Raw genomic sequence first — 115,343 nt, forward strand, 5'->3', positions numbered from 1 at the left:
CTATTGAACCTAAGCCACGTACATTCTAATTGGGAGAATAAAGATGAGTAGAGGCACTCGTACATTCGAAATCTACCGCTATGATCCTGATAAGGATAAAGCACCGTACATGCAAACTTTTAAACTTGAATTGACTGATAAGCATCGTATGTTGCTTGATGCACTTCTTGCATTAAAAGTACAAGATGAGTCATTAACATTCCGTCGTTCATGCCGTGAAGGTATTTGTGGCTCGGATGGTGTGAACATCAATGGTAAAAATGGTCTTGCTTGTTTATGGAACTTAAACGATTTACCTGAAAAAATCGTGATTCGTCCATTACCGGGCTTACCAGTGGTTAAAGATTTAGTTGTGGATATGAATCAGTTCTACGATCAGTATGACAAAATTCAACCATTCCTAATCAATAATCAGCCTGCGCCACCAAAGGAGCGTTTACAGTCTCCAGAAGAGCGTGATCATTTAAATGGTCTTTATGAATGTATTTTATGTGCATGTTGTTCAACTTCATGCCCATCATTCTGGTGGAATCCTGATAAATTCTTAGGTCCATCAGCATTGTTAAATGCATATCGTTTCATTATTGACTCACGTGATACAGCGACTCAAGATCGTTTATCACGTCTTGATGATCCGTTCTCATTGTTCCGTTGTAAGGGAATTATGAACTGCGTGTCTGTATGTCCTAAAGGTTTGAACCCAACAAAAGCGATCGGTCATATCCGTAGCATGTTGCTCGACCAAGCGGGTTAATATAGTGAAAAAAAGAGCGTATATCATTTGATGTGCGCTCTTTTTTTTATGATTTTAAAAAAGATCGGTAATAGCGATTTGATAGATCGATTTTTTATATAAAATATTTGAATGATATTTGATTATTTCTTGTATGTATTTCGCCAAGTTATAAGTGGTATGTGTCAAAAAAATCAATTCAAGCTGTAGTTCATGTTAGCATTTAACAAATGAATATATGTAAAAAACGTCCAATATTTTGGTACATTTTATCTACATAACTTTGATTCAGATCAGTTTATAAATAATATGATAAATTTATCTGATGAGTCGCTTTAGACAAAACAAACCCAATTTTTGTTTTTTCTAAGTCGATTTGCAAAAAATTGCTCAACTGCGGTTGGGTATATGTGAGTAATGATGCCATTGAGGGTGTTATGATTCATTGTATGCATTAGTAAAAGCTAATGTTTATAACGCCCTATGGTCACTAGTACCTAATGGGGTGAATGTCAATTTACCGATTTGGCATGATTAATCATGGGAGTGCTTAAAAGGCATCCTGTAATGTTTTTTGCAATAGGAAATGGGTCCACAAATGCAAGAAGTTGCTGACGCACTGCGTCTTGACACTGAACTTTCCGCTGATAGTGCAGCGTATATTGAAGAGCTTTACGAACAGTACCTTTCTTCTCCAACCTCAGTAGGTGAGGATTGGCGTCAATATTTCGATAAATTCCCTAAAGGTGATCAACCACACGGAAATATTCGTGAGCAATTCTTATTATTAGGTCGTAATTCAAGTCGTATTCAGCCTGTTGTACAAAGTGAAGTGAGCACTGAGCACGAACGTCGTCAAATTGGTGTGTTACAACTGATTGCTGCATACCGTAACCGTGGTCATCAAAAAGCAAAGCTTGATCCACTGGGTTTGGCTAAGCGCGAAGATGTACCTGATTTAGATCTTGCAGCACATGGATTAACCAAGTCGGATTTAGACACTGTATTTAATGCAGGGAATCTTGCGATTGGTAAATCTGAAGCAACTTTAGGCGAAATGGTCAATGCAATGGAAGCAACATATTGTGCTTCTATTGGTACTGAGTATATGCATATTGTTGATACCAAAGAAAAACGCTGGATTCAACAACGCCTTGAAAGTGCGCGTGGTCAATTCGGTTTCACTGCAGATCAAAAGAAACATGTGCTTGAGCGTCTAACTGCTGCTGAAGGTTTGGAAAAATTCCTCGGCAATAAATATGTTGGTGCAAAACGTTTTGGTGTGGAAGGTGGTGAATCTTTCATTCCAATGGTTAACGAACTGATTCAACGTGCAGGTGCTGTAGGTTGTAAAGAAGTCGTGATTGGTATGCCACACCGTGGTCGTTTAAACTTACTTGTCAACATTATGGGTAAAAACCCTGCTGACTTATTTGGTGAGTTTGAAGGTAAAACATTAGCCAAAAAAGGTTCAGGTGACGTTAAGTACCATCAAGGTTTCTCTTCAAATGTGATGACTGCAGGTGGCGAAGTTCACTTAGCATTGGCATTTAACCCATCGCATTTAGAAATCGTAGGGCCTGTAGTTGAAGGTTCTGTACGTGCTCGTCAAGTACGTCGTAAAGATATTGGTGGTGATGATGTATTGCCAATCATTGTGCATGGTGATGCAGCATTTGCAGGTCAAGGTGTAAACCAAGAAACCTTCCAAATGTCGCAAACGCGTGGTTATACCGTCGGTGGTACAGTGCATATTGTTGTAAACAACCAAGTTGGTTTTACAACATCTGATCCACGTGATGCGCGTTCTACAGAATACTGTACTGACATTGCGAAAATGATTCAGGCACCTATTTTTCATGTGAATGGTGATGATCCAGAAGCTGTTTTATTTGTTTCTCAATTGGCACATGATTTCCGTCATACATTCCGTAAAGATGTTGTGATTGATATGTTCTGTTATCGTCGTCGTGGTCATAACGAAGCAGACGAACCAGCAGCAACTCAACCAATGATGTATCAAGTGATCAATAAAAAAGCGACTACTCGTACGCTTTATGCAGATCAGTTAGTACAACAGAAAATATTAGATCGTGCTGACGCAGATGCTTTAGTTGAAAAGTATCGTGAAGACCTTGAAGCAGGTAATCATGTTGCGAATGCTTTGGTTCTTGAACCAAATGAAAAAATGTTTGTAGATTGGGCACCTTATTTAGGTCATGACTATACAGATGTTTGGGATACAACGTTCCCAATTGAGCGCTTGAAAGAGCTTGGCGTAAAAATGCGTGAGCTTCCTGAAGGCTTCGTTATGCAACGTCAAGTTTCAAAAGTGATCGATGATCGTTTGAAAATGCAAACGGGTGAAATGCCATTAAACTGGGGTGCTGCAGAAGTTTTAGCGTATGCAACGATCCTTGATGATGGTTATTTGGTTCGTTTGACTGGTGAAGACGTTGGTCGTGGTACGTTCTCACATCGTCATGCCAAATTACATAACCAAGTTGATGGTTCTGTTTATATCCCATTGTGTCATATCAAAGAAAATCAGCCACGTACTGCAGTTTATGACTCATTATTGTCAGAAATGGCGGTACTTGCTTTTGAGTATGGTTATGCAACGACATTGCCAAAAAGTTTAATCATTTGGGAAGCTCAATTTGGTGACTTCGCAAACTGTGCGCAAGTTGTTATTGACCAGTTCATTTCATCTGGTGAGACTAAATGGGAACGTGTTTGTGGTCTAACATTACTTCTTCCACATGGTTATGAAGGTCAAGGTCCTGAGCATTCTTCAGCACGTTTAGAGCGTTTCTTACAGCTTTGTGCAGAAGACAATATGCAAGTGGTTACACCGACTACGCCTGCGCAGATTTTCCATATCATGCGTCGTCAAGCGATTCGTCCAATTCGTAAGCCATTGATCATCACTTCACCGAAGTCATTACTCCGTCACAAATTAGCAACCTCTACTTTGGAAGAGCTTGCAACGGGTACATTCCAAACTGTGATTGATGAAGTGGATCAAATCAACAAAGCTGACGTAACGCGTTTAGTGCTTTGTGGTGGTAAGGTTTATTACGACTTACTTGAAAAACGTCGTGAGCAAAACTTGAATATTGCAATTGTACGTGTTGAACAATTGTATCCATTCCCAGAACAACGTATTGCTGAAGTTCTCGCGACTTATCCAAACATTCAAGAGCTTGTTTGGTGTCAAGAAGAACCGAAAAACCAAGGCGCGTGGTTATTCATCGCACCTCGTTTATATGAAGGTATAATGAGTTCTGGCAAACAAATTCGCATTAGTTACGCAGGTCGTGATGCTTCTGCTGCACCGGCTTGTGGTTCACCATATTTACATGCAAAACAACAAGCTCAGCTCGTGAATGACGCACTTGCGATCGTAGCTGATCAATCAGGAGAAACTAAATAATGGCAACCGAAATTAAAGCACCGGTATTTCCAGAGTCAGTTGCTGACGGAACAATTGCAACTTGGCACAAACAACCAGGTGAAGCAGTTTCACGTGATGAAGTGATCTGTGATATTGAAACAGATAAAGTCGTTTTAGAGGTTGTCGCTCCTGCTGACGGTACGATTTCTGCAATCATCAAAAATGAAGGAGATACGGTTCTTTCTTCTGAAGTGATTGCAACTTTTGAGGAAGGTGCTGTTTCTGGCGCGGCTCAAACTCAATCTGTTCAAAGCGAACAAAAAGTTGAACAAGCTGCTGCTCAAACTGAAGCGGGTGCTGCACCTGTTGTAGAACGTGCTCAAGTACAAGATCAAGCGCCTGCAGTACGTAAAGCTTTAACTGAAACCGGTATTGCTGCATCTGATGTAGATGGTACTGGTCGTGGTGGTCGCATTACGAAAGAAGATGTTGCAAATCATCAAGCTAAACCAGCTGCAAATGTAACGCCATTAAGCGTAGCTGTTGGTGAACGTATTGAAAAACGCGTTCCAATGACACGTTTACGTAAGCGTGTTGCTGAGCGTCTGCTTGCTGCAACTCAGCAAACTGCAATGTTGACTACGTTTAACGAAGTGAACATGAAGCCAGTAATGGAAATGCGTAAGCAATATAAAGATGCTTTCGAAAAACGTCATGGTGCTCGTTTAGGCTTCATGTCATTCTTTGTTAAAGCAGTAACTGAAGCGCTTAAACGTTATCCAGCTGTAAATGCTTCAATTGATGGTGATGATATTGTTTATCACGGTTATTATGACATCGGTGTTGCAGTTTCTTCTGAGCGTGGTTTAGTGGTTCCTGTATTACGTGATACAGACCGTATGAACTATGCTGAAGTTGAGTCTGGTATTGCTGCTTATGCAGGTAAAGCACGTGAAGGTAAATTGTCTATCGAAGATATGACAGGTGGTACATTCACGATTACCAATGGTGGTACTTTCGGTTCATTGCTTTCGACTCCAATTTTGAACCAACCACAAACTGCAATTTTAGGTATGCACAAAATCCAAGAGCGTCCTATGGCTGTAAATGGTCAAGTTGAAATTCTTCCAATGATGTATTTAGCGCTTTCTTATGACCATCGTATGATTGATGGTAAAGAAGCTGTAGGTTTCTTGGTAACAGTTAAAGAGTTACTTGAAGAGCCAGCTAAACTTATCCTTGACCTATAATTTAATACTTAAGAATCCCCCTAAGTCCCCCTTTGTCAGAGGGGGATCTTTACGAGTCATATCGGTTCTAAGATTTGTGAATATTTCCTTTTTAAAGAAGGGTTAGGGGAGATAAAAATGGAGATAAAAATGTCTCAACAGTTTGATCTTGTTGTAATCGGCGGTGGTCCAGGTGGTTATGAAGCAGCGATTCGTGCTGCTCAGCTTGGTTTTAAAGTTGCATGTATTGAAAAGCGTGTGCACAAAGGTAAACCATCTCTAGGTGGTACTTGCTTAAACGTAGGTTGTATCCCTTCTAAAGCACTGCTTGATTCTTCACATCATTATGAAGATACACTTCATGGCTTAGATGTTCACGGTATCACAGTTGAAAATGTGCAACTTGACCTTCAAAAACTTCTTGCTCGTAAAGACAAAGTTGTAGACAACTTGACGAGTGGTGTTGCTCAATTACTTAAGGGTAATGGTATTGAATGGTTACAAGGTACTGGTAAATTACTTGCAGGTAAAAAAGTTGAATTTACACCATTAGATGGTGGTGATGTTCAAGTTTTAGAACCTAAATTTGTCATTCTTGCAACGGGTTCAGTTCCTGTAAATATTCCAGTGGCTAAAGTTGATGAAGACTTAATTGTTGATTCAACAGGCGCATTAGAATTCCAAGAAATACCTAAACGTCTTGGTGTGATTGGTGCAGGTGTGATTGGCCTTGAGCTTGGTTCTGTATGGCGTCGTCTAGGTTCTGAAGTTGTTGTATTTGAAGCATTAGATACATTCTTACCAATGGCTGATAAAGCGTTGGCGAAAGATTATCAAAAGCTTTTGACTAAACAAGGCTTAGATATCCGTATTGGTGCTAAAGTTTCTGGTACTGAGATTAATGGTCGTGAAGTGACTGTTCAGTATAACCAAGCTGGTGAAGACAAAACTGAGACTTTCGATAAGTTGATCGTTTGTGTAGGTCGTAAGGCTTATGCAGAAGGCCTATTGGCTGAAGATTCAGGCATTAAATTGACTGAACGTGGTCTTATTGATGTAAACGATTGGTGTGCGACATCTGTAGATGGCGTATATGCAATTGGTGACTTAGTACGTGGCCCGATGCTTGCACATAAAGCAATGGAAGAAGGTGTAATGGTTGTTGAACGTATGCATGGTCATGCTGCGCAAATCAACTATGACACGATTATTTCAGTGATTTATACTCACCCTGAAGCTGCATGGGTTGGTTTGACTGAAGAGCAAGCTAAAGAAAAAGGTCACGAAGTTAAAACGGGTCAATTCCCGTTTGCTGTAAATGGTCGTGCTTTAGCTGCAAATGAATCTGCTGGTTTCGTGAAGTTTGTTGCAGATGCAAAAACTGACCGTTTATTGGGTATGCATATTATTGGCCCAGGCGCTTCTGATATCGTTCACCAAGGTATGATTGCACTTGAGTTTGTATCTTCTGTTGAAGATCTACAATTGATGACTTTTGGTCACCCAACGTATTCTGAAGTGGTTCATGAAGCAGCACTTGCTGTGGATGGACGTGCAATTCATGCAATTCAGCGTAAACGCAAATAAAATATAAATTGAGCGGTTTCGACCGCTCTTTTTTGAATGATTATTCAAGTTGAATAGTCATCTGCTGGTAAAAGAACAAATTTTAATAAATGCCAAGAATTAGAGAGATGGATGTCTAATTGTTGGTGTGTCATAACAATGTGAAAAGTAGTAAAAGGTAAAAAATGAATTTACATGAGTATCAAGCGAAAGCGCTGTTAAAAAAATATGGTATGCCAGTTCAAGAAGGCATTTTGATTACAACACCAGAAGAAGCAGCAGCTGCCTTTGATCAAATTGAAGGTAAATTCGCTGTCATGAAGGCACAAGTCCATGCTGGTGGACGTGGTAAAGCTGGCGGTGTAAAAGTTGTTAAATCGAAAGAAGAAGCAGCTGAATATGCAAAAAATCTCTTAGGTACTCGTTTAGTTACTTATCAAACAGATGCAAATGGTCAACCTGTAAATAGCATTCTTGTTTGTGAAGACGTTTATCCTGTAGAACGTGAATTATATCTTGGCGCGGTTGTAGACCGTTCTAGCCGTCGTGTAACTTTTATGGCATCGACTGAAGGCGGTGTTGAAATTGAAAAAGTTGCAGAAGAAACTCCTGAAAAAATTATCAAAGTAGAAGTAGATCCATTGGTTGGATTGCTTCCATTCCAAGCACGTGATGTTGCATTCCAATTGGGCTTAAAAGATAAACAAATCAGCCAATTTGTAACTATTATGGCTGCTGCATATAAAGCATTTGTAGACAATGATTTTGCTCTGTTTGAAATCAACCCACTTTCAGTTCGTGAAAATGGCGACATTTTGTGTGTAGATGCCAAAGTAGGTATCGACTCAAATGCGTTGTATCGTTTACCTGAGATCGCAGCAATGCGTGATAAATCTCAAGAAAATGAGCGTGAATTAAAAGCATCTGAATTTGACCTGAACTATGTTGCACTAGAAGGTAACATTGGTTGTATGGTAAATGGTGCTGGTCTTGCAATGGCGACGATGGACATCATCAAATTGTATGGTGGTCAGCCTGCAAACTTCCTTGACGTTGGTGGTGGTGCAACCAAAGACCGCGTAATTGAAGCGTTCAAAATTATTCTTTCTGATACTTCTGTACAAGGCGTTCTGATCAATATCTTTGGTGGTATTGTACGTTGTGACATGATTGCAGAAGCAATTATTGCAGCGGTTCAAGAAGTAAATGTGACTGTACCTGTGGTTGTTCGTTTAGAAGGGAACAATGCTGAGTTAGGTGCAAAATTACTTGATGAATCAGGTTTAAAATTAATTTCTGCGAACGGTTTAGCTGATGCCGCAGAAAAAATTGTTGCTGCAGTGAAAGCGTAAGGAGTATCAATCATGAGCGTATTAGTAAATAAAGACACAAAAGTATTGGTACAAGGTTTCACGGGTAAGAATGGTACTTTCCATTCTGAGCAAGCAATTGCATACGGTACAAAAGTTGTGGGTGGTGTAACACCGGGTAAAGGTGGTCAAACACATATCGGTTTACCCGTTTTCAATACCATGCGTGAAGCTGTAAAAGAAACAGGTGCGAATGCAACGTCAATTTACGTACCTGCACCGTTTGTATTAGATTCTGTAATTGAAGCAATTGACGCAGGCGTTGAGCTGATTGTAGTGATCACAGAAGGCGTACCTACTTTAGACATGCTGAAAGCTAAACGTTACCTTGAAACGTATGGTAATAATGCACGTTTAATCGGCCCTAACTGCCCAGGAATTATCACACCGGGTGAATGTAAGATCGGCATTATGCCAGGTCATATTCATCAACCGGGTAAAATCGGGATTATCTCTCGTTCTGGTACGTTGACGTATGAAGCTGTTGCTCAAACGACTAAGCTTGGTTTAGGTCAGTCTACGTGTATCGGTATTGGTGGTGATCCAATTCCGGGTATGAACCAAATTGATTGCTTAAAACTATTCCAAGAAGATCCACAAACTGAAGCGATCATCATGATCGGTGAGATTGGTGGTACAGCAGAAGAAGAAGCTGCTGAATTTATCAAATCTAACGTGACTAAGCCTGTAGTGGGTTACATCGCGGGTGTAACTGCGCCTAAAGGTAAACGTATGGGTCACGCTGGTGCGATCATTTCTGGCGGTCAAGGTACTGCTGAAGAGAAATTCGCTGCATTTGAAAGAGCAGGAATGGCTTACACGCGTAGCCCAGCTGAGCTTGGTTCAACTATGCATGAATTGTTGAAAAGTAAAGGTTTAGTTTAAAGCTTAGCGTTTTAAATTAAATACAGAAATGGGAGTCAATTGACTCCCATTTTTTTATTTTGGAATGAGCATTTAAAAGATTTAAGCAAATCAACCTTTCACTAAACCACCATCGACAATTAAGTTTTGACCCGTCACCGCACGTGACCATGGGGATAGAAACATTAATACAGCATCAGCAAATTGTTCAGGTGTGGTCACTTGCTGAAGTGGTGTCGATGTTGCAATGAAGTCAAAGACTTGATCTGGTGTTGCATCACTCGCATCCGTTTTTCGTAACAAACCGCCAGACACCATATTTACATTAATACCGTATTGCCCTAAATCATGCGAAGTTGTACGAGTAAATGCCAAAAGCGCAGCTTTAGCAGCAGTGTAGTCATGATAAGGCACTACAGGGTTTTGAACTAAATTCGTTCCAATGTTAATAATTCGCCCAAAGTGATCTTTTTTCATGTCATCTAAAGCGGCTTGAGTCGTGTTTAATGCAGCTTTAACAGCGCTGTCTAATTGTTGCTGCATGCTAGTCCAGCTTAAAGTTTCAACTTTTGGACGTTGATCACCGTTAAATTTAAAAGACAGCAAAGCATTGTTGACCACTGAGGTAATGGCGTGTCCATAATGCATTTTTGCTTTTGCAAACATGGTTTTAATTTGCTCAGCATCAGTAATATCAGCTTTGTAAATAAAAACCTGATCTGGATGATCCTTTGCTAGTTGTTGTGCAGATTCTTCACTATTGAAATAGTTCACAACAACTCTAGCACCTTCACGAATCAGTGCATGGGTAATGGCCAGTCCTAAGCCACGTGCACCGCCAGTGACAAGAATAATTTGATCACGTATTTCCATAATTGAAACTCAATTTTGAAAGGGGAATATTGATCTTAACATTAATTATGAATATATTTTTTCTTGTTTATCTGGTGCTGAAATATTACATAAAATCAGTATGTTATTTTTTACAAAGCTGCGGATTCTGAGTTTGTACAATCTTTAAAAAAACAATAGTGATGACAATTTAAAGACTGATCACTGAAATTGACTGATTTATACGACTCCATCTTATTTAAAATCATAATTGTGCTATATTTTATAAACTTGTCTTTAACAAGATGAAATTGAAATGAAAAGTATCACCTGTAGCTTAGTCCTGTCTTTTATTCTGATTGGGCATGGTTATGCAGCTGATATGTTATTTGTTGATCGAGAACCTGCTTTAGAACCTAATCAACAATTCATATATAAAAATAATGACACTGGTGATGCAATCCCAGAATATAAACAAGATCCATTATTTGATATTCAAACTCAAAAAAATAGCCTAAGCAATTTGAATGATCAACAGAGTAACACTTTTTTTGAACAAGCGACTGAGCAAAAAAAGCTTGCCGAGGAACATGATCAAGAGGTCATGGACTATTCAATTTTAACTAATGGATTTTATGAAAATGATCGCATACGAATTTATAATTACACGGCTTATAATACTCAGCAGCTCAAAAACACCTTATTAAACCCAACCAATTCAAATACAAGTGGTACTGAATTAACCATTTCTTTTGGCTATGGTATGGAGTTTAAAATTAACACTTTAAATAAAATTGGTTATGAGTACATTTCTAGTTTTCCGTATGATCGCGGACAGTTATTACGACTTTATTGGTTGAGAACTTTGACGTATTGATTGAATATTTTCCAATTTGAAGTTTATTACCCAAATCATGAATAAAAAATGATGAAAGCTCTACAACTTAAAACAGAAGCTTGCATCCATCTTCATCCTATGTCGTTAGATTAATATTTATTAGTCGAATAGGATGTTCAGCCATGATCAATAAAATAGCTTTACTGAGTTGTATTGGTTTAATTGGAATTTCACTTACAGGATGTATTGTTGCACCTTATGATGATTATCCAGATCGTTATGATCAACGCCATGAGCATAGACATGATTTTGATGGTCGTTGGGATCGTAATGATCGGCGCCGCTGGGAGCATAAGCGAGATGATGATCGACATGATCATGACCGTCGTGATTGGGACAAAGAGCATCGAGATCGAAGAGATTAAAAAGATTTAATTATCCAAGAAGATGATCATTAAAAGCATGATTCATCAATTTTCATAAACAAGGGCTAATTTTTATTTAGCCCTTGTTTATTGTGTATAGTCTTATTTTCAAATAACTTTTTTAAATTATTTTTTTAAACAGTCCAGCATGTACAACACCAGCTCTAGTCTGTTTTTGTAATTGCCATGATTCAGGTAGTGTTAATTGGTGTAATGCACGATCTGCTTCTACATAAATCAATGCATCATTTTTAAGATATTGATCAACTTTTTCAGCCAATTCTGCCCATAAATTTAAGCTATAAGGCGGGTCTAGAAATACTACGTCAAATTGTTCATTAATGCTGAGCAAAGTTTGTTGAGCAGTTTGCTGTTTTAATTGGCAATTCTCAGCTTTAAGCAGTTGAATATTATCTTTTAATATTTTGGCTTGTTTAGGATTTGGTTCTACCATAACCACCTGATGAGCGCCACGTGACAATGCTTCAAAACCTAATGCACCTGAACCTGCGCAAAGGTCTAGTACGTTGGCATTTTGAATATCCCACATTAACCAATTAAATAATGTCTCACGAACGCGGTCAGGCGTTGGACGTAATCCATCAACATCGGCGAAGGGGAGAACACGACGTTTCCATTCTCCACCAATAATACGTAATTGATTTTTTATTCTATTATTCACTAATATCTGCCTGTGTTGCGGCTGGAGTTGATTGCTGTGCTGGCGTCGAACTCGCAGGATTGTTTACATTACTACGATTAGTCTGAGTTGTATTTGGTGTTGCTGCTGGCTGAGTTGATGTATTGGGTTTCGGCTTCGGTACAGCATTTGGATTGGCAGAAAGGGTTACATCGCCGCTTGGTAGCTCACCTGGTTTAATCCCAGCCGTCATCAAACCACCACTCACTTGATGACTTAAAGGTATAATTGGCTTTTTGTTACGTGTTAATAACCAGTAATCAAATATTGGACGTGCAAGTTGTGCCGCTGAACCACCATGTTTACCATTTTCCCAAACCACAGCAATCGCAATTTCAGGATTTTCAGCAGGCGCAAAACCGACAAATAAACCATGATCGAGTTGGCGTTCAGTTAATAGTGCTTCGTTATAGCGTTTACCTTGCGCAATACTTTTAACTTGTGCTGTTCCAGTTTTACCTGCAATTTGATACATCGGTGTGCGAATACCACGTCCTGTGCCTGTTTGGATCACATCGACCATTGCATCACGCATTTTGACCCAGTCGGCATCTGTCCCGCTGAAATTAATTTTACCTGTCGGTGCATTGAGTACTGGATGCTTTTTAGCACCTTTAGATTCACGTAATACATGCGGAATCACATGCGCGCCGTGGTTGGCTGTAATTGCAGTTGCCATTGCCAATTGTAATGGTGTTGCTGTAAATGCGCCCTGACCAATACTCACAGAAATGGTTTCACCTTTTAACCATTTGCTTTTTCGAGTGCGCATTTTCCATTCTGGACTTGGATATAAACCTGTACTTTCACTCGGTAAATCTACCCCAGTTTTTTCACCAAAGCCAAATTGACGCATCCATTCATTCATCTTATCGATACCCATTTGATAAGAAAGAATATAAAAATAAGTATCACAAGAAACGACAATGGATTTGTGCATATTGACGCTACCATGACCAGTTTTTTTCCAGTCACGGAATTTGTGTGAATCACCCGGTAAATGGAAATAACCAGGGTCAGAAATAGCAGTATTCCAGTCTACAGTTTTATAATGAATTCCACCCATCGCTTCCATAGGCTTAATAGTTGAACCGGGTGGGTAAGAACCTTGAACGGCACGATTGTATAAAGGCTGATCTAGGTTATCACGTAGGGCACTATAATCAGCAGTGCCAATTCCTGTAACGAATAAATTGGGGTTAAAACTAGGGCTTGAGACTAAAGCAAGGATTTCCCCAGTCCGTGGATCAATCGCTACAATTGCGCCACGACGATCTTTAAGTTGTTCTGCGGCAACAGTTTGTAAACCATAATCTAGTGATAGATATAAATCATTACCACGAGTCGATTCTTTACGGCCTAAATGACGGAGTACATTTCCATGCGCATCCGCTTCGATCGACTCATAACCCGGTACACCGTGCAATAAATCCTCATAGGATTTTTCGACACCGATTTTCCCAATCAGGTTTGTCCCTGCATAACTGTCTTTATCAATTGATTTTAATTCTTTATCGTTAATTCGCCCGACATAACCAATCACATGGGCAAATAATTCGCCATGTGGATAATAGCGTGTCATTTGAGTTTCAATATTGACACCGGGAAACTGAAATTTCACTTCGCTAAATCGAGCGATATCCGTTTCGGTCAAGTTAAGCTTTAAAGTCACCCGTTCCGTTTTCTTTGAGGTTTTAATTCGGCTATTAAAACGATCAATATCTTCTTGATTGAGATTTAAAATTGGAGTTAGGCGCTGAACTGCTTCATCAATATCTTCTACATCCGCACGACTGAGTGTCGCTGTAAAAACAGGGTAATTGTCTGCAAGTAAAATACCATTGCGGTCATAAATATAGCCACGTGCAGGGGCGATTGGTTGTAAACGAATACGGTTCTTGTCGGAAGCTTCACTAAATTCTTGATGATGAAAAATTTGTAAATAAGCATAACGTGAAATCAGTAGACACATAAAAAATGACACGATTCCAATCGCAAAAAACACACGGCTACGAAAAATGCGTTTTTCTTGTTGAACATTTTTGAGAGGAAACTGCTGCTTCATACGTTGTCGGCTTAAAGTACTCAAAAGAGGGATTGTTTCGGGGCGAAACATTTTACCCCAAAAATGAAGGTAATTATAAAAAACCTAACATTCTTATAAAAAATATATGTGACTTTGACTTTGCAGACAGTAAATTTATAGTGATTTGTATATGAGTCGTAAAATAATTCTGTTAAAGTCAAAAAATTACGGATAAATAAATTTGACCTAAGTAAAAGATTAGGGGTAATGGAGAAAATAATGAAAAAAATATTTCCCTTATTATTGCTCGTAGCAGTAGGGAATTTTGCGCATGCAAATACGAGAGATAGTTTACCAAGAGATGTAGAAAAATTTTTACCTGAAGCAAAAATTAAACCAGAAGATGCATCTAAATGGAACTTTGGAGCTGGTGTTACGCAAAAATTGATTCATGTCAATGGTGAATGGGTGAATCCTTATGGTATTGCTTACGCTAAATTAGGTTCATTTTATAACGATGATCATAAATTTGGTGGGCAGATTGGTTTTCGTATACCTGTAGCTTTAAATGGGACTGATAAAAATGGTTTCTATTTAGGTATTTATGGTGGATCGTTACAAAGTAAACCTGTGGATGGAAAAGATGAAGTTCAATATGGTGCAGGTGGCGATTTGGCTTATGTTTTGTTAAATAAAGAGCGTATTAGTACGTTCAGTATTGGTATGGGTGCAGGTAGTGAATTGCATGATAAAAATGGCAAGATGATTGTGGAAACGAGACCGCAAATACAATTTGCGTACACACTTAGTGTAGGCTTCTAAAATTGTTGATGATGTTATGAATACCTTTTGCCCGCAAATATAGAAATAAATACGAGAGTCATGCATGTTGGAATACGTTAGTGATTTGTGGCACGCCTTTACAGCCCGACCAGATCATCTTGCCATATTAAGTATCATACCAGTGACCGCCTTTGTAACATGGGCGCATGTATGGATGGCCTTGAAAATGGTCTTTTATCCAATTAAATTCTGGGGTTTTCATATCGGCCCATTGCCTGTGGGTTGGCAAGGTATTGTGCCGCGTAAAGCTGGACGTATCTCTGGTATCATTACAGACAATACGCTGTCTAAACTAGGATCAATTCAGGAATTCCTTGAGGCTATGGATCCTGAGGACATGGCTCGAATCATTGGTGAACAAGTCGGTTTTGAATTGGAACATTTGATTGATGAGGTGATGATCGATCGTAATGCGACTTTGTGGGAAAACCTACCTTATTCGATTAAGCGAAGAATTTATAATCAAGCACATAAGCAGATGCCAGAGATTCTCAAAAACTTAGTGACTGAGCTCACGATGAATGTAGAATCTTTGGTCAATATGAAAGAAATGATTGTTCGCCAAATGGAAGGCGATCGTCGTTTAATGGTGTATATGTTCCTCAAAGTGGGACAAAAAGAAATTAACTTCATTTGGCATATTAGTGCTGCAATTGGTGCATTCTTTGGTATTTTCCAAATGTTTGTCTATGTTTTTGTGCCACAGCATTGGACCGTTCCTTTTTTCGCTGCAATTTGGGGTTTTTTGACCAACTGGATCGCAATCTGGATGGTGTTTAACCCTGTAGAACCACATTATGTACGTTATCCTCAATTTTTTGAGTTAACTAAAAATCGTAAATTCCCATGGATTAAGCCTGTCATTCCTCGTATTGGAACGTATAATGTGCAGGGTGCTTTTATGAAGCGCCAAGAAGAAGTTTCTGATGTTTTTGCAAGTGTAGTCACAGAAGACCTAATTACGTTAAAATCAATCATGAGTGAAATGATGTATGGGCCCAAAAAGGACAAAACACGACGTATTATCAAACGTCATGTCAATGTCATTATGGAATCGCCTTTAATTCGGACTGCTTTGCAATTGTCAATAGGCCCGAGTGAATACGCAAAGCTCAAGACAGACTTGATTGATCGGTCAATTGAAATTACGATGGTACCTGTTTGCGACCCTGCGTTTAATGCGAGCCGTGCGAAGAAAATCTTTCAGATGTTTAAAGAGCGTATTCGTGAATTAACACCGACAGAGTTTCAAAACTTATTACGTCCCGCTTTTAGGGAAGACGAGTGGATTTTGATTGTATTGGGCGGTGTCACTGGATTTTTTGCAGGTTTAATACATTTGTTTGTGGCTTTCATATAATTTATTAGATGCCAGTCTGATGACAAGTTTTTATTTGTCATGGCAAACGGTATCATACATATTGTTTTAAATGAGGATGTTTTTTTATGCGCATTATATTACTTGGACCACCTGGAGCAGGCAAAGGTACACAAGCTCAGTTGATCTGTAAGCGCTACAATATCCCACAAATTTCAACCGGTGATATGCTCCGTGCTGCGATTCGTGAAGGTACTGAACTAGGTCTTAAAGCTAAAAGTGTAATGGAGTCAGGCGGTTTAGTCTCTGATGAACTTATTATCGGTTTAGTGAAAGAACGTATTGCACAACCTGATTGTGTAAATGGTTGTATCTTTGACGGTTTTCCACGTACGATTCCTCAAGCTGATGCTTTAGAAAAAGAAGGCATCACCATCGATCACGTCATCGAAATTGATGTACCTGATGAAGAAATCGTGAAACGTCTTTCTGGTCGTCGTCAGCATCCTGCTTCTGGTCGTGTTTATCATACAGTTTACAATCCACCAAAAGTGGAAGGTAAAGATGATGAAACTGGTGAAGATCTTGTTCAACGTCCAGATGATGAAGAAGCAACGATTCGTAAGCGTTTAGGTTCGTACCATACTGAAACTGAACAGCTTGTTGGTTTCTACCAAGGTCGTGCAGCTTCTGGTGAAAATGCCCCGACTTATGACAAATTGAATGGCTTACGTGCGATTGAAGATGTTCAAAAAGATTTATTTGCAATCTTAGATAAATAAGACTGTATTCAAAGCATTATTTTAAAGCTTTGACAATTAAAGAGACCTGATTCATATTAGGTCTCTTTTTTTGCCTGTGAAGTTTGGTTCATGAAAATTGCACTTTTGGGATTGGTGATTGTCAGCGTTATTGGTCTGCTTGCATTATTGTGGATGAGCTTCAAATTACTGAGTAAAGCGCAAAAAGAGGAATTAGCAGAACGCCGTGAAATGCGTAAATCTGAGCGATCTCAAGCTGGACAACAACAAGTACATCCGCAAGTCGCGGAAGAACATAAGCGACTTGAAAAGCTAAAAAAAGAGTTAGAAAATAAGAAGTAGTGTTTTAATAAAGTTTCATTTTAAAAATGATATGTGAAATAAAGACGCAGATTAATTTGCGTCTTTATTTAAGAACAAGACCATTAAAATTTCATCTTGATAACCTATTTCACTTTTCATTGCACGTGGTTCAGTCCCATAGATTTGAAATCCATGCTTTTTATAGAGCTGAATGGCGAGATCATTGGTTGATACGACCGAAAGCATAATTTGTTCAACACAATCTTGCGCATAGCTCAGAACAGTTTGTAGAAGTTGTGTTGCGATGCCTTGGCCTCTAAATTGTGGTTCAATATAAAAGCCATAGATATTTGCCTTGTGTGCATTTTTTAAGCCTGTTTCTTGCAGGAAAATAATGACACCAATAATTTGATTTTTATGAAAAGCCCCAACAATAACGCTTCTTTCAATGCGTTCTGCGAATAACGCTAAGGGTCTTTGTGATTCAACTGCATAGGTCGAGCCGAACATTTCAGGATTATGCTTAAGTCCTGAAAGTCGAATTGTTCTGAAGTCATTTGCATCATCGATATTGAGTCGTCGAATATTTATTTCTGTCATTTCTGTTTTTTAAATTGTCACTTTCATCAAATTGTATCTTATAAAATTATTGTTTTTCTGGAAATAGAAAATGGCCAGTTTAGTTACAAATTATGATTATTGAATCATTGTAAGAAGTAAAAGTGTTAAATTAAGAATTTATTTTGTTTAAATGGACTTTTGATTCATTACCACTCAATAAAAATTCAAAAACGATTAATAATTCAATAAGGTGTATATGTTTTCCCATATCATTGTAGGTGTGACAGACTTCGAGCGTGCTTTAAAATTTTATATGCCAATCATGGATGCATTACACATTAAGAATCGATTCATTGAACTAGAGAAGTCTTGGGCTGGGTGGCAATCATCACCAGAACCTCGACCGCTTTTTATTATAAAAAACCATACAATCAGGAACTCCATTTGCAGGGTAATGGGCAAATGGTAGCATTTACAGCACAGTCACGTAAAAAAGTAGATGAAATTTATGCCCTTGCGATTAGTTTAGGCTCAAAGTCTGAAGGTAAACCAGGCCTTAGACCTGAATATCACGAGAATTATTATGGTGCTTATTTCAGAGATTTAGATGGGAATAAGCTTTGTATAGTATGTCATGATCAATGTTAATCAATCGATAGCTCATTTTAACTTAATTTCTCTCACCGCCCCAAACTCATGTCGATCAGGCCAATTACACACATGCGAAACCACACATTCAGCGCATTTTGGTTTGCGTGCAATACAGCAATAACGTCCATGTAAAATTAACCAATGATGTGAATCTAAAATAAATTCTTTTGGAATCACCTTAATGAGGCGATCTTCAACTTCTAAAACATTCTTACCAATAGCTAAACCTGTACGATTTCCAACGCGGAAGATATGTGTATCCACAGCCATAGTCGGTTGACCAAATGCCGTATTGAGCACGACATTGGCAGTTTTACGTCCGACTCCCGGTAGAGCTTCTAAATCAGCACGATTATCGGGAACTTGGCTTTGATGCTTTTCAATGAGGATTTTACAGGCTTTGATGACATTCTCAGCTTTAGAATTGTATAAACCAATGGTTTTTATATATTCTTTCAAGCCATCGACACCCAGCGCATAAATTTTTTCAGGCGTATTGGCAACTGGAAATAGTTTATCTGTTGCTTTATTGACACTTAAATCTGTTGCTTGAGCTGAAAGTGTGACTGCCACTAACAGCTCGAATGGAGAGGAATAATTCAGTTCAGTTTCAGGATGAGGGCGTTGTTCACGCAAAATTTCAAAAAAAGTTTGAATCTGTTTTTTAGTCATATTTTTAACAGTCACAACATTCTCCTCAATAACGATTTTGTAGCATCGTTAATTGTTGTTGCAATTCATTCAATTGCGCTAATTTTTTATCATCCGCTCGTACAGAAAGCTGCTTTTCAAGTTTTTTAATTTGAGTACGAAGTTTTGCTAACTCAATTGTGGTTTTAGCATCAATTGCTGTCGTCGTTTCAGTTGGTTTTTGACTGATTTCTATAGATGGAACAGCTTGGACTTGTGTAGAAAATTGTGCAAATAATTGTGTATCAATTTCTGCACGAACAACTGGACCTTTACGGTGAATTCGTTGTTTTTCTTCACGTTGAATATGCGCATAGTAACGATTTCTTAAATCATTTTGCTCTAAAATTCGAAGTTCTTCATTGGGTAAAGGTTGAATATCTTCAATGAGGTCGATGCAATCGACTGGGCAAGGCGGAATACATAGTTCACAACCTGTACATAAGTCCGTCAGTATCGTATGCATTAATTTACCAGAACCAATAATGGCATCCACAGGGCAGGCGCTAATACATTTGGTGCAACCAATGCATTCATCTTCACGAATAATCGCTTTCATGCGTTGTGGTCGACCATCGGTTTGTATTGGCCATTCACTTTCTTCAGCTGACAACTTCGCTCGATTGAGCAGTGCTGCTAATGCATCAGCAACAGGTTGACCGCCCGGAATGCATTTATTGGCATCTTCACCTTGGACAATAGATTGTGCATAAGGAAGGCAGCCATCACGATGACCACAGAGACCACATTGAGTTTGGGGAAGCAGTGCATCAACTTGCTGAATAAGAGAAATTTGCGAATTCATCTGATAAAAATTTGCTAGGCCTGAAAAGGTAAAGACAAGGGAAATAAGCTAGATATATTAGCATATTTTTATCGTATTTTTTTGACCTAAAATAAGGCTAAATATGTTCAAAAATAATGCATTTCATCAATAGTAAATCATTAAAAAATTGACTGAATTAATATACTAAAATTTATTAATTTAAAATTATTTCATTGAAAATAAATATTATTTTAAAAATATTGAAAAATTGTTGTGATTTTTTGATAAAAGGGATTAAATACTTTGCGCCAAAATGTATCTTTTTAAAATTATTGCCCAGTTTTGATTCACCTTTTCTGAGGATTGTGCGTTGAAATATACTAGCCTAAATGACTTCTTAAATTACGTTAAAGCACGTGATCCCAATCAACCCGAATTCTTACAAGCTGTAGAAGAAGTAATGACCAGTTTATGGCCATTTATTGAAAAGCATCCTGAATATGCTGAACATGGTTTATTAGAACGATTGGTAGAGCCTGAACGTGTGATTCAGTTCCGTGTTGCTTGGGTAGATGATCGAGGGCAAACGCAGGTCAACCGTGCATTCCGTGTTCAATTCAATGCTGCAATTGGACCTTTCAAAGGGGGAATGCGTTTTCACCCATCTGTAAATCTTTCTATTTTAAAGTTTTTAGGCTTTGAACAGACGTTTAAAAATGCTTTAACGACACTGCCTATGGGTGGTGGTAAAGGCGGTTCAGACTTCGATCCTAAGGGGAAATCCGAAGGTGAAATTATGCGTTTCTGCCAAGCTTTGGTCATAGAGTTGTATCGTCATTTAGGCTCAAATACGGATATTCCTGCGGGCGATATTGGTGTAGGTGGCCGTGAAGTTGGTTATATGGCGGGTATGATGAAGAAGCTGAGCAATGACACTTCTTGTGTATTTACAGGCAAGGGTTTATCTTTCGGCGGCTCTTTAGCTCGTCCTGAAGCAACAGGTTTTGGCACGGTGTATTTTGCTGAGGAAATGCTAAAAACACGTGGTGAAAGCTTTAAAGACAAAATTGTTACCATTTCAGGCTCAGGAAATGTGGCTCAATTTGCCGCAGAAAAAGCCATGTATTTGGGTGCGAAAGTGGTTTCACTTTCAGACTCAAATGGTACGGTTTATTTGAAAAATGGTTTTACTAATGAATTGCTTGCAGAAGTGATGGAACTTAAGAATGTAAAACGTGGTCGTATTTCTGAGTTTGCATCTAAACATGGTTTTGAATATTTGGAAGGGCAACGTCCTTGGTCAATCAAGTGTGATATCGCATTACCTTGTGCCACTCAAAATGAATTAAATGAAGAAGATGCCATCATGCTATTGGCAAATGGCACGATTTGTGTTGCCGAAGGCGCAAACATGCCTTCTACACTCGATGCTGTTGAAAAATTTGTTGAAGCGAAGATTCTTTATGCACCGGGTAAAGCATCCAATGCAGGTGGTGTTGCAACCTCTGGTCTTGAAATGTCCCAAAATGCGATTCGTTTGGGTTGGACTTTTGAAGAGGTTGATGAACGATTACATGCAATTATGAAAGAGATTCATCGTAATTGTGTGAAATATGGCGCTCAGGCAGATGGTACTGTGAACTATGTGAATGGTGCAAATATTGCAGGCTTTGTAAAAGTTGCAGATGCAATGCTCGCTCAGGGTGTTTTTTAGTTTTTAGTATGTTGTAGTGCTGAAAAAAACCGATGCAAAAGCATCGGTTTTTTATCCATGTTTAAATTTTGAGGAACTTAGAGCGTTCCTTTTACAGATTCACGTTCAATAATCATATCTTGTACATAAGCGTATTTTGATTGATCTGCAGCAGGATTCTTGATTTCATAACGTTTGATACGAACCACTTGGCGTTCATTTGGACGATGAGTAAAACCATCTATATTGTCATAGAAGAACGTCCAATCTTTATCGACTTGGGTTTTTACACCATTATCTGCATATTTAATTTCACGAACCAGTAAGCATTGTTTCTTCATCACACCCGCAGAACATTCTTTAGTCTCTGGGCTGATTTCTAAGAAAATCGTTTGACCTTCAGACTGATATTTTGTTTCAGCAGTCATCTCACCTGTAAATACAATTTTTTCACCCGTTGCAGCAACCAGTGTAAGTGTTGGTTTTTCAACATCAGTCGTGTCTAGTACAAATGGAACTTTGCGCTCTTGGAATAGGGCAGCTGAAAATTGCTCTTGCTTCATCAGTTCAGGTGAACACATTTTCTGAGTGCTCATTAAACTACCTACTGAAAGTAAACCATTTTCAATTTTCCAAGAAGAACCTTGCATATTACATCCTGTCGCAATACTTAGGCGTTGTTCAGCGAAGTTTAAAACAATTGGTTTAGTCGTACCTGTAGGTTGGTAAGACCATTGATAAGCGCTTAATGTCTGATTGGCATTGCTTTGTTGTTGTAATACTTTCACAGTAGTGTCACCTAATGTTTGAATACCCCCAGATTGACATGCTGCAAGTGCGAATGGAAGAACTGCTAAAGCTAAATATTTGAATTTCATGTTTTAATCACATTTAAAAAGCATAGCTATAGGATAAAGCATCAATCCTGAAAAGATATGGATACATTTTATGAATTCAGTTTCAAAATGTATCCATTCAGCTAAAACTTAAACAGAAATTAAAAAAACGCTAAGAAATTGTTTAATTTAGTCAAAACGATAGATGTCCATGCCTAATGCACCCATAGAAAAACTACTGTGTACGATACTGAAACGAGGCCCAGTACCCATTGCAAAAAACAGCGGCGCAAAGTGTTCAATCGTCGGATGGTTTTTTTGTACATAGGGAATATCTTGCCATTCTAAAACGGCATCATATTGGCTATGGGTTAATTTATGAACCACATAATTACGAAACGTTGATGCCCATTCAGGTACATTGTTATTGTCACCATTCCAAGACAGTTCTCTTAAGTTATGGGTAATACTGCCCGAACCGATCAATAAAATTTGCTTTTCACGTAAAGGCGCAAGTGCTTGTCCAATTTTATAGATTTCATCGGCGCTCATATTCATCGGTAATGAAATTTCAATCACAGGAATATCAGCATCAGGATACATGTGCAATAACGGCATCCACACACCATGATCACGTGGTCGAGTGCTGTTGGCATGTGCAGGAATGTGTGCTTCTGCTAAGACATGTAGAATTTCTTCAGCAAGCTCAGGATTCCCAGGAGCAGGGTAACGCATTTCGTAAAGCGCAGGTGGAAATCCTCTAAAATCATGCCAAGTTTCTGGGCGTACACCTGTATTTACTTCGAGCGCATTACTCTCCCAATGTGCAGACATAACAATAATGGCCTGCGGTTTTGGTAAGTTTAAACCTAAACGATGCAATGCTGGCCCAACTTGTTCAGGATCAAGCGCGAGCATAGGAGAGCCATGTGAAATAAATAAACCGGGGAGTGTTTGTAAATTCATATCAATACGCCTAAAACAGTGTGTGCAAAACGGGATTTCATCTGAATTGAGTTAAATCTTTTGTGTTGTTTATTCAAAATAATCAATAACAGATTGAAGTTTGAATCATTCATTTATTCACGATGATATCTCTCATATTTTTCAATATCATAATTAACAGTAATGTTTGATTTCTATCAACAACCTTTCTATCTATTATCATCTCAAAGTTTCAATAACGGCATAAGCCTATTTATTTCAACAGAATGTTGCATCTATGCAACGCCAGTATCGATTGTGGTTGATCATATTAAATGAATCATTAACCTGCCCGATGATATGGATGATTATGGTTAATCGTCATTGCACGATAGAGCTGTTCGATGAGCATGACCCGAACCATAGGATGCGGTAAGGTTAGTTTGGACAATGACCAATGCCAAGCCGCTGCTTTACGCACAGCTTCCGAATGACCATCTGGGCCACCAATCGCTAAAACGACATCATTTCCTTCAAGCATCCATTCTTTCATGGTTTCTGCAAGTTTTTCGGTACTAAACTCACGGCCGCCGACTTCAAGTGCAATCAATACTTCATTTTGTTTAACTGCTGCAAGTATGCTGTCACCCTCAATTTGACGGTATTTTAAAATATCTGCTTCTGAATCATTTTTACCACGTTTTGCCATGGGTAATTCAAGAATCTGTGTTTGTACAAAAGGTTGAATGCGTTTGAAGTAGTCTTCAAAACCTGTAAGTACCCAAGCAGGCATTTTTTGACCAATGGTAAGAATGCGGATTTTCATATTAACAATTTCTAACGTGGCAATAGCACATTATAACGCTATATTGATCATTCTCAGGATGAGAACAGGGCAGTTTTTAAAGAATCAGTTTTTAATATGAGTTCCAAATAACGAGCGATCGTAACACTAACATTCAAAATTGGATTTATAGGTGCAATTTCAGGATATGTTTAAGACTATTTTAAAACGACTCATGTTTATTTTTGTAAGCTGTATCTCAATATGCAGTTACGCAGATAGTAGTATGTATCGTCAGGCAGATGCTTATCGTTTAAAGGATTATTTAGGCAATATTGTTTCACCGACTGCATTTAGAAATCATCAAAATATTCAAGAATTAGATCGTGTTGCAGCCTATATCAAACAACGCGTTGAACAGTTTTCAATTCCTTGTGAATATCAACCCTATCAAGTTTCAGGTAAAACCTATCGTAATGTGATTTGCCATTTGCAGACAGGGAATGCTCAGAAAGTCATTATTGGTGCACATTATGATGTGTATGGAAATTTTAACGGCGCAGATGATAATGCTTCAGGCGTTGCAGGTGTAATTGAAACTGCTCGTATTTTGGCAATCAATAAAACACGTTTGAAACATAATATTGATTTTGTATTTTATACTTTAGAAGAACCGCCGTATTTCAGAACAGAGAATATGGGCAGTTATGTGCATGCAAAATCTATTTTAAATCAGAAAGATCAAATTCGAGCTGTCTATATTCTGGAAATGATCGGTTATTTTAACCATAAACAAGTACAAGATTATCCATCTGGTTTAGCCTTGTTTTATCCTAAGCATGGTAACTTCATTGGAGCAGTGAGTAATTTGAGTTCTCGGAATTTAAGCGAAAACTATTGCGACTCGATGAAATCAATTCAACAGTTGGATTGTCAGCGTTTAATTGCACCATCTTTTGTGCAAGGTGTAGATTTTTCAGATCATTTGAATTATTGGAATTTTGAAATGCCTGCGATCATGATTACTGACACTGCTTTTTTTAGAAATAAGCATTACCACACCAAGGATGACACAGTCGAAAAACTGAATTTTAATAAAATGGCTGAAGTGGTGAATGGTTTGGTTTATGTTCTTTTAGAGAAAAATAACTAGGTTTAATTCATTGATTAAATTTGATTTTTTTTACGCATAAAAAAACACAGTCTTAAAAATTTAGACTGTGTTTTAACTTCTAATCGTCTGGAGAATCGTTTAGAAGTTAATCAACTACAAACAAATACTTAATATAAAGATGAGGTTGTTTTGCAATTATTCAAGTTCATTTGATGCTTTCAATGGTTAAAATTTAAACATATTTTCAAACAATTTGAAATATAAAAAAGCACAATTTATTAAAAAGAGTTTCTTTTACTTATTTGTATTCATTTGATTATTCCATTGAATGAATGCCAAATAGGTTACCTTCTGTATCGATCCCTAAGACGATATGACCATGTTCACCAATTGACATTTTTGCTTGTTGTATTTGTCCTCCAGCGGCTTCAATCCTTGCTTGTTCAATTGCACAATCTTCACTACTAAAATAAATGACGGTGCTATTTCCACCTACAGGCATTCCATCCATTTTGACCAATGAACCTGTTGCACCATATTGCTGCATATCTGAAGGAAAAGTCCACATTTCCATGGAAGTATCATTGGGATCGCTCAGTTGAGTAAGTTGTAGGTTAAATAAACTTTCATAGAATTTTTTGGCTCTATCCATATCATTCACATAGATTTCGAACCAACAGACTGGATTTGACATTCGGATATTCCTTTTATTTTAGATAAGCTGATCATTCAGCATTTTTATTCAAGCTTATTCATTATGCGGTAAAGTACAAAGAGTGAAATTTGAATATTGTAAGCGAAGCTACATCGTGTAATTTTATTTGTATGAATACCTATCATCTATCAGATTTATAAAGAAAAAAAGAGCGCCGTAGCGCTCTTTTATTTTGTATCAAACTTTTATAACAAAAGCTTAATGACGTGCTGCTTTTTTGCTGTCGTCAACGGCTTTCACAATCGGTGCTTTAACCAATGGTTTAGGTTGTTCAACCAATGCAAGTGGCAGAATCTCATCGATACTTTTCACTGCTTTAATTTCCAAACCATCTTTCACGTTTTGTGGAATTTCAGCCAAATCACGTACGTTATCTTGTGGGATAAAGACCAGTTTTACACCACCACGATGTGCAGCTAAAAGCTTCTCTTTTAAACCACCGATACGCATTGCACGACCACCTAAACTCGTTTCACCTGTCATTGCAATATCAGGGCGAATCGCAATTCCTGTAAATGCTGAAACAAGGGCAGTGGTTAAAGCTAAACCTGCAGATGGTCCATCTTTTGGTGTTGCACCTTCAGGTAAATGCACGTGTACATCCGTTTCTTCAAAACGAGAAGCTTCAATACCCAGTTCATCTGCACGAGTACGAACAACCGTCATTGCAGCGGTAATCGATTCTTTCATTACGTCTCCGAGTGAACCCGTCGTAATGAATTTACCTTTACCTTTCACTGCTGCAACTTCAATGGTGAGTAATTCACCACCAACAGAAGTCCAAGCCAAGCCATTTACACGACCGATTTGTGCTTCAGTTTCAGCCATACCGTAGTCGAATTTATGCGCACCCAAGTATTCTGGTAAGTTTTCAGCGGTTACATCGATATGTAAATTTTTCGCTTTCTTACTTACAGACTCTTTAACCACTTTACGTGCAATTTTCGATACTTCACGCTCAAGGTTACGCACGCCTGCTTCACGTGTATAACGACGTACGATGTCACGAATCGCTTCTTCATGAACAGTCAATTCTTTAGCTCGTAAACCATTGTTCTTAACTGCTTTTGGAACAAGGTAACGGTCTGCAATATTGACTTTTTCATCTTCGGTATAACCCGGAAGACGAATCACTTCCATACGGTCTAAAAGCGCCTCTGGAATGTTCATGCTGTTTGCAGTACAGATGAACATCACTTCTGATAAATCAAGATCAAGATCTAAATAGTGATCATTGAATTTATTATTCTGTGATGGATCTAATACTTCAAGCAAGGCTGAAGCAGGATCGCCACGGTAGTCTTGCGCCATTTTGTCAACTTCGTCGAGTAAGAACAGTGGGTTCTTCACGCCGACTTTTGTCAACGATTGCACAATTTTACCCGGCATCGCACCAATATAAGTACGACGGTGACCACGAATTTCCGCTTCATCACGTACACCACCTAGTGCCATACGTACAAATTCACGACCTGTTGCTTTGGCAATCGATTCGCCTAGTGAGGTTTTACCCACACCCGGAGGACCGACTAAGCATAGAATTGGACCACGAAGTTTTTTGACACGTGATTGAACAGCTAAGTATTCAACAATACGTTCTTTCACTTCATCCAAACCATAATGGTCTGTGTCCAAAATTTCCTGAGCTTTCGGCAAGTTAATGCTCACTTTGCTCGCTTTATTCCAAGGCGTATCTAAAATCGCCTCAATATAGTTACGAACAACAGCAGCTTCACTTGAAGCAGGTTGCATTGCTTTCAGTTTACGGAATTCGTTTTCAGCTTTTTTACGTACATGTTCGGGTAAATCAGCTTCAGCTAATCGTTTTTCGATTTCTGCAACATCATCTTCCGCACCACCATTCATGTCAGAAAGTTCACGCTGAATCACCTTCATCTTTTCATTGAGGAAGTATTCGCGTTGGTTTTTCTCCATTTGGCGTTTTACAGAGTCATGTAAAGTTTGTTCAATCTGTTGTTCTTCAGATTGTTGTAACAAATAAGTCATTAACTCTTGTAAATGTGCTTCGAACTCATCGTGTTCTAAGAATTTTTGTTTTACATCAATATTCAAAGGTACACGAGTTGCAACGAAGAACAATAATTGCAATAAATCATCTATCTTATTTGCCGCAGCGATTAACTCACGTACATTACGCAATTTTGCTTCTGCGTATTGGGAGAATAGTGCACGTAATTCTTCGACACGTGTTGCTTGAGTTGATGCATCGACATCAACAGTCATTGGGCTTAATGCATGTTCAGAAGAAAGGTATTCACCATTATCAATGATTTCTACCAATTTAGAACGATGTAAGCCTTCAATTAATACTTTTATACAGTTTTCATCATTTTCGTGATTCACAACTTGCACGATCTTCGCGACAGTACCGTATTGATATAAGTTGTCGTGATCAATTTCTTCTGTAAGCGAATCTTTTTGTGCAACCACAAATACTAAATTGTCACTGTTACGAGCCACATCAACTGCATTGATCGATTTTTCACGACCTACAAATAGCGCAATTTGCATGTGCGGATAAACCACGACATCACGTAACGCTAAAAGCGGTAATACACTTGGAACCTGTAGCTCTAAGCTTTCTTGATTCATAATAATCTCAGACATGGGCACTCCTAATGAGTGACAACGGTGTTGCCATGTTTTTTATAGTGATTGCTATTTTAAAAATTACAAGGGCATTGCCGAATAAAAAGCAAAATTATTTGCAAGTCATTGATTCTATATTGGGTCTTTATGGTTGAATTGGCTGAACTGTCAGCAGAATAACTCTTATTCTTTGCTTGTTTAATGCTATTTTTATGAAAAATAATGCTAAGCATTGCTGCCAAGATCACAATATTTTCATCTGAAAATATGCTATTTACCGTGATTTTTACAGAGAATAAAAATAATTTTCACCTGTTATTTACGCCGAAAATAAAAAGTCTTTGATGGGCAAATAAAAGCATCTAAAGCTTGATCCCAAGCATGACGGTCTAAACTTAGATCTAAGTACTGGAAATCATGTCCCAAACCTAAACGAAATGGTTTGTGTGGTGCAGAAGCCAATGTTCGATCATAAAATCCACCGCCCATGCCCATACGTGTGCCATAACGGTCACATGCGAGCAATGGCATGATTAACAGGTCTAAATGTGAAACATGAATGCCACGGCTTGCCATGGGTTCTCGCATACCTAAAGGGTGTAAGCTAAATCGTTTATTTCGGTAGATATTTTTAGAAATTTTCACCCAAACCAAATGATGATTCATATTACAAATCATGGGTAAGTAAATAGTTTTATTCAACGCAAAGCATTGTTCTATTATTATTTTGGTTTGTATTTCACCAAAGGCATCTAAATATAATCCGATTTTTTGCGCAGTGTGGAACTGAGGACACTTTAAAATTTTTTGTAAACATTGAGTCGTAGAAATACCTTGCTGAAAACGATTGAGGTTCCGGCGTTGTTTTCTTAATTTTTGTCGTAAAGTTGAAGTTTGTTGAGTCATAAAAATTACTGTTTTAATGCTTTTAAAATTGGACAACAATTTTCAGTAGTGGTTTTACATTCATCAATCCAAGTGCTTAGACGTATTTTAAGTGATTCTAACTCATGAATGCGTTGATCAATTTTTTCTAAACGTTGCTGAATCACATGACGGACTTGTTCACGGTCATTGAGTTGTAAATTTAATAACTCTTGAACTTCACTCAATTGTAAACCCGCATCTTTGGCTTTTTGAATAAAACTCAATGTTTCAACATCTTGATCATTGTAATAGCGATAACTTGACGTGGTTTCAGGCACACGTAATAAGCCAATCCGTTGATAATAACGGATCGTTTCCACACTCACATGACATTGTTTTGCAAGTTTTCCAATCGTGATCATAAAAACCTCAAAAAGACTTGACTCTGTACCTAGGTACAGAGTTTATCTTAACACAATCAAGAAAGAAAAGAGGTGAGTCTGATGAGTGGGCATGAAAAATCAAGTTGCTGTTCGGGGCAGAAATCCACATTGGAATGGGTGAAAATTGATCCTGTATGCGGTATGAATGTGTCTGAAGATTCAGTACATTCTTTTGAGTTTGAAAATAAAAAATATCTATTCTGTAGTGATCGCTGTCAACAGAAATTTATGCAAAATCCGCAAAGCTATTTGCAAAAAGATTTGCAAAAAGTTCAGCCAAAAGATCAACAATCTAAGTCTTCAACTTGCTGTGGTAGTAAAACAGAAGTAGTTGAAAAAACAGCCTCTTGCTGTGGAACTGATCAGGCTGAAACGAAAGCTGAATACATTGATCCTGTCTGTAAAATGACCGTAACGGATTTAAGCAAGCCACATACAAACTATCAGGGTGAAAGCTATTATTTCTGTTGCAATGGTTGTTTGAATAAATTTACGGCACACCCTGAACAATACTTAAATCCACAAGTTGAAACAAAGTCAGGCTGTGGTTGTAGTCGTAAAACTATGCCTTTAGCAGAAGCTCAAGTAGAAGAAATTCAGCCAAAAAGTGCTGCTTGCTGTGGCAGTAAAAAAGCTGAACCTGTAAAAACATCCAGTTGTTGTGGTGGAAGCCATTCTCAACACAATCATTCTCATTCAACGGGTACAGCTATTGATCCTGTCTGCGGTATGTCGGTTGATCAAAGCACAGATTTAAAAACAGATTATCAAGGTCAAACTTATTATTTTTGTCATCCTTCTTGTTTGGATAAATTCAAAAATGATCCTGAACCCTATCTGATTCCGATGGATCAACGTGCTGCACCAGAAGGCATGGATGATGTGTTATTTACTTGTCCAATGGATCCTGAAATTGTCCAAAAAGGGCCGGGGACTTGTCCAATTTGTGGTATGGCATTAGAACCAATGCAACCGACTTTGGATGAGGGGCCAAATCCTGAATTGGTCGATTTTTCAAATCGTTTTTGGAAAACTTTGCCATTAACCCTGATTGTTTTTGTATTGGCAATGGGTTCACATATTCATGCTTTTATTCCACAACATATTCAGCCGTGGATTGAATTGGTGTTATCAATTCCTGTGGTACTTTGGGCAGGTTGGCCTTTCTTAGAACGTTGCTGGATTTCATATAAAACTTGGCATTTAAATATGTGGAGTTTGATCGGTGTTGGGATTCTTGCAGCATTTATTTACAGTGTAGTGGCAACCATTTTCCCATCATTGATCCCGATGGAAGCGAAAACAGGACATGGCGTTGCGGTCTATTTCGAAGCAGCTTGTATGATTGTATCTTTGAGTTTGCTCGGTCAAATCATGGAGTTGAAAGCACGTTCTAAAACAGCGGATTCTTTACGTGCTTTGCTCAAGTTACAACCTAATAAAGCCAAACGTATTGAAAATGGGCAAGCTGTTGAAGTTGATATTGCACAGATACAACAAGGCGATATTTTACAGATTTCATCAGGTGAGCAAGTTCCCTTAGATGGCGTTGTTCTTGAAGGTAAAACCTATATTGATGAATCGATGATGACAGGTGAGCCTGTTCCTGTGAAAAAGGAAAAGGGTGATCATGTGATTGGCGGAACAGTCAATCAACAAGGTTCGATCCGTATCGAAACCACAGCAGTGGGGACACAAACCACACTTGCTAAAATGATTCAAATCGTGGCAGATGCACAGCGTTCAAAAGCACCGCTACAAAAAATGGCAGATGTGGTTGCCAAATACTTTGTCATGATTGTTTTAGCGATTAGTGTTTTAACTTTTATTGGGTGGATGGTTTTCGGCGGGGCGAATTTTGATTTAGCCTTGATGTGTGCTGTTGCAGTACTCATTATTGCATGTCCATGTGCTTTAGGGCTTGCCACACCAATGTCTGTGATGGCAACCACAGGTCGTGCTGCACAAAAAGGTGTGTTGTTTAAAAATGCTGAAGCCATTGAAGCTTTGAGTAAGGTTAATGTTATTGTCGTTGATAAAACAGGAACATTAACTGAAGGTAAACCAAGTTTGAAAGAGGTTAAATTGTTGTCTGATCAAATAGATCAACAGCAAGCAGAGCGTTGGATTGCTTCCTTAGAACAGTATTCAACGCATCCAATTGCACAGACCTTAACAAAGTTGGTCGAACCCAAAGATTTAATTCAAATTAATGATTTTGAAGATGTCACAGGTTTTGGTGTTAAAGGTACGATTGATGGGCAAATGGTTTATGTCGGGAGTCAGAAGCTTTTGCAAAACTTAAATTTAAACATTGATGCAAATACGCTACAGCAAATCGAGCAGATTCGAGAAACAGGTAATGTATTGAGTTTCTTGGCCAATGATCAAACAGTTTTAGCTTACATCGCCATCCACGATGCAATTAAAGCCAATGCCAAACAGGTGATTGATCAGCTACATGCGGATGGTATTGAAGTGATAATGGCGACAGGTGACCATGAAAAGAATGCACAATTGGTGGCAAAAGAATTGGGTATTCAGCATGTGTATGGCAACTGTGATCCAACTGAAAAATTGAATATTGTGAAACAGTATCAATCACAAGGTAAAGTTGTGGCAATGGCTGGAGATGGCATCAATGATGCACCCGCTTTGGCACAGGCAGATGTAGGCATTGCAATGGGTACGGGAACGGATATTGCCAAACAAACAGGGCAAGTGACTTTGGTTAAAGGTGATATTCGTGGTGTTGCAGATGCTTTACATATGGCAAAACAGGGTGTACGTAATATGAAGCAGAATCTTGCATTTTCCTTTGTTTATAATGGTTTAGGTGTTCCTGTGGCAGCAGGTATTTTCTATCCATTAACAGGTTTGTTGTTGACGCCGATGTTGGCAGCAGTCGCGATGTCGCTGAGTTCGTTGTCTGTGGTGATTAATGCGTTGAGATTAAATAAATCTTGATGGTTTTGATTGTATATTGTTGAAATTAAGCAGCTCAGGGTATCTGATAAATCCTCCCCAACCCTCCTTTTTCAAAGGTGAGGAGCATGCTCCGCAAGGGGGAGGATTTTAGAGTCTGTAAATTATTTTGTGATGTGTTTAAGCTTTATCCGTCAATTCTAAAGCACGTTGATAAGCGACTTTTTTCTTAATTCCTGTTAAATCCGCAGCCAATTGTGAAGCGGCTTTAACTGAAAGATCTTCAAGTAAGCGTAGTAATAGTTTATCCAATTTTTCTTGATCTAAATCTTTTTCAGTTGGCGCGCCACCAATCACCAATACAATTTCACCTTTTTGCTGATTGCGATCATTTTCGATAAAACTGACCAATTCTGATAACGTCATTTTTTTAATGGTTTCAAAAGTCTTGGTAATTTCGCGAGCAAAACCAACAGGACGATCCGCACCAAACACATTCGCCATATCTTTAACACTGTCTAAAATACGATGCGGTGCTTCATAGATGATCATGGTTTGAGTTTCATGCTTTAATTTTTCGAGTTGTAATAGACGTTGAGACTGTTTTGAAGATAAAAAACCTTCAAAACTAAAGCGGTCGCTCGGCAAGCCTACAGCACTCAATGCAGCAATTGCGGCACATGCACCGGGTACAGGAATCACACGGATATTATTTTCCTGAGCAGCACGAACCAACTTAAAACCAGGATCACTGATTAAAGGTGTACCCGCATCGCTGACAAGCGCAACATCATCACCATTTTTTAATTTTTCGATAAGTATATCAATTTTGTTACTTTCATTGTGATCGTGGCACGCTGTGAGCGGAGTTGATATATTATAGTGCTTTAATAATTGAGCAGATTGGCGTGTATCTTCTGCCGCAATCACTGAAACAGACTTTAAAATTTCAATAGAACGAAAAGTCATATCATCTAAGTGCCCAATTGGGGTCGCTACGACAAATAATTGAGCACTCATAAGGTTCTCCATGAAGAATAAAATAGTATTGAATTGTATAAAAAGAATGGCGTTGCTAGGAATCGTTGGATTTACAATCCAAATTCATGCAGAGGTATTGGTTATTTTACCCGAAACTGGCCCTATGTCGCGAGCTGGTTTAAGTATCAAACAGGGTATATTAAGTGCATATCAAGTTGGGAATAACAATATTCCATTAAAATTTGTCAATTCAGAACAGAAATCACTCAAATTAATTTTAAAGCAGAATGTCAATAAAAAGACGCAAATGATTATTGGCCCATTGGCTCGACCTGATGTCGAAGCCTTAATCAAGCTTAAACCTAAAGTGCCTGTTTTGGCGTTGAATGAGGTTTATCCTACACATAAAAATGTTTGGCAATATAGTCTTTCTAAAAACGATGATGCTTTAGCACTGTTGGATTATATTCACCATGATAAAGTTTCAAAACTCTATGTGGTTCGTGAGAAGGGAGCGGAAGCAGAATCTATTAATTTTTTAAATGCATTGTTTATGAATTATCGTGGAGAAGTTGATCCTGTAGATGAAATGCCAAAAGTGAGAGCGAACAATGAGGGTGTTTTGTTACTAGGTTCAAATGAGTGGCTGACTAGTTTAAAGAAATTACAGAAAAAGAATATTTATACACAAGCGATTGCGGTCAATGAGAAAAAAGCTTTGCCGAAAGGAATGAAGTTCTGTGATGTCCCTGCATTGTATATCGCTGAATGGAGCGATGTGATTCAAGCTTATAAAGAGAAACCGACATCATTACCGTATCAGCGATTGTACGCATTTGGTGGCGATGCATGGCATATTGCTGAACATTTTGTACTCAACCCAAAGGCTAAAAATTTAACGTTTAGTGGTCGGACTGGAAAAATTAAAATTGAAGCTAATCGTGTTGAGCGTATTCCGCAGTGTTTTGAACGCTCTAAAAGCAATTTAGTGGCATTGTAGATTCTGATCGATCATAAAATTACAGTATTCTTCATCATGGCAAAAAATTCTTTAGGTCAATGGGCGGAGCAAGAGGCGGTAAATATTTTGCTCCGCCATCACTATCAAATTTTAAAATTGAATTACTTTTCCCGATTTGGGGAAGTTGATATTATTGCCCAATATCAAGACAATTTAGTTTTTGTCGAAGTCAAGGCTAGAACACCCACACAGTTAGGCAAAGCCTTTGAAGTGGTAAGTTTATCAAAGCAAAAGAAATTATTTAAAACGGCGCTCAAATTTTTACAAGATCATCCTCATTATGAACAATACTATTGTCGTTTTGATGTAATTAGTTTTGATTTACATCATAAAATTGCAAAAAACGTACAGCAAGACTTTACTCAAATCTCTTATGATCAAGCATGGATTGAAAATGCATTTACTTTAGATGCAGACTTGATTAATCTGTGATTGAAAATTCAAGCACCGTTATTTAATAGTTATTTAAAAAATATAGAATATTTTAGTGTATAGGCTTTCCATGTAAGGATCGCTTTATAGGCTAAATTCAATAGGAGTTTTGCTGAGTGTTAAAGCGTATTGTCATAACCATGATGTGTGTAGCAAGTTTGTCTGGTTGCGCAAGTTTTATCTCAGGTGGCACAGGTTCTGCACCTGTGGGAACGGAAAGCGGTGTTAGATCTTTAGGTCAAGTATTCATTGACTCTTCTATTGAACGTACTGCCAAAATAAATTTATATAAACTCGATGCACGGTTTAAGCAATCTCGCGTCAATATTAGCAGTTTTCACAGCAATGTATTGATGACAGGGCAAGTTCCTGATGCACATTTAAAGCAATTGGCTGAAGATAATTTACGTGCCATGAGTGATGTAAAAGCTGTACATAATTATATTACGATCGGTAACCAAATTGGTTATAGCACGATTATGCAAGATGCAAGTGTGACAGCCAATACGCGTGGCTTAATTATGAAAGCACCAGTTGTTTCAGACAATAAAGTGCTTATTCATACTGAAGATGGTGTGTTGTATGTTTTAGGTCGTTTAAATAATGCTGAAATTGCAGACTTAAATGATGTTTTACAAAGGGTTGGAAATGTCACTAAAATCGTGACCTTGATTGATAATACCGAGCAAGGGAATAATTCAGTTCAATCTTCATCATTTACAGCACCTGTCGTGAATAATACGCAACCTGAGGTACAAACTCCAGTTGCGATCGATCCAAACGCTGCCGAGCCAAGCAATAATGTTATTCAACAATAGGTTGCAACCTTTAAAAGTTAAACTTCTTAAACAGTTAGAAAGCTTTAAATCACAATATAAAGATTTCCGCTTATATGATTTAGGAAGTATTACCATCAATGGATTAACCCCGAAAAAGGGCTATTCCATTAAACCAAATGTTGCTTATGGCCTGAAAGCTAGACAACGTTTAGATCTGTATATTTCTAATCAAAATAAACACAAGCCACTGATTATTTTTGTACATGGTGGCGCGTGGACGCATGGTGATAAAAGTGCGTATAAGTTTGTTGGCGAAGCATTCAGTCGATTTGGCTATGATGTTGCGGTGATGAATTATCATCTTGCACCTGAACACAAGTTTCCAAGTTATGTCACAGATTTGGCTGTTGCTTTAAATTATTTGCAGCAACAACAAAGTAAACTGGGGATCTCAACGACCAATATTGCACTTATGGGACATTCAGCAGGAGCATTTAACATTGCCTCTTTGCTGTATCATCCTCAGCATTATGATTTACAAATAAAACATAATATTAAAGCAATGATTGGTATTGCTGGGCCTTATCATTTTGACTATAAAGGTGATCCTTTGGCAGAAGCCGCTTTTGATCAAAGTGTGCCTTTTGAGCAAGTGATGCCTTATTATTTTGTAGAAACCAATGCAGTGAAACATTATTTGCTGTTGGCTGAAAATGATCAAATCGTGAAAGATAAGAATTCTTTAGACTTTAAATTGCAACTTGAACAAAAGGGCAATCATTGCGAAATACGAGTGATTCCAAAAACGGGTCATATTTCAATTATGGGAAGTGTCTCAAGTTTATTTAGCCGTTTCTTTAAAACACGTTCTGAAATTATTAACATTTTGGACAATATATTTAAAAATACCTAAAAATAAAAAACACCTAGCAATCGTTAGGTGTTTTTTATTCATGAACTTCGTTTTATCAATTCAATTACAAACTCAATCTTGATGCATTGGCGTACCGTGAATCACATGCTCAATCATGGCATGCGCAATACTGCCTGTAAACGGTGTCTCAGGAAGCTGATCAAATTTGAAGAATTGAGCATCGCTAATTTCTTCTTCTTGCAACACAATTTCACCTGATTCAAATTCTGCTTTAAACGCTAGCATTAAATTACTTGGAAAGGGCCACGGTTGACTAGATAGATAAGTTACATTTTTGACATGCAAACCGACTTCTTCCAACGTTTCTCTTTTGACCGCTTCTTCCAAAGTTTCACCAACTTCAACAAAACCTGCAATTAAACCGTACATATTGCTGATATTTTTTGCATTCTTTGCTAGCAGAATTTCATCTTTACCGCGTGTAATCACTGTGATGATACAGGGTTGTACACGCGGGTATTGATGATAGCGACAAGCAGGGCAAACCATTGCATATTCAACAGGATGGACTTCTGTTTCATGCCCACAATGACTACAAAACTTATGGTTTCTACGCCACTCTAATAGTTGCACTGCACGACTGGCTTGTTCAAATTGTGGTTTAGTCCACTGTGAAATAAGCTGTCGAATGGGGATGAGTTGATATCCTTCTGGAATCGCATCTTCTGCTAAAAGATCTCGGGCAATGATTTGATCACCCGAGCTAAAACTAATATCACTTGCTAATTTTTCAACTTTGGGAAGTTGAAGATTTTCATCCACTAAAAGTTGGTGATGATGAAAAATATAAGCAAGTGATAATTCAGACATTAGGCAACCGATTTCAAGTTCTGACTACTGGTTAATGCAACATTAAACATCGCCTGCAAAACAGGTTGTTTATTTTGTAAATTTTCAATCATCATATCTGCACTTGCCAATACATCGAGCAAATGATTAATGTGTTGAGCGTCTAAGCCTTGTTCTTTGGCAAGTTGAGTTTGTACAAAGTCTGCTGCTTCTAATAAAGCTTTTTGCCCGTCTTTTGCAGAAAGGAACAGCATAGCACCAGCAATCTCTCTCAGTTGAGACGGGATTGTTTCTAAGTTACTTACTTGATTGTCTTGTAGATATTGAATGAGCGTGTTTGCACTCAAATCCGCAGTTGTCTTGGTTTCAGTCAGTAAAGCAGTGTGTGCTTCATCTAAACGATCCAAGGAAATCTGTAGATTATTCACTTTTAACTGTAGACGATTCGATGTGTAATTACGCTCTAAAATACCGATTGAATTCATTGCAGATAAAATGCTATTCATCAATTGCTGAACGTAATTTTCATCTTTGAGCATATCCTCTTGAGACAAAAGATCAGCCTGTTGCTTCAGTTCCGCATAAGCTTCATTCAAGTTTAAAACTTTAAAAACATGAGCGAGATCATTCAGTTTCACTTTGATTTCTTGAGCTTTTTCACTGGTCATATTTTGGTAGTTAAACTCAATATCATTACGGATTTGTGACATCTCATCGGTAATTAATTGGCTAACAGTATGAATGGTATCAAAGTCTGGGCCGTACAAATGACGGCTAAAGATTTGCAGTTGCGTATCTGTCAGAATATCTTCACCAACATTGATCTGCTCACGAATATGTTGTGAAACATCATCTTCTTGACTGATACAAATACTCAGAATATTAGCAGTGTCTAAAACCGAGGCATTAAAACCCTGTTGGTCTTTATGGAACAATGAAATATTGGTTTCGATACCAATTAACGTTCTTAGACGTGCATCATTTAACAAGATATTGTCAATTTGATTTAAAGCAAACGCAACCAAGCCCCAATATTGTGCACTTGGTTGATCTTTAGAAAAGTTTTCTAAATACGCACCAACCAACTTGAGACCTTGTAAATCAAGCTCAGTTTCTTGTTGTTTCAACAGTTTATGCAAACATAACTTATATAGTTTATGGACATAAACTGATTTTTCTAACTCAGGCGATTGCGGAAGGTTAAAATTAGGCGTAACACAATCCAACAATGGAACGATGGCTTGACCTTCAGGTGTCAACTCAAGACCTAATACCTGTTCTAAATGATTGAGTGAATCATGTAAAAATTGCGGTACTTTCACTTCGCGTAAACAACTAAACTCAATATAACGTTTGAGCATGGTTGTGCCTTCACTCAAGGCAATCACTTCTTCTGTATTGATATCACGCGGGTTTTGCATGATTTTACGCATCAGCTGTGCAGCCAATTCTGTAATTTTCGCAACTTGAGGCATATCAATCAGCATGAGTACATGAGCGCATTGCTCGAATTGACTCAATGCATCATCAATACCGAAAGGTAAAGTTTGATCTTCAACTAAGCTACTAACAGCTGACTCTACTTGTAGAATTGAATTATCGACTTCTTTTTTAATAATAAGTAATGCCGTCGGATCAAAATGTATAGAGGTTTGGTAAGACATTGATCTGCACCTATCCAGGGTTCTAAATGTTCTATTTTTAGCCTCATAATAAGGCTAATTTTTCTAAGTTTTAATATAGCTGAAGAATGAAATCTTTACAGAACAAAATAGCGATTTAACACCACTTTTATTTTGCAAAAATGCAGGCTTCCCCGTATTTCTCTTGGTATTGTTTGACCCAGTTCTCATGCGCGTCTAATTCTTCATCAGAAGGAGCAATGACTGGAAGATCAAGTTCAAGTTTTTGTCGAATCGTGTTTCCTTGACCTTGCTCAGTATGTGCAGAAATCGCATCCATGTCAAAAGATACTTGTCCACCCGTCATGGCTAAGTAGACATCAGCTAAAATTTCAGCATCGAGTAATGCACCGTGGAAGGTACGATCTCGTTGTGGAATTTCATAACGACGTACTAAAGCATCCAATGAGTTTTTCTGTCCCGGATGTTTACTTTTTGCCATTGCCAAAGTATCGGTGACTTCACAAACTTCTGACAACGCAACTAAACCAGCGCGTTTGAATTCCATATCTAAGAAATTCATATCGAAGCTTGCGTTATGAGCAATAATTTCACTACCTTTTAAATAGTCAAATAACACCTGCGCAATTTCTGCATATTTCGGTTTATCTTTTAAAAACTCGTCTGTAATACCGTGAATGGCCTCTGAATCACCCACAGGCTTTTCAGGGTTGATGTAAATATGGATCGAACGACCTGTAAGTTTACGATTGACCATTTCAATCGCACCAACCTCGACGATTCGGTCAGTATCTTGATAATAAAAACCTGTGGTTTCAGTATCGAGAATAAACTGCCTAGGGCCTTGCAAGTGCAGTGTCGCAGGGGTAATCACAATCTGTGGATGTGAACTTGATACAGTATCTAAATTTTGAATATCTTCAATTTGATCAATAGCATCCTCTAAACTAGGCACTTCAGAACTTAAATCGTCAGTCATTGCTATTTCTTCGGTCATAGGTCTACTTGCTTCAATAGATGTTTGAATTTGAGTATGAGTGTGTTCAGAATCGAGCTGTAAATTTGTAGGTGCGTCTACGGCTATTACTTCATCAATGAGGATTTCTTCAACGACTTCTTCATCTTCAATTAAATCAAAACCAAAAGGGTCATCAAACAGCCAATCATTTTCTACTTTTTTTTTATCACTCTCTATTACATGACTTTCTGGAGTATTTTTTAAAGGTGCTACTGGTTTAGTCGTTACAGAACGACTTGGTGATTTGGCTTTTAAGGTTTGTTCTGTACCCAAATTTGCTAATTGATCCGCCATTTCATTGCCCGCATGACCTGCATGACCTTTGATCCAGTTCCACTCAATTTCACGGCCTTGGCAAGTTTTATCTAGTTTTTGCCAAAGATCAGGATTTTTAACATCTTTCCAGTTTTTCTTTTTCCAACCCGTAATCCATTCAGTGATACCACGTTTAACATAAATAGAATCTGTCCAAATAATCAATTTGGCTTCCATAGGACAGAACGCAATGCCTTCAATGGCTGCGGTTAATTCCATACGGTTATTGGTTGTATCTAACTCGCCACCACATAGTTTATGTTCTTCGGCTTCGGCAATGATATATGCACCCCATCCACCCGGACCTGGGTTGCCTTTACAAGCCCCATCGACATAAAGAGTGATTGTTTGTGACATAGTAATAACCAATGAAAGTGAAGAAAGAGTTGAACATAGCGGTTTAAGAATTTATTGTATACGCAAATCAGCGTTTTCTGCGCATGAACTGAGATTTTTTTAATTTCTTGTAACATTTGTATGCAATTCGCATTCAAATTTTGCCTTGTATGAGTCTGTAGCTCTACTAAAATGGCAGAGATAAAATAATTTACTAATATGTTGTTCGGAACCCTTATGTCTAAAGCTACCACAATGGTGTGGCAACCTACTGCGTCTGTTTTCTTTAAATTATCATTATTAACATCTGCACTTGCCGCAGTGGGTATGACTACAGGCTGTTCCTCAACGCCATCGAATTCGAAAGTTCAAACGTCTAAACAGACAGGTATGCTAGATGCGAGCAGTTTAGATTCGCTTGAAGACCTATTGTCTGCAACAGATATGCGTGCTGTAGAAGGTGATCGCTTACTTATTTTAAAACATGGTGACGTTTGGAAGCGTATGACTGTTGGTTTTAAAATGAATGAAGATCATTGGGATCCACGTATCGATGCGCAGCGTAGCTGGTTTGTTTCTCGCCAACCTTATATTGATCGTTTAAGCGCACGTGCATCACGTTATCTCTATCACACGGTAAAAGAAGCTGAACGCCGTGGCATACCTACAGAATTGGCATTATTACCGATTATTGAAAGTTCATACGATCCTGCTGCGACCAGTAGTGCAGCCGCCGCAGGTATGTGGCAATTCATTCCAAGTACAGGGAAAATTTACGGTTTAAGACAAACCAGTATGTATGACGGTCGCCGTGACGTAGTTGAGTCTACACGTGCGGCATATGAGTTCTTAGGTAGCTTATATAATCAATTTGGATCATGGGAATTGGCTTTAGCTGCTTACAATGCAGGCCCAGGGCGTATTCAACAGGCGATTAACCGTAACCAAGCAGCAGGTTTACCAACAGATTATTGGTCTTTGAGATTGCCTCAAGAAACCATGAACTACGTACCGCGTTTCTTAGCCGTAGCACAAATTATCAAAAACCCATCAAAATATGGGGTATCGTTACCGCCGATTGCAAACCGTGCCCATTTTAGAGAAGTTAATGTTCCAGCAGGGGTACAACTCAATCAAATTGCTTCAATTACTGGACTCAGCCGTGCAGAATTGTATGCACTGAATCCGGGACATCGTGGTGAAACTGTTGATGCATCGAGTACTTTACGTATTTTGATTCCAGCAGATGTTAGTCCAACGATTGATTCTAAATTAAGGGCTTTAAAGCCAAGCTACGATGGTGGACTGTGGGCAAGTAATAATGGGCCAACAACAGCAACCACGACGTTGTCACCAACACCTGTGACTTCGATTGTTACCCAAACGATCAACCCATCAAAAACAACACCACCAGCTTTAATGGCGAGTAATAACAGAACAACAAGTACGACAACTTCCAGTTCTGTTAGCCCGTTAAATACGTTGAAAAATACACCACAAGGTTCAGATGCATTGGCACGATTTGCTGCCAATGCTGACGTACCGAGTGCGCCTCGTATTCCTGTTGCCGTAACTACAGCTGCCAATGTGAAACCAGTTGCTGTAGAACCACCTATTTCTACACAAGAAAAATCCCGAATTCTTGCTGCAATTCAAGCTGAAGGTGAAAAAGAAACAGTTAAGCAAGTTTTAGAACCACAAGCTTCTCAAGCAGAAAAAGAACAAGTCGTTCAAGAAATTAAGGCAATTGCTCCACAAGGTACAGAAATTGTCGATCCTTATGATGGTAAAATTAAACTTACTGCAATTCAAACCAGTCAATCTGTTGCGGAAGTGCAAGGTAAAGAGAATATAGTCGGTTTTGCTTATCCAAAAGGTCTTGCTGATACAACGCCTGCAAACTCTGAAGAAGCTAAACTTAATCAGGGTAAAAGTTTTAAAAAGACAGAGAGTGAAGTTGTTGTAGAGCCTCCTAAAGGTAAACGCAGTACTTATACTGTGCTTTCGGGTGATACTTTAGCGACTATTGCATTGAAGAACGGCGTCAATTGGCGTGATATTGCCAAATGGAACCAAGTAGATCCAAATAGCACGTTATTCGTGGGTGCAACTTTATATTTGTATGATGCTAAACCACAGATAGATGCGCCTGTTAGCACTAAAAAAGTTGTCGATAATGCACCAACAACTTATGTAGTTAAGTCAAATGATAGTTTGACCAGTGTTGCTGATCAGTTTGATTTATCTATTTCACAGTTGGCAAGCTATAACAATTTAAATACCAGCAGTAATTTATTTGTTGGACAGAAGTTAAAATTAAAAGATACTTCTGATAACAAATTGTCTGAAATTAATAAAACAGTTGTACGTGCTGATACATCTAAACCTGTTGCAAAAATTAAAACCAAAAATTATGTGGTTAAACGTGGTGAATATCTCAAAGTTATTGCAGATCGTTACGCCTTGTCTGTACCTGAGTTAGCAGATTTAACCCCAGGTCTAGATATTGCAAGTAGCTTATATGTGGGGCAAAAAATTAATGTGCCTTTACATGAGATGAAAGATGAAGACACTAAACAAGAGTCGAAACTTGAATCTAAAGTGATTGACCAAACTAAGTTTAAGAATGTTAAAGCGGACACTGCGTATAAGACCGAAAATTACAAGGTTCAAAGTGGCGATACTTTATCCAGTATTGCGAGTCAGTCAAAAATGACCTTATCTGAGTTGGCTGAGTTAAATAATTTAGCAAAATCTAAAGGTTTAATGGCAGGGCAAGTGATTAAAATTCCTGCGGGTAGCTCAACACCTGATACCTATACCGTTCAATCGGGGGATAGCCTGATTGCCGTAGCCAATAAGTACAATTTGCAAGTGAGTCAAATTGCCGACTTGAATAATTTACAAAGTAATTCAGGTTTATTGGTTGGCCAGAAACTTAAATTAACAGGTACGCCAGAACCAACAGTTAAAGAAAGATCCAACACTAAGAATGATGATAAATCAGAAGGATCAGGCAAAGATATTCATGTCGTTAAGTCTGGTGAAACGATGGCAAGTATTGCAAGAAAGTATAAATTGCAGTTGTCGTTTTTAAGTGAATTGAATGGTTTGAGCCGTAATGAAGCCCTACAAGTTGGGCAACGTTTAAAAGTTGATGGGGAATTACCCAGTAAATCCTCGCTATCTAAAGAAAAAGACAAGGATGAGCTAAAAGCTGCGGCGAAATCGTCATCTAAAGTTCCAACTAAAAACACGGAAAGTTATACCGTTAAGTCAGGTGAATCACTGAATGCGATTGCAAGCCGTGTCGGACTATCTGTTCAAGAGTTAGCTGAGTTAAATAATTTAAATCAGCGAGCAGGCTTGCAACGTGGTCAAAGTATTCGTGTGCCAAAAACAGTGACTGAATACAAAGTAAAAAGTGGTGATTCTCTCATCCGTTTGGCAAGTAAATATGGCATAGACACCAATGAACTTGCTGAAATGAATGATATGAAATCAAATGCCGCTTTACGTATTGGTACGGTTATTAAAGTTCCAAATCTTTAATCGATCATTAGCGTCTGTCGATGAACATTGGTGAAATGTCGACGGACTCTAATCCATAATCACTTCTAGATTATTTTTAGATTGAAGGAAATCAGCTCATGCGTTTGAGCATTGCACATGTAGGTTTAATGCTACCTACATTGGGGATTTATGTAATTGGTTTAGTTGGTTTAAATGTGCAAGCCGCGGTACAGACGACAGCGTACATTGCCATACACAACAGCGCCCAATATGCCAATGCTCAGGCAATGCCTTATGCCAATATTAACGCACCGAAAGGTGGTTATATCAGCATGGCGAGTAATGGGACTTTTGATAATCTTAATAGTATGAATGGCAAGGGAAGCGCGACCGATGGGGTCAATTATTTATTTGATACCCTTATGGATAGCTCGCTTGATGAACCCGGTGTGTTGTATCCGTTACTGGCCGAAAAAGTCAGTTATGATCCGCAAAGAACTAAATTCGTCATTTTCCATTTAAATCCCAAAGCACGCTTTAGTAATGGCACACCCGTTACTGCAGAAGATGTTAAATTTTCTTTTGATACAATTCAAACAAAAGCAAATCTTGGCTTTCAAATGTATTTGTCTGATTTGGCGAAGACAGAAGTTTTGTCAAAATATGCTGTGAAGATGTCTTTTAAATCCAATCATAATGCGGATATGCCACTGATTTTGGCAAAAATCGCGATCTATTCAAAAGCCGATTGGAAAAATAAAGACTATAGCAAAGTGACATTGCAGCCTATTTTAGGTTCAGGCCCTTACTTAATTGAGCATATCGATGCAGGGCGTAGTATTACGTATAAACGTAATCCGAATTATTGGGGAAAAGACTTAGCCATAAATCGTGGGCGTTATAATTTTAATCAAATGAAGTTTGTCTATTATCGAAATCCTGATATTGCTTTTGAAGGATTTAAATCTGGACAATACACGTTGCATCAGGAAAAAAAAGCGAAGAATTGGGTCACGGCTTATACCTTTCCAGCGGTTAAAGCAGGCATGGTTAAACAGTATATTTCTAAAGTGCAAACCCCAGCACTGACGCAAAGTATTGTTTTTAATACTCGAAAAGCACCATTCAATGACATCCATTTTCGTCAAGCTTTGACCTATGCTTATGATTTTGAATGGATCAATAAAGCGCTATTGTATGGGCAGAATATTCGTCTACAAAGCCATTTTCAAAACAGCGAATTGGCAGCAACGGGTAAACCAAATGCGCAAGAACTAGAAATTTTAAAACCGTATTTGACTCAGCTTAATTTTACGCAGCGGCAAGGTGTTTTGGCGGATTGGAAATATCCAGTTTCGGATGCAAGTGGTTTTAATCGGCAAAACTTATTAACAGCGCGAACGATTTTGTTAAAAGCAGGCTATGGTTTTAAAAATGCCAAACTGGTTGATCGTCAAGGAAAACCGATTCGTATTGAATTGTTAATTCATCAAGATGGTGATTTAAAAACTTTGTTACCTTATATTCGCAATCTAAAAAAATTGGGTATAGAAGCCAATATTCGTCAAGTTGATTATCCGCAATATACCGAACGTATGCGCCGTTCAGACTTTCAAATGACACCCATGGAAATGCCGCAGTCTTTGACCCCAAGTGTTGAACAACTACAAATGTGGGGCAGTAAAGCAGCTGATGAAATAGGAAATTACAATTATTCAGGGATTAAAAGCCCTGTGGTTGATCAGTTGATTCAACAAGTGATTCATGCACCCAATCGTCAGCAATTGGTGATTCGTAGTAAAGCTTTGGATCGGGTACTGAGGGCGGGTTATTATCAAATTCTAACTTATGGTAATGATAAAAATTGGTATGCTTATTGGAATATGTACCGACAACCTACGGTTAAGCCTAAACTATCTTTAGGTTTAGAGTATTGGTGGTCTGATCCAATTCAGCAAAACAAAGTAGCGCATTATCTTAAAAATAGGTAATCTGATCATGATTGATCTAATTTATACTGACAATTCTCATCATTAAGCGGTATTTACATCATATCTATTATTAGACTTTTTGTGTAAGTCAAATTGTGATGAACATTTAATTTACAATGGAAGTTCCCCTCCCCTTTTAAAGGAGAGGGCTAGGGAGAGGATTTATAGAATAATCGCCCTCATCCTCTTGCGCGTAATAACGCTCATCCCAAAGGGAGAAGGAACTTTTAATATTGATTTTACTGCTACTTTTCAATCATTTTCTGACTTTCGCAAGAGGTCTATTCAATATTTTAGATATGACATGTGGTCACAAGGAACCTCATTTTCAATGGGCATATATATACTCAAAAGACTCTTGCTGATTATTCCAACATTGTTTTTCATTCTCCTGATTAACTTTGTGGTGATTCAAATCGCACCGGGTGGCCCTGTTGAACAAGCCATTCAACAAGCAGAGAACTTTCAAGGTGTTAACCGTGGAACTGCGGGATTATCGACTTCAATTAATGAGAGTCAGTACCAAGGCGCGCGTGGCTTGAGTGAAGAAATGGTCAATAAAATCAAAGCACAATATGGTTTTGATCTGCCTATTTATGAGCGTTTTTTCTTGATGATTAAAAATTACATGTCTTTGGATTTTGGGGATAGTTTTTTTAAAGATAAGCCTGTAACTGAACTGTTATGGGAAAAGATGCCTGTCACTTTTTCGTTAGGAATGTGGAGCATTTTGCTTATTTATCTGATTTCAATTCCACTGGGGATAAAAAAAGCCAAACAACATGGTATGTTTTTCGATAAATCAACGTCGTTATTATTGGCTGTAGGCTATGCAGTGCCTGCTTTTGTATTTGCGATCGTGTTGGTTGTTTTTTTTGCTGGTGGTACTTATTTTCAATGGTTTCCGTTACAAGGTTTAGTTTCAGATCATTTTCAAAGTTTAAGTTTATTTGAGCAAATTAAAGATTATTTGTGGCATATAACTTTGCCTTTGGCCGCGATCGTTTTAGGTGGTTTTGCACGTTTAACTTATCTGACTAAATTTTCTTTTATGGAAGAGTTGGGTAAGCAATATGTTTTGGCTGCTCGTGCCAAAGGTTTTACTGAAAATCGGGTTTTGTATAAGCACATCTTTCGTAATGCAATTTTAGTGATTGTTGCAGGTTTGCCCGAAGCGTTGGTGAGCACGTTCTTTATTGGCAATCTCTTTATCGAAATTATTTTTAATTTAGATGGGATTGCATTACTTGGTTTTGAAGCGATACAACAGCGTGATTATCCTGTTATTTTCGGGACGCTATTTTTACTGACTTTATTTGGACTGATCTTGCGATTGATCGGTGATTTATTTTATCAGATCATTGATCCACGAATTAATTTTGATTCGAGAGGTGTCGAGTAATGTCACCGATAACACAGGCTCGAATTGAAAAGTTTAAACAGAATCGTTTAGGTTACTTTTGTTTTATCTTATTTATTATTCTATTCATTTTATCTTTAGCTGCCGAGTTGATTGCCAATGAAAGACCTTTATTGGTGAAATATGAGCAACACTATTATTTACCTGTGCTCAAAACCTACCCAGAAACAACGTTTGGTGGGGTATTTGAGACAGAGGCAGATTATCGAGATCCTGTCGTTCAACATTTGATTGATGAAAAGGGTTGGGCTATTTGGCCAATTTTGCGTTATTCCCCTCAAACTCCCAATTTAGATTTAGCCGTTCCAGTGCCATCGCCACCGACTGCTGATAATTGGTTAGGTACAGACGATCAAGGGCGTGATGTACTAACTCGTCTTTTGTATGGTTTGCGCATTTCTTTAGTTTTTGGTTTGGCTTTGACTGTATTTGCATCATTTATCGGCATTATAGTCGGTGCAATTCAAGGCTATTATGGTGGATGGGTAGATCTGATCGGGCAACGTATTATAGAAGTTTGGGGTGGTTTACCGACTTTATTTATCGTCATGATTTTTGTCAGTATATTTAAACCCAATGTGTATTGGTTATTTCTCATCATGTTGTTATTTGGGTGGATATCTTTAGTGGGTATCGTTCGTGCAGAATTCCTTAGAGCACGTCATTTGGATTATGTCAAAGCTGCAAGAGGGCTAGGCGTGAATGATTGGAAAATTATGTTTCAGCATATTTTACCCAATGTGATCAGTTCAAGTCTGTCGCAGTTTCCATTTATATTGACTGCAAATATTACTGCTTTAACAGCCTTGGATTTTTTAGGTTATGGTTTACCACCCGATACAGCTTCACTTGGCGAATTGTTATTACAAGGTAAAAATAATTTAAATGCGCCGTGGTTAGCGCTATCAGGTTTTTTTAGCTTAGCTTTGGTTTTATCTTTATTGATTTATATTGGGGAGGCGACACGAGATGCATTCGATCCAAGACGCCAAAAATAACCCAGAATTATTACTTTCGGTAGAAAATTTACAGATCCAAAATACACAACAGCCATTGGTTCAAAGGCTAAATTTTGATTTACATGTTGGCGAAACAGTTGCCATTGTGGGCGAAAGTGGCTCAGGAAAATCACTGAGTGGCTTAGCGCTCATGGGCTTGTTGGCTGAAAACTTAAAAGCTTCCGGTCAGGCTTTTTATCATGGTCAAGATTTATTGGCCATGCAAGAACTCGAATTACAGCAAATTCGTGGTCGAAAAATTGCAATGATTTTTCAAGAACCTACCTCTGCACTGAATCCTTTGCACACTGTGGTCAAAATTATTGGTGAGCCTTTATTGATCCAAGGAATGCCTAAAGAAAAAGTACGCAAACGGGTCTATGATTTGTTGAGTGATGTCGGTATTTCCGAACCAACAGAACTCTTAAATCGTTATCCCCATGAGCTTTCAGGTGGACAAAGACAGCGTGTATTGATTGCTGCTGTATTGGCTTTAGAACCTGAAATTATTATTGCAGATGAACCCACCACAGCGTTAGATGTCACTTTGCAATCACAGGTTTTAAATCTTCTACAACTTCTGATACTGAATCATAAAATGGCCATGATCTTGATCAGCCATGATTTAAACTTAGTCAAGAAATATTCAAATCAAGTGATTGTAATGAATAATGGTTGTGTTGAAGAGGCGGGTACAGTCCGAGAAATCTTTAATAATCCTCAAGCAGAATATACTAAATTTTTATTAGACCATGATTTTGGTGAAGCCAATCCACTGCTGCAACAACATAGCTTAGTATTGTCTTTACATCGGATTGCGGTGAGATTTCCGATAAAGAAAGGTTTATTCAATCGTGTTAAAGATCATTTTGTTGCTGTTGCTCCTTTAGATTTAAGATTAAACCGAGCAGAGTCGATTGGCATTGTCGGAGAAAGTGGTTCAGGTAAAACATCTTTGGCTTTGGCAATTTCAAGATTGATAGATAGCTCAGGTAATATCTTTTTATTAAATAAAGATCTAAATCGTTTGAGCGAACGACAATTACGTCCATTTCGAACAAACTTTCAAATGGTTTTTCAAGATCCAATGAGTAGCCTCAACTCTCGTATGACTGTGGAGCAAATCATAGGTGAGGGTTTAGCATTACAAAAATTAAAACCCACTGAGATTGATATTCGGATTAATGAAGCACTTCAGAAAGTTGAACTGCCATTTCAGTTTAAACAGCGTTATCCGCATGAATTATCAGGTGGGCAACGGCAAAGAGTGGCTTTGGCACGTGCGATCGTTTTACGCCCCAAATTACTGATTTTAGATGAGCCAACTTCAGCTTTGGATCGTACAACACAACTGGCTATCATTAAATTACTGCGTCAGTTACAAATCGACTATCAAATGAGTTATCTATTTATCAGTCATGACTTGCAAGTCGTCAAAGCACTTTGCCAACAAGTGATGGTTCTAAAAGATGCGAAATTGATTGAGTTTCAAGACACTCAAGCCTTATTTGATCAGCCTCAACATGATTATACAAAAAAATTAATAGCAGCCAGTCAGTATTAATTTGCGACATTTACAAATTTGACAAACTATATTGTCAAATTTACACTTGATCTATCGTATATTTTATTTAGAGTAAATGCTCTAACCTTTAAGGGACTTAATCATGAGCCATCTTGCACAATCGATTCAAATTAAAAATACAATATTTAAGAACCGCATTATCAAAGGAGCAATGAGTGAAGCTTTGGCGAATCGTGAAGGTCAACCCAACAACTTACACTTAGGTTTGTATGAAGCTTGGGCGAAGGGCGGTCTTGGCTGTGCGATTACAGGTAATGTCATGGTTAATATTGAGGCAAAAAATGAGCCGGGCGTTGTTGCCATTGAAACTGAACATGATTTAGAAAAATTAAAAGAATGGGCAAATGTCGGTAAGCAATATGGCATGGTGCAATTGATTCAATTGTCACATCCAGGTCGTCAATGTTCTAGAGGGTTAAATAAAGAAACTGTTGCACCTTCAGCAGTACCATTTAGTCCGATGTTAGCAACGACATTTGGCACACCACGTGCACTGCGCGAAGATGAAATTTTAGATATTATTCAACGTTTTGCAGAAGCTGCACGTATTTGTGAAAAAGCAGGTTTTGAAGGTGTTCAATTACACGGCGCACATGGTTATTTGATCAGTCAGTTCCTTTCACCTCTGACCAATAAACGCCAAGATCAATGGGGCGGTTCTATTGAAAACCGTATGCGTTTCTTATTAGAAGTTTATAAAGCCGTGCGTGCAAAAACCTCTGAAAACTTTATTGTATCGGTAAAACTGAATTCAGCAGACTTCCAGCGTGGCGGGATCACTGAAGAAGAAGTGGTGCAAGTTTTTAAAGCGATCGATGCTGCAGGTATCGATTTAATCGAAATTTCAGGTGGTACCTATGAAGCGCCAGCAATGGCTGGTGCAAAAGCAGACAAACGCAAAGAAAGTACCATTGCACGTGAAGCTTATTTTTTAGATTTTGCTGAAAATATTCGTAAAGAAGTGAAATGCCATCTTATGGTGACAGGTGGTTTTCGTACTGTACAAGGCATGAATGCTGCATTGGATAGTGGTGCATGTGAATTTATTGGTATTGCGCGTCCTTTGGCGGTAGAACCAGATGTAAGTAATAGTTTGATTGCAGGACGTGATGTGCGTTATGCCGTTGAAGCGATCAAAACAGGGATTCCGTTTGTCGATAAAATGGCGATTATGGAAATTCTTTGGTATGCAGCGCAATTTAAAACCATCGCTCAAGGGAAACAACCGAATCCTAAACTTTCACCGTTGAAAGTGTTTTTAAATTATGCAAAAAATAATATGAAAGCAGTGCTTCAAGGCCGTGTTAATTCTCGTAAATCGGCTTGATGTGATTTAAATAATCAATAATTCTTAAATTATAGATTCATATCATAAAGTGAGAATGCTCTAAACTAGAATAGGGCATTCTATTTTTAAAACTTAATGTGCACAGAACGCCATATTAAAATATTCAAATAAATCAGGCGTACTCATCCAAAGGAAAATAGCAAAACTGAAAATGATGACTAAACCAATCCACAGTACAGCTTTTAACCATGAGAATGATGATAAATCAGTCATGAACAATCGCCTCCTCATTGACAAATAAATGTACAATCACGCCTAAGCCACTGAGTACAATCGAAGTAATCCAAATCGCATTGTAATTCCCTGTGAGATCATGGTTTAAACCACCAAGCCATCCACCAAAAAAAGACCCAACTTGATGCGTGAAAAACACGAGACCTGTGAGTGTGGTGAGGTATTTAACGCCAAACATATTGGCCACAATACCGTTGGTTAATGGTACGGTAGATAACCATAGTAGTCCCATGATGATACCAAAAGCATAAATTGTCCAAACACTCAGTGGGAGTGTTAGAAAGGCAATAATAGCAACGCCACGTAATCCATAAAGCCCCATCAGCAAGTGTGGTTTTGAAAATTTATCACCTAAATAGCCTGCTGTATAAGTGCCGAGAATATTAAATAATCCAACCAATGCTAAGAATACTGTTCCTGTAGAAGCATCAAAACCATGGTCGATTAAATAACCGGGTAAATGAATGCCTAAAAATACCACTTGGAAACCGCAAACTAAAAAACCGAATGCAAGCCATAAAAAGGGTTTGTGCTGTAAAGCAATTTTTAGGATTTGTTTGAATGATAAATTGGATTTAGTCACCTGTGTCACTGCATTGGGTGCAACATACATGGGTGCTTTTAGCATCCATGCAAGCGGGATAATCAATGCCACCAAGATTGCTGTAATGACCAATGCAGACGACCAACCAAAGTTTTTAATTAACAATAGGGTGGTTGGCAACATAATAAATTGCCCAAAAGAACCTGCGGCACTGGCAATCCCCATTGCCATACTACGCTTACTTGGATGAGCAGCTCGACCTACAGCTGAAAGAAGAATTGAAAATGAAGTTGCGGATAATGCCAAGCCAATAATCACGCCGACACTAAAATCAAGCAATAATGCATTTGAGCTGATAGACATGAGAAGCAAGCCGAGGCTATACAGTATGCCGCCTGCAATCACGACTTTTTTACTGCCGTATTTGTCTGCTAATGCACCTGTAAAGGGTTGCATTGCACCCCAAAGCAAGTTTTGTATTGCAATCGCTAAGCTGAAAACCTGATGACTCCATTGAAACTCATTGCTCATTGGTACCAGATAAAGCCCAAAACCATGTCGTACACCTAATGAGAGCGCTAGAATAAAGGCACTACCAATCAGCATAAAAATGAGTGGCTTTGAAAAGCGGGTATCATCTGTAATATGAGACATAAGTCATCCAAATCATTGTACTAAAACCTTCAAGTAGCAATTGTAGATGATTGAATGTCGAATGACGATAAAATAAAGATTGAACAATTGATAAATATTTTTTATAGGCTTAACTTTATTTCAAGTCTTTAAAATTAATCATAATTTTTTAAATGAGAACGACCCAAAGATCGTTCATTTTCAAGTTCGAACAAACTGTTATTTAAAAACGATAACCGATACCTGCATAGCCTAGAATAGGATTGATTTCGATATCTGTTTTAGCATTGATCAAGTCTCCATATTGATCATCTGAAACTGTAATTTTTGTGGTTCCTTTCAATTGTGCGTAGGAAATAGAACCGACAGCAAACCAACGATCATTAAAATCATAAGTAAATCCTGCTGTTGCTATTGGAGCAAAGGCATCCTCAGCATCTAACTTAACTTTAGGATTGCCACTACTTTTTTTGCCATCCAAAGCAGCACCTGCTTGATTTTGTTTTAGATTGACAATCATGTGACCTGCATTAATTAAGTCTTGTTCAATGTTTTTATTGATTTCCAATTCATTGAAATAGGCATACATCATTCCTACACCAATATAAGGTCTGAATTTATTTACACCTGTTTTTCCAAAATGATATTGAAACTCAAAAGCAGGCGTCCAAGCGCGTGCTGAAGCTGCTTTTTCATGTGCCTCTAGGTCTGTAATGAAAATATCTTTCTTTAAGGGTAAATCACCTACCAGAGAACCTATACCGCTTGGGGTTGCAACTCCTGAGAGCGGTGCATAAATTTTTCCTTTACCCATAATATCGACTTTGGGTGGAACACCAGCTTTGATTTCAAGAGAAATATTATCGGTAAAAAAATAGTTAGACATGATTCCAAGCGTTGTAACATCATCCGCTTCAAGTCCTGTACCTTCTGACTCCCATTGAGAAAGTCCATTGATGGTCGCTTCACCTGCAACATTCGATTTTAAATATTTGGTACCAGTTTCATCTTTATAAGACAACAAACCAATCACATCTAAATCCACGGCTGTTTTTAAAAAATTCTTCTTGGCTGTTGCACCACTTTGGCTTTCATCAATTGCGCCGAGTACAGAGTCAACTTTCACATTACCTACAGCTGCTTTTTGACCTTCCTCGACTGCGGTATTGATTTGAAATGGTTGAGCTTGTCCCGTAGGTTTGACATGAAGTGCACCTACAGAAACTGAAAAACGTTTAAAACCATCGCCATCTTTGAAGCTGAAGTAAGGGGAACTTGCATGACTGAGCATAGGTGTCAATGAGCACGATGCGACAAGGCACAGTAAGGGCTTATTCATAATTGGACTCCATGTCCGAAAATTGATACTAATTTTTATAAGCGCCCATTATTGATAAGTTGAATAAAAAAATATTGTTGTTTTTGAAGGGATATTCTTTTCACAAATGTATTATTTTGCTTGAAGTTTTATCATCGGGTTTAATAAGTACTTGGATCATGTAAGTTTGTTACCTTGTCATTACATTTTTTTAAAGACTAAATTATTTTCTTATTTTGTTTTAAAACAATAGTTTGTCATTATTTTTTTAAATGAATAATAAAAAAGGCCACCTATAGGTGACCTTTTAAAATAAAAATCAGGGTTATTGAGTCAATGACTTTTTATTTTGTGAATCGAGACAAGTCTTCTTCAGGACGTGCTGTTAATACTTCCACACCATTTTTAGTCACAAGTAGGGTATGTTCATATTGTGCAGATAGGCTATGATCTTTAGTCACAACCGTCCATTTATCACCCATTAAACGGGTTTGCCAAACACCTGCATTGACCATCGGTTCAATGGTAAAGGTCATACCTTCTTCTAAAATCATGCCTGTGTTCGGTTGACCATAATGTAGAACCTGAGGTTCGTCATGGAAAACAGTACCAATACCATGACCACAATATTCACGTACAACACTGAAACGTTCAGATTCGACATAACGTTGAATGGCATCACCGATATCACCAATGGTTGAACCCGCTTTAACAGTCGCAATCCCGCGATACATCGCTTCTTGAGCCACTTTACACAAGCGATCTGCAAGAATTGATGTTTCACCACCTACGATGTACATCATATTGGTGTCGCCGTGAAAACCATCTTTAATCACAGTCACGTCAATATTGAGAATATCACCTTTCTTTAAAATTTTACTTTCAGAAGGAACCCCATGACAAACCACATGATTTACTGATGTACAGATCACATGTTGGAATGCAGCACGGCCAGGTGCGGCGCCATAACCTAGACAAGCAGGTATTGCATTTTGTTTATTCACGATATAATCATGACAAATCGTATCAAGTTCAAGTGTTGAAACACCCGGCTTGATATGCGGTTTGATCATATCCAAAACTTCTGCAGCCAGTCGACCCGCGACACGCATTTTTTCAATATCGTCTGCGGTTTTGATTAATCGACGGGGAGCTTCGTAAGTACTGTTCATGATCTTTAAAAACTTTTGGAAATTTGTATGTGGCTATGGTATAAATAGCCGCCCAAATTATCAAATGCTTTTCGTTACTTTCTTCATGAACAGTTAACGAGAATTTTGATAAGGGTAATTTAAAAATCCGCACATATGTCGTCACATTACTCTGGGTGCCTGAAGGTTTTTTTAATCTTGAGGTGGAGAATGCGGACATATGGAGGCCTAACCCAAACTTTAAGGTAAAGAAAATGGCAGATTACAACGTAAGCATGCGCGACCTTCTTCAAGCTGGCGCGCACTTTGGTCACCAAACTCGCTTCTGGAACCCAAAAATGCGTCAATACATTTTTGGTGCGCGTAACCGTATTCACATCATTAACCTTGAACACACTGTTCCTGCGTTAAATGATGCTTTGAATTTTGTTAACAATCTTGCAAGCAAAAAGAACAAAGTATTGTTTGTTGGTACAAAACGTGCTGCTTCAAACATCATCCGTGAACAAGCTCAACGCGCTGGTCAACCTTATGTAGATCACCGTTGGTTGGGTGGTATGTTGACTAACTGGAAAACTCTTCGTCAGTCAATCAACCGTTTGAAAGATCTTCAAACTCAATCACAAGACGGTACTTTTGCTAAACTAACTAAACGTGAAGCTTTAGAACGTACTCGTGAAATGGAAAAACTTGAACGCTCTTTAGGCGGTGTTAAGAACATGGGTGGTTTACCTGACGCATTGTTCATCATCGACGTTGATCACGAAGCGATCGCTATTAAAGAAGCTAAAAACTTAGGTATTCCAGTTATCGGTATCGTTGATACAAACTCTAACCCAGATAACGTAGATTTCGTTATTCCGGGTAATGACGATGCGATCCGTGCTGTAACACTTTATGCTTCTGCTATGGCTGATGCTATTCTTGCTGGTAAAGAATACGCTCAAACTCAAGCAAATGCTCAAGCTAAAGGCGAAGAAGCTGCGAAAGAAGCTCCTGAGGCTTAATGCGTTTTGACGCAAGCTTGTCATTTTTACAACATATGATGACAAATTAAGCGTCGAGAAAGCAAAACGGCCCAGAGTACACTTTGGGCCGTTTTTGTTGAACAGATTCATATTCTACCGTATTTAGGAGAACAACATGACTGCAGTTACTGCGAGCATGGTAAAAGAATTACGTGACCGTACTGGTCTTGCGATGATGGAATGCAAAAAAGCATTAACAGAAGCAGACGGTGACATCGAATTGGCGATTGATAATCTTCGTAAATCAGGTCAAGCAAAAGCTGCTAAAAAAGCGGGTAACATTGCTGCTGATGGCGCAATCACAATCGTTCAAGAAGGTAACAAAGCGATTCTTGTTGAAGTTAACTGCCAAACTGACTTCGTTGCTAAAGATGATAACTTTGCTGGTTTCTCTGCGAAAGTTGCTGCTGCTGCTTTAGCTGCAAACGAAACTGATGCTGCTAAAATTGCTGAACTTAAACTTGAAGATGGTACAACTGTTGAAGAAGCGCGTATTGCACTTGTTCAAAAAATCGGTGAAAACATCCAAGTTCGTCGTGCTGCAATTGTTGAAGGTGAAAACCTTGCAGTTTACAAACACGGTTTAAAAATTGGTGTTGTTGTTTCTTACACAGGTTCTGCTGAAACTGGTAAAGGTGTTGCAATGCATGTTGCTGCATTCAACCCAGTTGCAGTTACTGCTGAAGATGTTTCTGCTGATCTTATCGCTAAAGAGAAAGAAATTGCAGAAGCTAAAGCGATTGAATCTGGTAAGCCAGCAAACATCGTAGAAAAAATGGTGACTGGTTCAGTTGAAAAATACTTGAACGAAGTTGTTCTTGAGCGTCAAATGTACGTGATCGACAACGACAAGAAAGTTGCTGATGTATTAAAAGCAACTGCTACTACAGTTGTTCAATTCGTTCGCTTCGAAGTAGGTGAAGGTATTGAGAAGAAAGCTGAAATGAGCTTTGCTGATGAAGTTGCTGCTGCTCAGGCTGCTGCCGCTGCTCAATAATTTTTACTGATTCAGTAAAAATATAAAAAACCCCTCAAATTTTGAGGGGTTTTTTATATGGGTACATGTAAAGCAATAAAAGTACTGATTTTAAGAATGTTTAAGTGCGAAATTTGTGCTACATCTTCTATAATCGGTTTTATATTTTTATTATTCTAATTTTGATTCACTATGGCAAATAAAACTCAACTTGGCATTGGCGCTGCAATCGCAGTATTGGTCGCTGCCTATTTTGGAATTGATTTAAATCAACAAAAAAATGAGCCTGTTCAACAGCCTAAAGTTGAATATTCAGACCAACCAAACTCACATACTCAACAAAATTCGAATCCTTCCGTGTCTCATGAAGATCCAATTGACGAGAAGAAAAATCATCAAGTTCAAAATGATCGTACTCAGAATCATCCATATACAAATAGTCAAAGCCAGCATGGTCTTGAAGTTATTGCCAAATCATACGAACGTAAATTAAGTAATGTACAAGTTCAGTCAGTTGGACGAGTCAAAGCGATTTTACGTGATGATAATGATGGTTCACGTCATCAAAAATTTATTCTTACACTAGAGAATGGTCTAACAGTTTTAGTGGCACATAATATTGATTTAGCACCACGTGTTGACAATTTACATAAAGGCGATACGGTCGAGTTTTTTGGCGAATATGAATACAGCACGCAAGGTGGGGTGATTCATTGGACGCATCGTGACCCTCAGCATCGTCATGAAAATGGTTGGTTAAAACATGATGGTAAAACCTATCAATAATGGATTATTTATTGAAGTCAAATTCATCACTATGAGAAATATATGACATAGCAATTTTGTTCTATACGTTTTTTTGAATCATGTTATTTTTAAATCAATCAATAAAGTCTGAATAGAAAGATGCAGGAGTGGGCGAGCTATTTTCACCTTAAGGAATTGGGTGGATTAGAGTTGTTAAAAGCACAATATCACCATAAACAATTTTCTAAGCATGTGCATGAAGGTTATTGCATTGGTGTAATTGAAGAAGGCGCACAAAGTTTTTATCGAACAGGGCAACTTCATACCGCACCGAAAGGTGATATTATTTTAGTCAATGCAGATGAAATTCATACAGGTTCATCTGCCGTGGAATCAGGTTGGAAGTATCGGGCAATTTATCCAACGCCTGAAATGCTTTTAGAGGTTGGAGAAGATTTTTTTACGGTTAAAAATAGTGTGCCGTGGTTTCCAAATGCAGTGGTGCATGATATCGGTCTAGCGCAACAACTTTCATTACTTTTTGATTTATTAGAACAAAAGGATAATGCCTTATTAAAAGAAAGCATGTATTTGTCTACTCTAGCTCGTTTAATTAGTCGTTATGGACGTGCAAAATTAACCCCTGCGGAACTGCCTGAAGCACAACGAAAAGTAGAAACAGTCAAGGAATTATTAACCAGTTTTCCTGAGCATGATTATTCTCTTACCGATCTTGCAAGTTATGTCGGAATTAGCCCGTGGCATTTTTTACGTGAGTTTAAAAAATATACAGGTTTGCCACTACATAGCTGGTTGGTTCAAGTACGCTTACAAAAAGCACGTCAGCTACTTAAACAAGGGCAAAGTATTGCAATAACTGCTCAAAACTGTGGCTTTTCAGATCAAAGTCATTTTAATCGACATTTTAAAAAAGCGATGGGTGTAACACCTTCGCAATATCTCAGTACATTGCAGTATTAAAATAACGTCAGTTCTGGGGAAATTCTGATGTAAGTTATTGAAAAAAATGATCAGGTACAACGGAGTCTTACCGTTTAAAGTCAAATGCAAGGATTAACCTTCGGTTCGACCTGAGAGGTACTACCTCGCAAGGCTTTCGGGAAAAGTAGGCAAAACCATTTGTCAGTCGCCAACTCGACAGATATCTTCAAGTACCTAATATATTGCAAAAACAGTATATTACAGATCTTGCGGAATATATTCCTCATACCTCGAACAATGCGACTGACGTTTCTGCGTATCATATAGTTGGGAATATATCTTATCCCGAGCTCAGGTTAAAATAGCAATTTCATCCAATCTTTTATGCTTGTTTTATAAGATACTCGTTTTATTCTTTGTTATGGATGATGCCTATGAATGATCAATTTAAATCTGTTTCTCATCAGGCAGTGCCACAAAAAACTTTAAATAAAAAAGCCTTTTTTCAGGGTGTGATGGATATTCTCCCTTTATCCATTGCTGTGCTTCCGTGGGGAATCCTTGCAGGCTCAATGGCGATTAATGCAGGTTTAAGTTTTGCTCAAGCCTTTTCAATGTCTGCTATTGTTTTTGCGGGGGCTGCACAATTGGTTAGTTTAGGTCTCGTGATGTCAAATGCTTCAGTATTTACAATCATCATTACGATTTTCTTTTTAACCAGTCAGCATTTAATTTATGCTCTAAATTTTCGCAAAGAGGTCTCTCAATTCCCAACGCATCAACGCTTGATGATTGGCTTTTTACTCACAGACGAACTTTTTGCTGTAGGTATTGGTGAAAATAAACAACGCACTTTTGCTTATTTATTTGGAGCAGGTTTGTGTTTTTATCTGGCGTGGTGTTTGTTTAGTTTATTGGGAATTTTACTTGCTCAATCCATTCCAAATTTAGAAAGTCTGCATTTAGATTTTTCGATTGTTGCAGTTTTTATTTTGATTATTGTTCCGATGATTAAAAATATTGCCACTTTATTTGGTGTAGTCGTCACTTTAATTTCAGCCTGTATTTTTAAATATTTACAATTTGAAGGTGGTGTTGTGCTGTCAGGTTTATTGGGAATGTTGGGTGCAATGTCTGCGGCTAAAATGATGGGCAAAATAATAAGGAAAAGAAAATGACTTGGATTTTATTACTCAGTTTAGCTTTGGTTGTTTTTATAAACCGTTATTTCTTTTTAGAACCCAAAATTGCATTTAAACTGCCTGTATTCATTGGAAATATGTTGCAGTATTCCGCACCATGTTTACTGACCGCCATTTGTGCACCGATTATATTTTTTCAAGGCGAACAGTTACGTGCTTTACCACAGGATGCTTATTTCCTTACCGCCATTTTATGTGTTGTTTTCGCATTAATTTCTAAGAAAATCTTATTGAATTTAGGCTTAAGTTTATTGTGTTTTTATGGGTTGAGTTATTTGTTGGGTGGATAAGACCAGTCCTAGAATGGGTAATCCTAAAACAATATTTCTTAATTAAAACAATGTCATCATAATATTTTTAATGCTTAATTTTTAATCCTGATTCAATGATATGAATAATAAAACAATCACTGTAATGTAGGCGGTGATTGCTTTCTATTTGATGTGCAGCCAATTAAGGATAGACTCAATGATGAGTTTATCGTATCAAGCTTATCTAAGAGGCTTTTTAAAGAGAAACAATACATTGCTTAGCGATGGTTTCTATTTTTTGATCATTCACTTCTAAATTGTCCCATTTCTGCATTTGATGAATCATCCATTCAAAATCAGATGCTTTTGGGTGGGTATCATGAGGAACTAGATTTTGAATAATATTTAGGATTTTACGAAACTCTTGAACGTGCACTGACTCGGAACAATTAAATCGAATAATGTTGTATTCAATTAATATTTCCCAAATATCTTCAATAGATTCAAGTGATCGTAAATCATTTTGTGCTTTGGCGATTGCTTGGCAGAGTGCATGTAATGTGTTTGGATGTTGTGTAGCCCATTCTTGCGTAACAGCGAAAACCTTATTCGCAATTTCAGGAATGAATTGCTGACTTGAACAAATCGTTGTACTTAAACCTTCAATTTCTGCTTGAATATTCCACGGTTCACCTACGCAAAAACCATCAATCATTTGCTTTGAAATAGCCTCAACCATATACGGTGGTGGAAGTGTTAAAAGCTTATGTTTTTGAGCGATTTGTAGGTCAGCTAAAGCGAGCCATTCTTTTAAACAATAATGATGAATTGAATGCTGAAAAACATGTGCTAAACGAATATTTTGTTGCTGATGAATAGCATAAGTCAATTTTTTTGCAGAACTTTCTAGTGAGTCATGCGCTGTAATATTGAGATCAAAACATAGTTTTTGGCTTAAACTAATCGATGTTGGATTATTACTCAAGATTAATGGGGTTTGAAATGGAATACCTAATTGATCTGAACCTAAGGTCGCAGCAGGAAGCATGGCAGATAAACAATGTGCCGCATCTAAAAGACCAAAGGCTAAACGGTCGCGTAAACTTGCCCAAGATGCTTCTTTAACTAACGCGACATTTAAGCCTAAATCTGCAAAATAACCTTGATGTTTTGCCCAAAGAATCGCAATACAATCCAATAATGGAACATAACCTAATCGAATATCAGTTTTTTCTAAATTCGACATTTTATTGCTCCTTAAACTGAGATTGTAATAAAAGCTGTGCGTCTAGTAGACGACGAGCCATTTCCCCAATAGTCATGCGGTGACTCATGGCATTTTTACGCAGTAAAGTAAAAGCATGTTCTTCATTAATATGATGTAGCTTCATGAGTAAAACCTTAGCTTTTTCAATATCTTTTCGATCGGCTAGTTTGCTTTTGGTATCCTGTAAATCATTCAGTAATTTCTTATGTTTTTTATATTGTTCAATGGCAATTTCTAAAATACTGTCTAATTTTGAGGGTTGTATACCATCCACGATATAGGCGGTAATCCCCGCTTCAATTGCACTTTTAATGGTGTCTTTATGGCTGTTTTTAGTAAATAGTACAGTGGGTAAATCGAACTGACTGACGCAACTTTCAATAATGTCACGTTGCGGATGATCCATATCTAATAAAATAACATCTGCTTGAATTTGTTGCAGATAAAATAAATCGAGTTGATCTGTCATTAAACATGCGACCACATCGAATTGATGTTCAATTAAAGTGAGTTTAACGAACTCTGCACGATCAAAATCATCATCGATTAAAGCTATTTTCAGTTTTGGCATGATGCATCAAGAAAGCCTGTGTATAAATTGAGCATGCAATAAATATACCAGATCATAAATAGGGGCAAATTGAGATATTTATACTCTGTTGAGTATAAGTGGGAATTTTAAATGCACTTAAATGTAGCAAAATGCGCCCATTCATCGCATTGGTAAATTTTCTGTTGAGGATAATCTAAAAATAAATTGTCCATTTAAAAATTATAAATATTTTTAATAAAGTATTTTTTAATAATTAAAACAATATCTTATTCTTTATTTTAAAATATTGGCACGCTCATTGCTATATTCATCTTGAGTCAAAGACGACTCTAATAAAATTTGTAAGACGGCCAACGACGTCCGCTCTGATCGACTCTGCTGTGCAGCAATCCGCATAGCAGATAACCCAATACGTTCAGTTTAGGTAGGAGATGGTCATGTCTTCAAATTTAGATGCTAAAAAAGCAACAAAAATTAGTCTTTTTAGTTTCAGCAGTGCAGCGATGAGAGCCTTCCACATGAGTTGGCTCGCCTTTTTTGTCTGCTTCTTTGCGTGGTTTGCATGTGCGCCACTCATGCCTGTGATAGCAGGTGAGTTCCATCTCACGAAAGATCAAATTGCCAATATTAATATCGCAGCTGTTGCGATCACGATTTTAGTGCGTCTGATCGTCGGTCCTTTGTGTGATAAATATGGGCCTCGCAAAACGTACACAGCACTTTTGATTATTGGCAGTATTCCTGTATTTGGTGTTGCTTCTGCAAATAGTTATGAATCATTCCTATTCTTTCGATTGCTGATTGGGGCGATTGGAGCAAGTTTTGTTATTACGCAATATCACACCAGTATCATGTTTGCGCCGAATGTAGTCGGTACAGCAAATGCAGCTTCAGCAGGCTGGGGAAATGCAGGTGGTGGTGCGACTCAAACTTTAATGCCATTGATGTTAGCTGCACTGGTGATGTTTGGTGTAGAGCAAGCAATGGGTTGGAGAATCGCACTGATTGTTCCAGGTGTGCTTATGCTAATCGTAGGTGCAATGTATTGGAAATTTACTCAAGACTGCCCACAAGGTGATTTTAAAGAACTTCGTGCACAAGGTCTAAGTGTTGGTAGCGACAAAAAAGGTGGTGTTGCTATTTTGATGCACGCTGCAAAAAACTATCGCGTTTGGATCTTATTTGGTGCTTATGCAGCATGCTTCGGTATCGAAATCTTTATTCATAATGTTATCGCAATGTATTACGTCGATCATTTTAAATTCGGTTTAAAAGAAGCTGGAATGGCTGCGGGAATTTTCGGTTTACTTGCATTATTTGCTCGTGCACTTGGCGGTATTGTTTCAGACAAAGTTGCAACTCAAAAAGGCTTAGATGGTCGTACTAAAGTTTTATTTGCAATGATTTTGATGGAAGGGTTATTCCTCATCGTATTTTCGCAAATGAACACGGCAATGTTTGCAATCCTAGCAATGACCGTATTCGCTTTATTTACTCATATGGCATGTGGTGCAACATACGCTTTAGTCCCTTTTATTGACCGTGATGCTTTAGGGGGGGTAGCAGGCATTATTGGTGCTGGTGGTAATGTCGGTGCGGTTGCGGCAGGTTTCTTACTTAAAGGTATGTTGGATATTCAAACAACATTGATGATTTTAGGTGGCTTAGTCGTCATCGCTGCAAGTTGCGTGTTAATGATTCGCTTCTCAGTAGAGCATAAAGAGAAAGAACAAAAGTTGTTTGAGGCTGCTGTACTTGAACGTGACAGCATGGAACAAAATGCTTCAGCAAGTGCGAAGCAAAGTATTTAAGCCAAAAATAACGAAAAGAATTGAGGAGAATTGATATGAAATTAGTGATGATTGGTCATGGCATGGTTGGACACAAATTCATTGAATCTGTGTTGGAAAATGCAGGCGATGATGTTGAAATTACCATCTTGGCAGAAGAGCCACGCTTAGCATATGACCGCGTACATTTGACTGAATATTTTACTGGTAAATCGGCAAAGGATTTAACACTTTGCCGTTCAGACTTTGCCGATGCTTATGGAATAGACCTGCGTTTAAGCACTAAAGCAACAACGATTGATACAGCCAATAAACTCATCACCACAAATCATGGTGATGTGATCAGCTATGACAAATTGGTTCTCGCTACAGGTTCGTATGCTTTTGTACCTCCAATTCCGGGTAATGATCGTCAGAACTGTTTTGTTTACCGCACGATTGAAGATTTAGATGCAATCCGTGCAGCCAGTCTAAATGCAAAAACAGGTGTGGTGATTGGCGGTGGATTATTGGGTTTAGAAGCAGCTAAAGCCTTACGAGATTTAGATCTCGAAACACATGTGGTCGAATTCGCGCCACGCTTAATGGCTGTGCAAATTGATGATTTAGGCGGTAAAGTTTTACGCTCAAAAATCGAAAATTTAGGTGTAAAAGTTCATACCCAAAAGGCAACTTCATCGATTGAAGATGGTGTAAATACCACGCATGTGATGAAGTTTGGTGATGGTTCTGAACTTGAAACAGATATTGTTTTATTTTCGGCAGGGATTCGTCCACGTGATGAATTGGCGCGTCAAAGCGGGTTAGCCATTGGCGAACGTGGCGGGATTGTGATCAATGATTATTGCCAAACCTCTGATGCAGATGTTTATGCAATTGGTGAATGCGCATTATGGCAAAATAAAATCTATGGTTTGGTTGCACCGGGCTATGACATGGCGCGTATTGCAGCAAAACATGTGATGGAACAAAGTTGTAATGAGTTCGCTGGTGCGGATATGAGCACGAAGCTGAAATTAATGGGAGTCGATGTTGCTTCTGTGGGTGATGCACATGCGATGACGCCAAACTCACTCAGCTATTTCTATGCTGATGAGGACGAAATGGTCTATAAAAAGATCGTCGTCAATGCTGAAAAAAATAAGTTATTAGGTGCGGTACTCGTTGGTTGTGCCAAAGAATATAGCGATTTATTACAAATGATGTTGAATGGATTGGACGTTCCTGAAAATCCTGAAAGCTTAATCATGCCAGGTTATGCACAGTCTTCTACAAAATCAGGTGGTAGTGGTGTAGATTTGCTACCTGATAGTGCAACGATTTGCTCATGTAACAATGTCTCTAAAGCAGATATTTGTAGCGCAATTGCAGATGGTTCAACGTCTCTAGGTGCTTTGAAAAAATGCACCAAAGCTGCAACAGCATGTGGCGGATGTGCTGCATTGGTTACCCAAGTTTTAAAATCTGAATTGCAACGTCAAGGTGTGACGGTAAATAACCATATCTGTGAACATTTTGCTTATTCACGTCAAGAGCTGTATCACTTAGTACGTATCAATGAAATCAAAACTTTTGATGATCTGATTCAACAACATGGTCATGGTCTAGGTTGCGATATTTGTAAGCCCACTGCTGCGAATATCCTTGCTTCTTGCTGGAATGATTTTGTTTTAAAACCAAGTCATGCAGGGCTTCAAGACAGTAATGATTACTATCTTGGCAATATTCAAAAAGATGGTTCTTATTCTGTCGTACCCCGTATGGCGGGTGGTGAAGTTACTCCTGATGGCTTAATCGCCGTAGGTCAAATTGCTAAAGAATATGGTTTATATACCAAATTAACAGGTGGGCAACGTGTCGACATGTTTGGTGCACAAATTCACCAACTGCCTGAAATTTGGGAAAAACTCATCGCTGCTGGTTTTGAGTCAGGTCATGCTTATGGTAAATCATTGCGTACTGTGAAGTCTTGTGTAGGTAGTACATGGTGTCGTTATGGTGTAGACGACTCAGTCGGTTTGGCTATTTTCCTTGAAAATCGGTACAAGGGCTTGCGTTCACCGCATAAATTAAAAATGGCGGTTTCGGGTTGTACTCGTGAATGTGCCGAAGCACAAAGTAAAGATGTGGGCGTGATTGCGACTGAAAAGGGCTGGAATTTATATGTCTGTGGTAATGGCGGGATGAAACCACGTCATGCAGAATTATTGGCTTCAGACTTGGATACGCAAACTTTAATTAAGTACATCGATCGTTTCTTTATGTTCTATATCCAAACAGCAGATCGTTTACAACGTACTTCGGTATGGCGTGACAACATGGAAGGTGGTTTGGACTACCTTAAAGATGTTGTAGTCCATGATTCGCTTGGTGTAGCAACTGAACTTGAATACCGTATGAGTCATGTAGTGGGTACATATCAAGATGAATGGCGCACTGCGGTAGAAGACCCTGAAGTACGCAAACGCTTTGTGACCTTTATCAATGCAAAAGCAGAACAACAACAAGATCCGCACATTCAATTTGCAGAAGTTCGTGGTCAAATTCGCCCAAAAACTGAAGCAGAACGAGATAGTAGCCGTATTCCTGTAGTTGAAGCTTAACAAATTAAGGTATTCAAACTTTTCATGTTCTTAACCCTCTTTGTTTTCTCTCTGAGCTTTGGTTTTAAGTGCTACTTTAAAACCAAGCGCAAGAGAAAATATGAGGTAGATAGAAAAGTTTAAAAAGGATAAAGACGATGACAATTTTAAAAGATATGAATGAACTGGATTGGTTAGATATTTGCGCTTTGGAAGACATTACTCCAAATACAGGTGTCGGTGCGTTGTTGGATGATCAACAAATTGCAATTTTTAGGGTAGGCAGCGAAAAGCGTGTTTATGCTTTAAGCAACCAAGACCCATTCAGCAAAGCCTTTGTAATGTCTCGTGGCATTATTGGAGATTTACAAGGTGAGCGTGTCGTCGCTTCTCCAATTTACAAACAACATTTCAGCTTGGCAACAGGCCGTTGTTTGGAAGATAAAGACCAAAAACTTTTTGTTTTTCCAAGCAAAATTGAGAATGGCCGTGTGCTCATTAGCCCAACACCACAAAAAACTTATATTACCAATAATGGAACTTCTCAAGAAAAAATGAAGCTGGTTCTGATTGGAAATGGTCTGGCAGGCATGCGTTGTTTGGAAGATTTGTTAGATATGGCACCTGAGCGTTATGAAATTACCGTGATTGGTGAAGAACCATGGGGTAACTATAACCGTATCATGTTGTCACCAGTATTATCGGGCGATAAAACCATTGATGATATTATGTTGCATCCACATGCATGGTATAGCGATAAAAATATTCGCTTTATCGCAGGCGATCCAGCAGTGCGTATCGACCGTCCACGTAAGCATGTTTATACCGAAAAAGGTTTAATGGTGGATTATGATCGCCTGATTTTAGCAACAGGTTCAAAGCCATTTATTCCACCAGTAAAAGGCGCTGATTTAAAAGGTGTACTCAGTTTCCGAGACATTTACGATGTCAACAGCATGCTTGATTATTGCAAATCTAAAAAGAATGCTGTGGTGATTGGTGGTGGCTTATTGGGTTTAGAAGCGGCGTATGGTTTAAAACAACGTGGCATGAATGTGACCGTTTTACATCTGATGGATCGCATTATGGAGCGTCAATTAGATGGTAAAGCAAGCCAAATGCTACGCCATAGCATTGAGCAAAAAGGTATTTCGATTATTACTGAAGCCAATACTGAAGAATTAATTGGTGTAGACGGACATGTCACTCAAATTAGACTTAAAGATGGCACTATTTTAGATGCAGACTTAGTGGTTTTTGCTGTGGGTATTCGTCCAAATATGGCTTTGGCACAAAGTGCAGGCTTACGTTGTAATCGTGGTGTATTGGTGAATGACACCATGCAAACGTATGACCCGAGTATCTATGCTGTTGGTGAATGCATTGAACATCGTAATCAGACTTTTGGATTGGTTGAGCCATTATGGGGACAAGCATTCATTTGCGCATCACATTTAGCAGAGCATGGTAGTTTAACCTTTAAAGCACCAACTGTTCCGACACAGTTAAAAGTCAGTGGTTGTGATGTGTTCTCAGCAGGTCGTATTGATTTAGAAAATAGTGAGCCTAAAGAAGATTTTGAAGACATTATTTTGAATGATGAAAAACGTCAGATTTATAAACGCATTATTATTCAAAAAGATAAGGTCGTCGGTGCAGTATTGTTTGGTGATACTGAAGATGGTGTTTGGTATGCAGAATTAATTTCGGATCAAACCTCAATTTCTTCTATTCGCAATAAATTATTGTTTGGTAAGGATTTTGCATTAAAGAAAGCAGGGTGAAGTAGTCTCCCTAATTCCTTTTTAAAAGAGTGGAATGTTCTAACCCTAAACAATTTAGGTATTGAAGTCCCTTCTCCCTTAGGGAGAAGGTTAGGATGAGGGGGATTTTTAATATAAAACCTCCCCCTACCCCCTCCTGAAAGGAGGGGAAATAAAAGCTTTATCAGGAGCGAAGCAGAAATGAATAGTATCCCTGTAATGGAACTGCATAGCTCCACAGAAGAAATGATTAAAACCACACAAACGACATGCCCTTATTGCGGTGTGGGGTGTGGTGTAACCGCAACAGTTCAAGAAACTGCTTTAGGGCAAAAAGTATCTGTTGTTGGTGATGTTAATCATCCATCAAATTATGGAAAGCTTTGTATTAAAGGCAGTAATTTAGCAGATACAATTGGTTTGGAAACACGTGTTTTGCACCCCATGTTAGGGCGTAAAACTCATTCAGAAACAAAAACTTTAAGCACGCATAGAACACAAACAGACTGGGATACAGCGACTGATTTAATCGCCAATAAATTTCAACAATATATTGACCAATATGGTCGAGACAGTATCGCTTTTTATGTTTCTGGTCAGCTTTTGACTGAAGATTATTATGTCGTTAATAAATTCGTAAAAGGTTACCTCGGTACAGCCAATATTGATACCAATTCAAGACTATGCATGTCGTCAGCAGTAGCGGCACATAAACGTGCTTTTGGTGAGGATTTAGTTCCTGCAAGTTACCAAGACTTTGAACATACCGATATGGTGGTTTTAGTCGGTTCAAATACCGCTTGGTGCCATCCTGTTTTATACCAACGTATTATGCAAGCGAAAGAAAAGCGGGATTTATTCGTGGTGGTCATTGATCCACGGTTTACCGCAACTTGTGAAGCTGCTGATTTACATCTCCCCATTCTGATTGGTCAAGATGTTCGATTATTCAATGGCTTATTGCAGTATTTACATCAAAATGGTCATGTCGATGCTGAGTTTGTAGAGGCGCATACCCAAGATTTAAAAGCTGCTCTCGAAGCTTCTCAATCGGAAGCTGATATTGCTGAAGTTGCAGCTAAAACAGGAATTTCACTGGAAAAATTACAGTTATTTTTTGAGAAATTTGCACAAACTAAAAAAGTGATGACACTGTTTTCAATGGGGGTGAATCAATCTTCTCGTGGCGTAGACAAAGCCAATAGCATTATCAATTGTCATCTTTTGACTGGAAAAATTGGTCACTTAGGTGCTGCACCATTCTCAATGACAGGTCAACCGAATGCCATGGGCGGACGCGAAGTGGGTGGTCTTGCCAATATGCTCGCAGCACACATGGATCTAGGCAATGAACAACATCAACAGTTGGTTCAACAATTTTGGCAAAGTCCAATCATTGCAGATCAAGTTGGTTTAAAGGCTGTTGATCTTTTTGAAGCTGTTGAAAGCGGAGAAATTAAAGCGATTTGGATTATGGCAACCAATCCTGTGGTGAGTTTACCCAATGCAGATCAAGTCAAACGTGCTTTGGAAAAATGTGAGTTTGTGGTCGTTTCTGATATTTGTAAAGACACCGATACCACGCAATATGCCGATGTATTGTTACCTGCACTAGGGTGGGGTGAAAAAGAGGGTACGGTCACCAATTCCGAGCGTCGTATTTCAAGACAACGTGCCTTTTTAGACAGTCCAGAGCAAGCCAAAGCAGACTGGTGGTCTGTTTCACAAGTTGCTAAAAAATTAGGATTTGGTGGTTTTGATTTTGAAAATAGTCATGACATTTTCAAAGAGCATGCTCAACTTTCTGCTTACCAAAATGCAGAGATTTCACAACCTTCAGAGACAGCAGTTTTCCGTTATTTTAATTTACAAGGTTTAACTGATTTATCCATAAATGAATACAATCAACTCGAACCTACACAATGGCCTATTTTAAATAAAAATCAACAAGATGGTGCGGTTGCTCAGTTATTTTCAAATGGGCAATTTAGTTACGCAGATCGAAAGGCAAAGTTTATTGCAACAATAGCGATTGATCCTGTAAATCAAGTTGATAGTGAATATCCTCTAATTTTAAATACTGGGCGGATTCGTGATCAGTGGCATACCATGACCCGTACAGGTTTATCAGCCAATTTAAGTACACATAAAGCTGAGCCTTTTTGCGAAATTCACCCGAATGATGCTTTGAAATATGGTTTGAAAGAAGGTGAGTTGGTCGAGATTAAATCGGCTTGGGGAAATTGTGTATTGCGTGCGGTGCTGAGTGATAATATTCGCCGAGGACAAATATTTGCTCCAATTCATTGGAATGATCAATTTGCTTCAGATGCACGGGTTGGCAAAGTGGTTAATCCTGTCGTAGATACAATTTCAGGAGAACCTGAATTTAAACATACACCTGTGATGATTCAACCATTTTATACCCAATGGCAAGGCGTGTTTTATGTAAGAGAAGGCTTTGAACATCTCGTCAAAGATACGATTGAGGATGTTGTGTGGTGGACAAAAATTCAAACGGCTAAAGCAGTACGTTATGAATTGGCAGATCGTCGTCGATTTACCGAAACCACAGCACAATTGAAAAAGCTTTTGCCATTTGATGATGAAAGTTTTGAATGGTTAAATCTTGAAGATCAAACTGCACATATTAGTCATAGCGTGGTGTTGCAGGATGGGCATTTGATTGCCAGTTTATACATTGCACCAAAGGCGTTATTGCCAGATCGTGATTGGGTGGCAAGTCTCTTTAAGCGTGAGCGTTTAAGCGCAATGCACCGCAAAGCTTTACTAGCAGGGCAAGCAATGTCGATGGGTGAAAGTGAAGGGCCTTTGGTGTGTAGCTGCTTTAAAGTAGGTAAAAATCGAATTATCCAAACCATTAAAGAAAAGAATATTACCAATGAAAAGCAAGTCACAGCATGTTTAAAAGCAGGTGGGAATTGTGGTTCATGCTTACCAGAAATTCGAGGATTAATTAAGGCGTATCAGACAGAAACAACTTGATTTTAATCTAAATGAATTTATGGGTTAGTGCATTTTAAACAACCGATAAGCAAGTAAGTACGATACTTACTTGCTTATCAACTAGTTATGGAAGAAGCATGTTTGCTGAGTCAGCGCCAATTGAAACGATAACACCAATCATGAAGAAACCACAGAAGATAGAAAACCATACAATCATACGCTTGAAATCTTTATCTGAAATTGAGCTATCAGCATATTTTTGCGGTTTTTTTGGGTCTTGATCGTTATTCATTACATCATTCTCTGAATGCTTATCTTGAACAAATTATGTGTTGTAAATGAATTGTTCGGTAGATACAAAATTTAAGAAAAAAAATATAACAGATCAGCTTTAAAATTCAAATCTGTTATAAAAATAGATACTGTTACCCAAATCATTATTTGAACTTTTATGGGGCTGTACTTTTATTCATATATCATGATAGCTAATTTAGCAACGTGTATAAAAATCATTCAACTTTTTCAAAGTGCAGGGTGATTTGTTGTTGTAAATCACCAATAAGTAATTCTAATGCAGTTTGAATCCGAGTATTGATTTCAAATGAACAATTGATACGAATATGATTTTTATTTTGCGTCGTTGCATTGAACAAAATATTGGGTGCAACGCTGATATTTTTTTCAAGTAGACGTTGATAGAGCAAAGTACTATCCAAATATTCAGGAAGTTCGACCCATAGAAAGTAACCTGAAGGATAATATTCAACGCAGCATTGTGTCGGTAAATATGTATTTAAATAATTAAAATATTGTTTTTTCAGCCTTTGTAAGGTTGAACGAAGGGTTCTAAGGTGTTTTTCATAATGACGGTGTGGTAAATACTCGACTAAAGCATTTTGAATAAATGAATTGACTGAAAGCGTGCTCATGAGTTGGATATGTTGAATATGTTCTGAATATTTTCCCGCATAGACCCAACCGATACGAAAGCCTGCCCCTAAGGGTTTAGAAAAAGATGAGCAATGTAAAATGAGGTTTTGTTGATCAAAATACTTCATTGATAAGGGTTTTTTATTTCCATAATAAAGTTCTTCATACACATCATCTTCAATGAGATGAATTTGGTGTTGATGTAATATTTTCGCTAATTTGAGTTTAATATCATCATTCACCGTAAATCCAATCGGGTTTTGACTATTTAACATCATCAAACAGACTTTAATTGGGTACTTTAAAATCGCCTGTTCAAATGCTTCAATATCAATACCATCAACAGGATGTTCTGGGATCGTAATCACTTTTAAACCTAAACGTTCAGCCGCTTGCCAAGCGCCGTAAAATAAGGTTTGTTGTAATAAAATATAGTCACCCGGTTGCGTGACAGCCTGTAAGGATAAATTCAGCGCATCTAAACCGCCAGAAGTAATCACAATATCGGATGGATCGGTAGGAATCCCTTGCATAGCATAACGTTGAGCAATTATTTTTCTTAATTCATAGTTTCCTGGTGGCAAACTGGGCGTTTGTTCATAGCTACGTCGTTGTTTGGCAAGTTGCCCAAGTGTTTGGATCAATTTAGCAGAATAGAGCAGTTGACTATTGGGAAAGGCTGATCCTAAAGGAATAATATGCTCTGATTGAGTCGATTTTAAGTATTTGAATACAATCGAGTTAATTTCAATTTTGTGACTGATGGCAACATGTTTTTCTATCGTATGACTTTGATTTTCTGCAACGAAATAACCTGATTTTTCTTTAGAATAAATTAAGCCTTGTGCTTCGAGTTCTTGATACGCATTCATCACCGTAATTAAACTAAAGCCAGATTGTTCAACTTGCTGTCTTAAAGAAGGAAGTTTTTCATGTGCTTGCCATGTTTTATTTTCAATGAGTTGTTTTAAATGTTGCGCAAGTTGTTCAGATTTATACATAAAAGGTGACCCGAAAACTTAAATTAAAATTTAGCCTAAGATATGGATAAAACTGGAATAAACTTGTAAATCAATTTTTATTCACCAAACCGAAAACCAAATATCCATAAGAAAAATATAACAGATCTGTGCTGAAACAATAAATCTGTTATACATATATTTTATTTTTTTGTAGCTATATCTTCATTGTTTAACACGCCAAAATGACACCAATCATTCAAGTTTGATGAGTTTGCATAAGTCATATTCATCATGGTTAATGTATTTATGATCAATGTTTTTTGTTCAAATGAACTCATATTTATAATGGTGAAGAAATGTTTGTTACAGCGCAATTGAAGTCTCTTTCTGAGTTTGTGGACGAGAATGTGTTATCCGCAAAAACACAGAATATTCTAGAATTATATTATTTAAATTTGGAAGCTACATTGCTCAGAGCGAAAGTTTTGAGAGAATTCTCTAAAACTCAATCGTACTCAATCATCCAAAGTAAAATACTTCCAGAGCAAGCCAGTTTAGCGTATCTATTCGCACCGTTTATTTTATCAAATTTAAATAAAACAGTGATTTATACAACACCAGCATCATCTGCTGTGATGAATGTTTTAAATCATTACTATCAAGCAGATCAAAAGTATTCATCTGAACAAAAGCAAAACTCAAATCCAAACAAGGTTTTAGACGCTTTAAATATTTTTTTGGATATTCAAAGTTTAGCGTTGAGTGATTCAGATTTTATTTATTTAAATGTGATCAAAGCACTGTGCCGAGCAGATGTTTCGACGATTTTTCTTATTACAGATCTAAAGTTGGATCTTAAAAAAGTTTTAGAAATCGAATCATTTTTTAATGTAAGAATTCTTCAAATCAGAACACATGCGGAGCAGTACATTCCAGACAGTTCAGCACTCAATATAAACCATTTATTATTTAAAAATAAGAATGCATTTTATACCGATTTATGTAGCCAATTTTCATATATCAACGCGCAACTGTTACAACATTGTGATCAATATCGTTTTGATCAAGCTCAACATTTAATCGAAGATATGTTCTATTCAGAGCATATTATAGAAAAACTTTCGGTTTATTCTGAATATATGCAAACATGTTTACAGCAGGAAAAAGCAGTGTTTATTTAAAATTATTGTGTTGTTTTAGCTAAAACAAAATGATTCGAACAAACAGTTCAGATAAACAGTTCCAAATTAAAAAACTTAGATTCTTAGATGAAGTACAACAATATTTTCCAAAGAAATTATATGCTTTTTCAGTATTGTCTCGTCTTTAATCGATGAGACAATACTGTTTTCTGTACTAAAAATTAGTGACGTGGAATCCGAACGGTTAGCGCTGTCCATAAAGCTGCGATTACTTGCAACGCGCATATAACCAAAAATCCAGTAGCGAAGCTTCCTGTTAATTGACTAAACTTACCGATCAAAACTGGTGCAATAAAAACTCATTCAAGAATGATGTTACTCGGAACCTTAAAGAAGAAGTAACCAATGAAAAACATACAGACACCAATGTCGTATGCAACATCATTAAGCTTAAGTGCTTGACTCATTTGTAATTTGGTAAAAAATATTTATTCGATCTATAAAGTTAATTAGGTATCTATTTCAATTTGAATAAGATGGATATTGTAAAATTACACAGCAGATAAGAATTCAATTGTTTAATTGATTTGAGTTAACTAAGATTAGATTGCTCCAAGCGTCTATTAATAATCATTTTTTTAAACTTTTAAAACTCAGTTATTTTAATATCTTTCCAGCTCAAGTGATTCATACCTCGATCATCAGCTTCAATTGTTGCTGAACTTAACGTATTTTTTGTCTTATCATTTTGATCTGTGATATTAAAAAATATATGACAATAGTTTTAAAACCTGCGCTGTATGCCTATTTTAATATTGAGATTTAGGGTGATGATGGTCAAATAGTTTTTGTGAATTATTATTTTTATTAAAAATAAAACACTCCAGAGATGCCGCTGCATGGTCGTTACCCTGAACCCGATGAGTTCAAGGTGGACGTGACGTACACTTAATGGGTTTCCCACTCAAGGTGGGCATACACTCAAAATATACAGAACACATCCATAAGTTTAAGTATCGGCAGGGGAATAGACGTACTGGCGAACACCCTAGAGTTGTATTAAGTATACATAATTTAAGGATTGAGGCAAATCACCAAAGCTCATAAATTATAAACACAGACCTCAAAAACCAATCGATCGCACGGAAAAAAAGCAGATTATTCCGCTTTTTCAACCTCTTCCAAAATGTCGCCCAACAGTCGTTCACATTGTGCATATTCTTGTAACGATTTATTCATGGTCAATACTTCTTGCATTAGCTCCAAAGCAACCATGATCACCAGTTTATTGTGTTCAACATTAGGAGCTTTCCGACGGAACTCCTGAAACTTGTCATTTAAAAGCTGACCTGCTTTTTCCAAATCAGCCTTTTTATCTGAAGTCGTCGCTAAACGAAACACTTGTTCAATCAGACGTAATTCAACCGTCGCATGTTCAGTCATACTTAAACTTCCTCATTCACTTCTGTCGGATGAGCAAGTTGTTGAATTTCTTGCGCATGATGATCTTGTTCAGTTCCCAAAATCGAAAGACGTTGAATAATCGCTTCAACTTTAGCTTTGGCTTGTTCATTTTTCTGAATTAAGCGTTCACGTTCATCTTTAAGATTTTTAATATCTTGTAAATGATGACGTTGTTCATTCACTATTTTTTCTTTCACAAGGCGTAATTCATTGCGTTCAGCTAGAATTTCTTGAAAACGATTTTTTAAATCCGTACAACTTTTTTCCAAACGACCATAACGTTCAGCTAACGATGTCGCATCGGTATTGAGTTGTTGGAATTGTCCTTGCAACTGAGTGAGTTGATCAGTAAGTGACTCAATTTCATCCTGTTTTTGAGTAATAATACTGTTTTTATGACTAATTTGAGAATGAGCTTGCTCTTCGCTGTTATCTTTTTCTTTTAACAGCGATGCATTTTCTTTCTCAACATTTTCAATTCGTGTTTTTAAAACACCAATATGCGTCTGTAGACGCTGTAATTGTTCTAACATATCGAGGTCGCACAGATTCGCAATCAAAGGTAATATATAGAGAAGTATAGAGATTGGATAAGCGAATGCAAGACGATATTTCAGGTTGGTCGGATTGGAACCAAAATTTTGATGAGATTGAAGAAATTTCAAGCCCGAGTGAGTTACATGGCTTAGTCACAGGTATAGTTTGTGTTACGGAAGCGCCAACTCGTGATGAATGGTTACAAATTTTATCAACGCTAGATGTACCAAAAATAGACGATGCTGCGATTGCACTTCTAGCTGAAGAAGCGGAAGACATTTCACATGCATTATCTGAAGACGATTTAGACTATTTACCAATGCTTCCAGATGATGAACATACATTATCTGAGCGTGTTCAAGCTTTAGCAGATTGGTGTGAGGGTGTTGTTTTAGGATTTGGCTTAGCGTCAGGACGTATTCGTTCTGACGAACAAGAGCTGATCGAAAGTTTACAAGATGTTGCGTCAGTCGAATTTGATGAATCAGATGATGATGAAGAGGGGGAAGCAAGCTACCTCGAACTATACGAGTTTGTACGCTTGATCCCAATATCATTATCCATGGGACGTAAAAAAGTTGCTGTTGCTGAAAGTTCTTTGCTACAAAATTTGCATAGTAAGATGAAACAAGCAACGGATGGTTCTGATACAAGTAATTTGGTTGAAATGTTTACTCCGCATCGCCCAAGTTAAAAGATCTAATTATTTTCAAAAATGATGCAAATATTCTGTAAAGGGTATTTGCATTTTTTATGCCGTGATTGTAAGTTAAGGTCATAATTAACAGATTCAATGATTTGAAATATAAGCTGAATATAAAATGAAATTAAGCCAAGCAGATTTTCAGGAACGTCGTGACCGCCTCGCTGAGCAAATGGGTCCGAATAGTATTGCGATTATTGCAACCAGTCCTGAAGTGATGCGTAATAGTGATGCTGATTATAAATTCCGTACCGATAGTAGTTTTTTTTACTTAACAGGATTTGCTGAACCAGAAGCAGTCGCAGTGATTGAAACGGATCGAACTGGTCAAGACTATACTTATAGTTTGTTTTGTCGAGAACGTAACCGTGAGATGGAAATTTGGAATGGTTATCGTGCAGGCATAGACGGCGCAATTGATGATTATGATGCAGATGAAGCCTATGCAATAGATTTACTCGATGAAGAAATTATTGCCAAAATTTTAAATAAAGAAAAATTATTTTATCGAATCGGACAACGTGCCGATTTTGATGCAAAAGTAAGTACATGGATTAAAAAAGCCAATCAAACTGGGCGTGGTTTTGGTGTTCCTACGCAATTGGTACAGCTTGATCAAATTTTAGATGAAATGCGTGTATTTAAATCTTCGAAAGAAATTGAATTGATGCAAATCGCTTCCAACATCAGCGCTGAAGCACATACCCGTGCGATGCAGAAAGTCCGTCCTGAAATGATGGAATATGCTTTAGAAGCTGAATTGAATTACATCTTTGGTCAGAATGGTTGTGTTCCTGCATATAACAGTATTGTTGGTGGCGGTGAAAATGCCTGTATTTTGCATTATGTAGAAAATAATAAACCGTTAAAAGATGGTGACTTGGTTCTAATCGATGCGGCATGCGAATACGAATATTATGCCTCAGATATTACCCGTACATTTCCTGTAAATGGAAAATTTAGTCCTGAGCAGAAAGCCTTATATCAAGTTGTACTTGATGCGCAAATTGCAGCGATTGATGCGGTTCAAATAGGTCTTTCATATAAAGAACCTCACAACGTTGCAGTTCGTATTTTAGTGCAAGGTTTGTTGGATTTGGGCATTATGCAAGGGGACATTGAACATATTATCGAAACTGAAAGCTATCGTAATACTTATATGCATGGCACAGGTCATTTGATTGGTATGGATGTGCACGATGTCGGTTCATATAAAAATGAAGATGGTGAATGGCGTGTGTATGAAGCGGGCATGGTGGTTACTGTAGAGCCGGGCTTATATATTGCACCTGACGATGAATCTGTTGATGCGAAGTGGCGTGGTATTGGTATTCGTATTGAAGATGATGTGGTTGCAACAGAAAATGGTCCATTGGTTTTGACCAAAAATGTTGTGAAGTCGGTTGAAGATATTGAAGCTTTAATGGCCAAGTCGAGATAATTTTGTATTTGAATAGTCGATGAAATATCCGATTTATCAAAAGTAAATATGGAAAAAGTTCTAGATGGTCATAACAGAATCTCCAGCTACTCAGAGTGAATATCAACTTATTTCTGAATGGCTTGAATCACGATTTTATCACTGTATTGGTGTCACGGCTTTTCTTGAGCAAACGAAAGTCGTAGATGCTCAATGGCATCTTTTGCGGTTATATGATCCAAACAGACCAGATGTACTTTTAGGTGTTGCTGTGGTACTTGCAAAAGGCACATGCTTTTGGTTACCAGAAGCGTCTTGTTTTGCTGAATTGCTTTGCCCATCGATGATGAATTTCCAACCACGTCGGATTGTAACCACCTCCGTTGGTCGTGATGTATTGCGTAGTGTTGTAGTGCCTCGGGTACACATGTCACGAGAGTACGATCAATGGATCATGGTCTGTACAGGTCGTTTCCCACAAGCGAATGGGCGTATGGCAAATTTGTCAGATATCACCCGTCTTGTGGAATATCAGCACCAATATAATGAAGAGCGTTCAGTCGAGGAAGTATCAGACTGGAACATACTCATCGCGCAAGAAAAGGTTGCTGTATATGAAGTAGATAGTCAGATTGTGTCTATTGTTCGGTTTGGAATAGAAACAGATCGGCTGGTCAGCATAGGTGGAACTTACACATTTCCAGCGTATCGTCGGCAAGGTTTTGCTGAGTGTGTAGTTGCATTTGTCGTTGATCGAATCGTTTCCACTGGGCGTATCGCCCACTTAATTGTTGATATTGATAACCAAGCTGCGGTCGCACTTTACCACCAGATGGGTTTTGAGTGTGTAGGGGAGTCGTATGTAGCCTATCCAGCGTATGTATAAACAAGAATATGTATAAAAATAATAAAATATTTTATTTGTAATTAGATTATTATTTTTAATTATAAACACATAAGATATTGAAATTTATTAAAAATAAAAATGATACGCGGATTCATTTTGATTGTTTTTTATTTTGATCGTATTTTAATTTCATACTTACTATTCGGTAAGTACTTACAAAAAGTAAGCTTGTCATTTAGTATAGATATTATCCAAAGAAAAATGTGATTTTGCACATATTTCAATCCTTATATTAAATGAGAAAAAGTTATGGCTACTCCAATGTTACATTGGATTTTAGATCCTATCTGCGGCTGGAGTTATGGCGCATTACCTTTAATTAATGCAGTTGAAGCAGCATTCCCTGATTTACAACGTCTACACTTTGGTGGATTGTATAGTGAAGATCATCAGCCACAAATGACTGCAACGATGCGTACCCAAATCATTCACTATGATGAGCAAATCCATCAGCTTACTGGTGTTGTTTTTGGTGATGCTTATAAAAATGGATTATTAAAAGATCATCAACTTTTTATGAATTCTATACCTGCAACACATGCTTTACTCGCAGTTGAGCAAGGTTTGGGACATCATGCAAGTGTGTCTTTTTTGAACTTGATACAACAAGGCTATTATCAGCAAGGTTTAAATATTACACAATATGATGTGATTGCCCAACTCACTTCCAAATTAGGTGTGAGTGATGAGCAATGGTCAAAATATTTAGGTGCTATAGATCAACAGCAAATTGATGAATCTATTCATCATGCCCGTAGACTGTTGTCACAAGTTCAAGGTCATGGTTTTCCAACCTTGGTATTTGAAAATCAAAATGGTGAAATAAATAAGATCGCCGTTCAACATTTTTACAATAAATCACAGGACTTCGTGAGTTTTGTGGCGCAACAACTTAAACATTAATTGAATCACTTTAAATATAACTGAGGTCATCATATGAAATTATTTTTAAAATCACTTTTGGTCAGTTCAATCGCTCTAAGCGCTTCTGCCTTTGCCGCAGAATTAAGCTATAAAGTTTATAATCCGCAAACTCAAGCGATTTTCCCTGTGACATCCACTTTGATCACGGGTGAAAAAGATGCTGTATTGGTTGATGCGCAATTTAGTGTAAACGATGCGAAGAATCTGGTAAAAATCATTCAAGACAGTGGTAAAAGTCTAAAATATATTGTAATTACAGCAGGTGATCCAGATTATTATTTTGGGTTAGAACCGCTTGTTCAGGCATTTCCAGATGCCAAAGTGATTGCTACACCTGAAGTGGTTAAGCATATTCAAGCAACGAAAGAGGGGAAATTTGCGTATTGGGGGCCAATCTTAAAATCAGGCGCACCATCACAAATCATTGTTCCCAATGTGATTGAAGATAAATCCATAGAGCTGGAAGGTGAACGAATTGAAATTAAAGCACCGGGTAAATATGCATCTTATTTGTGGGTTCCAAGCAATCGTACTATTTTAGGTGGTGTAGGTTTGTCATCGGGTATTCATTTGTGGACTGCGGATACACAAAGTAAAGAAGCGCGTGATGAATGGAAAAAAGTGCTTAAACAAATGAATCGTTTGCGACCTAGTGCCGTGATTCCGGGTCACTATATCGGTGATATTCCTACTGGGACACAAGCCATTGACTTCACGTATCATTATCTTGCTGATGTAGATAAAGTCTTAAAAGATCATAAAGATTCTGCATCTGTGATCGCAAAGTTAAAAGAAAAATATCCGAACTTTGCTGATGAAAGTTCTTTAGAGCTCAGTTCTAAAGTGCTGACTGGAGAAATGGAGTGGAAATAATTTAAGGGTTATTGTGTTATGAAATTTCTATTTGCATCATAATCAATAAACCAAAAGAAGTTCGTTATGCATCATTTGATCTGTTTTTAGATAAAGTGATGCGTAATGTAAATATCTTGGATAAATAAATTTTAGATCATTGGATTGTTTTATATCAGTGATATTTAACTTTAATATCATCTTGAAAATGTGTTCTTTTAACCATTCAAATTGTTTGTGATATCAACAATGCTAATGTTGTTTAAGTGCAAAGGACTGGAGTGTATTCACTGAAATATCACGTAGCCTTGCAGGCTTAACTGATTAATATTGACTGTGATCTTTTAAATTGATTGAAATGGCATTACCAAACGAACGCAGTTGCTTTTATTTTTTAGGTCAATACAGCTTTGTATTGGTTTTTGAGGATGGTTTTTTATATTAGGAACAACGTATTGATTCAGTACAAATAAAATAACAATTTCCTATTTCAATATAAAAATAGCTGACCTTCATGTAATATAAAATTAATCAAGATTATAAGTATTCAGTAAGCTGAATCGCGTATAGAAAGGATCAAAGCATGCAACAAGAAGTCATCATCGTGGGCGGTGGTATGGTTGGGCTGAGTTTGGCATTGATGTTAGCGAAATCTAACATCGCTGTGAAACTTTTAGAAGCTGTAAAATATCCAAATTATGACGATGCGACAGTTGCGCCATATCATTCCAGTTTTGATGCTCGAAATACTGCATTATCACGCCGCACTGTGCAGATTTATCAAAAGCTTGGACTGTGGGATGCTTTACAAGAACATGCGACCCCTATTCTCGAAGTGCATATTACTGAACAAGGCAGTTTTGGTAAGGCACGTTTAGTTGCAGAGCAAGAAAAAGTCGAAAGCTTTGGGCAAGTGATTGAAAATGCATGGTTAGGACGAGTGTTGTTAACGCAAGTTCGCCAGCAGCCGTTGATTGAACTGATTGATGGTGTACAGGTTTCTTCACTCCATCAAGATGCTGAATATGTCTATGTTGAAGCTAAACGAGGTGAGGAATATACGCATTCACTAAAATCTAAATTAGTGATCGCAGCAGATGGACGAGATTCATTTTGTCGCCAAGCATTGGGTGTGGGTGTAGATGTACATGATTACGATCAAGTTGCGATTGTAACGGCAGTACAAACATCTAAGCCACATCATCAAGTTGGATTTGAACGTTTTAGCCATTTAGGCCCATTGGCTTTATTACCTTTACCTGGAGAATACCGCCGTTCAGTGGTATGGCCTGTGAAAAAAGGGACAGAAGATGAATGGTTGGGCGATGAAAATGATCAACATTTCTTAGATGCTTTACAAAAAACCTATGGCGATCGTGCAGGAAAATTTCAAAAAACGGGTAAGCGGTTTAGTTTCCCATTGTCACAAGTACTTGCAGAAAAACAAGCAGTTGGTCGTGTGATTCTCATGGGCAATGCTGCACATACGATTCACCCTGTCGCAGGACAAGGTTTTAACCTATGTATGCGAGATGCAGATGTTTTGATGCGCTACATTCTCGAACAAATCGCAAAGTCAGATGATATTGGTGAACCTGAAATGTTGAAAGCCTATGAACAGGCTCGATTGGCAGATCAGAAACGTGTAATTAAATTCTGTGATTCAGTGGTGCGTGGTTTTAGTAATCAAAACCCAGTGCTTAAATTATTACGTAATACAGGTCTAGTGGCTTTTGATGTTATTCCGGGGATTAAGCCTTTGGTTGCCAATTATGCAATGGGATTAAAAGCATGAACCAAGTGAATGAGTCTGTAGAGGTATTGGACGTTGTCATTATTGGTGGTGGTTTGGTTGGTGGTTTAACGGCCTTGTTATTGACGCAAGGTGGGGTACAGGCCACTGTACTTGATGCAGCACCTATTCTCGATGCTGAAAAGACTTTAGCCGTTGCCAATCCTCGGGTACTTGCTTTGAGTCAAGCCACCATTCATTTGTTAAAAACAGTGAATGTCTGGGAAAAGATTGCACGTCAAATGCCTTATACGGGGATGCAGGTTTGGAATAAAAATGGCTATGGTGAAATTAATTTTGGCCATGTCTCTGAAAAATTTCCAACAGCTGAGCAAAGCTTAGGTTCGATGGTTGAGCCAAGTTTACTCAATCTCGCAATTCAGCAACAAATGTTAGATCAATTACAAGATTATCGGACTCAAGTCAAAGTGGTTCGTGTCGAACGTGGTGTGGGCTGTTGGATTATTAAACTTGCAGATGGGACACAACTGAAGACTAAACTTTTAATTGGTGCAGATGGTGCAAATTCTTTTGTACGTGAGCAAGCATTTATTGATCTAGATATTTTAGATTATCAGCAAGCGGGTTTAACCTGTGCGATTCGTACAGCGCAACCACACCAGTATGTTGCACGTCAGATTTTCCATCCAACAGGGCCTTTGGCCTTTTTGCCTATGGCAAGTTTAAATACAGAGCAAGCGGAACATTGGATTTCGATTGTTTGGACATTGCCTGATGATTATGCAGATGAATATGCAGCACTTGATGATCAAGCCTTTTGCCAACTGCTGACGAGAGAAAGTCACCATATGCTTGGCGAGGTGTTAGAAGCAACTCCTCGAGCTAAATTCCCACTCAAAGCACGTGCTGCACAGCGTTATGTAAAGGAAGGTTTGGCATTAATTGGTGATGCTGCACATGTGATTCATCCACTGGCAGGACAGGGGGTGAATATTGGGTGTTTAGACGCTGCTATTTTATGTGATGTGTTGTTACATGATTTAAAACGTGGTGTGTGGGCACATGAACAAACATTGAAGCGTTATGAGCATCAACGGAAAGGTCAAAATGACGCGATGATGCATAGTATGTCCGCAATTGGTTTTCTTGAAAGTGCTGAAATTTTCCCAATCGTTTGGGCGAGAAACTTTGGTTTGAAGCAGATTGAAAAGCAAGTATTTTTAAAAGATCAGTTTATGGCTCAAGCCAATGGATTATCAACCTTAAAGTCGACACGTTATGCTGTTTAAATTTAAATTGATATTTTTTAAACAAACATTGTCATTTTTTATGAATTTGATCAGAAAAAGCACAATTTTTTTGCATAACCCTCTAGCCGAAATCAAAAGAGCTTGCTACATTTCACGGTATAGCATCACCATTTTAGAATGGTAAATTGACGTCATTGATGGGGAGTTTAAAATGACAGATTCTAATGACTATGATGATAATACTGAAGATCAAGCAGTAGATGATGATGAAGCCAAAGCTGCCGAAAAAGGTGCGGCTGCAAGTGATTCAACCGTTTCTGATGCAGACCTAGCTGAAGCAGAAACATTAACCGTGACTGCTAAAAAAAGACAGCGTGAGGCACTCGAAGATGAGGTCGCAGCTTTCTTAGCACGTGGTGGAAGAATCACCGAAGTTCCACCCGATGAAAATGCAAAAGATTGATTTTAAAAGCATCACTAATGTGGTGCTTTTTTATTGAAATTTAATGTCAGCTTTATCAAATGATATTGTGCAGATGAGTATTGATGGTCTAACCCATGCATTTGAATGTGTTTGGTTTACGATAAGCGGAATAGCGTAATTTTTTATCTATTCTATTGAAATATATCATTAAAAAAATAAAAAAATGACATAAAGTATAAAAATGTCCTTTTTGACAAGTGTTGGATTTTTATAGTCAATTCCAAATGAGAAAACTTCAATTAGGCTGAAGTTAATTATTATGGATAAAGAAGAAAATAAGCAGGGATGGGGCTATGCGAGATTTGATAAAAACAGGTTGGAAAATAGACACAAGACAAGTCATTAAAAAAGTTATTTTAATGACGGCATTATCAGCAATTTTACCATTGGCTTATGCTGCACCAGCTTCGGGTCCGAAACTTGATTTGGCATTGTCAGAACATTCAAAAGCAAAAATTAAAAGATTAATGAATGATCCTAAAATTTGGCAACAAATACCTAAACAAGTGACTTTATGTGTATTTTCACCAGATGGCGCAAATGGGGAGGCTTTTGAACAGGCAACCAGTTATATCAGTGAGCTTCCAAGAATTTCACAAGTTGCTAAAGATTTTGGTGTGGACATGAAAATTACTCGTCCAACGAAACTATCCATGCATATTGATTTAAATTATCCGAAATTAAAGAAAACAGCTTCAACCGATATTAATCTGCGTGTCTATACCGATGAACGTGTACTGACGGAAGATTTCCGCAGTAAAAAATGTGATGGTGCAGGTATTAGTAATTTACGTGCACGACAGTTTAATCCATTTGTGGGCAGTATCGATGCCCTTGGTGCAGTACAAAGCTATAAACAGTTGATTACAGTAATTCAGCTATTAGCACGTCCTGAATATGATGCCAAAATGGTAAATAGAGATTACGAAGTCGTCGGAATTGTGCCATTGGGTGCGGCGTATATTATGGTCAATGACCGTCGTATTGATACATTATCAAAAGCGGCAGGTAAAAAAGTTGCTGTCATGAATTTTGATGGTACGCAAAGAAAATTGGTTCAAAATGTCGGTGCACAACCTGTTTCAGTAGATTTACTCAGTGTCGGTGGAAAGTTTAATAACAAAGAGGTCGATATCATGGCTGGGCCAGCTTTGTTATTTAAACCACTTGAACTACATAAAGGAATGACGGATAAGAATGGCAATGCGGTTGGCGGAATTATTAAATTTCCTTTGATCCAAGTGACTGGAACACTCATTATGCATCGCAATAAATTTCCTGCGGGAATGGGGTCAATTGCACGTGAAATGATTTCCAAACAACTCAGTCCTGCATTTCAATTTGTAGATAAAATAGAGCGAGAAATTCCAGACAAGTACTGGATGGAAATACGTGAGGCTGATAAACCTGGTTATACAAGAATTATGCGGGAAGCACGTATTCAGATGACCAAAGAAGGCTATTATGACCCTGCAATGATGAAAATATTAAAGAAAATTAGATGTAGCCAGAATCCGAGCAATTATGAATGTTCATTAACAGACGAATAATTGATATTGATCATACATTGATAATATTAACCAATTAACAAAAAGCCAAAATTCATCATGTTGAATTTTGGCTTTTTTATGGATTAAAAATCTGAAGTGAAACTTGTCCATATCTCTATGTTTTTGGCAAAGATCAATGATATTGTCATTTAAGCATCTTCTATTGATAGAAAATAATGTTTGCACTATTTCCTTAGACATTTGTCCCGTTCTGAAAGAAATAGAAAATTAATGGTTAAAGACAATGAAGCAATTTCTACTGATATCTACACTTTTACCCAGTTTGAGTTTTGCTCTGAACTATCAAACAGGAGATATTATTTTTCAAACTTCTAAGTCTGCACAAAGTATTGTGATTCAAAAGGCAACGCATTCTCCTTATAGTCATATGGGAATGATCGTTAATAAAAAGGGTAAATTGTGGGTTTTAGAAGCGATACAGCCTGTGAAATATACAGCGTTCAATGCTTGGGTAAATCGTGGCGTAAATCGACACTATGTTGTAAAAAGACTGGGTAAAGGATTAAATAGACAACAACAAAATGCATTGCAAATGGATGCTGAAAAATATTTAGCTAAGCCTTATGACATTTATTTTGAATGGAATGATGAAGCAATTTATTGTTCAGAAATTGTTTGGAAAGCATATAACGACGCATTGGGAATTCAACTTGCACCATTACAAAAATTGAAGAGTTTTGATTTATCTGATGTCAAGGTTAAAGTATTAATGAAACAGCGGTATGGTCAGAACATACCATTACAAGAAACAGTAATTGCGCCAAAGGCTATTTTTGAATCGAAGCACTTAGTAACAGTGAAATAGCTATTCACACTGAAGATTTACAATTTAAGATTTTTCAAATATAAAAAAACCTGAGTCATTATGCTCAGGTTTTTTAATGAGAACTTTCAATGAAAATTTTCTTTTCAAAGAGAGATTCTCTAATGTGGCGACCCTACGGGGATTCGAACCCCGGTTACCGCCGTGAAAGGGCGATGTCCTAGGCCTCTAGACGATAGGGTCAATAAATTGAGGCAACCAACTGAAAACTAAACCATTAAATTAATGGCGACCCTACGGGGATTCGAACCCCGGTTACCGCCGTGAAAGGGCGATGTCCTAGGCCTCTAGACGATAGGGTCGTTTCAGAGGTGGGCGTATATTAGGGCGAATATGGAAAAGTGTCAAACCTTTTTCCGCAATAAAAAGTGAAATCGTGTCTGAATGTATAAAAACAAAGCAAAAATAGAAAAAGTGTTTAAAAATGACACGGAATGCATAAATCTGGATTTAAAATAGGGTCTAAAATATTTTGAATTACAGCAGGGTGTTGTAAATAGCCAACGATTTCATGGGGTGAATTAATGAAGGTGGAAATAGCTGTATTTATTATTCTTGGATTAAAATTAAATGGATAATTAACGAGTGGGAATGTGGTTAGAAAGTCATCAGAGGAGTAAAAATTAAACCATTCTCCATGTAAGCTTGTCGGTCTTACAATAGGTTGTATCAGTTTGGACTGAATAACCTTAAAAGCTAAAGGTGAACCCAAGGTAATAAAGCGTTGAATACAATACTTCGATTTAAGTTGTTGTAAAAGACGGTATGCAATAACAGTACCGAGTGAATGGGCCACAATAATATGCTCTTCATTTTCTTCAAAACTGGTCAAAATACGTTGATGTACTTCATTCATAAATTCTGGATTCGCTAAATATAAATACGTTTCAATTAAAAATTTATGAATCAAATTTTCATGTAGTTTAGGAAAATTATTGAGTATAGAAACGAATTCTTTTAAAGCTTTATCTTTGATTAGTTGTGAAAGCAAATATAAGTGTGCCGATAATTTCAAATCTTGTTTAGGTTGAAAATAGGGGAGTGGAGGAATTTCTTTATTCGGTTGAATAATTAAGGGTTTAACTGTTTGATTATTTTTATGCAAATGATATTCAAGCAAAGATTTAGGTAAAAAATGATTTAAATCAAAAGAGTTACTCAATTGATGCTTAATGAGTAAATCTGCATAAAAAGGTAAGGCTATTTTTAAATCGTGAGTGTTGAAATTAATCTGTAATTCATCAATCCCTTGTTGGAAAATATCTATCCAATGTTGTTTAAGAGATTCAGCACTATAATTTTGCTGATTCATGCCATGAATAAAAATAATTTTCATTGCCATTCTTATACATTTTTATGTTGTTCATTCTAATTTAAAGATTACAGAATTTTTTTTCTATTGTTGAATGTAAAAAGATGTAGCGAGTTGCTACATCTTTTTATTTTAAGAAAGATCAGCTGTGTTTAACTTTTATTTTTATACAAAGTTGCATAGCTGACATAACAAGCTGCAATAAAAATTAAACAACCAATAAAGCCTGCGCGCATTTCCGGATCAAATACCATACTGATTCCTGTAATTAAACAGAAGATAAAACCTAAAATAGGTACGATCGGGAAAAGTGGTGCAGCGAAAGCCAGCTCAGATTTGCTGTGACCTTGCTTATACCATTGACGTCTAAAATTAAATTGAGATAAACAAATACTCATCCAGACGACAACCATAGTGAATGCAGCGATACCTAGCAGGTTTTTGAAAATGGTTTCAGGGGCAAATTGCTCTGATAGTAAGCCTGGTAATGCGCCGAACATTGTCACAATGACTGCAACAAAAGGAATACCGCGTGAATTTACCTTAGAAAATATAGCAGGAAGCTGTTTCTTTGAAGATAAAGACCACATCATTCGTGATGCAGCGAATAGACCTGAATTGGCAGCAGATAACAATGCTGTGATAATCACAAAGCGGATAATGTCTTCAGCATAAGGGATGCCAATGTGGTCGAATACAGTCACAAATGGGCTACTACTTACACCTTCACCACCGAGTCCTGCCTGCTGGTGTGGAAGCAAAGCACTGATCACAATGATTGTCCCAACAAAGAAGATTAACAAACGCCAAATGGCAGTATTAATCGCTTTAGGCACGTTCTTCGCAGGGTCTTGTGTTTCACCAGCAGCAACACCAATCAACTCAGTACCTGAAAAGGCAAAGTTTACAATGAGCATTGTGGCAAAGATAGGAAATAGACCTTGAGGGAACCAACCATCGGCAGTTAAGTTGCTAAATAAAGGCGCAGATTCATAGCCTTGATAATTAAGAACACCAAAAATTGCTAAGAGGCCGAGCAATATAAAGATAATGACTGTGATGACTTTAACCAGTGAAAGCCAGAACTCAGATTCTGCAAACCATTTGGTAGAACTCATGTTCAAACCAAAAACGATTGCTGCAAAAATAATGGTCCATAACCACATAGAAATGTGAGGAAACCATTCCTGCATTAATAATGCAGCAGCAGTAAATTCGGTACCAAGCGTAGCTGACCACGTGAGCCAATATAGCCATGTCACCGTATAGCCAGTTGCAGGGCCAATATATTTTTGAGCATAGCTACCAAATGAGCCAGACTCAGGCATATGTACTGCAAGTTCGCCTAAGCATAACATCACCATATAGGCGATGATTCCACCGAGGATATAAGAAATGATGGCACCAATAGGGCCAGTTTGTGCTATGACCTCACCAGAACCTAAGAAAAGTCCGGTTCCAATTGCACCACCTAGTGAGATCATCACCAAATGTCGTGTACTCATTGCTCGTTTTAACGGCGCTGAGTTTGCAGTAGAGTGCATAGCATCATGCTCTGATTGAGATGAAGACATAGTTGAAATGTTGTAACAAATGAAGCGAGCTATTGTAGAGAAAATAATAAATAGATCAATGCAGAATTGACGAATAATGTCATTATAATTATAGAAGAAATAGAATATGGCGACCCTACGGGGATTCGAACCCCGGTTACCGCCGTGAAAGGGCGATGTCCTAGGCCTCTAGACGATAGGGTCGTACTGAGGTGATGCGTATATTAATGATAAATGACAAGTTTGTCAAAAAAGATTTGTTAAAAATGGAGGTGTATGTTGAATATCTAGGCGAATAATAATCAAGATAAGTGTTTGAAGATTTTATCTCCACACTTCCATAAGTTGTATGATTTATAAGATTAGCAATATGAATATTGCATAACGCTATTTTAAAAGTTGAATTGAAAATATATGTGAATAGATACAGGAAAATTCACTAACTAAAAAGATGATTAGACGCGCGTACTTCTGAACAAATCAAATGTTCTGATTTGATTCAAGCAAAATGAATTGTGCAAATAGAAATTAAAGACGTTTTAATTTAAAAACAGAATTTAAATAGATGGCGACCCTACGGGGATTCGAACCCCGGTTACCGCCGTGAAAGGGCGATGTCCTAGGCCTCTAGACGATAGGGTCGTTAGAAGATGGCGCTATCTTATTGATCCGCCATCAAAGTGTCAAGTAAGTGAGGAGCGAGTTTGTTCAAAATATAGCAAAACAGTTCAGCTGTTTTTTGAGTATCGTATAAAGCAGAGTGTGCTTCTTTACCATCGAACTCAATTCCAGCCTGAATACATGATTTTGCTAATACTGTTTGCCCAAACATGACGGCACTTAAAGTCACTGTGTCAAAAACTGAAAAGCTGTGAAAAGGGTTTTGATTTTTAGTTCCTGTACGCGCAATAGCTGCTTTTACAAAACCTAAATCAAAATGTGCATTGTGCCCAACCAATACCGCATGAGTACAATGTTGTTGCTTACGGACATCATTAACTGCTTTAAACATGCGTTTAAGTGCAGTTTTTTCATCTTCAGCCATTGCGACACGCATTGGATTAAACGGATCTATACCGATAAAATCGAGTGAACGGCGATCTAGATTGGCACCTTCAAAAGGATTGATATGTGCATGGTGTGCTTCACCGGGAACAAATTTTCCTTCTGCATCGTAAATAATAGGAATGCATGCTATTTCTAGCAATGCATCTGTATCTGCATTAAAACCTGCAGTTTCGACATCAACCACGACGGGTAAAAAACCACGAAAGCGTTGTCCAATTACAGGCTGTGTTTCAGTTGTCACACCTTTCTCCAATGAATGGTTTTTCCTGCATAAAGCGGAATAATATTTTCACCATCCAGATAATCTAAACTTTCAGGAATCACCTGATCTTCTTTGACAAGAGTAATCGTATTGGTATTGCGAGGCAAGCCATAGAAATCTGCACCAAAGTGGCTTGCAAAACCTTCTAAGCGTTCAAGTTTGCCGACTTGATCAAAGGCTTGCGCATAGAGTTCAATTGCTGTAGGTGCACTATAACAACCTGCGCAACCACATGCATTTTCTTTAGCATTTTTGGAATGTGGTGCACTGTCTGTGCCAAGGAAAAATTTCGGACTTCCACTGGTTGCAACTTCCAATAAGGTCTGCTGATGCGTTTGACGTTTTAAAATAGGTAAGCAATAGAAATGCGGTTTAATACCACCTACGAGCATATCATTACGGTTAAATAATAAATGTTGTGGTGTGATGGTCGCTGCAACATTACGATCATGCTCAAGAACAAAATGAGCAGCTTCACTGGTCGTAATATGCTCTAAAACTAATTTAAGCTTTGGAAATTGCTTTAATAATGGCGACAATATTTCATCAAGGAAGCGTTTTTCACGATCAAAAATATCAACATGATTATGTGTGACTTCGCCATGTAGTAATAATGGAACTTGATGTTCTTCAAGTTGTTCAATAACCGCATAAACTTTGCGAATGTCACTAACACCATTATCAGAATTCGTAGTTGCACCAGCAGGATAGAGTTTGATTGCATTGACATGCTCAGACTCTTTAATTTTAATAATTTCAGAAGGTGCAGTATGGTCAGTAAAATAAAGCACCATACGCGGATCAAAATTCACACCTTCAGGTACATGCGCCATGATACGATCACGATAGGCATTTGCTTCTTCAACTGTTTTCACAGGTGGAACAAGATTAGGCATACAAATCGCACGTGCAAATTGATTGGCTAAATCAGGGACTGTACGTTGTAAAGCGAGACCATCACGTAAGTGAGCGTGCCAATCATCTGGCTGAAGTAAGGTAATCGTATTCAAGGCAATTCTTACTAAAAAAATAAAACAGATGATAATCGATAAAGACGAAAAATGATAACAACTATTTCAAATCATATAAGTAAAATTAACAGATGAAAATAAAGCTCAAGTTTAAAATATGTTCAATATATTCATATTGTTGTCATGTTTTTGTGCTGATTGGTAAATAAAAATATCGCTCAATTCGTTGTAATTCAGCAACTAATCATTAATCCATGTTATTTAGGTGAAAAATCATTTTTTGTTCACGATAAAAAAGAGCAAATTTACGACTAATTTAAAGCGTGTGCTATTGCATATTATTCAAAAAAAAAGATAATACAATCATGTAAAAAGAATTCATTCAAATAATAAAATATTGACTAAATTTCTTATATAACTATTTAAAAATCTTAATTTTATTTAAAAAGTAAATTTTAGGTTTCAATGCTATTTGGGGCAATACTTGGAAGTATTACAAATAAAATTGAGTGAAATAGTCATAAAAATTTAAGCTTATTTTTAAAAGAATGCTGACTTAAAATATTTAGCATAACATGCATACTTACTATGTATTTGTTATGAAAGGTTTATTTTTTAATGAAATAAACAATAACATAGATTTACTTGAGAGTTTTTATGGCTAAGCTATTGCCAAACATTATATGTGTCATGTGTTTGGTCACATTAAATATTCAATCTCAGCTTTTTGCTAAGCAACAGGTAGAAACTGCGAAAACTAGTGAATCAGTTCAAACCAATACAAAACAAAATTGGTCTTTGGAAAGTATTAATCATTCTATTTGGTCAGAAAATATCGGTAGGGGGCAATTCCCAGTCTATGCGCGCGCGCAAGTGATGCTCAATAATTCACATGCGTCACCGGGTCCAATCGATGCAAAAAGTGGTAAAAACTTCCTCAAAGCAATTTCTGCGTATCAACAAATACAAGGTTTACCGATTACGGGTGAATTAACAAAACAGACATGGGACAGTTTGCTGAAGAATCAAAAAGCAGCAGCATTTGGTACGTATACCATTACAGCAGCAGATATCAAAGGTCCTTATGTGAAGTCGATTCCACGTAACTATGCACTTCAAGCCAAGATGCGAGGATTGTATTTCACCCGTGTTACAGAAATGTTAGGTGAACGGTTTCATATTGATGAGGATTTTTTAAGACAAATTAACCCTAAAGCAAATTTCAAAAAAGTGGGTGAAATGATTGTTGTTCCAATCGTTCGTAATGATTTACCTGAGAATATTGCTTTAATCATTGCGCATAAGCCTGCACGTCAGCTTTATTTGTTTAATGCTTCAAATCGGTTGGTTGCATCATTTCCTGCAACGATAGGTGGCTCTGGTACGCCATCGCCAGAAGGGACGCACAAAGTGATTAAGGTTGCTCCAAATCCTGTTTATGGTTACAACCCGAAGAATTTTGTACAAGGGGGAAATCGTAAGAAATTGGCATTACCACCGGGACCGAATGGCCCTGTAGGAAATATGTGGATTGCTTTGAGTAAGCCCACATTTGGTATTCATGGCACACCCAATCCATCTTTGATTTCAAAGACAGCTTCACACGGTTGTATCCGTTTAACCAATTGGGATGCTAATGATTTAGGACGTAAAGTTCAAACGGGTACGGTGGTTCGGTTTTTAGATTAAATTCGATGGGCAATAAATAATGGAACTGATCTTTACGAGGATCAGTTTTGCTGATTTTGTGCGTTTGAGTGATTGCTCATTCTAAGTACGATTTATTTTATCTAAAGGTTTTATCTAAAAGCGAAAAACAACAGATAAGAAAAAACCCACTCAATTGAGTGGGTTTTTAGAATCTGGCTCTCCAACCTGGGCTCGAACCAGGGACCTGCGGATTAACAGTCCGTCGCTCTACCGACTGAGCTATTGGAGAATCTGAAACGCATTTTAGGGATGAAAATGCGAAGGGTCAAGAAAAAATTGTTAAATTCGTCATAAAAATCTTTTAATTGCTAAATATTTGATCATTCATAGAAAAATAAAAGCCTATTGATGGAAATGGTTTGAGTTTTATGAATATAAATTTTTAAATCATTTATGTTGAACCGATATTCAACTTAAAAGTGACCATGCTTTTATTTTTCTACTATTGTAGTTGTTGCATAAATTTATAAATAAAAAAAGCCCACTTCATCATGAGTGGGCTTTCTAGAATCTGGCTCTTCCACCTGGGCTCGAACCAGGGACCTGCGGATTAACAGTCCGTCGCTCTACCGACTGAGCTATTGGAGAATCTGATGCGCATTTTATGGATGAAAGCCAATGGGGTCAAGTGAAATTGTTAGAAAAATGGCTTAAATGTTTTTTTATTATCCGATTTAGAAAAGTTTGCTTATATATTGATTATTTTTAAAGTTTTATGATGATAACTTGGATGTAATCTGTCCAAAATTTTCACTGATGTTAAATAGTTGTGATGGGTTTTATCGCCTAATGAGTGATTGTGCTGATCGAAAGAGAAAGTAATGATCAAAAAAATCGCCCTATAAAAGAGCGATTTTAAAAATAAGAAAACTAAAATTTAGTTTAATTTTCTATTCTTCTTATTTCTCAACGCCAGCAGCTTGACCAGCATATTTAGCATTTGCATAGTCCCAGTTTACTAGGCTTTCAAGGAAAGTAGAGATATATTTAGGACGTGCATTACGGAAGTCGATGTAATAAGCATGTTCCCAAACGTCAATTGTTAATACAGCAACTTTACCATGTGCAAGTGGCGTATCAGCATTTGAAGTTTTAAGGATAGAAAGGTCGCCATTGACTTTGTCAGCAACTAACCAAGCCCAACCTGAACCAAATTGAGTTGTTGCAGCAGCAGCAAATTCTTCAGCAAATTTTTCATAAGAACCGAAAGTTTCATCAATTTTAGCAGCTAAAGCGCCAGTCGCTTTACCACCACCATTTTTAGCCATACAGTTCCAATAGAACGTGTGGTTCCATACTTGGGCCGCGTTGTTGAAAACACCTGCTTTAGAAGCATCGCCAGCAACAGCAGTGATGATTTCTTCTAATGCTTTACCTTCAAGGTCAGTCCCTTTGATTAGGTTATTGAGGTTAACAACATAAGTGTTGTGATGTTTGTCATGATGATATTCAAGCGTTTCTTTGCTGATGTGTGGAGCTAGGTCATCATAACCGTATGGAAGCGCAGGTAAAGTAATGGTTGTCATGTTTTAAATTCCTTGCATTTTGCTGGGTTTTAACATTAAGTGGCTTTATTGTAATAGATTCTTCGAGCAATTGTGCAGGATGTTAAATAACAATACACAATTTATTTCGATTTAATACGTATAAAGAAAATGTTAAAAATCAGTGATTATTTTTGACAAAAACTTTTGATTGCATTGTTATGGTCAACAAAACAATCAAAAAATTGCCAAGATTAAATCGGATTGTTTAATTCGAAATAACTATACTCAATATTGAACTGTTCTGAAATAGCTTTGGCAAGTTGTTGTACACCATATCGTTCAGTTGCATGATGTCCACAAGCAAAATAGTGTAAATCGAGTTCTTTGGCTTCATAGAATGTACGCTCACTGACTTCACCTGAGATAAAAGCATCACAGTCCATATCTGCCGCTTTTGTAATAAAATCTTGCGCTGCACCAGTACAAAAGCCAACTTTTTGAATCATTGGCTTTTCTGCATTTAAATGAATTGTTTCAAAACCTAATTTTTCTGTTAAAAATTGTTTGAAGTCTTCAGGTTGCATTGGATTCTTTAAATAGCCAATATTTCCAATCGGGTTACGTTCACTCGGATCTAAAGCTTCAATACTTTCTAAATCCAATATTTCAGCAATTGCCGCATTATTACCCAGTTTAGGATGTGAATCCAAAGGTAAATGATAGCCAACTAGAGAAATATCATTTTGAATTAAGGCTTTAATGCGTTTCCCACGCATACCAGTGATCGGGTAGGGTTCGCCTTTCCAAAAATAACCATGATGAACCAATAATAGGTCTGCCTGTTGGGCAATCGCTGCATCGATAGCATCTTGCGAAGCAGTCACTGCGCAGAGAATTTTTTTAACCTCTGGCTTACCTTCAATTTGCAAACCATTAGGAGCGTAGTCTTTAAATTCATGTGATTTTAAAGTTTGATCGCACCACTGAATAATTTCTTTTAATAAAGCCATAAATAACCTTAAAACTGCGTTAAAGATTTCAAAACATAAAAACACATTTTGAATTGTAACTAAAGCCGAACAAAACTCTTTGTGTTTTTTATGTATCTTTTAAAATTTGCTTTACAATAGACAAATTGCTTTTGCATCAACTAATTAAAAAATTCTAAGAGGAAATAAAAGTGCGCCGTTCTTTCGCATGGCTACCGTGGGTATTACTTATCCTCGTCATTATCAGTTTTGCCTTTTGGCAAAAGCTCCAACAACCCAAAGCGCCCATTGCTCCCGATGGTGTAAAAATGCCTGCTGAAAAAGTAGAGCCTTTGGTCAATACCTCTAGAACGGGTGGTGTAGTGTCGTACAGTGCTGCTGTGAAAGTTGCGGCACCTGCGGTAGTGAATATTTTCACGATGCAAAAAGTGAAACAAAAACATCCTTTACTTAATGATCCTGCATTTAGAGAATTTTTTGGCAATCAGATTCCAGAACAAAACCAAGGAGCGAATGAAAATAGCCTTGGGTCTGGAGTGATTGTTCGCCCAGATGGTTATATTTTGACTAATAATCATGTGATTGCTCAAGCAGATCAAATTGTAGTGGCCTTGCAAGATGGACGTCGTGCAGAAGCAAAAGTGATTGGTACAGATCCTGATACCGACTTGGCTGTAATCAAAATAGAACTTACAGATTTACCTGTTTTACCTTTTAAATTGAGTGGTAATGAAGTCGGTGATGTGGTTTTAGCGATTGGTAATCCTTTTGGTGTGGGGCAAACGGTAACACAAGGCATTATTTCTGCAACAGGTCGTTCAGACTTGGGTATTAATACGTATGAGGATTTTATCCAAACGGATGCTGCAATTAACCCTGGTAACTCAGGTGGTGCGTTGATTGATGTTGCTGGTAATTTGATAGGTGTTAATACTGCAATTTTCTCTCAATCAGGTGGTTCTTTGGGTATTGGTTTTGCAATTCCTGCAAAAATCTGTCAGCAAATTCTGAATTCGATTTTGAAAGATGGTCGTGTGATTCGGGGGTGGATGGGCATTAGTTTGGTACCACCAACTCAAGAAGATGTTTTACAACCTCGTCAAGCGGGCGTGGTTGTTGCGGATGTACTTAAGAACGGCCCTGCGGCTCAAGCGGGAATTAAAGTAGGTGACCGTATTGTCAAAGTGAATCAGGAAGACATTAATTCTACTTCGCATTTAATCAATTATGTGGCATTGCAATCACCAGACTCAACGATTCAAGTTGAAGTGATGCGTGGTGAGCAGAAAGTTGATTTAACTGTGAAGGTAGGCGAGCGTAAAGTCCAAAATTCAGATACTCAATATATTCCGTTACCACAACGTTAATTGTCTTTTGACATTAAAAGTTAAATGCTCAATATTAAACCCTGATGATTCAGGGTTTTTTATTGTCTAGAATTTATTGCTTAGAATGGTATTACTTTAAGATCATCTCTATGGCCAATTGGCACAAGGATTAGGCAATAAGCTATGAATATCTCCAAGTTCTTCATCAATGAGTTTACCATCCTTATTTTTATCTAAATATTTAAATAACTTGATATTTTTATCTTTCCCTTGAAAGCGTTTATCATCAGGCCAAGGAAGTGGATCAAAGTCTTTAACTTTTAAGAACTCTTTGAGTTCAAAAGTTTTATTTTTATTTAAATCATAGCGTTTATGGAACTTGTCCCAGTCTAAGGAAACTGGATCGCAGGCAAAACTATGCGAACTCATCATGGCGAATATGCAAAGAATAAATATTTTTTTCATTTTTCATTTCTCAATATTTGGATGGGTAGAATATTAAAATAAAAAGATTGATTATCCATTCAGTTTAGAACGTAAAGCACCAGTTGAGTATTGGATTTAATGGAACAATCGTGAAGATTTTTTTGCTATGGCTTTTTGTGAAGTAATTGAATTATAGCGTTATGGAAAGTTACGTAGGGGCAACACATTATTTTATAGCGTATTTTATAGAAAATTAAATGATGCATAAAAAACCAGTACCGAAGTACTGGTTTTCATATTCTAAACAAAAACAGAAGCTTAACTTTGTTGAATACCTGCAACTAACCAGTCTTGGTTAGAGCCAGCAGGTTTTATAAAGTGCCAAATTTCAGCAAAAGGTTGCGGAAGACTATTTAGATCTTCGCTCACTGTACCTGTAAAGCGAACGCTAACAACATACTGACCATTCTCAGTCGCGCTATCTACAACCATTGCATTTAAGTTTGAAAACTCAGCAACGTCTTGATCCTGATTCGCCATAATGTCGCTATACATAGACTGATAAAGGTCAGGTGTTAAATAGCGTTGAATTTCCGCAATATTACTTACAGAGTTCATTGACTGAATGTGGTTGAAACGTTGACGGGCAACACGCAAGAAAGCAGCAGGTTCACTGCCGTCTGGAAGTTGATTACCGCTTTGTGTCGATGCGCCAAATGGTGTTTGTGTTGCAGCACCGCCTGCGACTGACTGACCAAAAATATTGGTATTGCCATTCGAACTACGCGCAGTTGTATTTGCTTGACCAAATGGTGCATTTGAACCTGTACTATTTGGGGCATAAGGGTTATTGGTCGCTAATTTTTTTTTAGCACCGAATTTACGGAATAAAAAGAAAGCTGCACCTGCAATCAGAATTAACCAAATCCAACTCGGAATGCCACCTTTTTGCTCTTGCTGAGCAGCTTGTTGCTTCGCCAATTCAGCATCAGTCGTTTGAACTTGGTTCGTACTGTTGCGGTCATCAGCCATCGCATTGGCCGCAACTGCACCTACAGCAGCACCGGCAACACCCGCTGCAACCATTTTACCTACACCAGAACCTGATCTTTGTTGGCTTGCTTGAGTCGGTTGTTGAGCAGGCGTAACTTGTCGAGGTTGAGAATAAGATTGACTTGAACTCGAAGAACGGCTCATGCCGTGGCTTTTACCACCACCTGCACGTTTTGCTTCGGCTAGAGGAGCTACAGCCAAAGTTGCCATTAAAATACCTGCGATCAAGCCGCGCTGTCGAACTTCCATTGAAATTTCCTATTTAACAAATCAATTGATGAATATGATTTAAACAACACGATTCTGTTGTTTTCATTTCTCTATTTATGCAGTCTTTTGTGTAGAATTTCAATGTTTTTAGGATTCATTTGAACATAAATTCACATAAACATAACGAAACTTTTGCTTGCTGAAATTAACAGAAAAATATTTGTATAATTTATTGAAAATAAAAAATAATCTTTAAAATGTTGTTTTTATCATATCAATCAAATTATGTATTTATATACTATTTTAGTCCTTAAAGAAGTGGGTAATATTCTCATAAATATGATACTTAAGTTAAATCATGCTGCATTGTTAGGAAAAGCACGCTTGTTTGACCAACTTAAAACTCAATTTAATCATTGGGTTATTTTATATTCAATCATATTGAGTCGTTGATGTGTATATCAGTATGAGTTTGTTGAAGCTCCTCTCTGAAAAGAGAAAAACTTCAACGTATTGATCGAATGATAGGCTTTAACCAACTTCATCACTAAGTTGCATGGCTTCAGTTAGCGCTTCATGTAAACGTGCTACAGAAATAATTTGAACACCTGCAATGGGTTTTTGTGGTGCATTGCCTCTAGGCACAATAATGTATTTAAAACCATGTTTAATGGCTTCTTTCAAGCGTTCTTGACCATTTGGCACAGGACGTATCTCACCAGATAATCCTACTTCTCCAAAAACGGCCAACTGTTGTGGTAGGGCTTTGGATCTCAAACTGGAAGCGCATGCTAAAAGGACTGCTAAATCTGAACCTGTTTCAGTAATTTTCAAACCACCGACTACATTCACATAGACATCTTGTCCCGAAGTTTGTACGCCACCATGACGATGCATTACCGCTAATAGCATGTTTAAACGGTTTTGTTCTAAACCCAGTGCAACTCGACGAGGTTGTCCATGTGCATCATCAACCAGAGCCTGTACTTCTACTAATAAAGGTCGTGTACCTTCACGACTGATCATGACTACTGAACCGGGAATTGCTTCATCATAACGACTTAGGAAAATAGCAGAAGGGTTGGCAACTTCTTTGAGCCCTTTATCGGTCATGCCAAAGACACCAAGTTCATTCACAGCACCAAAACGGTTTTTAACTGCTCGAATCATGCGGTAACGTGAGTCAGATTGTCCTTCAAAATAAAGTACACAATCCACCATATGTTCAAGTACACGTGGCCCAGCGAGTGAGCCTTCTTTAGTGACATGGCCGACAAGGAATAATGCTGTACCGCTATTTTTAGCGAAACGAGTGAGTAAGGCTGCAGATTCACGAATTTGTGATACGCCACCCGGTGCAGATTGTAAGGTTTCTGTATAAAGTGTTTGGATTGAATCTAGTATGGCAACAGCAGGGCGAAGTTGTGCAAGGGTATCGCAAATACGTTCAACACATGTTTCTGCCATGACTTGAAGTTTGTCTGTTGGTAAGTCTAGGCGATTGGCTCGTAGCGCAACTTGAGAAAGTGATTCTTCACCAGTGACATATAAGGCAGAGCTATTGGCAGCAGCCATATGCGTTGCTGTTTGTAATAGAATCGTTGATTTACCAATCCCCGGATCACCACCAATCAAAACCACTGAACCTGTAACGAGTCCGCCACCAAGAACACGATCGAACTCACCAATACCTGTGGCTAGGCGTGTTTCGTTTGAAACGGTGATTTGGTTGAGCGTTGTAACATTGGCCGCTTGTCCTGCATAACCGCCTCCCATGGCTTTGGCACGATGAGCGACCACTGGTTCAATGCGGACTTCCGTTAAACTATTCCATGCACCACAGTCTGAACATTGACCTGACCATTTAGGATGATCTGTTCCACATTGTTCACAACGATAAACAGTTTTAACTTTGCCCATTCTTAGTGCGTTCAACTTTTAAAATAGTGTGCTGAATGTATCAATAGCGACATTGAAATACAATTTTTTACCTTACATCTCGCCAAAATCAATTTTGGCACGTAATATGCAATTTGAAGGAACGGTAAAAAATAAGAAAGGTAAAGGGTTGTTGTTGTGATTATTTAATGAGCTAAAAGGTTAGAAAACCTAGTTATTTTTAAGTATTCATTGAAAAAAGCTTTTTTATTTTTTTTGTTTTGGCTACTTTTACACAACTAAATCTGAGAGAAGAATATAACAATGTCAAATGAAAAACTGAGTTCTTCTGCGGGAACAGGTGAGCTAGCAAGAAGTTTATCAAATCGCCATCTTCAATTGATTGCAATTGGTGGTGCAATTGGTACAGGATTATTCATGGGTTCAGGGAAGACGATTAGTCTTGCAGGGCCTTCCATTTTATTTATTTACATGATCATTGGTTTGATGGTGTTTTTCGTCATGCGCGCGCTTGGCGAATTATTACTTTCAAATTTGCAATACAAGTCATTTATTGATTTTTCAACGGATTTAATCGGTCCATGGGCGGGTTATTTTGTCGGATGGACGTATTGGCTATGCTGGATTACGATCGGTATTGCTGATCTATCAGCCATTATTTATTACTTACAGTTCTTTAATAATGGTGTGCCCTTTACCCCAACTGAAGGTGCAATGATTAGTGTTGCGGCTATTTTCTTCATCATGGGGCTGAATTTAGTTACTGTAAAATTATTTGGTGAGCTAGAGTTTTGGTTTGCATTGATCAAAATTATTGCCATTGTGGTACTCATTTTGGTCGGTTTATGGATGATTTTTACTGGCTTTACTTCAACGACAGGTCAAGTTGCATCATTTACCCACTTGTGGGACAACGGAGGCATGTTCCCTAAAGGTCTCAGTGGCTTTTTAGCTGGTTTTCAAATTGCGATCTTTGCTTTTGTTGGTGTTGAACTTGTAGGTACAACTGCGGCAGAAACCAAAGACCCTGAGAAAAACTTACCGAAAGCAGTTAACTCGATTCCAATTCGTATCATTTTCTTCTATGTGTTGGCATTGGTGATTGTAATGTCAGTAACGCCTTGGAATACGATTGACCCTAAAGTGAGTCCATTTGTGAATTTGTTCAGCCAAGCAGGTATTGCAGCTGCGGCGATTATCATGAACTTAGTGGTCTTATCTTCAGTGATGTCGTCAATGAACAGTGGTGTGTTTTCTACTAGCCGTATGTTGTTTGGTTTATCTCGTGAAGACCAAGGCCCGAAAGCATTTGGTTTGTTAAATAGACGTGCAGTTCCAGCGAATGCGCTTTATTTCTCGGGCATATGTTTGCTTGGTGGTGCAGCACTCCAGTATTTTGTACCCAATACTGTTGAAGCCTTTACGCTTGCAACGACACTTTCAACTATTTTGTTTATTCTCGTTTGGTTGATTATTTTGTGGAGTTATTTGGTGTACTACAAAACACGTCCAGAACTACATGCAAAATCAACCTTTAAGTTACCGGGTGGGCCAATCACTTGCTATATCGTGATTGTATTCTTCATTGGAACAATTGGTATTCTTGCTTTAGAGCCTGATACGCTTAAGTCTTTGATGGTGAGTCCAATTTGGTTAATTATCCTTGCAATTGGTTACTTTTGTTTTTATAAGAAAAAACAGTAATTAGCTATTTCAAAGATTCTCATAAGAAAACGTCAGTGATCCACTGGCGTTTTTTTTATTATCAATCTAAGCTTTACGGCTTGATACTTTGGTTTTTGGTCAATGTTTTATAATCAATAATCAAGGTATACTGACGAAAATTTTGGAAATAGGTGAGCAGATGCGTTTAGTTATTTGTAGCATCGGTTTAGTTTTAGGTAGTGCAGTATTGGTCGGTTGTGGTCAATCAGGTGAATTGCAGTTAGCGAATAGTCCTGATTATGACAAACGTGCGAAATATTTGTTGTACTCGAAAGAGGAAAGCAAAGGTGTTCAAACTGAGCAAAAAGTGAAAGCTCAATTGGATGTAGCAGATCAATCTGTACCTGCATCTCAAGCGAATTCAAACTAAACCCAATTAAACTTTCATTGAAAGGATACATTCATGAGTTTTTCCCGCATTGATGGGGTATTGCATGCAGAGCAATGTTCTTTAGAGCAACTCGCACAGCAATATGGCACACCACTTTATGTCTATTCAAAAGCGACATTTGAAAAACATTATTTAGATATGGATAAGGCATTTAGCTTTATCGATCATCAAATTTGTTTTGCGGTGAAGTCAAACTCAAATCTTGCAGTATTGAATGTATTGGCAAAATTGGGTTCAGGTTTTGATATTGTGACAGGTGGTGAACTTGCTCGTGTACTTGCAGCAGGTGGTGAGCCGTCAAAAATTGTATTCTCTGGTTTGGGTAAGCAAGAAGCAGATATTCAAAAAGCATTGGAAGTGGGTATTGCTTGCTTCAATGTTGAATCACATGCTGAATTAGATCGTATTCAAAAAGTTGCAGCGCAGCTCGGTAAAAAAGCACCAATTTCTTTACGTGTAAATCCCGATGTCGATGCAAAAACGCATCCTTATATTTCAACGGGTTTAAAAGAAAACAAGTTTGGTATTCCATCAGATTCTGTGTTTGAAACGTATCAGTACGCTGCATCGTTACCAAATTTAGATGTGGTGGGAATTGATTGTCATATTGGTTCACAACTGACTGAAACACAGCCTTTTGTTGATGCACTTGATCGTGTCATTAGTATGATTGAGCAATTAAAAGCACTCGGTATCAACCTACAACACATCGATATTGGTGGTGGTTTAGGTGTGACTTATAAAGATGAAGTTCCCCCAACTGTTGAAGAATATGCCAATTCAATGCGCCCTGCTTTGGAAAAATTGGGTCTTAAAGTGTATATGGAACCAGGTCGTAGTATTTCTGCAAATGCAGGCGCATTGCTGGCGAAGGTCGATTTTTTGAAACCAACAACGCATCGTAACTTTGCGCTAATTGACGCTGCGATGAATGATTTGATTCGTCCTGCGCTTTATGAAGCGTGGATGGATATTCAAGAAGTGACTTTGCGTACAGATGTTGAAAAGCAAACTTGGGATTTGGTTGGACCTATTTGTGAGTCTGCTGATTTCTTGGGTAAAGAACGTGAACTTGCGATTCAGGAAAATGATTATCTTGCTGTCTTGGGTGCAGGGGCGTATGGTTTCGTGATGAGTTCGAATTACAATACCCGTGGTCGTGCTGCAGAAGTCATGGTCGATGCTGATCAGTCGCACTTGATCCGTGAACGAGAAACGATTGAATCGCTTTGGAAAAATGAACGTTTATTGCCTTAAGGAGTAATTTTAGATGTTATTAGAATTTACCAAAATGCATGGTTTGGGTAATGATTTTATGGTCGTTGACCTGATTAGCCAACGTGCTTTTTTTGATGCAATGACTATTCGTCGTTTGGCAGACCGTCACTTTGGTATTGGTTTTGATCAGCTCTTGATTGTCGAAGCACCTGATTTTCCAAATGTAGATTTTAAATACCGTATTTTCAATGCTGATGGTTCTGAAGTTGAGCAATGTGGCAATGGGGTACGGTGTTTTGCACAATTTGTACATGCTCGTCAGTTGACCAATAAAAAGCGTTTTAAAGTTCAAACCAGTGCAGGGATCGTAGAGCCTGAATTGGGCGAAAATGGTTGGGTTCGGGTCAATATGGGTTATCCTAAATTTTTACCTAATGAAATTCCGTTTATTGCAGATGAACCAGAGGCTTTGTATGACATTGCTTTGGCGGATCATCAGCAATTAACAATTGATGTGGTGAATATGGGCAATCCGCATGCTGTGACGATTGTTACAGATGTTTTGACCGCAGATGTGGCGAACATTGGCCCGCAAGTTGAATCTCATGAACGTTTCCCGCAGCGTGTCAATGCTGGCTTTATGCAAATTATTGATGAAAAACATGCCCGTCTACGTGTATTTGAACGTGGCGTAGGGGAAACCATGGCTTGTGGTACAGGCGCATGTGCAGCAGCAGTTTCTGGAATACGCCGTGGTTTGCTTGCAGATCAGGTTGAAATAGAGTTGGCTGGTGGTAAGTTGCAAATTGAATGGAAAGAGGGCGATGTCGTATGGATGACAGGCCCTACAGCGACAGTTTATGAAGGTCGTTTAGATTTGCGTTATTTCCAAAGTTGATCGTTATTGTTCTGTTTATAGAGCATCAGAAAGCCCTGAATTGATTTCAGGGTTTTTTTATGTGTAGTGATAGAAAAGTGCGACAGATTTTAATGGTTTAAAGAGCTTAAATGAATTTATTGTGTTTGAGAGACTGTTAAATGCTATATTTCCACAGATAAGCCGTTAGGTTTTTATATTCCATTGTTGATTGTCTATTCTAATCATTGATCATTAAAACGAGGGCTTTATGCAGTATGGCGCAATGCAATTGCTCTCCATGTGGATTAAAGATCGTAAAATTCAAAATCAATCTGAGCATACTTTAGATGCTTATTTTCGTGATGTGTCTAATTTTATTGATTTTTGTTATAAGAAAAAACTTGAATTAAAACAAATCGAAACTTCAGACTTAAGAGAATATATTGCGTATCGCGTGGAAAAAGATCAACTGAGTTCTACCAGTTTGCAACGTCATTTGACCTCAATTCGCCAATTCATGAAGTGGGCTGAGCAAGGGAAGTATTTAGAAATCAATCCTGCTGACGACTTTCAATTGAAAAGACAACCTCGACCCTTGCCTGGCATGATTGATATTGAAACAGTTAATCAAATTATGGATCAGTCTGAGCCTGAAAAGCCGATAGAAAAACAATTATGGTTACGAGATAAAGCTATTCTCGAATTGCTCTATTCAAGTGGTTTGCGTTTGGCAGAAATTCAAGGATTAACGATTCGTGATATTGATTTTAATCGGCATTTATTGCGGATCACGGGTAAAGGGAACAAAACAAGAATTGTTCCTTTTGGCTCTAAAGCCAGAGATAGCTTAATTGAATGGTTGAAAATTTATCGGATTTGGCAAGGGGAGTTTAGTCCACAATCATATGTATTTATTACTCAGCGGGGGAATAATATTACACCTCGCCAAATTGAAAATCGTGTGAAATTTCAAGCCTTACGTGCAGGTGTGAATGTAGACTTACATCCTCATCTACTTAGACATTGCTTTGCCAGTCATATGCTGTCAAATAGTGGTGATTTACGAGCAGTTCAAGAAATGCTTGGTCATAGCAATCTAAGTACCACGCAGATTTATACGCATATTGATTTTGATCGCCTTGCTCAGGTCTATGATCAAGCGCATCCAAGGGCGAATAAGATCAAAAATACTTAAAATATTCAATTTTGATGAAATTGTGTGATTGAAATGTTTTACACAGAAGTTCAATTTGGACACAATTCCAAAAGAAAAAAACCCAAAGGCTAATTGTTTTTAACGAAGCTCTGTTGTATATCTAATTTCGCATGAATAAAAATGCTTTCTATCGACCCAATTTTGTAAAATTTTAGGCTTTCCAATGATCTCGGAACTTGAACAAAAATATCAGCAACTCACTGAAGCTCAAAAAGAAATTTTCAAGGGTTATGGCTTGCGGCAAGTTAAACACTTTGTAGAATTTAGCTTACCGAAAATTGAGGCAACATTACCTGAGCAAGGAAAAGTACTGGGTATTAATGCTGAAGGTAAAGTACAGGCAGTGAATACTGAAACTCAAGAAGTGTATTTGTGGATTTCAGATCAACAATGGCAAGCTGCAAAAAATGCTTCGAATCGTGTCGATTTAAAAGAAGACTTTCTTGAAGTTTGGAAAATTTTTGATTTAGAAAATCAAGATCTAATTGAACTCAGCCATGTTCATCGCGACTTTTTAGACACCAAGCTTAGCTAAAGATATTCATTAAATTTTTCGAGTGAATCGATAAATAAAGCTCGAAAAGCTTATAACTTTGTTGTGTAGACAGTAAATAACCTGAGTTCGAGATAAGATATATTCCCAAATATATGATACGCAGAAACGTCAGTCGCATTGTTCGAGGCATGAGGAATATATTCCGCAAGATCTGTAATATACTGTTTTTGCGATATATTAGGTACTAGATAGTATCTGTCGAGTTCGCGACTGATAAATGGTTTTGCCCTTGCGTGGCAGTGCCACTCATCCCGAAAGAAAAGTAGGCAAAACCGAAGGTTAATCCTTGCATTTAGCTTTAAATGGTAAGACTCCGCTGCACCTGATCAATTTTTTCAATAACTTACATCAGAATTTACCCCGAACTGGCGTTAAATACTTTATTCAAAAGCATTTACTGTTTGAAAATAAGTTTGTTGAGTCATTCGATAAAGCACATGGCAAGCCAATGGGTGCGTCGCTTCGACTTTTGGATGATTAAATTCTGAAATTGATTGCATGTTTAAGCGTTGCATGACTTTTTGCGAAGGGACATTTAATTTCGCCGTAAATGATACAACGTCTTCAAGGTCTAACTGTTCAAAAGCAAATTTTAAACAGACTTTGGCTGCTTCGGTTGCATAACCTTGATGCCAATATTGTTGTGCTAATCTCCAACCAATTTCTACACAGGGCGAAAATTCAAACTGAGTAGGTTGGCTCTGTAATCCTACAAAACCAATAAATTGGTGGTTTTCTTTTAATTCTACCGCCCAAAAGCCCCAGCCATTTTCTGCAATTAGAGTCTGAAATTTATTTGCCAATTCATCACTTTCTCGTTGTGATAAAACGCAAGGGAAGTATCGCATCACGTCAACATCTGAATTTAAAGCATAAAATTCCTGAAAATCAGTATCTTTCCACTGTCTCAAAATTAATCTTGGCGTTTCAAGTTGAATCGGTGGATGAAACTTTTTCATCATATTATTCCAATGAGCCTTTTAATTAGTCTATCTGGGTCTTCAAGTTATAAATCTTCAAGAGGAAGCTGAAAACTTTGTTTAATAATTTGACTTGGTACATCTGTTTTAACACTGGTAATGCCATTCTTCTTAGTCAAATGCGTAGACTGAAATTTACGATAACTTTCCAAATCAGGAACAACGACTTTTAACATCGCATCGCATTCACCCAAAATAATATAGCATTCCATTACTTGAGGAAGTTCTTTCATCGCCTCAATAAATAGATCAATGGTTTCAGCATCTTGCCCCAACAGCCAAATCCGTGAAAATAAAATCAGCTGGAAGCCAATTTTCTGAGGATCAACAACAGTGGTGTAGTTTTGAATAACGTTGGCTTCCTCCAATAACCTGACTCGTCTTAAACAAGAAGAAGGCGATAGTCCGATTTCACGGGCTAAATCGTTGTTTTGAATTCGACCATTGGCTTGCAAAGCACGAATGATATTTTTATCAATACGATCTAGCTTTATTAGAATAGTCTTTGATGAAATTTTCATAAATTAGAATTTAATTCGAAAAATAATAAATATTATAGAACATTTGCAATCCTATTTTAACTGTTTTGAAAGATACTATTTTCTTCCCTAAAACAGTACAGAGAAGGAAAGGAAAATGTCTGTATTTGCACTTTTTGCCTTAACGGTATTGCCGTTAATTTTCACACCAGGACCAGATATGTTATTTATCCTGTCACAAGTGATGGGTAAAGATGCGAAAGCAGGTATGATGGCAACAATCGGTATTTGTTCAGGATATTTAGTGCATTCAATCTTGGTTGCACTTGGGATTGCTGCAATTATTGTTTCTTTTCCTGTCTTATTTGAAACGATTCGTTATCTTGGAATTGCGTATTTATTATATTTAGCATTCCATTTGATTAAGTCAGTATTTTATCCAAATCAAGTGAAGATCGAAAAGAAAGTTTCAGCGCAACCGATTCGGAAAGGTTTTTTAACAGCTTTGTTAAATCCAAAAGGTATGCTGATTTATTTTGCAATTCTTCCGCAGTTTATCAATAAATCAGGGAATACAGTTGCTCAAGGCTTAGCCTTATCTTTGATCTTTATTGGTTTAATTTTTGTGATCTATTGTTGTTTGAGTTTGGTTTTTGCCAAAATTTCTCAAAAAACTGGGATAGATGAACGTAAGCAAAAATGGATTGATGCAGGTTCTGGCTCTCTTTTAGCTTTGGCAGCGACTTGGTTGGTCATTAACTAGTACTGAAACTGGTCTTAAAATTAGTATGATTTATAAGTGATATCAATAACTTTTGAATAGGTTCAGTTAGCATAAGGCAAAACTTATGCTGACTTTTCATTATTTAGACTTAAATGAATGCTAAAAATAGTTAAAGTTACAATTTTTATTGATGTAAAAAATTAAATTTTCATGCCAATCTATCTTAAATGACAAATTTAAGTAAAAAAATACAAATCCAAGATGAAAACTATTTCATCGTTGTAATCTTTGCTTAATTATCGAAAATGTAGCTTTAAGAAGTTATTTTATTAAAAAAATATTCAAAATCAATACTTAAAATTTGTCTAAATATAATCTGAAATTAAAGCGCAGCATTGTTACATTTTTTTTATGAACTGCCCGTTCAACGATTTTTACGCTTTTTTACAGCTCTTTGTTGAATTGTGACTTGACCGAAATGCCAATCACATTGCAAGATAGGGCACCTAAAAATTTTAAATGAAGAGTTATTATAACTTTTCTCAACATTTATTTTGCTAAAACAGCCGAGGATTACATGAAGGCTCTTGTTGCTGTAAAACGTGTGGTTGATGCCAACGTTAAAGTTCGTGTTAAACCGGACAATAGTGGGGTTGACCTTACTAACGTTAAAATGTCAATTAACCCATTTGATGAAATCGCTGTTGAAGAAGCGGTTCGTTTAAAAGAAAAGGGAACAGTTTCAGAAATCGTTGTCGTTTCTATTGGTGCTAAAGAAGCTCAAGAGCAAATTCGTTCTGCGATGGCGCTTGGTGCAGACCGCGGTATTTTAGTTGAAGCTGATGACAGCCAACTTGGTGCTTTAGAAATTGCAAAAATCCTTAAAGGTGTAGTTGAACAAGAACAACCACAACTTGTACTTTTAGGTAAGCAAGCGATTGATGATGACTCTAACCAAGTCGGTCAGATGCTTGGTGCTTTGCTTGGTGCAGGTCAAGGTACTTTCGCTTCTGTTGTTGCAGTAAATGGCGATAAAGTACAAGTTACTCGTGAAGTTGATGGCGGTTTACAAACTGTTGAGCTTAACACTCCAGCAATCATTACGACTGACTTACGTTTGAATGAGCCACGTTATGCTGCGCTTCCAAACATTATGAAAGCACGTAAAAAACCACTTGATACGAAAACTCCTGCAGATTTTGGTGTTACAGCAACTTCTAAACTTAAAACAGTTAAAGTTGAACCACCTGCAGAGCGTAAAGCTGGTGTACAAGTGAAGTCAGTAGACGAGCTTGTTGAAAAACTTAAAAATGAAGCGAAAGTGATCTAATACAGAAGGATAAAATCATGAGTATTTTAGTTATCGCTGAGCACGACAATAAGACACTTAACGGTGCAACTTTAAACGTTGTTGCTGCAGCTCAAAAAATCGGTGGTGATATCACTGTATTGGTTGCAGGTTCTGGTGCTCAAGCAGTTGCAGATGCTGCTGCAAAAGTTGCTGGTGTAAGCAAAGTATTACTTGCTGATGATGCTGCTTATGCAAATCAATTGGCTGAAAACGTTGCTAAATTAGTTGCAGATCTTGGTAAAGGTTATACACATATCCTTGCTGCTTCTACAACGACTGGTAAGAACATTCTTCCACGTGCTGCTGCACTTTTAGACGTAAGCATGATTACTGACATCATTGCTGTTGAAGGTCCTAAAACTTTCAAACGTCCTATTTATGCTGGTAACGCAATTGCTACAGTTCAATCTGACGAAGCAATCGTTGTTGCAACTGTACGTGGTACTGCATTTGATCCAGTTGCTGCTGAAGGTGGCTCTGCTGCGGTTGAAGCTGTTGCTTCTACAGGTGACACAGGTATTTCTAAGTTCGTTTCTGAAGAAATCGTGAAATCTGAACGTCCAGAATTAACAGCTGCTAGCATTGTAGTATCTGGTGGTCGTGGTGTAGGTTCTGGTGAGAACTATCATAAAGTACTTGATCCACTTGCTGATAAGCTTGGTGCTGCTCAAGGCGCTTCACGTGCTGCGGTTGATGCTGGCTTCGTTCCAAATGATATGCAAGTTGGTCAAACTGGTAAAATCGTTGCACCTGACCTATACATCGCTGTAGGTATTTCTGGTGCGATTCAGCACTTGGCTGGTATGAAAGATTCTAAAGTGATCGTAGCGATCAACAAAGATGAAGAAGCGCCAATCAATGCTGTTGCTGACTACTGGTTAGTTGGTGATTTGAATACTGTTGTTCCAGAATTAGTTTCTAAGCTTTAATTCTCGAATTAAGTTTCAGAAAACGCTCCGAAAGGGGCGTTTTTTTATATCTATAGAAAATAATAGACATGATGAATCAATCTAGAAAATAATTCTCAAATTATTGCTGCCGTTATAAGCTAGCTGTACTCTATGGATTCATGGAAGGGGACGTTGAATGTCAGATGATGCAGAAGAACCCGAAAAAGGAAATAACCAGCCAATAGCTGCTACAGAAGATCCTTTATTTTATCGAGTTTGTTTTTTTATCACAGCGGGCTACGCTTTTATTGTTTCAGCATTATTCCTTTTGCTATGTCATATCAAAGATGAAGGTACGTTCTTTAATGTATTGGGATGGTTGATCACTTTCGTTATTACATATCTTACTTTTAAACTATTTGATACTGCATTTGCACGAGAGGATAGGCTTCTTCAAAGTGCAAATTTTTGGTCAAAGAAAATTGATGAAGGTGGTGATGGTGGAGCGGAAATTTTAGCAAGTATTTTTTATTTTATATTCCTTTTGTTGACGCTAGTGTTAGCGCATGCTTTAACTATTTGTCTTCGCTATATTTTTCCTCAAAAAAGTAAATAAATTGAAATACGACTTCTATTGAGAACTATTGATTAGCGTGGATTTTTAAATCTATGATTTATTTACACACGTAGACTTATATTTGGTTTTACCATACAGACTGAGTTTATGTAAAACAATGCCTTATCGTATGAATAAAAACCATAGTATTAAGCTATATGATTTCAGTTTTACCTTTATAAAAAATGTACAATTTCTGTTTAAAAAAAATGCGATAAATGAAGGAAAACAAACAAAATTAACTCGACTAAATACACACATAAAAGTGATAAAATATGTTAAGATTTACGGCTGTATTTTCGGATTTTAGCTCAGTCATTTTGAGTTAATTCTTTGCAAGATTGATTATATAAATGAGCAGTTGCAGTGTGCGCTGTTTGTAAATAAGGAGTATGCATGAGCGTATCGGAAATTAGACCGATTGCCATTGAGGATGAACTAAAAAGCTCATATCTCGATTATGCCATGAGTGTTATTGTATCTCGTGCATTACCAGACGTGAGAGATGGTTTAAAACCTGTTCATCGTCGTGTGCTGTTCGCTATGCACGAGTTGGGTAATGACTATAACAAAGCCTATAAAAAATCTGCACGTGTTGTCGGTGATGTAATCGGTAAATACCACCCGCATGGTGATTCTGCTGTTTATGAAACCATTGTACGTATGGCTCAAAGTTTTAGTCTACGTTATCAATTGGTTGATGGTCAGGGTAACTTCGGTTCTGTCGATGGTGATAGCGCAGCAGCAATGCGTTATACCGAAGTGCGTATGCGTAAATTGACCCATGAAATGTTGGCTGATTTAGAAAAAGATACAGTTGAATGGGAAGATAACTACGACGGCTCTGAACGTATTCCTCAGGTTATGCCGACCCGTATTCCAAACTTATTGATCAATGGTGTAACTGGTATTGCTGTAGGTATGGCAACCAACATGGCACCGCACAACATGACTGAAGTGGTCAATGCATGTTTGGCATACGCAAATAATCCAAATATTTCGATTGAAGGGTTGATGGAACATATTTCTGGTCCAGACTTTCCTACAGGCGGTATTATTTATGGTAAATCAGGAATTGTAGACGCTTACCGTACAGGTAAAGGTCGTTTACATATTCGTGGTAAGTATCATTTTGAAGAAGATCCGAAAAATGGTCGTACAACGATTGTTTTCACTGAAATTCCTTATCAAGTCAATAAAGCAAGAACGATTGAACGTATTGCTGAATTAGTCAAAGAGAAAAAACTTGAAGGTATTTCAGAACTTCGTGATGAGTCTGATAAAGATGGGATGCGTATTGCGATTGACTTAAAGCGTGGTGAAAACGCTGAAGTGATTGTCAATAACCTATTCTTAAATACTCAACTAGAAAACTCTTTCAGTATTAACATGGTTTGTCTTGATAATGGTCAGCCTAAGTTAATGAATTTGAAAGACATCATTGCGGCATTTATTCGTCACCGTCAAGAAGTGGTGACACGTCGTACGATGTTTGAATTACGCAAAGCACGTGAACGTGGTCATATCTTAGAAGGTTTGACTGTTGCTTTAGCGAATATTGATGACATTATCGAAACCATTAAAACATCTGCAAATCCTACTGAAGCGCGTGAACGTTTACTTATCGGTGAATGGGCAGGTGGAAATGTTATTGCATTGCTTGAAAAAGCAGGCGCAATTTCAGTTCGTCCAGATGAGATTGAAGGTGAAGATCCAAATCGTCCGTTTGGTTTAGATGGTCAGATTTACCGTTTATCACCTGCGCAAGTTAGTGCGATTTTAGAGCTACGTTTACATCGCTTAACAGGTCTTGAACAAGACAAGTTACAGGCTGAATATTCTGAAATTTTAGCTCAAATTGCTGAATTAACTGCAATTCTCAATGACTTTAACTTGTTGATGAATGTGATTCGTGAAGAACTTGCATTGGTCTTGCAGCAATACGGTGATGCACGTAAAACTGAAATTGTTGAATCACGTATCGATTTTTCTCGTGAAGATTTAATTCCAGAAGAGCAAGTCGTATTAACTGTGTCTAAAACAGGTTATGCGAAAACTCAACCATTGTCAGACTACGCTGCTCAACGCCGTGGTGGACGTGGTAAGTCTGCGACTTCGATGAAAGAAGATGATTATATTCAACATTTAATCGTAACTTCAAACCATGCGACTGTGCTTTGCTTTACTGATGTTGGTAAAGTGTACCGTCTAAAAGTCTTTGAAGTACCTCAAGCTTCTCGTGGTTCAAAAGGTCGCCCAATGGTGAACTTATTGCCACTGGATGCTGATGAAACGATTACAGCGATTCTTCCTGTAATTGATGCACCGAAGAAGTTTACAGAGCGTTTAACTGAGTTTAGAACTTTTGTACGTGCCAATGTTGCTAAGTTGCGTGAAAATGCAATCATCGAAGCACATTATGAGCCGTTAAAAGCTGCATTTGCAGAGCTTGGTGAAAACCCAGATGACTTATCAGATGCTTTACGTAAGCAACTGAAAGAAATCGGCTTAGAG

98 protein-coding genes, 6 tRNA genes, 1 other RNA gene and 1 pseudogene (2 of these 106 cut by a window edge) are annotated in these 115,343 nt (G+C 37.8%); 61 read left to right on the forward strand and 45 right to left on the reverse strand.

The window, feature by feature from the left end; genetic code table 11:
- The 7 genes from sdhA to sucD form a co-directional block, all read left to right on the forward strand.
- Positions 1 to 29 carry the 3' end of a succinate dehydrogenase flavoprotein subunit gene (gene sdhA / locus CDA10_RS05175; protein ID WP_089604412.1) on the forward strand. The gene continues 1,870 nt to the left of window position 1, outside the view, so the window shows 29 of its 1,899 coding nt (coding positions 1,871-1,899); its start codon lies beyond the left edge, outside the window; the stop codon is at positions 27 to 29.
- A gap of 14 nt (positions 30 to 43) precedes the next feature.
- On the forward strand, positions 44 to 754 hold the full coding sequence (locus CDA10_RS05180) for a succinate dehydrogenase iron-sulfur subunit (protein WP_089604413.1): 711 nt from the start codon (positions 44 to 46) through the stop codon (positions 752 to 754).
- A gap of 577 nt (positions 755 to 1,331) precedes the next feature.
- Entirely contained in the window at positions 1,332 to 4,169 is a 2,838-nt protein-coding gene (locus CDA10_RS05185; protein WP_089604414.1) for a 2-oxoglutarate dehydrogenase E1 component, read from the forward strand.
- On the forward strand, positions 4,169 to 5,380 hold the full coding sequence (odhB, locus tag CDA10_RS05190) for a 2-oxoglutarate dehydrogenase complex dihydrolipoyllysine-residue succinyltransferase (protein ID WP_089604415.1): 1,212 nt from the start codon (positions 4,169 to 4,171) through the stop codon (positions 5,378 to 5,380). Before CDA10_RS05185 ends, odhB begins: the two co-directional genes overlap by 1 nt.
- A gap of 129 nt (positions 5,381 to 5,509) precedes the next feature.
- Complete coding sequence (gene lpdA, locus CDA10_RS05195; RefSeq protein WP_089604416.1) at positions 5,510 to 6,946, forward strand: dihydrolipoyl dehydrogenase; 1,437 nt, start codon at positions 5,510 to 5,512, stop codon at positions 6,944 to 6,946.
- Between the two features lie 164 nt (positions 6,947 to 7,110).
- Positions 7,111 to 8,277 carry an ADP-forming succinate--CoA ligase subunit beta gene (sucC, locus tag CDA10_RS05200; RefSeq protein ID WP_089604417.1) on the forward strand — a complete coding sequence of 389 codons (1,167 nt, stop codon included), beginning with the start codon at positions 7,111 to 7,113 and terminating at the stop codon, positions 8,275 to 8,277.
- Between the two features lie 12 nt (positions 8,278 to 8,289).
- The gene (gene sucD, locus CDA10_RS05205) at positions 8,290 to 9,180 is read left to right on the forward strand and encodes a succinate--CoA ligase subunit alpha (RefSeq protein WP_089604418.1); all 891 of its coding nucleotides are present in this window, start codon (positions 8,290 to 8,292) and stop codon (positions 9,178 to 9,180) included.
- A gap of 90 nt (positions 9,181 to 9,270) precedes the next feature.
- Here the strand turns inward: sucD and CDA10_RS05210 are convergent, their stop codons facing one another.
- The gene (locus CDA10_RS05210) at positions 9,271 to 10,032 is read right to left on the reverse strand and encodes a 3-oxoacyl-ACP reductase (RefSeq protein WP_089604419.1); all 762 of its coding nucleotides are present in this window, start codon (positions 10,030 to 10,032) and stop codon (positions 9,271 to 9,273) included.
- 274 nt (positions 10,033 to 10,306) lie between these two features.
- On the opposite strand from CDA10_RS05210, the gene CDA10_RS17000 reads away from it, so the two are divergent.
- Together CDA10_RS17000 and CDA10_RS05220 are read left to right on the forward strand one after the other, a co-directional pair.
- The gene (locus CDA10_RS17000) at positions 10,307 to 10,867 is read left to right on the forward strand and encodes a hypothetical protein (protein WP_228704595.1); all 561 of its coding nucleotides are present in this window, start codon (positions 10,307 to 10,309) and stop codon (positions 10,865 to 10,867) included.
- A gap of 143 nt (positions 10,868 to 11,010) precedes the next feature.
- The gene (locus CDA10_RS05220) at positions 11,011 to 11,253 is read left to right on the forward strand and encodes a hypothetical protein (protein WP_089604420.1); all 243 of its coding nucleotides are present in this window, start codon (positions 11,011 to 11,013) and stop codon (positions 11,251 to 11,253) included.
- Positions 11,254 to 11,374: 121 nt separating this feature from the next.
- Here CDA10_RS05220 and rsmD read toward each other — a convergent pair whose 3' ends face one another.
- A complete protein-coding gene (gene rsmD, locus CDA10_RS05225) occupies positions 11,375 to 11,923 on the reverse strand; it encodes a 16S rRNA (guanine(966)-N(2))-methyltransferase RsmD (protein ID WP_089605162.1) in 549 nt (182 codons plus the stop codon).
- Between the two features lie 4 nt (positions 11,924 to 11,927).
- Positions 11,928 to 14,018: a penicillin-binding protein 2 gene (mrdA, locus tag CDA10_RS05230; protein ID WP_089605163.1), complete on the reverse strand. Its 2,091-nt coding sequence runs from the start codon at positions 14,016 to 14,018 to the stop codon at positions 11,928 to 11,930.
- A gap of 240 nt (positions 14,019 to 14,258) precedes the next feature.
- On the opposite strand from mrdA, the gene CDA10_RS05235 reads away from it, so the two are divergent.
- The 4 genes from CDA10_RS05235 (at position 14,259) to CDA10_RS05250 (ending at position 17,243) form a co-directional block, all read left to right on the forward strand.
- Positions 14,259 to 14,801, forward strand: coding sequence for a hypothetical protein (locus tag CDA10_RS05235; protein ID WP_089604421.1), 543 nt, complete (start codon positions 14,259 to 14,261; stop codon positions 14,799 to 14,801).
- Positions 14,802 to 14,865: 64 nt separating this feature from the next.
- Complete coding sequence (locus CDA10_RS05240; RefSeq protein WP_089604422.1) at positions 14,866 to 16,182, forward strand: DUF445 domain-containing protein; 1,317 nt, start codon at positions 14,866 to 14,868, stop codon at positions 16,180 to 16,182.
- An 86-nt stretch (positions 16,183 to 16,268) separates the two neighbouring features.
- On the forward strand, positions 16,269 to 16,922 hold the full coding sequence (gene adk / locus CDA10_RS05245) for an adenylate kinase (protein WP_089604423.1): 654 nt from the start codon (positions 16,269 to 16,271) through the stop codon (positions 16,920 to 16,922).
- A gap of 90 nt (positions 16,923 to 17,012) precedes the next feature.
- Complete coding sequence (locus CDA10_RS05250; protein ID WP_089604424.1) at positions 17,013 to 17,243, forward strand: hypothetical protein; 231 nt, start codon at positions 17,013 to 17,015, stop codon at positions 17,241 to 17,243.
- Positions 17,244 to 17,294: 51 nt separating this feature from the next.
- Here the strand turns inward: CDA10_RS05250 and CDA10_RS05255 are convergent, their stop codons facing one another.
- Complete coding sequence (locus CDA10_RS05255) at positions 17,295 to 17,804, reverse strand: GNAT family N-acetyltransferase (RefSeq protein ID WP_089604425.1); 510 nt, start codon at positions 17,802 to 17,804, stop codon at positions 17,295 to 17,297.
- 423 nt (positions 17,805 to 18,227) lie between these two features.
- Here CDA10_RS05255 and CDA10_RS05260 point away from each other — a divergent pair, with 423 nt between their 5' ends.
- Positions 18,228 to 18,413: a VOC family protein gene (locus tag CDA10_RS05260; RefSeq protein ID WP_267284014.1), complete on the forward strand. Its 186-nt coding sequence runs from the start codon at positions 18,228 to 18,230 to the stop codon at positions 18,411 to 18,413.
- A 12-nt stretch (positions 18,414 to 18,425) separates the two neighbouring features.
- Here the strand turns inward: CDA10_RS05260 and nth are convergent, their stop codons facing one another.
- On the reverse strand, positions 18,426 to 19,103 hold the full coding sequence (nth, locus tag CDA10_RS05265; protein WP_089604427.1) for an endonuclease III: 678 nt from the start codon (positions 19,101 to 19,103) through the stop codon (positions 18,426 to 18,428).
- Positions 19,104 to 19,113: 10 nt separating this feature from the next.
- Positions 19,114 to 19,911: an RnfABCDGE type electron transport complex subunit B gene (locus CDA10_RS05270; RefSeq protein ID WP_089604428.1), complete on the reverse strand. Its 798-nt coding sequence runs from the start codon at positions 19,909 to 19,911 to the stop codon at positions 19,114 to 19,116.
- Positions 19,912 to 20,214: 303 nt separating this feature from the next.
- Here CDA10_RS05270 and gdhA point away from each other — a divergent pair.
- Positions 20,215 to 21,586, forward strand: a pseudogene (gdhA, locus tag CDA10_RS05275) (NADP-specific glutamate dehydrogenase).
- 77 nt (positions 21,587 to 21,663) lie between these two features.
- On the opposite strand, the gene CDA10_RS05280 reads toward gdhA, so the two are convergent.
- From CDA10_RS05280 to rlmH, 3 genes are all read right to left on the reverse strand, one after another.
- Positions 21,664 to 22,443: a DUF4377 domain-containing protein gene (locus CDA10_RS05280; protein WP_089604430.1), complete on the reverse strand. Its 780-nt coding sequence runs from the start codon at positions 22,441 to 22,443 to the stop codon at positions 21,664 to 21,666.
- 147 nt (positions 22,444 to 22,590) lie between these two features.
- Positions 22,591 to 23,367 (reverse strand): dioxygenase family protein, encoded by a 777-nt coding sequence (locus CDA10_RS05285; protein WP_089604432.1) that lies wholly within the window; start codon positions 23,365 to 23,367, stop codon positions 22,591 to 22,593.
- Positions 23,368 to 23,668: 301 nt separating this feature from the next.
- Positions 23,669 to 24,151: a 23S rRNA (pseudouridine(1915)-N(3))-methyltransferase RlmH gene (gene rlmH / locus CDA10_RS05290; RefSeq protein ID WP_089604435.1), complete on the reverse strand. Its 483-nt coding sequence runs from the start codon at positions 24,149 to 24,151 to the stop codon at positions 23,669 to 23,671.
- 193 nt (positions 24,152 to 24,344) lie between these two features.
- Between rlmH and CDA10_RS05295 the strand changes: the two genes are divergently transcribed.
- Positions 24,345 to 25,262: a M28 family peptidase gene (locus CDA10_RS05295; RefSeq protein ID WP_228704608.1), complete on the forward strand. Its 918-nt coding sequence runs from the start codon at positions 24,345 to 24,347 to the stop codon at positions 25,260 to 25,262.
- A 277-nt stretch (positions 25,263 to 25,539) separates the two neighbouring features.
- On the opposite strand, the gene CDA10_RS05300 is transcribed toward CDA10_RS05295, so the two are convergent.
- The 4 genes from CDA10_RS05300 to CDA10_RS05315 all read right to left on the reverse strand — a co-directional run bounded on the left by CDA10_RS05300 (position 25,540) and on the right by CDA10_RS05315 (position 29,837).
- Complete coding sequence (locus CDA10_RS05300; RefSeq protein WP_089604436.1) at positions 25,540 to 25,917, reverse strand: VOC family protein; 378 nt, start codon at positions 25,915 to 25,917, stop codon at positions 25,540 to 25,542.
- A gap of 219 nt (positions 25,918 to 26,136) precedes the next feature.
- Positions 26,137 to 28,566 carry an endopeptidase La gene (gene lon / locus CDA10_RS05305; RefSeq protein ID WP_089604437.1) on the reverse strand — a complete coding sequence of 810 codons (2,430 nt, stop codon included), beginning with the start codon at positions 28,564 to 28,566 and terminating at the stop codon, positions 26,137 to 26,139.
- A gap of 297 nt (positions 28,567 to 28,863) precedes the next feature.
- The gene (locus CDA10_RS05310) at positions 28,864 to 29,454 is read right to left on the reverse strand and encodes a 5-formyltetrahydrofolate cyclo-ligase (protein WP_089604439.1); all 591 of its coding nucleotides are present in this window, start codon (positions 29,452 to 29,454) and stop codon (positions 28,864 to 28,866) included.
- Between the two features lie 5 nt (positions 29,455 to 29,459).
- Positions 29,460 to 29,837, reverse strand: a complete 378-nt coding sequence (locus CDA10_RS05315; RefSeq protein ID WP_089604441.1) for a MerR family transcriptional regulator — start codon at positions 29,835 to 29,837, stop codon at positions 29,460 to 29,462.
- A gap of 81 nt (positions 29,838 to 29,918) precedes the next feature.
- Between CDA10_RS05315 and CDA10_RS05320 the strand changes: the two genes are divergently transcribed.
- Positions 29,919 to 32,825 (forward strand): heavy metal translocating P-type ATPase, encoded by a 2,907-nt coding sequence (locus tag CDA10_RS05320; RefSeq protein ID WP_089604443.1) that lies wholly within the window; start codon positions 29,919 to 29,921, stop codon positions 32,823 to 32,825.
- 138 nt (positions 32,826 to 32,963) lie between these two features.
- Here CDA10_RS05320 and rsmI read toward each other — a convergent pair whose 3' ends face one another.
- Positions 32,964 to 33,803, reverse strand: a complete 840-nt coding sequence (gene rsmI, locus CDA10_RS05325) for a 16S rRNA (cytidine(1402)-2'-O)-methyltransferase (protein ID WP_089604445.1) — start codon at positions 33,801 to 33,803, stop codon at positions 32,964 to 32,966.
- 10 nt (positions 33,804 to 33,813) lie between these two features.
- On the opposite strand from rsmI, the gene CDA10_RS05330 reads away from it, so the two are divergent.
- The 4 genes from CDA10_RS05330 to CDA10_RS05345 all read left to right on the forward strand — a co-directional run bounded on the left by CDA10_RS05330 (position 33,814) and on the right by CDA10_RS05345 (position 36,909).
- Complete coding sequence (locus tag CDA10_RS05330) at positions 33,814 to 34,764, forward strand: penicillin-binding protein activator (protein WP_089604447.1); 951 nt, start codon at positions 33,814 to 33,816, stop codon at positions 34,762 to 34,764.
- 36 nt (positions 34,765 to 34,800) lie between these two features.
- Positions 34,801 to 35,217 (forward strand): YraN family protein, encoded by a 417-nt coding sequence (locus tag CDA10_RS05335; protein WP_089604450.1) that lies wholly within the window; start codon positions 34,801 to 34,803, stop codon positions 35,215 to 35,217.
- 116 nt (positions 35,218 to 35,333) lie between these two features.
- Entirely contained in the window at positions 35,334 to 36,035 is a 702-nt protein-coding gene (locus CDA10_RS05340) for a BON domain-containing protein (protein WP_089604451.1), read from the forward strand.
- Positions 36,019 to 36,909 carry an alpha/beta hydrolase gene (locus CDA10_RS05345; RefSeq protein ID WP_089604453.1) on the forward strand — a complete coding sequence of 297 codons (891 nt, stop codon included), beginning with the start codon at positions 36,019 to 36,021 and terminating at the stop codon, positions 36,907 to 36,909. The genes CDA10_RS05340 and CDA10_RS05345 overlap by 17 nt, the downstream gene beginning before the upstream one ends.
- Positions 36,910 to 36,981: 72 nt before the next feature.
- On the opposite strand, the gene nudC is transcribed toward CDA10_RS05345, so the two are convergent.
- From nudC to dnaQ, 3 genes are all read right to left on the reverse strand, one after another.
- A complete protein-coding gene (gene nudC / locus CDA10_RS05350; protein ID WP_089604455.1) occupies positions 36,982 to 37,740 on the reverse strand; it encodes an NAD(+) diphosphatase in 759 nt (252 codons plus the stop codon).
- Entirely contained in the window at positions 37,740 to 39,383 is a 1,644-nt protein-coding gene (locus CDA10_RS05355) for a chemotaxis protein (RefSeq protein WP_089604457.1), read from the reverse strand. The genes nudC and CDA10_RS05355 overlap by 1 nt, the downstream gene beginning before the upstream one ends.
- Positions 39,384 to 39,510: 127 nt before the next feature.
- Complete coding sequence (gene dnaQ, locus CDA10_RS05360) at positions 39,511 to 41,052, reverse strand: DNA polymerase III subunit epsilon (protein WP_089604459.1); 1,542 nt, start codon at positions 41,050 to 41,052, stop codon at positions 39,511 to 39,513.
- A 216-nt stretch (positions 41,053 to 41,268) separates the two neighbouring features.
- Here dnaQ and CDA10_RS05365 point away from each other — a divergent pair, with 216 nt between their 5' ends.
- The 6 genes from CDA10_RS05365 (at position 41,269) to CDA10_RS05390 (ending at position 51,865) form a co-directional block, all read left to right on the forward strand.
- On the forward strand, positions 41,269 to 44,583 hold the full coding sequence (locus CDA10_RS05365) for a LysM peptidoglycan-binding domain-containing protein (RefSeq protein ID WP_089604461.1): 3,315 nt from the start codon (positions 41,269 to 41,271) through the stop codon (positions 44,581 to 44,583).
- A 98-nt stretch (positions 44,584 to 44,681) separates the two neighbouring features.
- Positions 44,682 to 46,535, forward strand: coding sequence for an extracellular solute-binding protein (locus CDA10_RS05370; RefSeq protein WP_089604463.1), 1,854 nt, complete (start codon positions 44,682 to 44,684; stop codon positions 46,533 to 46,535).
- Between the two features lie 331 nt (positions 46,536 to 46,866).
- On the forward strand, positions 46,867 to 47,937 hold the full coding sequence (gene yejB, locus CDA10_RS05375) for a microcin C ABC transporter permease YejB (protein WP_089605165.1): 1,071 nt from the start codon (positions 46,867 to 46,869) through the stop codon (positions 47,935 to 47,937).
- Positions 47,937 to 48,953: an ABC transporter permease gene (locus CDA10_RS05380; RefSeq protein WP_089604464.1), complete on the forward strand. Its 1,017-nt coding sequence runs from the start codon at positions 47,937 to 47,939 to the stop codon at positions 48,951 to 48,953. Before yejB ends, CDA10_RS05380 begins: the two co-directional genes overlap by 1 nt.
- Positions 48,925 to 50,517, forward strand: a complete 1,593-nt coding sequence (locus tag CDA10_RS05385) for a dipeptide ABC transporter ATP-binding protein (protein ID WP_089604465.1) — start codon at positions 48,925 to 48,927, stop codon at positions 50,515 to 50,517. Before CDA10_RS05380 ends, CDA10_RS05385 begins: the two co-directional genes overlap by 29 nt.
- Before the next feature lie 103 nt (positions 50,518 to 50,620).
- Positions 50,621 to 51,865 (forward strand): NADH:flavin oxidoreductase/NADH oxidase family protein, encoded by a 1,245-nt coding sequence (locus tag CDA10_RS05390; protein WP_089604467.1) that lies wholly within the window; start codon positions 50,621 to 50,623, stop codon positions 51,863 to 51,865.
- A 93-nt stretch (positions 51,866 to 51,958) separates the two neighbouring features.
- On the opposite strand, the gene CDA10_RS16880 is transcribed toward CDA10_RS05390, so the two are convergent.
- From CDA10_RS16880 to map, 4 genes are all read right to left on the reverse strand, one after another.
- On the reverse strand, positions 51,959 to 52,099 hold the full coding sequence (locus CDA10_RS16880) for a hypothetical protein (protein WP_167374950.1): 141 nt from the start codon (positions 52,097 to 52,099) through the stop codon (positions 51,959 to 51,961).
- Positions 52,092 to 53,318 (reverse strand): MFS transporter, encoded by a 1,227-nt coding sequence (locus CDA10_RS05395; RefSeq protein ID WP_089604469.1) that lies wholly within the window; start codon positions 53,316 to 53,318, stop codon positions 52,092 to 52,094. The genes CDA10_RS16880 and CDA10_RS05395 overlap by 8 nt, the downstream gene beginning before the upstream one ends.
- Positions 53,319 to 53,520: 202 nt before the next feature.
- Positions 53,521 to 54,639, reverse strand: coding sequence for an OmpW/AlkL family protein (locus tag CDA10_RS05400; RefSeq protein WP_407640368.1), 1,119 nt, complete (start codon positions 54,637 to 54,639; stop codon positions 53,521 to 53,523).
- Between the two features lie 320 nt (positions 54,640 to 54,959).
- Positions 54,960 to 55,787, reverse strand: a complete 828-nt coding sequence (gene map, locus CDA10_RS05405; protein ID WP_089604474.1) for a type I methionyl aminopeptidase — start codon at positions 55,785 to 55,787, stop codon at positions 54,960 to 54,962.
- A 233-nt stretch (positions 55,788 to 56,020) separates the two neighbouring features.
- Between map and rpsB the strand changes: the two genes are divergently transcribed.
- From rpsB to CDA10_RS05435, 6 genes are all read left to right on the forward strand, one after another.
- Entirely contained in the window at positions 56,021 to 56,773 is a 753-nt protein-coding gene (gene rpsB, locus CDA10_RS05410; RefSeq protein ID WP_004831703.1) for a 30S ribosomal protein S2, read from the forward strand.
- Positions 56,774 to 56,909: 136 nt separating this feature from the next.
- The gene (gene tsf / locus CDA10_RS05415; protein WP_089604477.1) at positions 56,910 to 57,791 is read left to right on the forward strand and encodes a translation elongation factor Ts; all 882 of its coding nucleotides are present in this window, start codon (positions 56,910 to 56,912) and stop codon (positions 57,789 to 57,791) included.
- Positions 57,792 to 57,962: 171 nt separating this feature from the next.
- Positions 57,963 to 58,556: a DUF3465 domain-containing protein gene (locus tag CDA10_RS05420; RefSeq protein ID WP_089604479.1), complete on the forward strand. Its 594-nt coding sequence runs from the start codon at positions 57,963 to 57,965 to the stop codon at positions 58,554 to 58,556.
- Between the two features lie 120 nt (positions 58,557 to 58,676).
- Positions 58,677 to 59,498 carry an AraC family transcriptional regulator gene (locus CDA10_RS05425; RefSeq protein WP_089604481.1) on the forward strand — a complete coding sequence of 274 codons (822 nt, stop codon included), beginning with the start codon at positions 58,677 to 58,679 and terminating at the stop codon, positions 59,496 to 59,498.
- Between the two features lie 395 nt (positions 59,499 to 59,893).
- Complete coding sequence (locus CDA10_RS05430; protein ID WP_089604484.1) at positions 59,894 to 60,637, forward strand: AzlC family ABC transporter permease; 744 nt, start codon at positions 59,894 to 59,896, stop codon at positions 60,635 to 60,637.
- Positions 60,634 to 60,951 carry an AzlD domain-containing protein gene (locus tag CDA10_RS05435; RefSeq protein ID WP_089604485.1) on the forward strand — a complete coding sequence of 106 codons (318 nt, stop codon included), beginning with the start codon at positions 60,634 to 60,636 and terminating at the stop codon, positions 60,949 to 60,951. Before CDA10_RS05430 ends, CDA10_RS05435 begins: the two co-directional genes overlap by 4 nt.
- Positions 60,952 to 61,168: 217 nt before the next feature.
- Here CDA10_RS05435 and CDA10_RS05440 read toward each other — a convergent pair whose 3' ends face one another.
- Together CDA10_RS05440 and CDA10_RS05445 are read right to left on the reverse strand one after the other, a co-directional pair.
- On the reverse strand, positions 61,169 to 62,158 hold the full coding sequence (locus tag CDA10_RS05440) for an ABC transporter substrate-binding protein (RefSeq protein ID WP_089604487.1): 990 nt from the start codon (positions 62,156 to 62,158) through the stop codon (positions 61,169 to 61,171).
- Between the two features lies 1 nt (position 62,159).
- Positions 62,160 to 62,750, reverse strand: coding sequence for an ANTAR domain-containing response regulator (locus tag CDA10_RS05445; RefSeq protein ID WP_089604489.1), 591 nt, complete (start codon positions 62,748 to 62,750; stop codon positions 62,160 to 62,162).
- A gap of 413 nt (positions 62,751 to 63,163) precedes the next feature.
- Here CDA10_RS05445 and CDA10_RS05450 point away from each other — a divergent pair, with 413 nt between their 5' ends.
- The 4 genes from CDA10_RS05450 (at position 63,164) to CDA10_RS05465 (ending at position 71,873) form a co-directional block, all read left to right on the forward strand.
- A complete protein-coding gene (locus CDA10_RS05450) occupies positions 63,164 to 64,543 on the forward strand; it encodes an MFS transporter (RefSeq protein WP_171333949.1) in 1,380 nt (459 codons plus the stop codon).
- Positions 64,544 to 64,578: 35 nt separating this feature from the next.
- On the forward strand, positions 64,579 to 67,125 hold the full coding sequence (nirB, locus tag CDA10_RS05455) for a nitrite reductase large subunit NirB (protein WP_089604494.1): 2,547 nt from the start codon (positions 64,579 to 64,581) through the stop codon (positions 67,123 to 67,125).
- 137 nt (positions 67,126 to 67,262) lie between these two features.
- Entirely contained in the window at positions 67,263 to 68,888 is a 1,626-nt protein-coding gene (nirD, locus tag CDA10_RS05460) for a nitrite reductase small subunit NirD (RefSeq protein ID WP_089604496.1), read from the forward strand.
- Positions 68,889 to 69,068: 180 nt separating this feature from the next.
- On the forward strand, positions 69,069 to 71,873 hold the full coding sequence (locus CDA10_RS05465) for a nitrate reductase (RefSeq protein WP_089604497.1): 2,805 nt from the start codon (positions 69,069 to 69,071) through the stop codon (positions 71,871 to 71,873).
- 85 nt (positions 71,874 to 71,958) lie between these two features.
- Here CDA10_RS05465 and CDA10_RS16885 read toward each other — a convergent pair whose 3' ends face one another.
- The gene (locus CDA10_RS16885) at positions 71,959 to 72,126 is read right to left on the reverse strand and encodes a hypothetical protein (RefSeq protein ID WP_167374951.1); all 168 of its coding nucleotides are present in this window, start codon (positions 72,124 to 72,126) and stop codon (positions 71,959 to 71,961) included.
- 217 nt (positions 72,127 to 72,343) lie between these two features.
- Positions 72,344 to 73,765 carry an aminotransferase-like domain-containing protein gene (locus tag CDA10_RS05470; protein ID WP_089604499.1) on the reverse strand — a complete coding sequence of 474 codons (1,422 nt, stop codon included), beginning with the start codon at positions 73,763 to 73,765 and terminating at the stop codon, positions 72,344 to 72,346.
- Positions 73,766 to 74,082: 317 nt separating this feature from the next.
- Between CDA10_RS05470 and CDA10_RS05475 the strand changes: the two genes are divergently transcribed.
- Positions 74,083 to 74,907: a hypothetical protein gene (locus CDA10_RS05475; protein WP_089604501.1), complete on the forward strand. Its 825-nt coding sequence runs from the start codon at positions 74,083 to 74,085 to the stop codon at positions 74,905 to 74,907.
- Between the two features lie 837 nt (positions 74,908 to 75,744).
- On the opposite strand, the gene ssrS is transcribed toward CDA10_RS05475, so the two are convergent.
- From ssrS to CDA10_RS05490, 3 genes are all read right to left on the reverse strand, one after another.
- Positions 75,745 to 75,926, reverse strand: a non-coding RNA gene (ssrS, locus tag CDA10_RS05480) — 6S RNA.
- Between the two features lie 100 nt (positions 75,927 to 76,026).
- Positions 76,027 to 76,311, reverse strand: a complete 285-nt coding sequence (locus CDA10_RS05485; RefSeq protein ID WP_089604502.1) for a cell division protein ZapA — start codon at positions 76,309 to 76,311, stop codon at positions 76,027 to 76,029.
- Positions 76,312 to 76,313: 2 nt separating this feature from the next.
- Positions 76,314 to 76,865 carry a hypothetical protein gene (locus CDA10_RS05490; protein ID WP_089604504.1) on the reverse strand — a complete coding sequence of 184 codons (552 nt, stop codon included), beginning with the start codon at positions 76,863 to 76,865 and terminating at the stop codon, positions 76,314 to 76,316.
- A gap of 65 nt (positions 76,866 to 76,930) precedes the next feature.
- Here CDA10_RS05490 and CDA10_RS05495 point away from each other — a divergent pair, with 65 nt between their 5' ends.
- The 10 genes from CDA10_RS05495 (at position 76,931) to CDA10_RS05540 (ending at position 87,538) form a co-directional block, all read left to right on the forward strand.
- Positions 76,931 to 77,563 (forward strand): UPF0149 family protein, encoded by a 633-nt coding sequence (locus tag CDA10_RS05495; RefSeq protein ID WP_089604506.1) that lies wholly within the window; start codon positions 76,931 to 76,933, stop codon positions 77,561 to 77,563.
- A gap of 127 nt (positions 77,564 to 77,690) precedes the next feature.
- Entirely contained in the window at positions 77,691 to 79,013 is a 1,323-nt protein-coding gene (gene pepP / locus CDA10_RS05500; RefSeq protein ID WP_089604509.1) for a Xaa-Pro aminopeptidase, read from the forward strand.
- A gap of 64 nt (positions 79,014 to 79,077) precedes the next feature.
- Positions 79,078 to 79,878 carry a GNAT family N-acetyltransferase gene (locus CDA10_RS05505; RefSeq protein WP_089604511.1) on the forward strand — a complete coding sequence of 267 codons (801 nt, stop codon included), beginning with the start codon at positions 79,078 to 79,080 and terminating at the stop codon, positions 79,876 to 79,878.
- Positions 79,879 to 80,148: 270 nt separating this feature from the next.
- Positions 80,149 to 80,802 carry a DsbA family protein gene (locus CDA10_RS05510; protein WP_089604513.1) on the forward strand — a complete coding sequence of 218 codons (654 nt, stop codon included), beginning with the start codon at positions 80,149 to 80,151 and terminating at the stop codon, positions 80,800 to 80,802.
- 33 nt (positions 80,803 to 80,835) lie between these two features.
- The gene (locus CDA10_RS05515) at positions 80,836 to 81,696 is read left to right on the forward strand and encodes a Vmh family MBL fold metallo-hydrolase (protein ID WP_089604515.1); all 861 of its coding nucleotides are present in this window, start codon (positions 80,836 to 80,838) and stop codon (positions 81,694 to 81,696) included.
- Positions 81,697 to 82,258: 562 nt separating this feature from the next.
- Positions 82,259 to 83,470 carry a 2-octaprenyl-6-methoxyphenyl hydroxylase gene (ubiH, locus tag CDA10_RS05520; protein WP_089604517.1) on the forward strand — a complete coding sequence of 404 codons (1,212 nt, stop codon included), beginning with the start codon at positions 82,259 to 82,261 and terminating at the stop codon, positions 83,468 to 83,470.
- On the forward strand, positions 83,467 to 84,717 hold the full coding sequence (locus CDA10_RS05525; protein ID WP_089604518.1) for an FAD-dependent monooxygenase: 1,251 nt from the start codon (positions 83,467 to 83,469) through the stop codon (positions 84,715 to 84,717). The genes ubiH and CDA10_RS05525 overlap by 4 nt, the downstream gene beginning before the upstream one ends.
- 172 nt (positions 84,718 to 84,889) lie before the next feature.
- The gene (locus CDA10_RS05530; RefSeq protein WP_089604520.1) at positions 84,890 to 85,141 is read left to right on the forward strand and encodes a hypothetical protein; all 252 of its coding nucleotides are present in this window, start codon (positions 84,890 to 84,892) and stop codon (positions 85,139 to 85,141) included.
- Positions 85,142 to 85,521: 380 nt separating this feature from the next.
- Positions 85,522 to 86,712: a putative solute-binding protein gene (locus CDA10_RS05535; RefSeq protein WP_228704609.1), complete on the forward strand. Its 1,191-nt coding sequence runs from the start codon at positions 85,522 to 85,524 to the stop codon at positions 86,710 to 86,712.
- Between the two features lie 244 nt (positions 86,713 to 86,956).
- Complete coding sequence (locus CDA10_RS05540) at positions 86,957 to 87,538, forward strand: YiiX family permuted papain-like enzyme (RefSeq protein WP_089604524.1); 582 nt, start codon at positions 86,957 to 86,959, stop codon at positions 87,536 to 87,538.
- A 125-nt stretch (positions 87,539 to 87,663) separates the two neighbouring features.
- Here CDA10_RS05540 and CDA10_RS05545 read toward each other — a convergent pair.
- From CDA10_RS05545 to pyrC, 8 genes are all read right to left on the reverse strand, one after another.
- A tRNA-Glu gene (locus CDA10_RS05545) sits at positions 87,664 to 87,739 on the reverse strand.
- A 43-nt stretch (positions 87,740 to 87,782) separates the two neighbouring features.
- Positions 87,783 to 87,858, reverse strand: a tRNA-Glu gene (locus CDA10_RS05550).
- Between the two features lie 116 nt (positions 87,859 to 87,974).
- On the reverse strand, positions 87,975 to 88,892 hold the full coding sequence (locus tag CDA10_RS05555) for a lipase family protein (protein WP_089605166.1): 918 nt from the start codon (positions 88,890 to 88,892) through the stop codon (positions 87,975 to 87,977).
- A gap of 128 nt (positions 88,893 to 89,020) precedes the next feature.
- Complete coding sequence (locus CDA10_RS05560; protein ID WP_089604525.1) at positions 89,021 to 90,442, reverse strand: amino acid permease; 1,422 nt, start codon at positions 90,440 to 90,442, stop codon at positions 89,021 to 89,023.
- Positions 90,443 to 90,549: 107 nt separating this feature from the next.
- A tRNA-Glu gene (locus CDA10_RS05565) sits at positions 90,550 to 90,625 on the reverse strand.
- 362 nt (positions 90,626 to 90,987) lie between these two features.
- Positions 90,988 to 91,063, reverse strand: a tRNA-Glu gene (locus CDA10_RS05570).
- A 19-nt stretch (positions 91,064 to 91,082) separates the two neighbouring features.
- Complete coding sequence (rnt, locus tag CDA10_RS05575; RefSeq protein ID WP_010117039.1) at positions 91,083 to 91,742, reverse strand: ribonuclease T; 660 nt, start codon at positions 91,740 to 91,742, stop codon at positions 91,083 to 91,085.
- Positions 91,727 to 92,761, reverse strand: a complete 1,035-nt coding sequence (gene pyrC / locus CDA10_RS05580) for a dihydroorotase (protein ID WP_089604527.1) — start codon at positions 92,759 to 92,761, stop codon at positions 91,727 to 91,729. The genes rnt and pyrC overlap by 16 nt, the downstream gene beginning before the upstream one ends.
- Before the next feature lie 618 nt (positions 92,762 to 93,379).
- On the opposite strand from pyrC, the gene CDA10_RS05585 reads away from it, so the two are divergent.
- Positions 93,380 to 94,411 (forward strand): L,D-transpeptidase family protein, encoded by a 1,032-nt coding sequence (locus tag CDA10_RS05585; RefSeq protein WP_089604528.1) that lies wholly within the window; start codon positions 93,380 to 93,382, stop codon positions 94,409 to 94,411.
- Between the two features lie 174 nt (positions 94,412 to 94,585).
- Here the strand turns inward: CDA10_RS05585 and CDA10_RS05590 are convergent.
- The 4 genes from CDA10_RS05590 to CDA10_RS05605 form a co-directional block, all read right to left on the reverse strand.
- Positions 94,586 to 94,661, reverse strand: a tRNA-Asn gene (locus CDA10_RS05590).
- 283 nt (positions 94,662 to 94,944) lie between these two features.
- Positions 94,945 to 95,014, reverse strand: a tRNA-Asn gene (locus CDA10_RS05595).
- Between the two features lie 317 nt (positions 95,015 to 95,331).
- Complete coding sequence (locus tag CDA10_RS05600; RefSeq protein WP_010117639.1) at positions 95,332 to 95,958, reverse strand: superoxide dismutase; 627 nt, start codon at positions 95,956 to 95,958, stop codon at positions 95,332 to 95,334.
- A gap of 212 nt (positions 95,959 to 96,170) precedes the next feature.
- Positions 96,171 to 96,929, reverse strand: a complete 759-nt coding sequence (locus CDA10_RS05605) for a Nif3-like dinuclear metal center hexameric protein (RefSeq protein ID WP_089604530.1) — start codon at positions 96,927 to 96,929, stop codon at positions 96,171 to 96,173.
- 170 nt (positions 96,930 to 97,099) lie between these two features.
- Here CDA10_RS05605 and CDA10_RS05610 point away from each other — a divergent pair, with 170 nt between their 5' ends.
- Positions 97,100 to 98,275 carry a S1C family serine protease gene (locus CDA10_RS05610; RefSeq protein ID WP_089604532.1) on the forward strand — a complete coding sequence of 392 codons (1,176 nt, stop codon included), beginning with the start codon at positions 97,100 to 97,102 and terminating at the stop codon, positions 98,273 to 98,275.
- Positions 98,276 to 98,383: 108 nt separating this feature from the next.
- On the opposite strand, the gene CDA10_RS05615 is transcribed toward CDA10_RS05610, so the two are convergent.
- The 3 genes from CDA10_RS05615 to radA form a co-directional block, all read right to left on the reverse strand.
- Complete coding sequence (locus CDA10_RS05615) at positions 98,384 to 98,701, reverse strand: calcium-binding protein (protein WP_089604534.1); 318 nt, start codon at positions 98,699 to 98,701, stop codon at positions 98,384 to 98,386.
- 279 nt (positions 98,702 to 98,980) lie between these two features.
- The gene (locus CDA10_RS05620) at positions 98,981 to 99,964 is read right to left on the reverse strand and encodes a Tim44 domain-containing protein (RefSeq protein ID WP_089604535.1); all 984 of its coding nucleotides are present in this window, start codon (positions 99,962 to 99,964) and stop codon (positions 98,981 to 98,983) included.
- A 492-nt stretch (positions 99,965 to 100,456) separates the two neighbouring features.
- Positions 100,457 to 101,845, reverse strand: coding sequence for a DNA repair protein RadA (radA, locus tag CDA10_RS05625; RefSeq protein WP_089604537.1), 1,389 nt, complete (start codon positions 101,843 to 101,845; stop codon positions 100,457 to 100,459).
- 282 nt (positions 101,846 to 102,127) lie between these two features.
- Between radA and CDA10_RS05630 the strand changes: the two genes are divergently transcribed.
- The 6 genes from CDA10_RS05630 to CDA10_RS05655 all read left to right on the forward strand — a co-directional run bounded on the left by CDA10_RS05630 (position 102,128) and on the right by CDA10_RS05655 (position 107,768).
- Positions 102,128 to 103,528, forward strand: coding sequence for an amino acid permease (locus tag CDA10_RS05630; protein ID WP_089604539.1), 1,401 nt, complete (start codon positions 102,128 to 102,130; stop codon positions 103,526 to 103,528).
- A 160-nt stretch (positions 103,529 to 103,688) separates the two neighbouring features.
- Positions 103,689 to 103,919, forward strand: coding sequence for a hypothetical protein (locus CDA10_RS05635; RefSeq protein WP_089604542.1), 231 nt, complete (start codon positions 103,689 to 103,691; stop codon positions 103,917 to 103,919).
- A 33-nt stretch (positions 103,920 to 103,952) separates the two neighbouring features.
- Positions 103,953 to 105,197, forward strand: a complete 1,245-nt coding sequence (gene lysA / locus CDA10_RS05640; protein ID WP_089604544.1) for a diaminopimelate decarboxylase — start codon at positions 103,953 to 103,955, stop codon at positions 105,195 to 105,197.
- Positions 105,198 to 105,210: 13 nt separating this feature from the next.
- Positions 105,211 to 106,056: a diaminopimelate epimerase gene (gene dapF, locus CDA10_RS05645; RefSeq protein ID WP_089604546.1), complete on the forward strand. Its 846-nt coding sequence runs from the start codon at positions 105,211 to 105,213 to the stop codon at positions 106,054 to 106,056.
- A 259-nt stretch (positions 106,057 to 106,315) separates the two neighbouring features.
- Positions 106,316 to 107,212 (forward strand): site-specific tyrosine recombinase/integron integrase, encoded by an 897-nt coding sequence (xerA, locus tag CDA10_RS05650; RefSeq protein ID WP_167374956.1) that lies wholly within the window; start codon positions 106,316 to 106,318, stop codon positions 107,210 to 107,212.
- 184 nt (positions 107,213 to 107,396) lie between these two features.
- Positions 107,397 to 107,768, forward strand: a complete 372-nt coding sequence (locus CDA10_RS05655; RefSeq protein WP_089604549.1) for a hypothetical protein — start codon at positions 107,397 to 107,399, stop codon at positions 107,766 to 107,768.
- A gap of 401 nt (positions 107,769 to 108,169) precedes the next feature.
- Here CDA10_RS05655 and CDA10_RS05660 read toward each other — a convergent pair whose 3' ends face one another.
- Positions 108,170 to 108,748 carry a GNAT family N-acetyltransferase gene (locus CDA10_RS05660; protein ID WP_089604550.1) on the reverse strand — a complete coding sequence of 193 codons (579 nt, stop codon included), beginning with the start codon at positions 108,746 to 108,748 and terminating at the stop codon, positions 108,170 to 108,172.
- Between the two features lie 47 nt (positions 108,749 to 108,795).
- A complete protein-coding gene (locus tag CDA10_RS05665) occupies positions 108,796 to 109,290 on the reverse strand; it encodes an Lrp/AsnC family transcriptional regulator (protein ID WP_010114644.1) in 495 nt (164 codons plus the stop codon).
- 115 nt (positions 109,291 to 109,405) lie between these two features.
- Here CDA10_RS05665 and CDA10_RS05670 point away from each other — a divergent pair, with 115 nt between their 5' ends.
- The 5 genes from CDA10_RS05670 to gyrA form a co-directional block, all read left to right on the forward strand.
- Positions 109,406 to 110,011, forward strand: coding sequence for a LysE family translocator (locus CDA10_RS05670; RefSeq protein ID WP_089604552.1), 606 nt, complete (start codon positions 109,406 to 109,408; stop codon positions 110,009 to 110,011).
- Positions 110,012 to 110,549: 538 nt separating this feature from the next.
- Entirely contained in the window at positions 110,550 to 111,302 is a 753-nt protein-coding gene (locus CDA10_RS05675; RefSeq protein ID WP_089604554.1) for an electron transfer flavoprotein subunit beta/FixA family protein, read from the forward strand.
- 17 nt (positions 111,303 to 111,319) lie between these two features.
- Positions 111,320 to 112,252 carry an FAD-binding protein gene (locus CDA10_RS05680; RefSeq protein WP_089604556.1) on the forward strand — a complete coding sequence of 311 codons (933 nt, stop codon included), beginning with the start codon at positions 111,320 to 111,322 and terminating at the stop codon, positions 112,250 to 112,252.
- A gap of 157 nt (positions 112,253 to 112,409) precedes the next feature.
- A complete protein-coding gene (locus CDA10_RS05685) occupies positions 112,410 to 112,829 on the forward strand; it encodes a hypothetical protein (RefSeq protein ID WP_089604558.1) in 420 nt (139 codons plus the stop codon).
- 396 nt (positions 112,830 to 113,225) lie between these two features.
- Positions 113,226 to 115,343 carry the 5' portion of a DNA gyrase subunit A gene (gene gyrA / locus CDA10_RS05695; RefSeq protein WP_089604562.1) on the forward strand. The gene runs 897 nt beyond the window's last position, so 2,118 of the gene's 3,015 nt are visible here — the first part of the coding sequence; it begins with the start codon at positions 113,226 to 113,228; the stop codon falls past the right edge of the window.

Origin of the sequence: Acinetobacter piscicola, assembly GCF_002233755.1 — a bacterium.
In the GTDB taxonomy this organism is placed as follows: Bacteria; Pseudomonadota; Gammaproteobacteria; order Pseudomonadales; family Moraxellaceae; genus Acinetobacter; species Acinetobacter piscicola.

Coding starts and splice junctions, on each gene's coding strand:
- CDA10_RS05235 (WP_089604421.1), top strand. CDS start 14,259: ATGAAAAAAATATTTCCCTTATTATTGCTCGTAGCAGTAGGGAATTTT.
- CDA10_RS05385 (WP_089604465.1), top strand. CDS start 48,925: ATGCATTCGATCCAAGACGCCAAAAATAACCCAGAATTATTACTTTCG.
- CDA10_RS05250 (WP_089604424.1), top strand. CDS start 17,013: ATGAAAATTGCACTTTTGGGATTGGTGATTGTCAGCGTTATTGGTCTG.
- CDA10_RS05280 (WP_089604430.1), bottom strand. CDS start 22,443: ATGAAATTCAAATATTTAGCTTTAGCAGTTCTTCCATTCGCACTTGCA.
- CDA10_RS05320 (WP_089604443.1), top strand. CDS start 29,919: ATGAGTGGGCATGAAAAATCAAGTTGCTGTTCGGGGCAGAAATCCACA.
- CDA10_RS05435 (WP_089604485.1), top strand. CDS start 60,634: ATGACTTGGATTTTATTACTCAGTTTAGCTTTGGTTGTTTTTATAAAC.
- rlmH (WP_089604435.1), bottom strand. CDS start 24,151: ATGAAAATCCGCATTCTTACCATTGGTCAAAAAATGCCTGCTTGGGTA.
- CDA10_RS16880 (WP_167374950.1), bottom strand. CDS start 52,099: ATGACTGATTTATCATCATTCTCATGGTTAAAAGCTGTACTGTGGATT.
- CDA10_RS05335 (WP_089604450.1), top strand. CDS start 34,801: ATGGCAAAAAATTCTTTAGGTCAATGGGCGGAGCAAGAGGCGGTAAAT.
- CDA10_RS05240 (WP_089604422.1), top strand. CDS start 14,866: ATGTTGGAATACGTTAGTGATTTGTGGCACGCCTTTACAGCCCGACCA.
- CDA10_RS05380 (WP_089604464.1), top strand. CDS start 47,937: ATGTCACCGATAACACAGGCTCGAATTGAAAAGTTTAAACAGAATCGT.
- CDA10_RS05210 (WP_089604419.1), bottom strand. CDS start 10,032: ATGGAAATACGTGATCAAATTATTCTTGTCACTGGCGGTGCACGTGGC.
- CDA10_RS05395 (WP_089604469.1), bottom strand. CDS start 53,318: ATGTCTCATATTACAGATGATACCCGCTTTTCAAAGCCACTCATTTTT.
- CDA10_RS05185 (WP_089604414.1), top strand. CDS start 1,332: ATGCAAGAAGTTGCTGACGCACTGCGTCTTGACACTGAACTTTCCGCT.
- CDA10_RS05430 (WP_089604484.1), top strand. CDS start 59,894: ATGAATGATCAATTTAAATCTGTTTCTCATCAGGCAGTGCCACAAAAA.
- CDA10_RS05585 (WP_089604528.1), top strand. CDS start 93,380: ATGGCTAAGCTATTGCCAAACATTATATGTGTCATGTGTTTGGTCACA.
- CDA10_RS17000 (WP_228704595.1), top strand. CDS start 10,307: ATGAAAAGTATCACCTGTAGCTTAGTCCTGTCTTTTATTCTGATTGGG.
- CDA10_RS05345 (WP_089604453.1), top strand. CDS start 36,019: ATGTTATTCAACAATAGGTTGCAACCTTTAAAAGTTAAACTTCTTAAA.
- lysA (WP_089604544.1), top strand. CDS start 103,953: ATGAGTTTTTCCCGCATTGATGGGGTATTGCATGCAGAGCAATGTTCT.
- CDA10_RS05495 (WP_089604506.1), top strand. CDS start 76,931: ATGCAAGACGATATTTCAGGTTGGTCGGATTGGAACCAAAATTTTGAT.
- CDA10_RS05560 (WP_089604525.1), bottom strand. CDS start 90,442: ATGTCTTCATCTCAATCAGAGCATGATGCTATGCACTCTACTGCAAAC.
- CDA10_RS05555 (WP_089605166.1), bottom strand. CDS start 88,892: ATGAAAATTATTTTTATTCATGGCATGAATCAGCAAAATTATAGTGCT.
- tsf (WP_089604477.1), top strand. CDS start 56,910: ATGACTGCAGTTACTGCGAGCATGGTAAAAGAATTACGTGACCGTACT.
- CDA10_RS05315 (WP_089604441.1), bottom strand. CDS start 29,837: ATGATCACGATTGGAAAACTTGCAAAACAATGTCATGTGAGTGTGGAA.
- CDA10_RS05370 (WP_089604463.1), top strand. CDS start 44,682: ATGCGTTTGAGCATTGCACATGTAGGTTTAATGCTACCTACATTGGGG.
- lon (WP_089604437.1), bottom strand. CDS start 28,566: ATGTCTGAGATTATTATGAATCAAGAAAGCTTAGAGCTACAGGTTCCA.
- CDA10_RS05445 (WP_089604489.1), bottom strand. CDS start 62,750: ATGCCAAAACTGAAAATAGCTTTAATCGATGATGATTTTGATCGTGCA.
- lpdA (WP_089604416.1), top strand. CDS start 5,510: ATGTCTCAACAGTTTGATCTTGTTGTAATCGGCGGTGGTCCAGGTGGT.
- nirD (WP_089604496.1), top strand. CDS start 67,263: ATGACAATTTTAAAAGATATGAATGAACTGGATTGGTTAGATATTTGC.
- CDA10_RS05295 (WP_228704608.1), top strand. CDS start 24,345: ATGTTTATTTTTGTAAGCTGTATCTCAATATGCAGTTACGCAGATAGT.
- CDA10_RS05525 (WP_089604518.1), top strand. CDS start 83,467: ATGAACCAAGTGAATGAGTCTGTAGAGGTATTGGACGTTGTCATTATT.
- sucD (WP_089604418.1), top strand. CDS start 8,290: ATGAGCGTATTAGTAAATAAAGACACAAAAGTATTGGTACAAGGTTTC.
- rsmI (WP_089604445.1), bottom strand. CDS start 33,803: ATGAGTGCTCAATTATTTGTCGTAGCGACCCCAATTGGGCACTTAGAT.
- CDA10_RS05600 (WP_010117639.1), bottom strand. CDS start 95,958: ATGACAACCATTACTTTACCTGCGCTTCCATACGGTTATGATGACCTA.
- CDA10_RS05390 (WP_089604467.1), top strand. CDS start 50,621: ATGAGCCATCTTGCACAATCGATTCAAATTAAAAATACAATATTTAAG.
- radA (WP_089604537.1), bottom strand. CDS start 101,845: ATGGGCAAAGTTAAAACTGTTTATCGTTGTGAACAATGTGGAACAGAT.
- nirB (WP_089604494.1), top strand. CDS start 64,579: ATGAAATTAGTGATGATTGGTCATGGCATGGTTGGACACAAATTCATT.
- nudC (WP_089604455.1), bottom strand. CDS start 37,740: ATGTCTGAATTATCACTTGCTTATATTTTTCATCATCACCAACTTTTA.
- CDA10_RS05310 (WP_089604439.1), bottom strand. CDS start 29,454: ATGACTCAACAAACTTCAACTTTACGACAAAAATTAAGAAAACAACGC.
- CDA10_RS05485 (WP_089604502.1), bottom strand. CDS start 76,311: ATGACTGAACATGCGACGGTTGAATTACGTCTGATTGAACAAGTGTTT.
- CDA10_RS05420 (WP_089604479.1), top strand. CDS start 57,963: ATGGCAAATAAAACTCAACTTGGCATTGGCGCTGCAATCGCAGTATTG.
- ubiH (WP_089604517.1), top strand. CDS start 82,259: ATGCAACAAGAAGTCATCATCGTGGGCGGTGGTATGGTTGGGCTGAGT.
- CDA10_RS05425 (WP_089604481.1), top strand. CDS start 58,677: ATGCAGGAGTGGGCGAGCTATTTTCACCTTAAGGAATTGGGTGGATTA.
- CDA10_RS05620 (WP_089604535.1), bottom strand. CDS start 99,964: ATGGAAGTTCGACAGCGCGGCTTGATCGCAGGTATTTTAATGGCAACT.
- CDA10_RS05490 (WP_089604504.1), bottom strand. CDS start 76,865: ATGTTAGAACAATTACAGCGTCTACAGACGCATATTGGTGTTTTAAAA.
- adk (WP_089604423.1), top strand. CDS start 16,269: ATGCGCATTATATTACTTGGACCACCTGGAGCAGGCAAAGGTACACAA.
- CDA10_RS05530 (WP_089604520.1), top strand. CDS start 84,890: ATGACAGATTCTAATGACTATGATGATAATACTGAAGATCAAGCAGTA.
- CDA10_RS05655 (WP_089604549.1), top strand. CDS start 107,397: ATGATCTCGGAACTTGAACAAAAATATCAGCAACTCACTGAAGCTCAA.
- CDA10_RS05535 (WP_228704609.1), top strand. CDS start 85,522: ATGACGGCATTATCAGCAATTTTACCATTGGCTTATGCTGCACCAGCT.
- CDA10_RS05440 (WP_089604487.1), bottom strand. CDS start 62,158: ATGTCGAATTTAGAAAAAACTGATATTCGATTAGGTTATGTTCCATTA.
- CDA10_RS05680 (WP_089604556.1), top strand. CDS start 111,320: ATGAGTATTTTAGTTATCGCTGAGCACGACAATAAGACACTTAACGGT.
- CDA10_RS05660 (WP_089604550.1), bottom strand. CDS start 108,748: ATGAAAAAGTTTCATCCACCGATTCAACTTGAAACGCCAAGATTAATT.
- CDA10_RS05180 (WP_089604413.1), top strand. CDS start 44: ATGAGTAGAGGCACTCGTACATTCGAAATCTACCGCTATGATCCTGAT.
- CDA10_RS05330 (WP_089604447.1), top strand. CDS start 33,814: ATGAAGAATAAAATAGTATTGAATTGTATAAAAAGAATGGCGTTGCTA.
- CDA10_RS16885 (WP_167374951.1), bottom strand. CDS start 72,126: ATGAATAACGATCAAGACCCAAAAAAACCGCAAAAATATGCTGATAGC.
- CDA10_RS05665 (WP_010114644.1), bottom strand. CDS start 109,290: ATGAAAATTTCATCAAAGACTATTCTAATAAAGCTAGATCGTATTGAT.
- CDA10_RS05505 (WP_089604511.1), top strand. CDS start 79,078: ATGGTCATAACAGAATCTCCAGCTACTCAGAGTGAATATCAACTTATT.
- CDA10_RS05605 (WP_089604530.1), bottom strand. CDS start 96,929: ATGGCTTTATTAAAAGAAATTATTCAGTGGTGCGATCAAACTTTAAAA.
- CDA10_RS05465 (WP_089604497.1), top strand. CDS start 69,069: ATGAATAGTATCCCTGTAATGGAACTGCATAGCTCCACAGAAGAAATG.
- CDA10_RS05615 (WP_089604534.1), bottom strand. CDS start 98,701: ATGAAAAAAATATTTATTCTTTGCATATTCGCCATGATGAGTTCGCAT.
- CDA10_RS05540 (WP_089604524.1), top strand. CDS start 86,957: ATGAAGCAATTTCTACTGATATCTACACTTTTACCCAGTTTGAGTTTT.
- CDA10_RS05515 (WP_089604515.1), top strand. CDS start 80,836: ATGAAATTATTTTTAAAATCACTTTTGGTCAGTTCAATCGCTCTAAGC.
- CDA10_RS05220 (WP_089604420.1), top strand. CDS start 11,011: ATGATCAATAAAATAGCTTTACTGAGTTGTATTGGTTTAATTGGAATT.
- mrdA (WP_089605163.1), bottom strand. CDS start 14,018: ATGAAGCAGCAGTTTCCTCTCAAAAATGTTCAACAAGAAAAACGCATT.
- pepP (WP_089604509.1), top strand. CDS start 77,691: ATGAAATTAAGCCAAGCAGATTTTCAGGAACGTCGTGACCGCCTCGCT.
- CDA10_RS05670 (WP_089604552.1), top strand. CDS start 109,406: ATGTCTGTATTTGCACTTTTTGCCTTAACGGTATTGCCGTTAATTTTC.
- yejB (WP_089605165.1), top strand. CDS start 46,867: ATGGGCATATATATACTCAAAAGACTCTTGCTGATTATTCCAACATTG.
- rpsB (WP_004831703.1), top strand. CDS start 56,021: ATGGCAGATTACAACGTAAGCATGCGCGACCTTCTTCAAGCTGGCGCG.
- CDA10_RS05260 (WP_267284014.1), top strand. CDS start 18,228: ATGGTAGCATTTACAGCACAGTCACGTAAAAAAGTAGATGAAATTTAT.
- map (WP_089604474.1), bottom strand. CDS start 55,787: ATGAACAGTACTTACGAAGCTCCCCGTCGATTAATCAAAACCGCAGAC.
- dnaQ (WP_089604459.1), bottom strand. CDS start 41,052: ATGTCACAAACAATCACTCTTTATGTCGATGGGGCTTGTAAAGGCAAC.
- CDA10_RS05285 (WP_089604432.1), bottom strand. CDS start 23,367: ATGAATTTACAAACACTCCCCGGTTTATTTATTTCACATGGCTCTCCT.
- CDA10_RS05470 (WP_089604499.1), bottom strand. CDS start 73,765: ATGTATAAATCTGAACAACTTGCGCAACATTTAAAACAACTCATTGAA.
- CDA10_RS05685 (WP_089604558.1), top strand. CDS start 112,410: ATGTCAGATGATGCAGAAGAACCCGAAAAAGGAAATAACCAGCCAATA.
- xerA (WP_167374956.1), top strand. CDS start 106,316: ATGTGGATTAAAGATCGTAAAATTCAAAATCAATCTGAGCATACTTTA.
- CDA10_RS05270 (WP_089604428.1), bottom strand. CDS start 19,911: ATGAATTCGCAAATTTCTCTTATTCAGCAAGTTGATGCACTGCTTCCC.
- CDA10_RS05355 (WP_089604457.1), bottom strand. CDS start 39,383: ATGTCTTACCAAACCTCTATACATTTTGATCCGACGGCATTACTTATT.
- CDA10_RS05450 (WP_171333949.1), top strand. CDS start 63,164: ATGGTCATGTCTTCAAATTTAGATGCTAAAAAAGCAACAAAAATTAGT.
- CDA10_RS05630 (WP_089604539.1), top strand. CDS start 102,128: ATGTCAAATGAAAAACTGAGTTCTTCTGCGGGAACAGGTGAGCTAGCA.
- CDA10_RS05300 (WP_089604436.1), bottom strand. CDS start 25,917: ATGTCAAATCCAGTCTGTTGGTTCGAAATCTATGTGAATGATATGGAT.
- sucC (WP_089604417.1), top strand. CDS start 7,111: ATGAATTTACATGAGTATCAAGCGAAAGCGCTGTTAAAAAAATATGGT.
- dapF (WP_089604546.1), top strand. CDS start 105,211: ATGTTATTAGAATTTACCAAAATGCATGGTTTGGGTAATGATTTTATG.
- CDA10_RS05510 (WP_089604513.1), top strand. CDS start 80,149: ATGGCTACTCCAATGTTACATTGGATTTTAGATCCTATCTGCGGCTGG.
- CDA10_RS05675 (WP_089604554.1), top strand. CDS start 110,550: ATGAAGGCTCTTGTTGCTGTAAAACGTGTGGTTGATGCCAACGTTAAA.
- CDA10_RS05365 (WP_089604461.1), top strand. CDS start 41,269: ATGTCTAAAGCTACCACAATGGTGTGGCAACCTACTGCGTCTGTTTTC.
- odhB (WP_089604415.1), top strand. CDS start 4,169: ATGGCAACCGAAATTAAAGCACCGGTATTTCCAGAGTCAGTTGCTGAC.
- CDA10_RS05255 (WP_089604425.1), bottom strand. CDS start 17,804: ATGACAGAAATAAATATTCGACGACTCAATATCGATGATGCAAATGAC.
- CDA10_RS05475 (WP_089604501.1), top strand. CDS start 74,083: ATGTTTGTTACAGCGCAATTGAAGTCTCTTTCTGAGTTTGTGGACGAG.
- CDA10_RS05635 (WP_089604542.1), top strand. CDS start 103,689: ATGCGTTTAGTTATTTGTAGCATCGGTTTAGTTTTAGGTAGTGCAGTA.